The organism is Streptomyces sp. PsTaAH-124, from assembly GCF_000373685.1.
Taxonomy (GTDB): Bacteria; Actinomycetota; Actinomycetes; order Streptomycetales; family Streptomycetaceae; genus Streptomyces; species Streptomyces andamanensis.
Window position 1 is genome coordinate 230687 of record NZ_KB892180.1, and the last position, 115343, is coordinate 346029.

86 protein-coding genes, 1 tRNA gene and 3 pseudogenes (2 of these 90 running past the window's edge) are annotated in these 115343 nt (G+C 73.6%); 44 read left to right on the top strand and 46 right to left on the bottom strand.

Annotated features, from left to right (window positions below; all coding sequences use genetic code 11):
- Positions 1-959: the 3' portion of a helix-turn-helix domain-containing protein gene (locus B086_RS0124230; protein WP_018569025.1), read on the top strand. 43 nt of this gene lie to the left of the window's left edge; the window shows 959 of its 1002 coding nt (coding positions 44-1002); the start codon falls outside the window, past its left edge; its stop codon occupies positions 957-959.
- On the opposite strand, the gene B086_RS45960 is transcribed toward B086_RS0124230, so the two are convergent.
- Both B086_RS45960 and B086_RS0124240 read right to left on the bottom strand, forming a co-directional pair.
- Positions 913-1965, bottom strand: coding sequence for a helix-turn-helix transcriptional regulator (locus B086_RS45960; RefSeq protein WP_018569026.1), 1053 nt, complete (start codon positions 1963-1965; stop codon positions 913-915). The genes B086_RS0124230 and B086_RS45960 overlap by 47 nt on opposite strands.
- A 277-nt stretch (positions 1966-2242) precedes the next feature.
- On the bottom strand, positions 2243-3346 hold the full coding sequence (locus tag B086_RS0124240) for a sugar ABC transporter substrate-binding protein (protein WP_018569027.1): 1104 nt from the start codon (positions 3344-3346) through the stop codon (positions 2243-2245).
- Positions 3347-3937: 591 nt separating this feature from the next.
- On the opposite strand from B086_RS0124240, the gene B086_RS0124245 reads away from it, so the two are divergent.
- Positions 3938-5245, top strand: a complete 1308-nt coding sequence (locus tag B086_RS0124245; RefSeq protein ID WP_018569028.1) for an LPXTG cell wall anchor domain-containing protein — start codon at positions 3938-3940, stop codon at positions 5243-5245.
- A 95-nt stretch (positions 5246-5340) separates the two neighbouring features.
- Here the strand turns inward: B086_RS0124245 and B086_RS0124250 are convergent, their stop codons facing one another.
- The 5 genes and pseudogenes from B086_RS0124250 to B086_RS45620 all read right to left on the bottom strand — a co-directional run.
- Positions 5341-5793: a heat shock protein transcriptional repressor HspR gene (locus tag B086_RS0124250; RefSeq protein WP_018569029.1), complete on the bottom strand. Its 453-nt coding sequence runs from the start codon at positions 5791-5793 to the stop codon at positions 5341-5343.
- Positions 5794-5798: 5 nt separating this feature from the next.
- Positions 5799-6980, bottom strand: a complete 1182-nt coding sequence (dnaJ, locus tag B086_RS0124255; RefSeq protein WP_018569030.1) for a molecular chaperone DnaJ — start codon at positions 6978-6980, stop codon at positions 5799-5801.
- A 42-nt stretch (positions 6981-7022) separates the two neighbouring features.
- Positions 7023-7700 (bottom strand): nucleotide exchange factor GrpE, encoded by a 678-nt coding sequence (gene grpE, locus B086_RS0124260; RefSeq protein WP_018569031.1) that lies wholly within the window; start codon positions 7698-7700, stop codon positions 7023-7025.
- A complete protein-coding gene (dnaK, locus tag B086_RS0124265; RefSeq protein ID WP_018569032.1) occupies positions 7697-9547 on the bottom strand; it encodes a molecular chaperone DnaK in 1851 nt (616 codons plus the stop codon). Before dnaK ends, grpE begins: the two co-directional genes overlap by 4 nt.
- A 652-nt stretch (positions 9548-10199) precedes the next feature.
- Positions 10200-11171 (bottom strand): annotated as a pseudogene (locus tag B086_RS45620) (MraY family glycosyltransferase); the annotation flags it as partial.
- A 347-nt stretch (positions 11172-11518) separates the two neighbouring features.
- Between B086_RS45620 and B086_RS0124275 the strand changes: the two are divergent.
- Positions 11519-13825 carry a (Fe-S)-binding protein gene (locus tag B086_RS0124275; RefSeq protein WP_018569034.1) on the top strand — a complete coding sequence of 769 codons (2307 nt, stop codon included), beginning with the start codon at positions 11519-11521 and terminating at the stop codon, positions 13823-13825.
- Between the two features lie 128 nt (positions 13826-13953).
- Here B086_RS0124275 and B086_RS0124280 read toward each other — a convergent pair whose 3' ends face one another.
- Entirely contained in the window at positions 13954-14292 is a 339-nt protein-coding gene (locus tag B086_RS0124280) for an antibiotic biosynthesis monooxygenase family protein (protein WP_018569035.1), read from the bottom strand.
- 163 nt (positions 14293-14455) lie between these two features.
- On the opposite strand from B086_RS0124280, the gene B086_RS0124285 reads away from it, so the two are divergent.
- Positions 14456-15553, top strand: a complete 1098-nt coding sequence (locus B086_RS0124285; protein WP_078531180.1) for a Yip1 family protein — start codon at positions 14456-14458, stop codon at positions 15551-15553.
- Between the two features lie 92 nt (positions 15554-15645).
- Here B086_RS0124285 and B086_RS0124290 read toward each other — a convergent pair whose 3' ends face one another.
- Positions 15646-16143: a phosphoribosyltransferase gene (locus B086_RS0124290; protein ID WP_018569037.1), complete on the bottom strand. Its 498-nt coding sequence runs from the start codon at positions 16141-16143 to the stop codon at positions 15646-15648.
- A gap of 18 nt (positions 16144-16161) precedes the next feature.
- Positions 16162-16737, bottom strand: a complete 576-nt coding sequence (gene dcd, locus B086_RS0124295; RefSeq protein ID WP_018569038.1) for a dCTP deaminase — start codon at positions 16735-16737, stop codon at positions 16162-16164.
- Between the two features lie 545 nt (positions 16738-17282).
- Here dcd and B086_RS0124305 point away from each other — a divergent pair.
- From B086_RS0124305 to B086_RS0124335, 7 genes are all read left to right on the top strand, one after another.
- A tRNA-Gly gene (locus B086_RS0124305) sits at positions 17283-17356 on the top strand.
- 157 nt (positions 17357-17513) lie between these two features.
- Positions 17514-18668 carry an SPFH domain-containing protein gene (locus tag B086_RS0124310; protein ID WP_234029353.1) on the top strand — a complete coding sequence of 385 codons (1155 nt, stop codon included), beginning with the start codon at positions 17514-17516 and terminating at the stop codon, positions 18666-18668.
- 53 nt (positions 18669-18721) lie between these two features.
- Entirely contained in the window at positions 18722-19804 is a 1083-nt protein-coding gene (locus tag B086_RS0124315) for a hypothetical protein (RefSeq protein ID WP_018569041.1), read from the top strand.
- A 519-nt stretch (positions 19805-20323) separates the two neighbouring features.
- Positions 20324-20527 (top strand): cold-shock protein, encoded by a 204-nt coding sequence (locus B086_RS0124320; RefSeq protein WP_007383480.1) that lies wholly within the window; start codon positions 20324-20326, stop codon positions 20525-20527.
- A gap of 243 nt (positions 20528-20770) precedes the next feature.
- Positions 20771-22360, top strand: coding sequence for a DEAD/DEAH box helicase (locus tag B086_RS40645; protein WP_018569042.1), 1590 nt, complete (start codon positions 20771-20773; stop codon positions 22358-22360).
- A gap of 94 nt (positions 22361-22454) precedes the next feature.
- On the top strand, positions 22455-22613 hold the full coding sequence (locus B086_RS44670) for a hypothetical protein (protein ID WP_158690412.1): 159 nt from the start codon (positions 22455-22457) through the stop codon (positions 22611-22613).
- 104 nt (positions 22614-22717) lie between these two features.
- A complete protein-coding gene (locus B086_RS0124335) occupies positions 22718-23011 on the top strand; it encodes an SCO5918 family protein (protein WP_018569044.1) in 294 nt (97 codons plus the stop codon).
- Positions 23012-23150: 139 nt separating this feature from the next.
- Here the strand turns inward: B086_RS0124335 and B086_RS0124340 are convergent, their stop codons facing one another.
- The gene (locus B086_RS0124340) at positions 23151-23663 is read right to left on the bottom strand and encodes a nitroreductase family deazaflavin-dependent oxidoreductase (RefSeq protein ID WP_018569045.1); all 513 of its coding nucleotides are present in this window, start codon (positions 23661-23663) and stop codon (positions 23151-23153) included.
- Positions 23664-23824: 161 nt separating this feature from the next.
- Here B086_RS0124340 and B086_RS0124345 point away from each other — a divergent pair, with 161 nt between their 5' ends.
- The 6 genes from B086_RS0124345 to B086_RS0124370 all read left to right on the top strand — a co-directional run bounded on the left by B086_RS0124345 (position 23825) and on the right by B086_RS0124370 (position 30066).
- Positions 23825-24472 carry a MarR family winged helix-turn-helix transcriptional regulator gene (locus tag B086_RS0124345; protein WP_018569046.1) on the top strand — a complete coding sequence of 216 codons (648 nt, stop codon included), beginning with the start codon at positions 23825-23827 and terminating at the stop codon, positions 24470-24472.
- Between the two features lie 88 nt (positions 24473-24560).
- Entirely contained in the window at positions 24561-25793 is a 1233-nt protein-coding gene (locus B086_RS0124350) for an FG-GAP-like repeat-containing protein (protein ID WP_026252728.1), read from the top strand.
- 101 nt (positions 25794-25894) lie between these two features.
- Positions 25895-27175 (top strand): FG-GAP-like repeat-containing protein, encoded by a 1281-nt coding sequence (locus tag B086_RS0124355; protein WP_018569048.1) that lies wholly within the window; start codon positions 25895-25897, stop codon positions 27173-27175.
- Positions 27176-27434: 259 nt separating this feature from the next.
- Positions 27435-27638 (top strand): cold-shock protein, encoded by a 204-nt coding sequence (locus tag B086_RS0124360; RefSeq protein ID WP_018569049.1) that lies wholly within the window; start codon positions 27435-27437, stop codon positions 27636-27638.
- A gap of 328 nt (positions 27639-27966) precedes the next feature.
- Positions 27967-29595, top strand: a complete 1629-nt coding sequence (locus B086_RS0124365; RefSeq protein WP_018569050.1) for a DEAD/DEAH box helicase — start codon at positions 27967-27969, stop codon at positions 29593-29595.
- 117 nt (positions 29596-29712) lie between these two features.
- A complete protein-coding gene (locus B086_RS0124370) occupies positions 29713-30066 on the top strand; it encodes a MerR family transcriptional regulator (RefSeq protein WP_018569051.1) in 354 nt (117 codons plus the stop codon).
- Between the two features lie 24 nt (positions 30067-30090).
- Here the strand turns inward: B086_RS0124370 and B086_RS0124375 are convergent, their stop codons facing one another.
- The 6 genes from B086_RS0124375 to B086_RS40650 form a co-directional block, all read right to left on the bottom strand.
- On the bottom strand, positions 30091-31350 hold the full coding sequence (locus B086_RS0124375; protein WP_051115910.1) for an NAD(P)/FAD-dependent oxidoreductase: 1260 nt from the start codon (positions 31348-31350) through the stop codon (positions 30091-30093).
- 134 nt (positions 31351-31484) lie between these two features.
- Complete coding sequence (gene sigJ, locus B086_RS0124380) at positions 31485-32429, bottom strand: RNA polymerase sigma factor SigJ (RefSeq protein WP_018569053.1); 945 nt, start codon at positions 32427-32429, stop codon at positions 31485-31487.
- A 40-nt stretch (positions 32430-32469) separates the two neighbouring features.
- Positions 32470-33351: a carbohydrate ABC transporter permease gene (locus B086_RS0124385; RefSeq protein ID WP_018569054.1), complete on the bottom strand. Its 882-nt coding sequence runs from the start codon at positions 33349-33351 to the stop codon at positions 32470-32472.
- Between the two features lie 11 nt (positions 33352-33362).
- A complete protein-coding gene (locus B086_RS0124390; RefSeq protein ID WP_018569055.1) occupies positions 33363-34310 on the bottom strand; it encodes a carbohydrate ABC transporter permease in 948 nt (315 codons plus the stop codon).
- 13 nt (positions 34311-34323) lie between these two features.
- Positions 34324-35667: an extracellular solute-binding protein gene (locus tag B086_RS0124395; protein ID WP_234029354.1), complete on the bottom strand. Its 1344-nt coding sequence runs from the start codon at positions 35665-35667 to the stop codon at positions 34324-34326.
- 195 nt (positions 35668-35862) lie between these two features.
- The gene (locus B086_RS40650; RefSeq protein WP_018569057.1) at positions 35863-37029 is read right to left on the bottom strand and encodes a LacI family DNA-binding transcriptional regulator; all 1167 of its coding nucleotides are present in this window, start codon (positions 37027-37029) and stop codon (positions 35863-35865) included.
- A 181-nt stretch (positions 37030-37210) separates the two neighbouring features.
- Here B086_RS40650 and B086_RS0124405 point away from each other — a divergent pair, with 181 nt between their 5' ends.
- Positions 37211-39040 (top strand): glycoside hydrolase family 2 protein, encoded by a 1830-nt coding sequence (locus tag B086_RS0124405; protein WP_018569058.1) that lies wholly within the window; start codon positions 37211-37213, stop codon positions 39038-39040.
- A 340-nt stretch (positions 39041-39380) separates the two neighbouring features.
- Here the strand turns inward: B086_RS0124405 and B086_RS0124410 are convergent, their stop codons facing one another.
- Entirely contained in the window at positions 39381-42494 is a 3114-nt protein-coding gene (locus tag B086_RS0124410; RefSeq protein ID WP_037873833.1) for an AfsR/SARP family transcriptional regulator, read from the bottom strand.
- 184 nt (positions 42495-42678) lie between these two features.
- Here B086_RS0124410 and B086_RS0124415 point away from each other — a divergent pair, with 184 nt between their 5' ends.
- Positions 42679-45264 carry a tetratricopeptide repeat protein gene (locus tag B086_RS0124415; RefSeq protein WP_234029355.1) on the top strand — a complete coding sequence of 862 codons (2586 nt, stop codon included), beginning with the start codon at positions 42679-42681 and terminating at the stop codon, positions 45262-45264.
- A 40-nt stretch (positions 45265-45304) separates the two neighbouring features.
- Here the strand turns inward: B086_RS0124415 and B086_RS44675 are convergent, their stop codons facing one another.
- The 5 genes from B086_RS44675 to B086_RS45625 all read right to left on the bottom strand — a co-directional run bounded on the left by B086_RS44675 (position 45305) and on the right by B086_RS45625 (position 54912).
- The gene (locus tag B086_RS44675) at positions 45305-45871 is read right to left on the bottom strand and encodes a hypothetical protein (RefSeq protein WP_158690413.1); all 567 of its coding nucleotides are present in this window, start codon (positions 45869-45871) and stop codon (positions 45305-45307) included.
- Positions 45872-46416: 545 nt separating this feature from the next.
- Positions 46417-47661 (bottom strand): hypothetical protein, encoded by a 1245-nt coding sequence (locus tag B086_RS0124425; protein ID WP_018569061.1) that lies wholly within the window; start codon positions 47659-47661, stop codon positions 46417-46419.
- Positions 47662-47851: 190 nt separating this feature from the next.
- Positions 47852-48253, bottom strand: coding sequence for a hypothetical protein (locus B086_RS0124430; protein ID WP_018569062.1), 402 nt, complete (start codon positions 48251-48253; stop codon positions 47852-47854).
- 575 nt (positions 48254-48828) lie between these two features.
- Positions 48829-49521 carry an RES domain-containing protein gene (locus B086_RS0124435; RefSeq protein WP_026252731.1) on the bottom strand — a complete coding sequence of 231 codons (693 nt, stop codon included), beginning with the start codon at positions 49519-49521 and terminating at the stop codon, positions 48829-48831.
- Between the two features lie 393 nt (positions 49522-49914).
- A complete protein-coding gene (locus B086_RS45625) occupies positions 49915-54912 on the bottom strand; it encodes an AAA family ATPase (protein WP_234029356.1) in 4998 nt (1665 codons plus the stop codon).
- An 18-nt stretch (positions 54913-54930) separates the two neighbouring features.
- Between B086_RS45625 and B086_RS0124450 the strand changes: the two genes are divergently transcribed.
- Both B086_RS0124450 and B086_RS0124455 read left to right on the top strand, forming a co-directional pair.
- Positions 54931-56451 carry a lipase/acyltransferase domain-containing protein gene (locus B086_RS0124450; protein ID WP_026252732.1) on the top strand — a complete coding sequence of 507 codons (1521 nt, stop codon included), beginning with the start codon at positions 54931-54933 and terminating at the stop codon, positions 56449-56451.
- Positions 56452-56654: 203 nt separating this feature from the next.
- Positions 56655-58025, top strand: coding sequence for an alkaline phosphatase (locus B086_RS0124455; RefSeq protein WP_018569066.1), 1371 nt, complete (start codon positions 56655-56657; stop codon positions 58023-58025).
- A gap of 70 nt (positions 58026-58095) precedes the next feature.
- Here B086_RS0124455 and B086_RS0124460 read toward each other — a convergent pair whose 3' ends face one another.
- Positions 58096-59328 (bottom strand): MFS transporter, encoded by a 1233-nt coding sequence (locus B086_RS0124460; RefSeq protein ID WP_018569067.1) that lies wholly within the window; start codon positions 59326-59328, stop codon positions 58096-58098.
- A gap of 65 nt (positions 59329-59393) precedes the next feature.
- Between B086_RS0124460 and B086_RS0124465 the strand changes: the two genes are divergently transcribed.
- Both B086_RS0124465 and B086_RS0124470 read left to right on the top strand, forming a co-directional pair.
- Positions 59394-59819: a MerR family transcriptional regulator gene (locus tag B086_RS0124465; protein ID WP_018569068.1), complete on the top strand. Its 426-nt coding sequence runs from the start codon at positions 59394-59396 to the stop codon at positions 59817-59819.
- 40 nt (positions 59820-59859) lie between these two features.
- Positions 59860-60462, top strand: a complete 603-nt coding sequence (locus B086_RS0124470) for an HAD family hydrolase (RefSeq protein ID WP_018569069.1) — start codon at positions 59860-59862, stop codon at positions 60460-60462.
- A 126-nt stretch (positions 60463-60588) separates the two neighbouring features.
- Here B086_RS0124470 and B086_RS43105 read toward each other — a convergent pair.
- Positions 60589-60846, bottom strand: a pseudogene (locus tag B086_RS43105) (DUF397 domain-containing protein); the annotation flags it as partial.
- A 47-nt stretch (positions 60847-60893) separates the two neighbouring features.
- Positions 60894-61133: pseudogene (locus B086_RS0124475) on the bottom strand (transcriptional regulator); the annotation flags it as partial.
- 155 nt (positions 61134-61288) lie between these two features.
- Here B086_RS0124475 and B086_RS0124480 point away from each other — a divergent pair.
- Positions 61289-62035 carry a class I SAM-dependent methyltransferase gene (locus B086_RS0124480; protein ID WP_018569071.1) on the top strand — a complete coding sequence of 249 codons (747 nt, stop codon included), beginning with the start codon at positions 61289-61291 and terminating at the stop codon, positions 62033-62035.
- 357 nt (positions 62036-62392) lie between these two features.
- A complete protein-coding gene (locus B086_RS0124485) occupies positions 62393-63022 on the top strand; it encodes a phosphatase PAP2 family protein (RefSeq protein ID WP_018569072.1) in 630 nt (209 codons plus the stop codon).
- Here B086_RS0124485 and B086_RS0124490 read toward each other — a convergent pair.
- From B086_RS0124490 to B086_RS0124515, 6 genes are all read right to left on the bottom strand, one after another.
- Positions 63010-68040, bottom strand: a complete 5031-nt coding sequence (locus tag B086_RS0124490; RefSeq protein WP_018569073.1) for a DNA repair ATPase — start codon at positions 68038-68040, stop codon at positions 63010-63012. The two genes, B086_RS0124485 and B086_RS0124490, sit on opposite strands and share 13 nt — an antisense overlap.
- A gap of 215 nt (positions 68041-68255) precedes the next feature.
- A complete protein-coding gene (locus tag B086_RS0124495) occupies positions 68256-70355 on the bottom strand; it encodes an SPFH domain-containing protein (protein WP_018569074.1) in 2100 nt (699 codons plus the stop codon).
- Between the two features lie 788 nt (positions 70356-71143).
- Positions 71144-71779 carry a hypothetical protein gene (locus B086_RS0124500; RefSeq protein ID WP_018569075.1) on the bottom strand — a complete coding sequence of 212 codons (636 nt, stop codon included), beginning with the start codon at positions 71777-71779 and terminating at the stop codon, positions 71144-71146.
- Between the two features lie 53 nt (positions 71780-71832).
- Positions 71833-72606: a rod shape-determining protein gene (locus tag B086_RS0124505; RefSeq protein ID WP_051115913.1), complete on the bottom strand. Its 774-nt coding sequence runs from the start codon at positions 72604-72606 to the stop codon at positions 71833-71835.
- 14 nt (positions 72607-72620) lie between these two features.
- Positions 72621-73025, bottom strand: a complete 405-nt coding sequence (locus tag B086_RS0124510; RefSeq protein WP_018569077.1) for a TraR/DksA family transcriptional regulator — start codon at positions 73023-73025, stop codon at positions 72621-72623.
- Between the two features lie 46 nt (positions 73026-73071).
- Entirely contained in the window at positions 73072-73404 is a 333-nt protein-coding gene (locus tag B086_RS0124515; RefSeq protein ID WP_018569078.1) for a TraR/DksA C4-type zinc finger protein, read from the bottom strand.
- A gap of 468 nt (positions 73405-73872) precedes the next feature.
- Here B086_RS0124515 and B086_RS0124520 point away from each other — a divergent pair, with 468 nt between their 5' ends.
- From B086_RS0124520 to B086_RS0124565, 10 genes are all read left to right on the top strand, one after another.
- A complete protein-coding gene (locus B086_RS0124520) occupies positions 73873-74841 on the top strand; it encodes a sensor histidine kinase (RefSeq protein ID WP_018569079.1) in 969 nt (322 codons plus the stop codon).
- A gap of 68 nt (positions 74842-74909) precedes the next feature.
- Positions 74910-75587, top strand: a complete 678-nt coding sequence (locus B086_RS0124525) for a response regulator (RefSeq protein WP_026252735.1) — start codon at positions 74910-74912, stop codon at positions 75585-75587.
- Between the two features lie 146 nt (positions 75588-75733).
- Positions 75734-76180, top strand: coding sequence for a hypothetical protein (locus B086_RS45080; protein WP_018569081.1), 447 nt, complete (start codon positions 75734-75736; stop codon positions 76178-76180).
- A gap of 92 nt (positions 76181-76272) precedes the next feature.
- On the top strand, positions 76273-78516 hold the full coding sequence (gene secD, locus B086_RS40665; protein WP_018569082.1) for a protein translocase subunit SecD: 2244 nt from the start codon (positions 76273-76275) through the stop codon (positions 78514-78516).
- Between the two features lie 270 nt (positions 78517-78786).
- Entirely contained in the window at positions 78787-82479 is a 3693-nt protein-coding gene (locus tag B086_RS0124540; protein ID WP_018569083.1) for a nitrate reductase subunit alpha, read from the top strand.
- A 1-nt stretch (position 82480) separates the two neighbouring features.
- Complete coding sequence (gene narH / locus B086_RS0124545) at positions 82481-84106, top strand: nitrate reductase subunit beta (RefSeq protein ID WP_026252736.1); 1626 nt, start codon at positions 82481-82483, stop codon at positions 84104-84106.
- A complete protein-coding gene (gene narJ / locus B086_RS0124550) occupies positions 84103-84708 on the top strand; it encodes a nitrate reductase molybdenum cofactor assembly chaperone (RefSeq protein ID WP_018569085.1) in 606 nt (201 codons plus the stop codon). The genes narH and narJ overlap by 4 nt, the downstream gene beginning before the upstream one ends.
- The gene (gene narI / locus B086_RS0124555; RefSeq protein WP_018569086.1) at positions 84708-85457 is read left to right on the top strand and encodes a respiratory nitrate reductase subunit gamma; all 750 of its coding nucleotides are present in this window, start codon (positions 84708-84710) and stop codon (positions 85455-85457) included. The genes narJ and narI overlap by 1 nt, the downstream gene beginning before the upstream one ends.
- 143 nt (positions 85458-85600) lie before the next feature.
- Positions 85601-86476 carry a hypothetical protein gene (locus B086_RS0124560; protein WP_018569087.1) on the top strand — a complete coding sequence of 292 codons (876 nt, stop codon included), beginning with the start codon at positions 85601-85603 and terminating at the stop codon, positions 86474-86476.
- A complete protein-coding gene (locus B086_RS0124565; protein ID WP_018569088.1) occupies positions 86473-86838 on the top strand; it encodes a hypothetical protein in 366 nt (121 codons plus the stop codon). The genes B086_RS0124560 and B086_RS0124565 overlap by 4 nt, the downstream gene beginning before the upstream one ends.
- Here B086_RS0124565 and B086_RS0124570 read toward each other — a convergent pair.
- Together B086_RS0124570 and B086_RS0124575 are read right to left on the bottom strand one after the other, a co-directional pair.
- On the bottom strand, positions 86808-88046 hold the full coding sequence (locus B086_RS0124570) for a hypothetical protein (RefSeq protein WP_018569089.1): 1239 nt from the start codon (positions 88044-88046) through the stop codon (positions 86808-86810). The genes B086_RS0124565 and B086_RS0124570 overlap by 31 nt on opposite strands.
- A gap of 56 nt (positions 88047-88102) precedes the next feature.
- Complete coding sequence (locus tag B086_RS0124575) at positions 88103-89437, bottom strand: serine hydrolase domain-containing protein (RefSeq protein WP_018569090.1); 1335 nt, start codon at positions 89435-89437, stop codon at positions 88103-88105.
- A gap of 189 nt (positions 89438-89626) precedes the next feature.
- Here B086_RS0124575 and B086_RS44680 point away from each other — a divergent pair, with 189 nt between their 5' ends.
- Complete coding sequence (locus B086_RS44680; protein WP_018569091.1) at positions 89627-90478, top strand: SCO2400 family protein; 852 nt, start codon at positions 89627-89629, stop codon at positions 90476-90478.
- A gap of 23 nt (positions 90479-90501) precedes the next feature.
- Here the strand turns inward: B086_RS44680 and B086_RS0124585 are convergent, their stop codons facing one another.
- From B086_RS0124585 to B086_RS0124600, 4 genes are all read right to left on the bottom strand, one after another.
- Positions 90502-91401 carry an NAD(P)-dependent oxidoreductase gene (locus tag B086_RS0124585; protein ID WP_018569092.1) on the bottom strand — a complete coding sequence of 300 codons (900 nt, stop codon included), beginning with the start codon at positions 91399-91401 and terminating at the stop codon, positions 90502-90504.
- A 76-nt stretch (positions 91402-91477) separates the two neighbouring features.
- On the bottom strand, positions 91478-92062 hold the full coding sequence (locus tag B086_RS0124590) for a TlpA family protein disulfide reductase (RefSeq protein ID WP_018569093.1): 585 nt from the start codon (positions 92060-92062) through the stop codon (positions 91478-91480).
- A gap of 139 nt (positions 92063-92201) precedes the next feature.
- Complete coding sequence (locus tag B086_RS0124595; RefSeq protein ID WP_018569094.1) at positions 92202-93869, bottom strand: glycoside hydrolase family 13 protein; 1668 nt, start codon at positions 93867-93869, stop codon at positions 92202-92204.
- 272 nt (positions 93870-94141) lie between these two features.
- Positions 94142-95125 carry a nucleoside hydrolase gene (locus B086_RS0124600; protein WP_018569095.1) on the bottom strand — a complete coding sequence of 328 codons (984 nt, stop codon included), beginning with the start codon at positions 95123-95125 and terminating at the stop codon, positions 94142-94144.
- 281 nt (positions 95126-95406) lie between these two features.
- On the opposite strand from B086_RS0124600, the gene B086_RS0124605 reads away from it, so the two are divergent.
- Positions 95407-96279: a hypothetical protein gene (locus B086_RS0124605; protein ID WP_026252737.1), complete on the top strand. Its 873-nt coding sequence runs from the start codon at positions 95407-95409 to the stop codon at positions 96277-96279.
- A 27-nt stretch (positions 96280-96306) separates the two neighbouring features.
- Here the strand turns inward: B086_RS0124605 and B086_RS0124610 are convergent, their stop codons facing one another.
- The 6 genes from B086_RS0124610 to B086_RS0124635 form a co-directional block, all read right to left on the bottom strand.
- Entirely contained in the window at positions 96307-96591 is a 285-nt protein-coding gene (locus tag B086_RS0124610; protein WP_018569097.1) for a hypothetical protein, read from the bottom strand.
- A gap of 74 nt (positions 96592-96665) precedes the next feature.
- Positions 96666-98009 carry a helix-turn-helix domain-containing protein gene (locus B086_RS0124615; RefSeq protein WP_018569098.1) on the bottom strand — a complete coding sequence of 448 codons (1344 nt, stop codon included), beginning with the start codon at positions 98007-98009 and terminating at the stop codon, positions 96666-96668.
- A gap of 386 nt (positions 98010-98395) precedes the next feature.
- Complete coding sequence (locus B086_RS0124620) at positions 98396-99850, bottom strand: extracellular solute-binding protein (RefSeq protein ID WP_018569099.1); 1455 nt, start codon at positions 99848-99850, stop codon at positions 98396-98398.
- The gene (locus B086_RS0124625; protein ID WP_018569100.1) at positions 99850-102543 is read right to left on the bottom strand and encodes a caspase family protein; all 2694 of its coding nucleotides are present in this window, start codon (positions 102541-102543) and stop codon (positions 99850-99852) included. The genes B086_RS0124620 and B086_RS0124625 overlap by 1 nt, the downstream gene beginning before the upstream one ends.
- A 4-nt stretch (positions 102544-102547) precedes the next feature.
- Positions 102548-102892, bottom strand: coding sequence for an effector-associated constant component EACC1 (locus B086_RS0124630; RefSeq protein WP_018569101.1), 345 nt, complete (start codon positions 102890-102892; stop codon positions 102548-102550).
- A 91-nt stretch (positions 102893-102983) separates the two neighbouring features.
- Positions 102984-104069: a hypothetical protein gene (locus B086_RS0124635; RefSeq protein ID WP_018569102.1), complete on the bottom strand. Its 1086-nt coding sequence runs from the start codon at positions 104067-104069 to the stop codon at positions 102984-102986.
- Between the two features lie 191 nt (positions 104070-104260).
- Here B086_RS0124635 and B086_RS0124640 point away from each other — a divergent pair, with 191 nt between their 5' ends.
- The 6 genes from B086_RS0124640 (at position 104261) to B086_RS45630 (ending at position 110826) form a co-directional block, all read left to right on the top strand.
- Positions 104261-104713 (top strand): hypothetical protein, encoded by a 453-nt coding sequence (locus B086_RS0124640; protein ID WP_018569103.1) that lies wholly within the window; start codon positions 104261-104263, stop codon positions 104711-104713.
- Between the two features lie 166 nt (positions 104714-104879).
- Positions 104880-105863 (top strand): hypothetical protein, encoded by a 984-nt coding sequence (locus B086_RS0124645; RefSeq protein ID WP_018569104.1) that lies wholly within the window; start codon positions 104880-104882, stop codon positions 105861-105863.
- Positions 105864-105994: 131 nt separating this feature from the next.
- A complete protein-coding gene (locus B086_RS0124650; protein ID WP_026252739.1) occupies positions 105995-107407 on the top strand; it encodes a VWA domain-containing protein in 1413 nt (470 codons plus the stop codon).
- A 169-nt stretch (positions 107408-107576) separates the two neighbouring features.
- Entirely contained in the window at positions 107577-109292 is a 1716-nt protein-coding gene (metG, locus tag B086_RS0124655) for a methionine--tRNA ligase (RefSeq protein WP_018569106.1), read from the top strand.
- A 161-nt stretch (positions 109293-109453) separates the two neighbouring features.
- Complete coding sequence (locus B086_RS0124660; protein WP_018569107.1) at positions 109454-110401, top strand: hypothetical protein; 948 nt, start codon at positions 109454-109456, stop codon at positions 110399-110401.
- Entirely contained in the window at positions 110401-110826 is a 426-nt protein-coding gene (locus tag B086_RS45630; RefSeq protein ID WP_018569108.1) for a hypothetical protein, read from the top strand. The genes B086_RS0124660 and B086_RS45630 overlap by 1 nt, the downstream gene beginning before the upstream one ends.
- An 85-nt stretch (positions 110827-110911) precedes the next feature.
- Here B086_RS45630 and aspS read toward each other — a convergent pair whose 3' ends face one another.
- On the bottom strand, positions 110912-112675 hold the full coding sequence (gene aspS, locus B086_RS0124670; protein ID WP_018569109.1) for an aspartate--tRNA ligase: 1764 nt from the start codon (positions 112673-112675) through the stop codon (positions 110912-110914).
- A gap of 193 nt (positions 112676-112868) precedes the next feature.
- On the opposite strand from aspS, the gene B086_RS0124675 reads away from it, so the two are divergent.
- Positions 112869-115049, top strand: coding sequence for a SpoIIE family protein phosphatase (locus B086_RS0124675; RefSeq protein WP_026252740.1), 2181 nt, complete (start codon positions 112869-112871; stop codon positions 115047-115049).
- Between the two features lie 39 nt (positions 115050-115088).
- Here the strand turns inward: B086_RS0124675 and B086_RS0124680 are convergent, their stop codons facing one another.
- Positions 115089-115343, bottom strand: the 3' portion of a protein-coding gene (locus B086_RS0124680) for an AI-2E family transporter (protein ID WP_018569111.1). The gene runs 771 nt beyond the window's last position; 255 of the gene's 1026 nt are visible here — the last part of the coding sequence; the start codon falls outside the window, past its right edge; its stop codon occupies positions 115089-115091.

Consider the following 115343-nt stretch of genomic DNA (forward strand, 5'->3'; position numbering starts at 1 on the left):
GCCCCGCGGGCACGACGCTGTACGAACGCGCCCTGCGGGACGGGCGGCTGCCCGCCGAGGCCGCGGACGAGGCCCCCTGCCTGGTCGACTTCGGCCTGCTGCACCCCGCGGTCGACGACCCCGGCCGGCTGGAGCCGGTCGCCCCGGCCACCGCGCTGCACCGGCTGCTGCGCGCCACCGCCGAACGCATCGCCGACGAACGCCGCCGGGAGGAGCGCCTCGCCGAGAGCTTCGCGCCCCTGATGCGCATCGACGACCGCCCCGCGCGCCCCGCCGACAGCGCCTCCATACGGCTGCTCAGCGGCACCGAGCGGATCAACCGGGCCATCACCGAGACGATGGCCGCCGCCTCCCGCGAGAGCCTGTGCGTCCAGCCGCCGGTGCGCCGCGTCAGCCACGAGCGCGCCGAGGCGGCCGAGGCCATCGCCATGGTCCGCGACCAGGACCTGCTCGACCGCGGCGGCCGCATCCGCACCCTCTACCAGCACACCCACCGCCACCTCCCGCTCGCCCACGCCCGCTACGAGCAGCTGAGCGGCGACGTCGAGGCCCGCTCCCTGGACGAGGTCACCGACCGGCTCGTCGTCATCGACCGCACCGTCGCCTACGTCCCCGCCAACCCGGACGGCACCCTCGCCCTGGAGGTCCGCCACCCCGCGCTGGTCTCGTACTTCGTCACCACGTTCGAGCGGTTCTGGCGGCTGGCCACCCCGATGTACCCCACACCCGTCCAGCAGCCCTCCCCGGGCGGCATCACCGCCCGCCAGCGGGCCATCGCGGGCCTGCTCGTCGAGGGCCACACCGACTCGGTGATCGCCGACCGGCTCGGCATGAACGTCCGCACCGCGCGCGTCCACATAGCCAAGCTCGCCGCCACCCTGGGCAGCGAGAGCCGGGCCCAGCTCGGCTATCTCATCGGGCGGTCGGGGATCCTGGACCCCGAGCCCCGGGAACCCTGACCACGGCCGCCCCCACCGCGCGCGGCGGCCCGTCCAGGCCCGCCTGGGCGATGCGCACGCCCAACTGCGTACGGCTGGCCGCGCCCAGCGTCTCCGACAGCCGGGCGATGTGCGCCCGGCAGGTGCGCACGCTGATGCCCAGGCGCTCGGCGATGACCGCGTCCTGGTGCCCGTCGGCCAGCAGCGCCGCGATCGACTGCTCCCGGTGCGAGATGCCCTCGATCCCGGTGTCGGGCAGCGCGGCGGAGAGCGGGATCGCCAGCCGCCACTGCCGCTCGAAGACCGTCACCAGGTACTCCACCAGCGCCGGGTGGCGCAGTTCCAGGGCCATGGTGTGATCGGCGTTGGCCGGGATGAAGGCCACCGTGCGGTCGAAAAGGATCAGCCGGTCGATCACCTCGTCCAGGGTGCGCGCCTCGACCGCCTCGCCCATCAGCTCCATGTAGTTGAGCAGGCCCTGCCCGTGCCGGGCCACATGCGTGTACAGGTCGCGCATGCGCACCCCGCGGGCGCGCAGCGCCAGCGCCCGCGGCAGCCCCTCCGACAGCTCGTGCTCCCGGCGGATCCCGCCCGGCTGCACGGTCAGCACCTCGGTGGTGCACACCTGGGTCGCCTCGTCCATCGCCGCCTGGATCCGCGCCAGTCCGTCCAAGACCCGGATCGCGGCGCCCTCGGCGCCCGCGGCGGGCATCCGCACCGGGCCGCCGAGGCCCGCGTACCGCTCGAAGGCCGCGACCGCCGAACCGACCCGCCGGTGGCTCTCGCTGACCTCGTCGTACATCCCGCGCAGCAGCCGGGTCATGACCTCCTGCGGCGCGGTCGGCACCAGGAAGTCCATGTCGTCCGGGTCCGGGTGCAGCAGGGCCAGTTCAAGCAGGCAGGGCACCGGGTCGGCGTCGCCGCGGGGCACCCGGCCGCGCCGTACGGCCCGGGAATACACCCGATCCCCGGCCTCGCACAGTCGGTCGGCGCCGTGAGGATGCTGCTGCGCCCCGTGCCCGGCCATGGCTCATCACACCCCCGGTTTCCGCGTGGTTCCGCAGCGCAACTATGCGCGGCCCGGACCGCCTGTGCAACACGGGTCCGCTCCGGCCGGGCGGCGGAAAACACCGTTCCCACCCGGTATGTACGGGCCTCCGAGGCACCCCTTGCAACAAGCTGGGGGCAGGTGCGGCACCCCGGTACGACCCGTACGGGGGACCCCGCTCCGACGCGGACGCCGTCCGGCCGCTTCCGGCCCGTCACTTCCGGTCCGGCGCTTCCGGCGCATCACTTCCGGTCCGTCACTTCAGCCCGGCCGCGGTGCAGTCCGCCCGGTAGTCGGCCGTGCAGATGTCGGAGACCTTGTAGACGCCGTCGGCGATGACCGTCTCCTTGATGTTGGCCCTGGTCAGCGCGACCACGGAGACGAGCTGCGAGGGAATGCCCTTGGTGGTCGGGCTGTCGACCCGGTCCCGGGTCAGCGAGTCGAACTGGATGTCCTTGCCCTGCACCTTGGCGAGGGCCATCTCGGCGGCGTTCTCGGCCTCCGTCGGATAGGACTTGTACACGGTCATGTACTGTTCGTCGCTCACGATCCGCTGGACCGCGGGGAGTTCGGCGTCCTGGCCGACGACCGGGGGCAGCTTCGTCACGCCCGCGGCCTTGAGCGCCTCGATGGCGCCGCCCGCCATGCCGTCGTTGGCGGCGTACACGGCGTCGATGCCGTGCTTGCCCAGCGCCTCGATCGCCTCGGCCGTCTCCGAACGGGCGATCTCCGCCTTCCAGTCCTTGGTGTCGTAGGACCTGGCGATCGTCACCTTGCCGTTCAGTTGGGCCAGGGCGCCCGCCTTGAACTGCTTGGCGTTGGGGTCGGTGGGCGAGCCGTTGATCATGACGATTTTGGCGGCGCTGCCGGCGTCCGACCCCAGTGCCTGGAGCAGCGCGCGGCCCTGCACCTCGCCGACCAGTTCGTTGTCGAAGGAGATGTACGCGTCGATGGGGCCCTCGGCGAGCCGGTCGTAGGCGATGACCGGGATACCGGCGGCCTTGGCCTTCTTCACCTGCCCGGCGATGCCGTGCGAGTCGACGGCGTCCAGCACGATGACGTCGGCCTTGTCGTCGATCATCTGCTGCATCTGGCTCGCCTGCTTGCCCGCGCTCGCCCCGGCGTTGGCGTAGGTGACCCGGCCCTTCCCGTGGGTCAGTTCGGCGACCTTCTTCTTGAGGGCGGGCGCGTCGAACCGGTCGTAGCGCGTGTTCGCGGTCTCCGGCAGCAGCAGACCCACCGTCACGTCGTCGCCCTTGGCCGGGCTCGCCTTGCTGGTGCCCGTCCCTCCGAACGCCCCGCAGGCGGTCAGCGGCAACGTCAGCGTGGCGGCGGCCACGGCCAGGGCGGTACGGCGCATCGAGGTACTCACTTCTGGTGCCTTCCGGACGAGGGCGCAGCATTGCGTCCCAGGTGCCAGAAAAGCCAACGCGGCGGCCCCCACCGGCGTCAAGCGGAACCGGCTAACGAGATGACAACACCACGTTCCGCTTTCTGTACGGAAACTTTGCGGTAACGGCCGCAATCCGCACCGAACTTGCCTTTTACGGGCACTTGGTCCGGACCATTCGGCAAAGCGAAGGGCCCGGACCGATCCGGCCCCTTCGCGGTACGGGACGAGCCCCCCCCCGACAGGAGGCGTGCACGGCCGCCTCCTCCGGACCCGGTGCCGCGGAACCGGCGCTTCCCCCGTCGTAGCGAAGTGGTGACGAAGCACGGATCGATCACGAACGAACGGTGAGTGAAGATGAATGCACCGCGAACCGCCGGGGGGAATGCAGGACCGGCCGGAAAAGCGGTCTCTCTCCTCACTCGTTCTCACCGCTCGTTCGGCGCTCTCGGCTCACGCTGTCCAGGGCGCCCTGCGTTCTTCTGTTCCACGCTGCCTCATCGGGCTCACGGCCGCCGTTCGTGCCGTGCGCCCTGTCGACTCCCGGGGGGGAAGTCCACCATGTCCGCTCGTTCCATCACCGCCCGCCGCCTTTGCACCCTGGCCGCCACCACCGTCGTCGCCGCCGTGGCCGGCGCCGTGTTCGTCCCGGCCACCGCCGGCGCCGCCGAGCAGGCGGCCACCGCACCGCTGAAGATGACCCTCGGCGCGCCCAGCCCGGCCGGTCCGCTGGAGCGCGGCGGCGCCACCGAGTCGATGACCCTCACGGTCACCAACTCCTCCGACCACGCGGAGGACTTCGCGGCCTGGCTGAAGGGCAAGGCCAAGGGCCCGAGCCCGCTGCTCGCCGACTCCGTCGTCCTCGGTGTCACCGCGCTGGACGCCCCGGCCACCAAGTCCATGGTCGGTCAGCAGGACGGTCAGTGGCAGGGCCTGTTCTACCCGGCGTCCGGCGACGCGTCGTCCTCCTTCTCGGTCCCGGCCAAGGCCACCTTCACCTGGAAGGTCACCGTCGGTCTGGGCGCCCACTACCCCACCAACGACGGCGACTTCACCCTCACCGCCGCCGGGCTGCGCAACAACGTCGAGGCCGACCCCGCCGCCGACACGGCCGTCTTCAGGACCAGGCCGGAGATCGAGCCGGGCAAGCTGAACACCTCGTTGACGTGGGACGGCGTCGTGGCCCGGCCCGGACGGCGCGCGGGGCTCGTGCTGACCACGACGGCCACGGGGCCGGGCGAGTTCCCCGCGCAGGTGAACCGCACGGTCTACGTCGACGGCTCCACTCCGTCGGGCACCCTGCGCAAGCACCTGATCCTGGAGGCGGAGGTCGGCGGCAAGATCGTCACGATGAACCAGACCGACGCGGGTGTCTGGGAGCTTCCCCCGCTGCCGAAGGGCTTCGGCGCCGCATCGGGCCCCCAGAACCTCAAGCTGTACTTCTCGCTGAGCTTCAACACCTCCATCGACCAGGAGATCTCGTTCCCGTTGAGGGCCGCCTACTCCATGGGTGACTCCCACGAGTTCAACGGTGCCGCGGTCCAGGTGAAGGCGGGCCCCGAGAACTCCGGCACGAGCACCCCCGCCCCCTCCGGCTCCTCGACCAAGGCCCCCTCCGGCTCCGGCTCCGGCTCCGCCGAGCCCACCGCGTCCGCGTCCGCCTCCGCCACGGCACCGACCGCTGCCACCGGTGGCAGCACGGGCGGTGGCACCGGCACCACCCTCACGACCGCCGTCGGCGGCGGCTCGCTGGCCCACACCGGCGCGTCCTCCACCGGCCTCTACACCGCCCTGGCCGGTGTCCTCGTCGCCCTCGGCGGCGCCGCCGCCTGGATCGGCGCCCGCCGCCGTCGCGCGGCGCGCGTCTGACCCGTACGGCCGCCTGCCGAGACACGAAAAAAGGGGGCCCGGAGTGATCCGGGCCCCCTTTCCGTGGCACACGGGAGACGGCTGCGCCGCGGGCGTCAGTCCGGGGACTGCTGCCGCTTGGGCCGCCAGACGACCAGCGCGCTGGTCTGCTGCACCTCCTGGTACGGGACGAGGTCCCGCCGGTAGGAGGCGTGCACGGCGGCCTCGCGCTGGCGCATGGTGGCCGCCGCTCCCTCCAGGGCCGACTGCAACTCCACGACCCGGGACTGCAACGCGGCGACCTGGTTCTCCAGTTCGATGATCCGCTTGATGCCGGCCAGGTTGATGCCCTCGTCCTGCGACAACTGCTGCACCTGGCGGAGCAGTTCGATGTCACGGGCGGAGTACCGGCGGCCCCGGCCCGCGGTGCGGTCCGGGGACACCAGGCCCAGCCGGTCGTACTGACGGAGGGTCTGCGGGTGCAGTCCGGACAGCTGCGCCGCCACGGAGATGACGTACACCGGTGTGTCTTCCGTCAGTTCGTACGGGTTGCGACGGCGGCCGTCCATCTCCCTCATGCTCCCTTCGCGGCCTCGAACAGCTCGGCCCGCGGGTCCTGGCCCGCGGTCGCCTCGCGATACGCCTCCAGCGCGTCACGAGCCTTCCCCGACACGTCCTTGGGAACACTCACCTCGACGGTGACCAGCAGGTCCCCGCGCGTGCCGTCCTTGCGGACCGCGCCCTTGCCGCGGGCGCGCATCGTCCGGCCGTTGGGCGTGCCCTCGGGCAGCTTCAGCGTCACCGGCGGACCGCCCAGCGTGGGCACCCGCACCTCGCCGCCGAGCGCGGCCTCGTCGAACGTGACCGGCACGGTGACGGTGAGGTTGTCGCCCTTGCGCCCGAAGACCGCGTGCTCCCCGACGTGCACCACCACGTACAGGTCGCCCGCCGGACCGCCGCGCTCGCCCGGCGCGCCCTTGCCGCGCAGCCGGATGCGCTGGCCGTCGCTGACCCCGGCCGGGATCCGCACCTGCATCGTCCGGGACGACTTGGCACGCCCGGAGCCGGAGCAGACCTCGCACGGGTGCTCCGCGATCAGCCCGCGGCCCTTGCAGTCCGGGCACGGGTCGGTCAGCGAGAAGCCGCCGCCGGAGCCGCGCGCCACCTGCCCGGTGCCGACACAGGTCGGGCACACCCGCGGCGTGCCGTTCGTGTCGCCGGTGCCCGAACAGGCCTTGCACGGCTGCTGCGAGGACATCCGCAGCGGGACCGTGGCCCCCTCGATGGCCTCCGTGAAGCTCAGCGTGACCTCGGACTCGATGTCCTGGCCGCGCCGCGGCTGGGTGCGCGGACCGGTGCCCGCGCCACCCCGGTTGAACAGGCCCCCGAAGACGTCACCGATGCCGCCGCCGAAACCGCCCGACGTCCCGCCGGCCTGGCCGCCGCCGCCGAAGAGGTCGCCCAGGTCGAAGTTGAAGGAGCCGCCGCCCGCCCCGGGACCGGGACGGAACCCGCCGCCGCCGAACAGCGCGCGGGCCTCGTCGTACTCCTTGCGCTTCTTGGGGTCGCCGAGGATGTCGTTCGCCTCGGAGATCTCCTTGAAGCGCTCCTCGGCCTTGGCGTTGCCCTTGTTGGCGTCCGGGTGGTACTCGCGGGCGAGCTTCCGGTACGCCTTCTTGATCTCGGCCTCGGTGGCGTCCTTGGGGACGCCGAGGACCTTGTAGAAGTCCTTCTCGATGAAGTCCTTGGTACTCAACCCCGACGTCCCTCCTCTCGTGCGTCGATGCCTGCCGCAGCGTCAGCCCTCGTCCGGGCCACCGCTGTCCTTCTCGTCGGCCTTGCCGTCGGACGTGTCCGTACCGGACTCGTCCGCCGCCTTGACCGTCTGCGCGCCCGGCTGGGGCTCGGCCACCGCCACCCGCGCGGGGCGGATGGTGCGCTCGCCGAACCGGTACCCGGGCTGGAGGATCGCCACGCAGGTCGTCTCGGTGACGTCCGGCGCGTAGCTGTGCATCAGGGCCTCGTGGATCGTCGGGTCGAAGGGCTCGCCCTCCTTGCCGAACTGCTGGAGTCCCATCTTGGCCGCCACGGTCTCCAGCGACTCGGCGACGGACTTGAACCCGCCCACCAGCTCGCCGTGCTCGCGCGCCCGCCCGATGTCGTCGAGCACGGGCAGCAGTTCGGACAGGAGGTTCGCCACGGCGACCTCCTTGACCGCGACCCGGTCGCGCTCGACCCTGCGGCGGTAGTTCTGGTACTCGGCCTGGAGCCGCTGGAGATCCGCGGTGCGCTCGCCGAGCGCCGTACGGACCTGGTCCAGCTGAGCCGTCAGACCGGCCGTCTGAGCGGCGTCCCCGGCCGGGGCCGCCCCCTCCTCCTTGGCGGAGGGGGCGGCCTTCGGCTCGGCGTCGTCGGAGGTGGCGCCGGAGGGGACGTCGGGCTGCTGCTCGTCGAAGCCCGGGGTCTCCTCCGTCACGCGGCACCGTCCTTGCGCTCGTCGTCGACGATCTCGGCGTCGACCACATCGTCGTCGGCCTTCGCCTGGGAGGCGCCACCGGCCTCACCGGCACCGCCGGCGGCCTGCGTGCCCTGGGCGTCGGCGTACATCGCCTGGCCGAGCTTCTGGGAGACGGCGGCGACCTTCTCCGTGGCGGTGCGGATCTCGGCGCTGTCCTCGCCCTTGAGCTTCTCCTTCAGCTCGGCGACCGACTCCTCGACCTCGGTCTTGATCTCGCCCGGGACCTTGTCCTCGTTGTCCTTGAGGAACTTCTCCGTCTGGTAGACGAGCTGCTCGCCCTGGTTGCGCGTCTCGGCGGCCTCGCGGCGGGCGTGGTCCTCCTCCGCGTACTTCTCGGCCTCCTGGCGCATCCGGTCGACCTCGTCCTTCGGCAGCGAGGAGCCGCCGGTGACGGTCATCTTCTGCTCCTTGCCCGTGCCCAGATCCTTCGCGGTCACGTGCATGATGCCGTTGGCGTCGATGTCGAAGGCGACCTCGATCTGCGGGACGCCGCGCGGCGCCGGGGGCAGACCGGTCAGCTCGAACATGCCGAGCTTCTTGTTGTAGGCCGCGATCTCGCGCTCGCCCTGGTAGACCTGGATCTGCACCGACGGCTGGTTGTCCTCGGCCGTGGTGAAGATCTCCGAGCGCTTGGTCGGGATCGTGGTGTTGCGCTCGATCAGCTTGGTCATGATGCCGCCCTTGGTCTCGATGCCGAGGGACAGCGGGGTGACGTCGAGCAGCAGGACGTCCTTGACCTCACCCTTGAGGACACCGGCCTGGAGGGCGGCGCCGATGGCGACGACCTCGTCCGGGTTCACGCCCTTGTTCGCCTCGTTGCCGCCGGTCAGCTCCTTGACCAGCTCGGCGACGGCGGGCATACGGGTGGAGCCGCCGACCAGGACGACGTGGTCGATCTCGTTGATCGAGATGCCGGCGTCCTTGATGACGTTGTGGAACGGCGTCTTGCAGCGCTCCAGCAGGTCAGCGGTCAGCTGCTGGAACTGGGCGCGGGTGAGCTTCTCGTCCAGGTGCAGCGGGCCCTCGGCGGAGGCCGTGATGTAGGGCAGGTTGATCGAGGTCTCGGTGGACGAGGACAGCTCGATCTTGGCCTTCTCGGCGGCCTCACGCAGGCGCTGGAGGGCCATCTTGTCCTTGGACAGGTCCACGCCGTGGCCGGACTGGAACTGCTTGACCAGGTAGTCGACGACGCGCTGGTCCCAGTCGTCACCACCGAGGTGGTTGTCGCCGTTGGTGGCCTTCACCTCGACGACGCCGTCACCGATCTCCAGCAGGGACACGTCGAAGGTGCCGCCGCCGAGGTCGAAGACGAGGATCGTCTGGTCGTCCTTGTCGAGGCCGTACGCCAGGGCGGCGGCGGTCGGCTCGTTGACGATGCGCAGGACGTTGAGGCCCGCGATCTCACCGGCCTCCTTGGTGGCCTGGCGCTCGGCGTCGTTGAAGTACGCCGGGACGGTGATGACCGCGTCGGTCACCTTCTCGCCCAGGTACGCCTCGGCGTCCCGCTTCAGCTTCTGCAACACGAAGGCGCTGATCTGCTGCGGGTTGAAGTCCTTGCCGTCCAGGTTGATCTTCCAGTCGGTGCCCATGTGGCGCTTGACCGACCGGATGGTCCTGTCGACGTTGGTGACGGCCTGGCGCTTGGCCACCTCGCCGACGAGCACCTCGCCGTTCTTCGCGAAGGCGACGACGGACGGCGTGGTCCTGGCGCCCTCTGCGTTGGTGATGACGGTGGGCTCGCCGCCCTCCAGAACGCTGACGACGGAGTTAGTCGTGCCCAGGTCGATGCCGACCGCACGTGCCATGGTGAGTTCCTCCAGCTGACTTGAGTGCAACGGACTCAAGTGTGCACGACGACGGCGCCGGGGTCAACAGACCTGAGTCCAGCAGACTCAAGTCTTATCCATCCCTTACACGCAATGCCTCTCTGACCTGCGGAGACGCCGTCTGCTGGGGCGGAGGAACCGGATATCCGAAGGCCGGACGGGACCCGCTCCTGGGCCCGTAGCGCCCTCCGGGCGGGGTGGCGCGCGGGGCCGAGGGCGCCCGTGGCGCACGGACCACGGCCGCCGCCGTACGGGCACCGCGCGGACCGGGCGCGGCCGTGCGGGTGCCCCGGGCGCCGGACGCCGAAGCCCCGCTGCCGCCCCGGCTCGACCGCCCGGAGCCGCCGGAGGCGCCGGTGCCGCCGGAGGCGCGCAGGCCGCGCACACCCCCGCGCACACCGCCACCCAGCGCCCGCAGAAACCCCAGCGCGGCACCCGCTCCCGCGCCCGCCTTCCCCGCGCGCCCGCGCGCACCCGCGTCCTGGGCGGCCGGTAGCCCCGTCCTGGCGCGCGCACCGGTGGCCGTCCCGGCGCGGGTACCCGTCCCGGTCGCGTACGCACCGGTCGCGTACGCACCCGTCCTGTACGCGCCGGTGTGCGTGCCGGTGACGCCGGTGTGCGGCCCGGTGCCCCGGCGCGGCCCGTACACCCGTACGCGCAGCAGCCCGAGGACGACCGGCAGCAGCGCGCCCGCCGTCCACAGGGCGCTCGTCGGGGTGAGCCAGCCCGCGTGCACCAGGACGCCGACCAGCACCGTCGCGAAGGTGAGGGTGCCGAGCGCGACCGTGGCGCCCGGCGGGGTGAGGCCGAGCCTGCGCAGCCGGTGGGCGAGGTGGTCGGGGCCGCGGCGCGCCACCGCGCGCCCGGCCAGCCGCCGGGAGAGCACGACGAGCACCGCGTCGGCGGTCACCGTGGCGGTGAGCGCGAAGAGGACGGCGGCGGTGGACCCGGCCTCGTACCCCGTACGGACGAGCACCGCGGAGGCGGCCAGCACGAAGCCGGTGAACAGCGAGCCGCAGGCGCCGAACGCGATCCGCGCGGGGTGCCAGTTGTGCATGAGGAAGCCGGTGAGGGCGGCGGCGAGCACGCTCAGCAGCACCGCCAGATCGTCCATCACCTCGGCCGCCGCGCACGCGCCCGCCCCGAAGGCCATCAGCACCCCCACGGTGCCGGCCAGCCCGTCGGCGTGGTCCAGCCCGCGGAAGGCGACGGCCACACAGGCGATCCAGGCCACCGCGGCGATCCCGCCCGGCACCCCGGTCTCGTCGTACGGCACCACGCACGCCGCCGCGAGGGCCGCCCCCACCAGCAGCAGCACGGTCTTCAGCCGCCACACGTCGGCGACCAGGCCGAGCACGGCGACCCCGGCGCCCGCCGCCAGCAGCCGCCCCACGCCGTCGCTCAGCGGCGCGGCGCCCGTCCAGCCGCCGGCCGCCGCGACCAGGCAGGTGCTGCCCACCACGGCCACCCCGCCGAGCAGCGGCACCGGCCGGAGCCTGCGGCGGTCGACCAGCCCGAGCCGCAGCGCGGGCACCCGCAGCAGGGCGGAGAGCACGGCGGCGAGGAACAGGGCGGCGGTGGCGGTGGCGATCCCGTAGAGCACGGTTCTTAAATTAGGTGCATATCGGGTGTTTGGGTGTGAATAACACGATCAGATGCGAACCTGACCGAATCAAAACCCCCGGGAACCCCTCCGGGACCCCTCCGAAACCCCTCCGCACACGCCCCGCGCGCGCCTCGCACACCCCCCGCTCGGTACGCTCCGAGCAGACCCCGGCCGCACCGGACCGCCCCCGAGCAGCCCGCGCGACCCCGCGCGGCTCTCAGGTGACCCTCAGCGATCCAGATCACCCCGCGCCCGGCTACATTGCGACGGAGGATGGGGGTAGTCTCAGACGGACTGCATAAGTTACCGCTTAGTAATGTCGAGGCCGCCTCACAGGAGCCCCAATGCAACTCGCCGCGATCATCGTGTCGCTGGTCCTGATCGTGGTCGGCGTGGCACTGTTCGGCCGCGCCGTCCTCCAGATCTTCCGTTACCTGCGGCTCGGGCAGTCCGTACCCGCCGGGACCCGGACCGACGAGCCCGTGCAGCGCACCGTCACCGTGGTCAAGGAGTTCCTGGGCCACACCCGGATGAACCGCTGGGGCATCGTCGGCGTGGCGCACTGGTTCGTGGCGGTGGGCTTCTTCTCCCTGCTGCTGACGATCGTCAACGCCATCGGGCAGCTGTTCAAGGCCGACTGGATCCTGCCGGTCATCGGCGACTGGGCGCCGTACAACGTCTTCGTCGAGTTCATCGGCACCATGACCGTGCTCGGCATCCTGGTCCTCATCGGGATCCGCCAGCTGAGCCGGCCGGACAAGCCGGGCCGCAAGTCCCGCTTCGCCGGCTCCAACTTCGGCCAGGCGTACTTCGTCGAGGCCGTCATCCTCATCGTCGGCGTCTGCATCTTCATGCTGCACGCCCTGGAGGGCGCCCAGCACCACGTGAGCGGCTACGAGGCGTCGTTCTTCATCTCCTACCCGGTGGTGTCCTGGCTGCGCGGCATGGACGTCTCCACCCTTCAGAACCTCACCTACTTCTTCGCCGGCCTGAAGATCGCCACGTCGTTCATCTGGATGATCACCGTCGCGCTGAAGACGGACATGGGCGTGGCCTGGCACCGGTTCCTGGCCTTCCCGAACATCTGGTTCAAGCGCGAGGCCGACGGCGGTACGGCCCTGGGCGCGCTCCAGCCGATGACGTCGGGCGGCAAGGAGATCGACTTCACCGACCCCGGTGACGACGACGTGTTCGGCGTCTCGCAGGTCGAGCACTTCTCCTGGAAGGGCCTGCTGGACTTCTCCACCTGCACCGAGTGCGGGCGCTGCCAGTCGCAGTGCCCGGCCTGGAACACCGGCAAGCCGCTCTCCCCCAAGCTGCTGATCATGTCCCTGCGCGACCACGCGCACGCCAAGGCCCCCTACCTGCTGGCCGGCGGCGGCAAGAACGCGGAGGGCGAGGAGAAGGCGTCCGAGGAGGCCCTCAAGGACGTCCCGGCCGCCGCGCTCGCCGAGGCGGAGCGGCCGCTGATCGGCACCGCCGAGGCTGTGTCCGACAGCGGCTTCGCCGCGGGCGGCGTCATCGACCCGGACGTCCTGTGGTCGTGCACCACCTGCGGCGCCTGTGTCGAGCAGTGCCCGGTCGACATCGAGCACGTCGACCACATCGTCGACATGCGCCGCTACCAGGTGATGATCGAGTCCGCGTTCCCGTCCGAGGCGGGCACGATGCTCAAGAACCTGGAGAAGAAGGGCAACCCCTGGGGCCTGGCCAAGAAGCAGCGCCTGGAGTGGCTCAAGGAGGTCGACTTCGAGGTCCCGGTCGTCGGCAAGGACATCGAGGACCTGTCCGAGGTCGAGTACCTGTACTGGGTCGGCTGCGCGGGCGCGCTGGAGGACCGGGCGAAGAAGACCACGAAGGCCTTCGCCGAGCTGCTGCACATCGCGGGCGTCAAGTTCGCGATCATGGGCGGCGACGAGAAGTGCACCGGTGACTCGGCCCGCCGCCTGGGCAACGAACCGCTGTTCCAGGAACTGGGCATGGAGAACGTCATGTCCCTCAACGCCGCGTTCGGCGAGGAGATGGACGACGACGGCAAGGTCACCGACGAGTCCCGCAAGCCCAAGTCGGCCAAGAAGATCGTCGCCACCTGCCCGCACTGCCTCAACACCCTCGGCAACGAGTACCCGCAGCTCGGCGGCGACTACGAGGTCATCCACCACACCCAGCTGCTCCAGCACCTCGTGGACGAGGGCAAGCTGGTCCCGGTGACCCCGGTCGAGGGCATCATCACCTACCACGACCCGTGCTACCTGGGCCGCCACAACAAGATCTACACCCCGCCGCGCGAGATCATCGCCAGCGTCCCGGGCCTGCGCAACGAGGAGATGCACCGCCACAAGGAGCGCGGCTTCTGCTGCGGCGCCGGTGGCGCGCGGATGTGGATGGAGGAGCGCATCGGCAAGCGCATCAACAACGAGCGCGTCGACGAGGCCCTCTCCCTCAACCCGGACATCGTCTCCACCGCCTGCCCGTTCTGCCTGGTCATGCTGACCGACTCGGTCAACGGCAAGAAGAACGACGGCACGGCCAAGGAGTCCGTCCAGGTCGTGGACGTCGCCCAGTTGCTGCTGGACTCCGTCAGGACGCCGGTGGACCCGGCCGGCGAGGCGGAGAGCGAGAACGCGCCGGAGCCCGAACCGGTGAAGTGACGGCTCGCCACCGAGGAGTACGGACACGACGGCGCCCCCTGCCCCGCACAGGCAGGGGGCGCCGTTGTGTGTTTCGCCGTCTGTTTCGCCGTGGGGTTTCGTCGAGTGCCCCGGCCGGTCCCCCGGTCTCAGGCGGACTTGGGCGCCGCCTGCTGCACCACCTCGAAGGACCACAGGGTCGAGCCGGAGGCCGCCGGGCGCGGCCGCTCGCCGCCCGCGCCGCCGCCTTCCCCGCCGCCCTGGTGCGCGGCCTTCATCGGCCCCTCCATCCAGGCCTTGAACGACTCCTCGTCCCGCCACCGGGTGTAGACGAGGTAGGTGTCGGTCCCCTCGACGGGCCGCAGCAGCTCGAACCACTCGAACCCGTCGGAGTTCTCCACGGTGTGCGCCCGCGAGGCGAACCGCTTCTCCAGCGTCTCCCGCTGCTCGGCGGGCACGGTCAGTACGTTGATCTTGACTACGCTCATACCTCCATCCTGCCCCTCCCGCACCCCGGACCGCCCGCGCCCCACGGAAGGCGGCCGGAAGCGGTCCACGGCGCCCCGCGGACCGCCGGTGCGCCAGGAGCGCGGGGTCTCGCCGCGCGCCCCTGAAGGCCCCCTGAGAGGCGCCCGGCGCCTCCCCTAGGGGATGTCACAGCTCGGCCGCAAACCCAGCTCGTACACCCCGGCCCCCGCACGCTGTTCGCCGGGAGCGGGTACGTTCGACGACGTGGCTGGATTCAGGATCGGACGCGGCGGCCGGGACGACCGGGCCCCGCAAGCGCGCCCTCAACAACCCCCGTACGGACAGCAGACGCCGCCCCGGGCGCCGTCGCACGGCTACCCGTCGGCGCCACAGCCGTACCCGCAGCAGCAACCGCAGTACGGCCGTCCCCCGCACGCCGGCTCCGGCACGGGCGGCGGCTGGCCCGCGGCGAACGGCGGCGGCTACGGCGCCCCGGGAGGCCCCGCCGGTCACGGCGGGCAGGGCAGACAGGGCGGCCCCGGCGGTCATGGAGGGTACGGCGGCCACGGGGGCCACGGCGAGCCGGAGTACTTCGGTGACGGATCGGCTCCCGCGGGCTCGGGACCCGATCCGTACGCGGCCGACAACCCGGGCAGCACCCAGGCGTTCGCGATCGGCGAGGACCCGTACTCGCAGGGCGAGATGTACCGCGCGGGCTCGGCCCCGGCCGGCCCGATCGGACCGCGCCTGCACTGGAAGGACCTGCTGCGCGGGATCGTCGTCGCGCCGAACCAGACGTTCCTCCGGATGCGCGACTACACGATGTGGGGCCCGGCCCTCGTCGTGACGTTCCTCTACGGCCTGCTGGCCGTCTTCGGCTTCGACGGCGCCCGCTCGGACGCCATCAACGCCACCCTCTCCAACGCGGTCCCGATCGTCCTGATCACGGCCGTGGCCATGATGGTCAGCGCGTTCGTCCTGGGCGTGGTCACCCACACCCTGGCCCGCCAGCTCGGCGGCGACGGCGCCTGGCAGCCCACGGTCGGCCTGTCCATGCTGATCATGTCCCTCACGGACGCGCCGCGCCTGGTCGTCGCCATGTTCCTCGGGGGCGACGCCGGTTTCGTCCAGCTCCTGGGCTGGGCCACCTGGGTCGCGGGCGGCGCCCTGCTGACCCTGATGGTCAGCCGCTCCCACGACCTGCCCTGGCCGAAGGCCCTGGGCGCGTCGGCGATCCAGCTGATCGCGCTGCTGTCGATCGTGAAGCTGGGGACGTTCTAGAGCCGCGGACGCGGACGTGAGAAGGGGTGAGGGGGTCCCGGCGATCGCGCCGGGACCCCCCTCCTCTGCTCTCTCCCGCTCCCCCAGATCCCTCAGGCGTCGAGGACCTGTCCGGCCCGCCGCACGACGGGCGGCTCGACGCTCCACGGGAAGTTGATCCAGTCGTCGGTGCGCTTCCAGACGTACTCGCACTTCACGAGCGAGTGGGACTTCTCGTAGACGACGGCGCTGCGCACCTCGGCGACGGTGTCGAGGCAGAAGTCGCGGACCAGCTTGAGCGTCTTGCCGGTGTCGGCGACGTCGTCGGTGATCAGGACCTTCTTGTCGGAGAAGTCGATCACGTTGGGCACGGGCGCGAGCATCACGGGCATCTCCAGGGTGGTGCCGACCCCGGTGTAGAACTCCACGTTCACCAGGTGGATGTTCTTGCAGTCCAGGGCATAGGCGAGGCCACCGGCGACGAAGACCCCGCCGCGCGCGATGCTCAGCACTATGTCCGGCCGGAACCCGTCGTCGGCGATGGTCTGCGCGAGTTCGCGGACAGCGGTGCCGAACCGCTCGTAGGTGAGGTTCTCTCGTACGTCGCTCATGTGGTGGTGCCCCTCGGATCAGACCTGGGTCCGGTGGAAATTGAGATAGGAGCGCGAGGCGGTCGGACCACGCTGCCCCTGGTAGCGGGACCCGTAGCGCTCACTGCCGTACGGAGCCTCGGCGGGCGAGGTCAGCCGGAACATGCACAGCTGCCCGATCTTCATGCCCGGCCACAGCTTGATCGGCAGGGTGGCGAGGTTCGACAGCTCCAGCGTCACGTGCCCGGAGAAGCCGGGGTCGATGAACCCGGCGGTGGAGTGCGTCACCAGCCCGAGCCGCCCGAGCGAGCTCTTCCCCTCCAGCCGGGAGGCGAGGTCGTCGGGCAGGCCGATGACCTCGTACGTGCTGGCGAGGACGAACTCACCGGGGTGCAGGATGAACGGCTCGTCGCCGTCCGGCTCCACGAGCCGGGTGAGGTCCGGCTGCTCGACCGAGGGGTCGATGTGGGGGTAGCGGTGATTCTCGAACACCCGGAAGTAGCGGTCGAGCCGCACGTCGATGCTCGACGGCTGCACCATGGATTCGTCGTAGGGATCGATCCGCACCCGGCCCGCGTCGATCTCGGCCCGGATGTCCTTGTCTGAGAGAAGCACTCCCCGAGGATACGCAAGGGGCGCGGACCCCCCGCAATCGGACGGACCCACGCCCCGGCTCAGCCGCGCGCTCCTGCTCTGCGCCCTACTGCTTCAGTGCTTCAGTGCTTCACTGCTTCCCGATCAGCACCGGCACCGGCACCGCACTGCGGAGCCGGGCACACCGGGGGCACCGGACGAGCCGCCCGGGACCGAGCCGCTCGGCCTGCTGCATCGGGAACGAAGCGGTGCTGAACACGTGCCCCTCGGCACAACGGACGACGGTGCGCTCCATCAAGCCCTCAAGTCCCTTCCCCAGAACCCCGTCTGGCCTTCTGCCACCTGACGACAAAAGCCACATTACGGGATCAAAGAGACGACCCACCAGGCGGCGCTCCGGCCCCGCCGGCACCTTCCCCCACACCTCCACCGTACGCCCAACTCCGCCCCACCGGCGCCCTCCTGCCCCCACCCGAAACACCACCGACCCCCGGCACGACGGCACCGGGGGTCAGCGATGGGGTAGAGTGAGCGAGCACCGGACACCGACTCCGTCGGCGTCTTACGCGGGTGTAGTTTAATGGTAGAACATCAGCTTCCCAAGCTGAGAGCGCGAGTTCGATTCTCGTCACCCGCTCCATCGAGGCCCAGGTCAGAGACCTGGGCCTTTTTGTTGTGTTCGGGGGGCGGGCATACTGTCGGCTGGTCTCTGATCGCCGTGCAGTCATCGCCCCGGGACGGGCCGGGGAGGGCGGTGGTCGGCACAGGCGCGGGGAGTGGGGGTTGTCGTGGGGCTGATGGACCGTATCCGCGGTGAGTTCATCGACATCATCGAGTGGACCGACGACGGCCGGGACACGATCGTGTGGCGGTTTCCGCGGTACGAGAACGAGATCAAGATGGGCGCGCGGCTCGTGGTGCGCGAGTCGCAGGTGGCCGTGTTCGTGAACGAGGGGCGGCTGGCCGATGTGTACCAGCCGGGCACGTACACCCTCACGACGCAGAACATGCCGGTGCTGTCCACGCTGAAGGGCTGGAAGCACGGTTTCGAGTCGCCGTTCAAGGCCGAGGTCTACTTCGTCACCACCCGGCAGTTCACCGACTTCAAGTGGGGCACCCAGAACCCGGTGATCCTGCGGGACGCCGACTTCGGCATGGTCCGGGTCCGCGCCTTCGGCACCTTCGCGGCCAAGGTGGTGGACGCTGCCGCGCTGCTGCGCGAACTGGTCGGCACCGATCCGCAGTTCCGCACCGAGGAGGTCGGCGAGCACCTGCGGCAGCTGATCGTCTCCAAGCTGGGCTCCGCGCTGGGCTCGTCCGGCGTGCCGCTGCTGGACCTGGCCGCGCGGCAGGACGGCATCGGGCGGCAGCTGGCCGAGGCGCTGACCGTGGAGCTGTCCTCCACCGGCATCGCCATCCCCCGGTTCTACATCGAGAACATCAGCGTCCCGCCGGAGATCGAGGCGGCGATCGACACCCGCTCCCGCATGACGATCACCGGCAACCTCGACGACTACGCCAAGCTCCAGGCGGCCGACGCGATCCCGATCGCCGCGGCCAACCCCGGCACCGGTGGCGAGGCGCTCGGACTGGGCGTCGGCATGGCGCTCGGGCAGCGGATCGTGCAGAGCACCGCGGCCGGTACGGCGGCTGCGCAGACCCCCGCCGCGCCGATGGCCCCGGCCCCGCCCCCGGCGCAGCCCGCCGGGCCCGGCGTCCCGCCGCCGCTGCCCACCGCGCCGCGCTGGTTCCTCGCGGTCGGCGGGCAGCAGCAGGGACCGTACGACGAGAGCGCGCTGGCCGGGCAGGTCGCGGCCGGGAACCTGAACCGGACCACGCTGGTCTGGCGCAACGGGCAGGCCGCCTGGCAGCCCGCGGACCAGATCCCGGAGCTGGCGCCGCTGCTCGCCGATGTCCCGCCGCCGCTGCCCCCTCTGCCCCCGCAGGGCTGAGATCCGTCACGTCGGCCGGAATCCTCCGGCAACAGGCCGCAAGGAGAAGTGAGTTGACGGATCAGGACGTCGTCCCGGCTCCCGACCGGGCGTTCCACTGCGAGGCGTGCGGCGGGGTCAGCGAGTACGCGCCCGGGACGTACGCGCTGCGCTGCCCGTACTGCCGGCACGAGCAGGGCATCACACCGGTGCCGCGGCAGGTGACCGAGCACCCGTTCGAGGAGCTGGCCGCGCTGCCCCTCCGGGCGGTCGCGCCGGACCGGGTGAAGGTGTACACCTGCCCCGGCTGCCACGCGGTGACCGAGAGCGACACGCTCAGCGACAAGTGCCAGTTCTGCGCGACCCCGCTGGTCGCGGATGCCTCCGGCACCGAGCGCGTGGTGCCCGAGGCGGTACTGCCCTTCGGGGTGGGCCGCGAGCAGGCCCGTGAGGCGCTGGCGAAGTGGACCAGGTCCCGCTGGTTCGCGCCCGACGAGCTGAAGAAGGTCACCGAGGCGGAGAGCTTCCGGGGCAGCTACCTCCCGCACTGGACGTACGACGCGCAGACGACGACCCACTACAGCGGCGAGCGCGGCGAGTACTACTGGGTGGAGGAGCAGGACTCCGAGGGCCAGACCCGGAAGGTGCGGCACACCCGCTGGCACCGCGCGTCCGGGACGGTCGAGCGGTTCTTCGACGATGTGCTGGTGCCCGGCAGCGGCCAGGTCCCGGTGGAGGAACTGGACAAGCTGACCCCCTGGCCGCTGGCGGAGACGGTCCCGTACCAGGAGGAGTACCTGGCGGGCTTCCGCACCGTCCGCTACGACGTCGAGCCGGAGGCGGGTCTGGAGGCGGCGAAGGCGCGGATGGAGCCGGTGATCCGCGCGGACTGCCGGCGGGACATCGGCGGCGACGAGCAGCGGGTGCACTCGATGTCCACCTCCTACAGCGGTCTCACCTACAAGCTGGTGCTGCTGCCCGTCTGGTTCCTGACCTATCTCCACGCGGGCAGGGCGTGGCCGGTGATGGTCAACGCCCGGACCGGCGAGGTCATCGGCGAACGGCCGTACAGCGCGACGAAGATCGTCCTGGCGTCGGTGGCCGGTGCGCTGCTGATCGCGCTGGTGGTGCTGCTCGTGGTGATGCAGCGCTCCTGAGGGCCGGGGGGGGGGGCAGGCGGGGGCGGGGCGGGGCGGCTGCGTGTGCGTGTGCGTCCTGGCCGGTGCGGAAATCTGTGATTGGCGGGGCATGTTTTCGGTGCTGGCGGATTCATTTTTGACTCTGGGGGCTGAGGCTCTGGTGCCGCGGACCGTGGATGGCGGCGCCGCCGGTAGCGGGTCGCGGTGCGGAGGGGCGGGGAGGGCGCGCGCGGACCTCCGCAGGGGGCGGAAAGCTGGGTGCGTGTGACGCGGAAACCTGGTGTCGTCGGCACAGAATTACCGGCCACGGTGAGTGCAGGATTACCCGTCGGGGCGCGGCAGGAATTCGCGGACACCACGGAAAGGGCATGGGCGCCGCCAACGGACGTGTGTTAGCGTGATACCAGTTGCAGTTTTGGTTGCCAGAGATTTTTTCTTTGCAGAGCTTTCCGGGATCTTTCCGGAGGGGTGATCATCGCGGCGACTCGGCCTTCGTAAAGTGCGGAGTCCGGCACTGCCCCTCAAGGGAGATTCAATATGGCATCTGGCACCGTGAAGTGGTTCAACGCGGAAAAGGGCTTCGGCTTCATCGAGCAGGACGGCGGCGGCGCTGACGTGTTCGCCCACTACTCGAACATCGCCACCTCCGGCTTCCGCGAGCTTCAGGAAGGCCAGAAGGTTACCTTCGACGTCACGCAGGGCCAGAAGGGCCCGCAGGCCGAGAACATCGTTCCCGCCTGACGCTGACGCGAGTCGTCGCGGGCCCAGGGCCCGCGCATCACGTGCTGGGGCCCGCGCTCTTGGGGTGCGGGCCCCAGCACGTTGGTTTTTCCCGTCCGGATTCTCCCGGACCGCCGGCCGTCCCGGCCTTCAGTGCCACGAGGCCCGGCTCTTCTTTTTCTTCGGCTCATTCTTGCGAATCCTCGTGCGGCCGACGCCGCTGGACGGAATTCCTCGATACGCCGCATCGAGGAAGGTTCCTCCATGAACCGCATCCGTCGTACCGGTGGCACGTCCGGTGCCTCCGGCACGTCCGGCTCATCCGGCTCTCGCTCGTCCGGCACGTCCGGCTCTTCTTCCGGCGGTCGCTTCCGCGGTCAGGGAGCGGGCCGCCAGGCTTCCCGTACGGGCACCGGGCGACCGGCCCGGCAGAGTGGCCGCAGCGCCCCGCGCCGCCAGGAGTTCGCCCTCCCGGTCACCCTCACCGAACCGCTGCCCGCCGTCGAGACGTTCGCCGAACTCGACCTGCCCGCAGGGCTGTCGGCCGCGCTCGTCACCGAGGGCGTGAGCGTGCCCTTCCCGATCCAGGCGGCCACGCTGCCGAACACGCTGGCCGGCCGGGACGTCCTGGGCCGGGGCCGTACGGGCTCGGGCAAGACGCTCGCCTTCGGGCTGCCGGTGCTGGCCCGGCTGGACGGGCAGCGGGCCCAGCCCCGGCAGCCGCTCGCGCTGGTCCTCGTACCGACCCGGGAACTGGCCCAGCAGGTCACCGACGCGCTCGCCCCCTACGCCCGTGCGCTGCGCCTGCGGCTCGCCACCGTGGTGGGCGGCGTCTCGATCGGCCGCCAGGCGCATGTGCTGCGCGGCGGCGCCGAGGTCGTCGTCGCGACGCCCGGCCGGCTCAAGGACCTGATCGAGCGGGGCGCCTGCGTGCTGGACCAGGTCGCGGTCACCGTCCTGGACGAGGCCGACCAGATGGCCGACATGGGCTTCATGCCGCAGGTCACCGCCCTGCTCGACCAGGTTCCGGCGCGCGGCCAGCGGATGCTGTTCTCGGCCACCCTGGACCGCAACATCGACCTGCTGGTCCGCCGCTACCTGAACGACCCCGTCGTGCACTCGGTCGACCCGTCCGCCGGAGCGGTCACCACGATGGAGCACCATCTGCTCCACGTGCACGACGCCGACAAGCACACCGCCGCGACCGAGATCGCCGCCCGCGAGGGCCAGGTGATCATGTTCCTGGACACCAAGCACGCGGCCGACCGGCTCGCCAAGCACCTGCTGTCCGTCGGCGTGCGCGCCGCGGCCCTGCACGGCGGCAAGTCCCAGCCGCAGCGCAACCGGACGCTCGCCCAGTTCAAGGGCGGCCAGGTCACCGCGCTGGTCGCCACCAACGTCGCCGCCCGTGGGATCCACGTCGAGGGCCTCGACCTCGTCGTCAACGTCGACCCGCCCGGCGACCACAAGGACTACCTGCACCGCGGCGGCCGTACGGCACGCGCCGGTGAGTCCGGCACCGTCGTCACCCTGGTCCTCCCCCACCAGCGGCGCGCGATGGACCGGCTGATGGCCGACGCCGGTATCGCTCCGCGTTCCGCCCGGATCCGTCCGGGCGAGGACGAGTTGCAGCGCATCACCGGCGCCCGGACCCCCTCCGGCGTCCCGGTCACCCTCGCCGCACCGGCCGAGAGCCGCCGCGAGGACGAGGCCCCCGCCGGACGCCACCGCAGGGGGCGCGGCGGAGCGCGCGGTACGGGCGGGGCGCGAGGCAGCGGCCGCGGTACCGGGCGGGGCGGGAGCGGCCGGGTCTCCGGGCAGGTCCGCGGAGCCGTGCGGGGGAACACCGCGTAGACCGCGCCGTGCGGCACGGGCGCGGCCCGGCACGACGAAGACGAACGACTGACGAGTATCGGATGTCGACGAAGCAGAAGCCGAAGACGAACGAGTGACGACCGACGACCCGTCCGACGAAGTCGAAGAGGAGAAGCCTTTGACGTCCTTCCCGCTTGTGCCGCGCACCCGGCGGGCCGGCCACGACGACGGCACCGGCCTGTCCGCCCGTGACCCCATGCACGCCCTCGGCCGCGGGCCGTTCACCCCCTGACCCTGCCCTGACCGCACGCCGGTCCCGGTCCGGTCCCGTTCCGACCGCCGTCACACGGCCGTCCGCCCCGGCGGCGGCCTTCCCCATCCCCTGTGGAGGCATTCATGCGCTGTGTCATCGCCCGTTTCCCGTTCGACCTGCTCAAGAGCGAGGTCGAGCAGTCCATGAGCGGGATCACCCCCGAGACCGTCACCGGTGTGTCCGTGACCATCGGCCGCCGGGTCTACCCCGTCATGCAGGTCGGTGAGGTGATCACCCGTCAGAACCGCCGCGACTTCACGACCGCCGAGATGCGCCGGGCCCTCACCCGGCTCGGCTTCACCTGCCACGACGCCCCCGCGGCTCCGTCCGCGTCGGCGGGGATCATCGGGACCGACAAGGACCCGCTCGGCTGGTGACACCCGCGGGCCCGCACGAGTGACGGGCCCCGGTCCGGGGCTCCGGACCGGGGCCCTTCAGGTCCCTCACCCGGCACCCGCCGCCCGGCGCACCCAGCGCCCAGCACCCACCGGCGATTCCCCGGGCGGTGACGCGGGATCAGGATGAGCGGTCAGGCGCGCGGACGGGATCAGCCGTCAGACGCACGAACGGGATGGCCCGGCCCGCTTCGCGGAACAGGGTCTCGTCGTCGGCCGCGTGGAAGCCCATGAACGCGCAGAGGCGGCGGGCGAGCCGGGGAGTGCGGGCGGCGTAGCGGGACATGATGGCGGCGCCCTCGTCGGGCGTGAGGAAATGGGCGGTGACGGCGTGATGCCGGTTGCCGACCTGGACGACGGTCTTCGGCTGGGCGCGCAGGTTGCGGTACCAGGCGGCCCGCGGCCCGAATCCCGAGGCGACGGTCCAGCCCGACGCGTCGTGCTGCACGACCTCCAGGACCACCCGGCGGTGGAGTCCGCTGACCCGGCCGGTGTGGTGCAGCAGGAGCAGCCGCTTGCCGAACACCCACCCGAGTCCCGCGCGGAACAGCAGGATCGGTGCGCGCGCGACCAGGCGCCGCCGGCCGACGGGCAGCCGGGGGCGGTGCGGTTCCGGTGAGCTGGGGTGTGCCATCGGTGCCTTCCGCTGGTCGGACGGACAAGGTCACGGTCACGGTCACGGGCGGGAACCCCGGCCGTTCCCTGCGATGCTTCGGCCCCGTACCTTTGCACAGTCTAAATGTTCGGTTCGTTCATGGGGAGGGTCTTCGGCAGGGTCCGCGGTAGAAAGGAGACATGCCGGAGCGTGAGACCCCCGCGGGGACGAAGGACGATCGCGAGACCTCTGTGGCGACGGACGACCGTGAGACTTCTGTGGGGGCGACGGACGACCGTGAGATCCCTGCGGGGACGACGGACGACGTCGATACGGTCACCCGGGCGGTGCTGACCGCCTCCCGGCTGCTGGTCGCGGTCTCCGCCCGCTCGCTCGCCGCGGTGGAGGACCGGGTCACCCTGCCCCAGCTCCGCATGCTGGTCGCGCTCTCCACCCGCGGCGCCACCAAACTCGTCGCCCTCGCCGAGCTGCTCCAGGTGGCACCGTCCACCGCCATGCGCATGATCGACCGGCTCATCGCCGCCGGACTGGCCGACCGCCGCCCCAACCCCGTCAACCGCCGCGAGACCCTCCTCCAGCTCACCGACGAGGGCCGCCGGACCGTCGAGGACGTCACCGCACGACGCCGCACCGAGATCGCCGCCATCGTCGAACGCCTCGACCCGGCGCAGCGCACCGCCCTCATCGACGCCCTCGCCGCCTTCAACGAGGCCGGCGGCGAACCCCCCGCCCCGGCCGCCGGCGCCCACGAGCCCTTTCCCCTGGGCTGGGAGGACGGCCTGACCGGCCGCAGCGGCGAGAACTCCCCCCGGCGCACGTGCGTTTGAGACAAACAACGTGTCTATATCATGCACATAATATTCACAGGTCCGGGACACACAGGTCCCGGACATCGCGCACATTCTGGGGATCTGAGTGCGTCCGACTTCTTCGCGCGTCCTTCGCGGCGCGCTGACGGCTGCTGCCGCAGCCGCTCTCCTCGGGACCGCGACCACCGCGCCCGCCCAGGCCGCGAGCGGATACGACCGCTGCTCCTGGGGTCAGCTCTGCGTCTTCAGCGATCCGCTGGGCAAAGGCCAGATGCTGGTCGTCAAGGGCAGCATGCTGAACCTCGGCTCGTGGGACAACCGCATCAGCTCCTACGTCAACTACAGCGACTGGCCGGTGTGCTTCAACCTCGCGCCGGGACTGGACCCGGGGCAGGGCGCCGCCCATGAGTACGCGGGGCGGGGCTCCTTCGACGAGAGCGCCACACCTCAGCTGGACAACGCGATCAGCTCGCTGGACCTGGGGCCGGAGGCCGACTGGTTCTGCGAGGGCGAGAGCCGCTACGCGACCTACGGCTGGGAGAACGCGCCGAAGCACCGGCCCGCGGCGCCGACCGCCCTCGACGCCTTCGGCGACCTCAACGGCGACGGGTACACCGACCTCGTCTCCCGCAACAAATTCGGCCAGTTGTGGACCTCCCACGCGGCCAACAGCCCGGGACACGACCGGTTGGTCGGGAGCGGCTGGAACAGCATGACCCTGCTCACCCGGCACGGCGACCACAACGGGGACGGCAAGGAGGACCTGTACGCCCGGGACAAGTCCGGCACCCTGTGGTTCTACCCCGGCCGCGGCGACGGGGCCTTCGGCACCCGGATACGGGTCGGCGGCGGCTGGAACAGCATGCGCGACCTCGCCGCCGCGGGCGACCTCACCGGCGACGGCAGGGCCGACCTGCTCGCCGCCGACACCTCGGGCACCCTGTGGACGTATCCGGGCAACGGCAAGGGTGTCTTCGGGGCGCGCAAGAAGGTCGGTGGCGGCTGGAAGTCGATGAACGAGCTCGTCGGCGCGGGCGACATGAACGCCGACCGGCGGCCGGACCTGGTGGCCCGCGACACCGCGGGGAAGCTGTGGTTCTACCCCGGCAACGGCAAGGGCACCTTCGGCACGCGCCGGCTGATCGGCAAGAGCGGCTGGAACTCGCTCACCGAGCTGGCCGGCGTAGGCGATGTCACCGGTGACGGGCGGCCCGACCTGGTCGCCCACGTGCCCGGCGCGCACGGGCTGCGGGTGTACCCGGGGACCGGCGCCGCGGACGGCGGCCTCCGGGCCCCGAAGGAATTCGCCGGCCTGCCGTCCGACGCCCTGGCGCTCTGACCGGCCGTATCCAACCCCGCCCCCTCCGGGCCGGAGTCTCCTGGCCGGCACCTGCTGCCCAGGACCTGACCGGACCCTTCCGACCGAACGGAAACTCATCCATGCCTCGCACCTCCCGGGGCGGGCGTGCCCCGGGCGCGTCCCGGCCGAACCGGCGCACCGCCGCCCGGCGCGCCCTCGGCGCCGCCGTCGCCCTCGCCGCCTCCTTGGCCACCCTGGTCACCGTCGCCCCGCAGGCGGCGGCCAAGGACAACTCCGCCCGCTGCCCCGCGGGCAAGCTCTGCCTGTTCCAGTACGGCGACTACAAGGGCGAGATGAAGATCGTCTCGTCGAGCCAGCCCACCCTGGGCCGGTTCGACAACACGACCTCGTCGCTGGTCAACAACAGCTCGCTGTGGGCCGTCGCGTTCAACGACGCCAAGTACGGGGGCGATGCCTCGCTGCTCGTCCTCCCGCACAACGGGCCCATCGACCTGAGCGGCGCGTTCGACGGCACGCTGGACAACAGGATCAGCTCGATCCGGGTCGCCACCACCGAGCACGAGGCCGTCCAGGGCATTCCCTGGATGGACTGGTCCCGCGGCCCGGAGAGCGCACGGCCCGCCGGACTGCCCGCGGTGTCCCGGTTCGGCGACCTGGACAACGACGGCCGCGCCGACCTCCTGGAGCGCGCTGACGACGGCCGGCTGTGGTTCCTGCCGGGCACCGTCAACGCCGACGGGTCGACCAGGGGCAGGCTCGTCGGGGGCGGCTGGAACAGCATGACGCAGCTGGTCCGGCACGGCGACCACAACGGGGACGGCAAGGAGGACCTGTACGCCCGGGACAAGTCCGGCACCCTGTGGTTCTACCCCGGCCGCGGCGACGGGGCCTTCGGCACCCGGATACGGGTCGGCGGCGGCTGGAACAGCATGCGCGAGATCAGCGCGGCCGGTGACCTGACCGGCGACGGACGCAGGGACCTGCTGGCCCGCGACACCGCCGGGAAGCTGTGGCTGTACCCGGGCAACGGCAAGGGGATCTTCGGCGCCCGCAGGCTCAGCGGCACCGGCGGCTGGAACTCCATGAAACAGCTCGCGGCTCCGGGCGACATGACCGGTGACGGCAAGGCCGACCTGCTCGCCCGCGACGGGGCGCGCACCCTGTGGCTCTACCCGGGCAACGGCAAGGGCGCCTTCGGCACGCGCAAGAAGCTGCCCTACTCCTGGCCCGCGGACGAGCCGGTGATCGCGACCGGTGACGTGGACGGCGACGGGCGCTCCGACCTCATGCGGCCCATCGGCTACCAGGTCTTCGTCTTCCACGGGAACGGCAAGGGCTCCATCGGCGGCCCCATGGCCGACATGGGCTGGGACACCGCGTCGAACGTCCGCGTCCTCTGACCCGAGGACGCCGACCCTGCGGCCGGTGCGGCGCAATATCTGTGGTGGCCGGGTGAGGAATTGCCATGCCGCCCGGGAAGTATTCCCGGGCGACGCCCGGAAGGCAATTATGGACCCCGCGCGGACCGGTGGGGGACGTGCTAGTCTCGACGGCAGTTGCAGTTGTGGTTGCCTGACCGTTTTCTCGACGGGGTGATCATCACGGCGACCGGAGTCCGCACAGGGCGGAACTCCGAGCACCGTCCCGAAGGAGAAACAAATGGCTACCGGCACCGTGAAGTGGTTCAACTCGGAAAAGGGCTTCGGCTTCATCGAGCAGGACGGCGGCGGCCCCGACGTCTTCGCCCACTACTCGAACATCGCGACGTCCGGCTTCCGTGAGCTGCAGGAGGGCCAGAAGGTGTCGTTCGACATCGGTCAGGGCCAGAAGGGCCCGACGGCCGAGAACATCGTTCCCGCCTGACGCCCACCCGCGCAGACGCGTACTTTCGTAGCTGGGGCCCGCACCGTGAGGTGCGGGCCCCAGCTCGCTGCGTTTCCGGGGGCGGCACGGGAATTTCTGCCGTCCGGGAGGTGTTGAGATTGTTCCGGGCAGCATCAGGCGTGCCCGATCGCTTTACCGTCCGCATTTCCTCCCTGGCCTCCCTCCCGCGCCTTTCCAGCTTTCCCCCTGCGTCACCTTCTCCCTTCATCCCCCGCCCTTCGCCCTTCGGCCCGTTCTCGCGATTCTCCGCGCCGCTCCACCGCTGCGGGAATTCCTTGATACGTGTCGCATCAAGGAAGGTTCCCGTATGAGCCGCGCCCAGAGCCGCGTACGCCGCCCTGCCGCCGCCCGGGGCGACTTCGCGCCGCCCCGCACCCGTACCCCCGCGCTGCCCGCGGTCGAGTCGTTCGCCGAGCTCGCCCTGCCGCCGGAGCTGCTGGCCACCCTCGGCCGGGAGGGCGTGAGCACGCCCTTCCCGATCCAGGCCGCGACGCTGCCGAACTCCCTGGCCGGCCGGGACGTGCTCGGCCGGGGCCGCACCGGTTCCGGCAAGACCCTCGCCTTCGGCCTCGCGCTGCTGGCCCGTACGGCGGGCCGGCGGGCCGAGCCCCGGCGTCCGCTCGGTCTCGTCCTGGTCCCCACCCGCGAGCTGGCCCAGCAGGTCACCGACGCCCTCACCCCGTACGCCCGCTCCGTGGGCCTCAAGCCGCCCGCCACCGTGGTCGGCGGGATGTCGATCGGCCGCCAGGCCGGTGCGCTGCGGGCCGGGGCCGAGGTCGTCGTGGCGACCCCGGGGCGGCTCAAGGACCTCATCGCCCGCGGCGACTGCCAGCTGGACGACGTGGCCGTCACCGTCCTGGACGAGGCCGACCAGATGGCCGACATGGGCTTCATGCCGCAGGTCACCGCCCTGCTCGACCAGGTGCGCCCGGACGGGCAGCGGATGCTGTTCTCGGCCACCCTGGACCGCAACGTCGATCTGCTGGTCCGCCGCTATCTGAACGACCCGGTGGTCCACTCCGTGGACCCCTCGGCCGGTGCCGTCACCACGATGGAGCACCACGTGCTGCATGTGCACGACGAGGACAAGCACCGGACCACCACCGAGATCGCGGCGCGCGACGGCCGGGTGATCATGTTCCTGGACACCAAGCACGCGGTGGACCGGCTGACCAAGCACCTGCTGAAGAGCGGTGTCCGTGCGGCCGGGCTGCACGGCGGCAAGTCCCAGCCGCAGCGCACCCGGACCCTCGGCCAGTTCAAGAGCGGGCAGGTGACGGTGCTGGTCGCGACCAACGTCGCGGCGCGCGGGATCCACGTCGACGACCTCGACCTCGTCGTCAACGTCGATCCGCCCACCGACCACAAGGACTACCTGCACCGCGGCGGCCGTACGGCTCGGGCCGGCGAGTCCGGCAGTGTCGTCACCCTGGTGACCCCCGGGCAGCGCCGGGACGTGAGCCGGCTGATGGCCGCGGCCGGCATCACCCCGCGGATCACCCCGGTGCGCGCGGGCGACAGCGAGCTGCACCGCATCACGGGCGCCCAGGAGCCCTCCGGTGTCCCGGTGGTCGTCGCGGCGCCGGTCCCGGCGCAGGCCGGTCCCCGCTCCGGCCGGTCGTCGTCCGGTGCGTCCGGTGCATCCGGGTCGTCCGGCTCCGGGCGCTCCTCCCGCTCCCGGTCGCGCCGGTCCTCGTCCCGGTCGGGCGCGACGGCGGACTCCGGCACGGCGTCGGGCTCCGCCGCCCCCTCCCGTTCCGGCGCTGCCCCCTCCCGTTCCGCTGCTGCGGGCGCGGCGGCGGAACGTTCCGCTCCGGCGTCGTCCCGCGGCGGCCGCCGTGGCGGCGGTGCCCAGGGCCGGTCCGCCGGTGAGGCGCCGCGCCGCGGGGCGCGGCGGTCGTCGTCCGGGTCGCCGCGGACGGCTCAGCAGCGCTGAACCCGGCCGCGGTGATCCCACCGCGGCCGGATCGCACGGGTGTCCGCCGACCTGGCCGGGCGGTGGAGCGGGCGCATGGTGTTCAATTTCCCTCGAAGCGTTGCGCAACGAGGTGACATGACAGCAGGCAATCCGCTCAACGATCGACTGGACGACGACGACTACCCCGCTTACACGATCGGGCGGGCCGCCGAGATGCTCGGCACCACCCCGGGGTTCCTGCGCGCACTCGGCGAGGCCCGTCTGATCACTCCGCTCCGTTCCGAGGGCGGCCACCGCCGCTACTCCCGCTACCAGTTGCGGATCGCCGCGCGGGCCCGCGAACTCGTCGACAAGGGCACCCCCATCGAGGCCGCCTGCCGCATCGTCATCCTCGAGGACCAGCTGGAGGAGGCCCAGCGCATCAACGCGGAGTACCGCCGGGCCACGCGGGAGCGGGGCGGGGACCGCGACGCGCCGCCCTCCGGCTGAGCGCGCGCGGCCCCGCCGTACCGCTCAGGCCGGGGACTCGGCGGCGGCGCCCGCCTCGGCGACCGGATCCGTCCGCACCACCGCCCCCGCTCCGCCCGCCGGGTCCGCCGCGGCGGACCCGGGCAGGACCGGGCGGCGGCGGACCGGGAGTCCGAGCGTCGGGTGGGCGACGCCCCAGGCGGCGCCCTTGCAGACGACCTCCTTGTAGAGGGCGGCCGTCCGGCCGGTCAGGGCCGCCCGGACCGCGCGGTCGTCGGCGGTGACGTACTGGATCAGGCCCTGCCTGCGGCCCAGCGAGACGCACTGGTTGAAGTAGCGCAGCGGCACGTTCGGGAGCTTGGTGCCGGTCAGGCGGGCGGCGATGGCGTCGGCGGCCTGCCACGCCGAGGGGATGCCCGTGGCGCACGACATGCGCAGCGGCTTGCCGCCGGGGCCCGCCGCGAGGGCCGCGTCGCCGATGGCGTAGACCTGCGGGTGCGAGAGCGAGCGCATGGTCGCGTCGACCACGATCTGCCCGGTGCCGGAGACCTCCAGGGTGGTGTCCCGGGTGAGCGGGTGGAGGGCGAAACCGGCGGTCCAGACGGTGACCTCGGCCGGGATCGGCGTGCCGTCGCCGGTGGTGACGCGGCCGGCCTCGACGGCGGTGACGGCGGTGTGCTCGTGCACGGTGACGCCGAGCCCGTCGAAGACCTTCCGCAGATGGCGGCGGCCCTTGGGCGAGAGGGGCTCGCCGAGGCCGCCGCGCGCGACGAGGGCGACGTCCAGGTCCGGGCGGGCCTCGGCGATCTCCGTCGCGGCCTCCAGACCGGTGAGCCCGCCGCCGACGACGACCACGGGCGCCCCCGCCGCCAGTCCGGCCAGGCGTTCCCGCAGCCGGAGGGCCCCGGCGCGGGAGGCGACCTCGTGGGCGTGCTCGGCGGCGCCCGGCACACCGCGGCCGTCCCAGGCACTGCCGAGGGCGTGGACGAGGGTGTCGTACGTCAGTTCCTCGGCCTCGCCGGTGCCGTCCGGGTCGCGGACGGTCACGGTCCGGCGGTCGGCGTCGAGGCCGGTGACCCGCGCGATCCGCAGGGTGACACCGGTGCCCTCGAACATCGTGCGCAGCGGGCGGGGCGCGAGGTCCTGGCCGGACGCGAGCTGGTGCAGCCGGACGCGTTCGACGAAGTCGGGTTCGGCGTTGACGAGGGTGATGGCGACGTCTTCGCGGCGCAGCCGCCTGGCGAGGCGTCCGGCGGCGCTGGCTCCGGTGTATCCGGCTCCGAGGACGATGATGCGGTGCTGCATCTCCATGCTCCTGTCTTGAGCGGGTTCGCCCCTTGAACCGGGCGGCCCGCCGTTTCCTGACAGGGAGGGGATGTGAAGCACCTCACATCCCCCCCCCGGGGGGCAGTAGGCGTGGAATCACATCCCCCGGGGGGTCAGTAAGCGTGGAAGAGGGGCGCGCCGTGGTCCTCCCGCGCCCACCGCAGGGTGGCGCGCTCCAGCTTGTCGGGGTTGACCTGGCTGCGGAACGCGGCGATGCCCTCGGCCGTGATCTCCAGGCAGATGACGCCGATGACCCGCCCGTCGACGAGCGCCACCACGGCGGGGCCGCCGTTGGCGGTGCCGATGTACACCTCCGGCGAGCCGCCGGCCAGGGCGCGCTTGGCCGGGCTGGGCTTGAACAGGCCGCGCATGAACGTGGCGACCGCGCGGGCGCCCTCGAACGCCGTGGCCCGCGCCGGGACCTTCCCGCCGCCGTCGCCGACCGCGACGGCGTCCTGGGTGAGCAGCCGGACCAGCGGTTCGGTCCGGCCGCTGGTGGCCGCGGCGAGGAACTCCTCGACGACCCGCCGGGCGGCGGCCCCGTCGATCTCGGCGCGGGGCCGGCCGTCCGCGACATGCTTCCTGGCGCGGTGGAAGGTCTGCTGGCTGGCGGCCTCGGTGAGGTCGAGGATCGCCGCGATCTCGCGGTGCGGGTAGCCGAACGCCTCGCGCAGCACGTAGACCGCGCGCTCGGCCGGGGAGAGGCGCTCCAGCAGGACGAGGACCGCGTACGAGAGGGAGTCGCGCTGTTCGGCGGTGTCGGCGGGGCCGAGCATCGGGTCACCGGCGAGCAGCGGTTCGGGTAGCCACTGGCCGACGTAGGTCTCGCGGCGGGCGCGGGCCGAGGTGAGCTGGTTGAGGCACAGGTTGGTGAGGACCTTGGTCAACCAGGCCTCGGGGACCTCGATCCGGCCGGTGTCGGCGGCCTGCCAGCGCAGGAACGTGTCCTGCACGGCGTCCTCTGCCTCGCTCGCCGAGCCGAGCAGGCGGTAGGCGATGGCCTCCAGGCGCGGCCTGGAGCCCTCGAACCGGTCCACGTCGTCCACGGTCAGGCCCATGGCCCGGAATCCTAGCCGCCCCGGCCGCCGCGCGGTGCCGTCACTTGATGCCGGTGGTCGCGATGCCCTGGACGATCTGGCGCTGGAAGACCAGGAAGACGGCGATCAGCGGCAGGAAGCCGAGCACGGAGGAGGCCATGACCTCGGCGTACTGGATGTTGCTGTTGTTGACCAGGGAGGCCAGGCCCACCGGGATGGTCTGCGACTTGGTCTGGTTGAGCACCAGCAGCGGCCACAGGAAGGAGTTCCACGAGGTGATGAAGGTGAGGATGGCGACCGTGGACAGGGCCGGCCGGCACAGCGGCATGCAGACCGTCGCGTAGACCCGCCACCAGCTCGCGCCGTCGATGCGGGCGGCCTCGATCAGCGCCACGGGGATGCCGCGGAAGAACGACTGGAAGACGAAGACGGACAGCGGGGCCGCGACCGAGGGCAGGATCAGCGCCCAGAACGTGCCGAGCAGGTGGAAGGACCGGTACTCGATGAACTGGGGCAGCACCAGCGCCTCGCTCGGCAGCATCAGGCCCGCCGCGACCAGCGCGACGACCGCGCCGCGGCCGCGGTAGCGCAGGAAGGCCAGCGCGAAACCCGCCATCGAGCCGAAGGCCAGCGTGAACACCACGGCGAGGACCGAGATGACCAGGCTGTTCAGATACCAGGAGCCGATCGGGTAGTTGTCCCAGGCGTAGGAGTACGCGTGCAGGGACCAGCCGCCGGCGAACGGCGACGTCGGCTTCTCGGTGATCGACCCGTCCGGGCGCAGCGAGGTGGCGAGCGCCCACAGGAAGGGCACCAGCCAGATCAGCGCGAACAGGGTCAGGCACACGGCGCACAGCCGGTTGAAGAGCTTCGCGCCGTTGACCGAGGGCGCGTTCCGCGCCGCGGTGGGCCGGGGCGGGGTGACGGGGGTCATGGTGGTCATGGGTGCTCCGCTCAGGCCGCGGCGCCGGCCGCACGGCGGCGGCGCAGCCCGTACCAGGCCGCCGAGATCGCGACGATGATGACGAAATAGACCATGGTGGCGGCGGCGCCGTAGCCGCCCCGGTAGGAGGTGAAGCCGGTGTCGTAGATGTACTCGATGACCGGCCGCGTCGACTGGTTGGGACCGCCGGCCAGCAGCAGGTAGATCTGGTCGAACACCTTGAGCGAGGCGAGGATCTGGAGGATCAGGACCAGGCTGGTGGTGCGGCCCAGCAGCGGCACGGTGATGTGCCGGATCTGCTGCCAGGGGCTCGCCCCGTCGATCGCCGCCGCCTCGTACACGTCCGGCGGGACGTCCTGGATCGCGGCGGTGTACAGGACGAAGTTGAAGCCGAAGGTCCACCACAGGGTCATCAGGGTCACGGCGGTCCAGCCGCCCGAGGTGCTGCCGATGAAGTCGGGCACCGGCAGTCCCACGGCCCCGAACACCTTCGGGATCAGTCCGATCTCCGGGGTGTACATCCACAGGAAGATCAGCGCGACCACGGACGAGGGCACGACGTACGGCGCGAAGAACGCCAGCCGGTAGAAGAGCCGGCCGCGCCGCACGCGCGAGGCGAGGACGGCGGCGACCAGGGCGAGCACGACCAGCGGGGGCGTGGTCAGCAGGGTGAAGAGCACCGAGTGCCACAGGGCGTCCCAGAACAGCGGGTCGGTGACCACCTCGCGGTAGTTCGACAGGCCGACCCAGTCGCCCAGGCCGCTCTTGACGGTGGTGGCGTTGAAGAAGCTCAGCACCACGCCCACCAGCAGCGGGCCGACCAGGAACAGCAGGTAGATCACGAAGAAGGGCGCGGTGAGCAGCAGCCCGGCCCGGCGTTCGGGCCGGGGCGGCCGGTCGGCCCGCTGGTCGGCCGCGGACGCCGGGGCCGCCGGTCGCGTCGAGACGACGGTCGTCATGGGTGACTGCCTCCTACTTCATCGTGACCGGCGGTCGGGCCGTGGTGAACCGCTTCAGATCCGAGCGCAGGGCCGGGACCGCCGCCCTGGGCGTGAGCCGCCCCGCGATGGCCTCGATGACCGTGCCGCCCACCACGCTCTGGAAGTCCGAGCCCGCGCCGGTGTACCAGGCGGCGGGGTCGTACTGGGCGTCGAAGGCGGCCCGCACGTAGTTGCGCTGCGGCGACTGGTCGAGGAACGCCTTGCTGCGCTGGGTCGGCAGCCACGCGGGGATGTGGCCGCCCTCGGCCCAGACGGCGCTGTGGTCCAGGAGGCTCTTGACGAACCGGGCCGCGTCGCGGGTGCGGGCCGCCGGGCGCCGGTCGTTGCGCGGCACGACCAGCGCGTGCGAGTCGGCGTACGCCACCGGCTTGGGCCCGAGCAGCGCCGGGAACGGCACGACGTTGAAGCGCAGGCTCTTGACCAGGCGGTACGAGGGGATCTGCCACTCGCCGTCGAAGAGGAAGCCGGCCTTGCCCGTGCTGAACAGCGCGTTGGCGCCGGAGCCGTTGAGGTTCTTCGGCATCAGGCCGCCGGCGGTCAGACTCTGGAGGAAGGCGACCGTCTCCTGCACCGCCTCGGCGTCCAGGGCGATCCGGGTGCCGGAGTCGGTGACGACCGGACCGGCGAGCCCGGAGTAGATCATGCTGAAGCAGCGCCACGCCGTCGACGGGTCGGCGGTGATCGACATCGCCGCGCCGTACTGGGCGCCGGCGGTCTCCTTCATCGCCTTCACCGCGGCCAGGAAGTCGTCCTTGCCCTTGAGCGGGACGAGGCCGTCACCGGCGGCGTCGAGCAGACCGGCCTTACGGGCCAGGTCGACGTTGTAGTAGAGCACGAAGGGGTGGGTGTCCAGGGGCACCGCGTACACCGTGCCGTCCACGGTGGCCTTCTGCCAGGCCGCCGGGGTGAAACGGTCCGCGGTGACGCCCAGTTCGGGCAGCCCGGTCCGCTCGACCGGCTCCAGCAGCCCGGCGGCGGCCAGCAGCGGCAGCCGGGACAGATGGGCGATGCCGACGTCCGGGGGCGTGCCGCTCGCCGTGGCCAGCGCCAGCTTCGTGTAGTACGGGTTGCCCCAGCCCAGGACGGTCGCCTCGACCGAGGTGCCCGGACTGGCCTTCCGGAAGGCGTCCTCCATCAGCACCATGTTGGCGCCGTCGCCGCCGCTGAAGAGGTTCCAGAAGATGACGTCCGCGGTGTCCGGCTGCGAGCCGGTCAGACCGGACGCGAGCGGGGAGGAGCACGCCGCGAGCCCTCCGGTCAGGGCAAGGCCGCCGCCGAGGGCCAGAAACCGCCGGCGTGCCATCGCTCCGCTCATAGGGGTATTCACCTCGTTAACGCGATGTGAACTCGATGGCGCGACCTTGGCACACGATTTGCAACGATGCAATAGATCGGCGGAAAGTCACCTTGCGTGGGGGCGGCGGGGGTGGTTCGCGGGGCCGGGCGGGCGCGGCGCGTGCCCACCCGGTCCCGCGCCGCCGGTCTCGGTCCCGCGCGGTTCGCGCGGGTCTCAGTCCCGCGCGGGGCCGGAGGCCGGGCCGGGGCGGCGGAGGGAGGACTCGCGGACGACCAGGCGGAAGGGCGTCGCCTCCTGGGCCGCCGTCGCCACCGGCTCCTCGGCCACCGGGTCCGCAGCCACCGGTCCTGCCGTCGCCGGTTCCGCCGTCGCCGCGTCCGGGGCGGATCCGGGGTCCGCCCCGGATCCTGCCCCCGCCTCCGCCGCCGCAGACCGGCCGCCCGTGCGGCGCCCGCCCTGCTCCTCCAGCAGCGTGAGCGCGCGTTCGGCGAGAACGTCCAGGTCAGGGGCGATGGAGGTGAGCGGCGGGTGGGTGTACGCCGACTCCTGGATGTCGTCGATGCCGACCACCGCGACGTCCTCGGGCACCCGCACCCCGGAGGCGTCCAGGGCCCGCAGCGCCCCCACGGCCAGCGCGTCGTTGAAGGCGAACACCGCGTCGGGCAGCGGGCCGTCGCCCTCCAGCAGCTCCCGCACGGCGGCGTAGCCCTGGTCCCTGGTCCAGTCCTCGACCGGTGCCACCAGCCAGTTCACCCGGCGCACCCGGGCCGCCTCCATGGCCTGCCGGTAGCCCTCGGTGCGCTGGCGGCCGTTCTCGCTGCCGTTGCGGCCGAGCGCCACGATGCGGCGGCAGCCCTGCTCCAGCAGGTGTTCCACGGCGGTGCGGGCGGCGGCCACATTGTCGATGCCGACCCTCGGGAACTGGTCGCCGACACTGTGCTCACCCAGCATGACCAGCGGGAAGTCGGGCCGCGCCGCCGCGACATCGGCGGCCGGCAGGGTCAGGGCGCTCAGCAGCACGCCGTCGGCGACGTTGGTCAGACCGCCGTCGAGGATCCGCCGCTCCACCTCGCGGTCGCCCGCCGTCGACTCGACCAGCACGGTGATCCCGCGCCGGCCGGCGGCCCGGATGACGGCCTGGGCCAGCTCGGCGAAGTAGGGCTCGGCGAGGAAGGGAACCGCGAGGGCGATGAACCCGGTGCGGCCCGAGCGCAGGCCGCGGGCCATGTAGTCCATGCGGTAGCCCAGCTCGTCCAGCGAGCGCTGCACGCGCGCCCGGGTGTCCGGGCTGACGTGCGGATAGCCGCTGACCACGTTCGAGACCGTCCGCACCGACACTCCGGCGTGCTCGGCCACGTCCCGCATCCGCACCCTGGCCATGGAGGGGCTCCTTCCGTCGAGTCGGCCCCCCGAGTCTGCCGCACCGGCGGCAGCGCCGTGCCGCCGCACTCCGCCCACCCTTGCATCGATGCAAACGATCACTCATGATGACAGGGCTCCGATTATAGAAACGTTGAAATCAGCCGACACCGGCATGCCGGAAAAGGCAGAGGGAGGACTCGTGAGGGCGAGCGAGCAGGACGGGACGTATCCGAGGCCGATCCTGCGGCGGGAGCGGTGGCACAGCCTCGACGGCGTCTGGGAGTTCGGCTACGACGACGCCGGCGCGGGCGAGCGCGACGCGTGGTTCGCCGAGGGCGGGACCGGCGCGTTCGACCGGGAGATCACCGTCCCGTACCCGCCCGAGGCACCCGCCTCCGGGATCGGCGAGACCGCGCCGCACCGGGTGGTCTGGTACCGCCGCCGCATCCCCCACGACGTCCTCGCGGCCGGTTCCGGCGAACGCGCGCTGGTGCACTTCGGCGCCGTCGACCACCGTGCGAAGGTCTGGCTCGACGGTCGGCTGGTCGCTGAACACGTCGGCGGGCAGAGCCCGTTCACCGCCGATGTGACCGACGCGCTGCGGCCCGGCGCCGACGAGCACGTCCTCGTCGTGCGCGCCGAGGACGATCCTGCCGACCTCGCGCAGCCGCGCGGCAAGCAGGACTGGCAGGACCGGCCGCACGCCGTCTGGTACGAACGGACGACCGGCATCTGGCAGACCGTGTGGACGGAGACGGTGGCCGCCCAGCGCGTCACCGACCTGGCCTGGCTGCCCGATCCCGCGCGCGGCGTCCTCGCCGAGGTCACCCTCGCCGCCACGCCCGCCGCCCCGCTGTCGGTCGAGATCGAACTGAGCCTGGACGGCGAGGTACTGGCCCGCAGCACCACCGAGACCGGCACCCCGCGCAGCCGCGTCGACGTCGTGATCCCCGCGCTGCGCAACGGAATCGACCGCGAGGACCTGCTGTGGAGCCCGGAGCGGCCCACGCTGATCGACGCGCGGGTGACCGTGCGCGACACCGGCACCGCCGCCGTCCTCGACACCGTCCACAGCTACGTCGGCCTGCGCAGCGCCGGGGTCGGCCGGGGCGCGTTCCTGCTCAACGACCGTCCGTACTACGTGCGTTCCGTCCTCAACCAGGGGTACCGGACCGACACCCTGATCGCGAACTCCGGCACCGAGGAGCTGCGCCGCGAGGTCGAGCTGATCAAGGCGATGGGCTTCAACGCGGTCCGCGTCCACCAGAAGGCGGAGGACCCGCGCTTCCTGTACTGGGCCGACCGGCTCGGCCTGCTGGTGTGGGGCGAGACCGGCGCCGCCTACGAGTTCGGCACCGAGGCGGTGGAACTGCTCACCCGCGAGTGGCTCGATCTCGTACGGCGCGACCGCAGCCACCCGTCCGTGGTGACCTGGGTGCCGCTCAACGAGAGCTGGGGCGCCTCCGACATCCCGCACGAGAGCGCGCAGCGGCACTACTCGCTCGCGCTGGCCCACCTCACCCGGGCCCTCGACCCGACCCGGCCCGTGCTGTCCAACGAGGGCTGGGAGCACACCGACAGCGACATCCTCGGTGTGCACGACTACTCCGCCGACCCCGCCGAACTCACCCGGCGCTACGGCGACGCCGCCGCCGTCGACGCGGTCCTGGCCGGACCCGGCCCGCAGGGACGGGTGCTCGCGGTCACCGAGCGCCAGCTCGCCCGGTACGCCGCGGGGGACGCCCCCCTCATGATCACCGAGTTCGGCGGGCTCTCGCTGCGGGCCGACGAGAGCTCCTTCTCCTACACCCGGACCAGCTCCGACACCCAGTACGCCGCCCTGCTCGGCGAGCTGTTCGCGGCGCTGCGTTCCAGTCAGGTCGTGGCGGGTTTCTGCTACACCCAGTTCATGGACACCGCCCAGGAGACCAACGGCCTCCTCTTCCCCGACGGCTCCCCGAAGCTGCCGCTGGAGACGATCCGGCAGATTGTGACGGGGATCAAGCAGGGGGCCGTGCAGGGGGCTTGAGCGGCGGCGGCCGGTACGGGACCCTGGGGGAGGGTGCCCGTACCGGCCGCCTCGGCCCGTCAGGCGCCGGGGAAGGTACCGCTCGGCGAGTTCGCTATCGCGAAAGCTATGCAGGTGAAGATCACGCCGAACGCCGCAAAGAGAGTCTTTCTCATGTCTACCTTGCCTGTGGCATATGCCACGACTGATCCGGCACAGAAATACCGGACGTATTGACACTTGGACAGGATTTACGACGTCGTAAGGACCGCATCGTAGCCTGATCTTGGAGGAACTCGCACACCCTCAAAGCGCCCTTGACGAGGGATGTCGTCGGCACCCCGGGACCGTGCCGCAGGTGCTAACGCGCCCGCTCCCCCAGCCCGTTCGCGTCAGCACCGGGCACGTACGGCCGGGCCCCGATCCGGATCAGCGCCCGCTCCGCGCGGGCCTCCTCGGCCGGGGCGCCGATGCTCCGGCTGACCGCCAGGCTCTCCTCCAGGTGGGCCGTGGCCTGGGCGATGCGCCCGGTGTCCTGCTCGGCCCACGCCATGTCGTACAACGCGTCGATCTCCTCGCCCACGGCACGGATGCGCCGGGCCACCGCGAGGGCGGCGACATGCAGCGGAAGAGCCTGCTCGGCGCGGCCGGCCATGCGGTGCGCCCGGCCCTGCCCGTTCAGGGCGATGGCCTCCGCCCTGAGGTCGTCCACCTGGCGGAGCACGGGCAGCACGTCCGCGTACAGCTCCAGCGCCTCGTCCGTCCTGCCGAGCACCACCAGGACGTTCGCCCGGTTCATCCGGACCGTGGCCTGCTCCCTGCGGTCGGTCCCGCTCGCGGCCAGGCCCATGGCTTCCCGGTAGGCACTCTCGGCCGACTCCGGGTCCCCCATCCTCGTCAGAAGTTCACCCATATTGTTCAGCGCACTGTATTTCCCTCTGTCATTTCCGATCTCCGTGAAAAAGTCCAGGGCCGACCGGAAATGGGTGAGTGCTTCCTCGTTCTCGGACAGATGGAGGTGGGTGATGCCGAGCAGATTGTGACTGCGAGCGATCTGAAGCTTATTGCTTGTTTGCGAAAGGAAAGTCAGCGCTTGCTTCTGGAGTGACTGGGCCAGTGCGTACTGCCCTGTCTGCCAGAGCGGTATCGACATCTGGTGCACGCACTCGCTCTCCAGTTCCGGATCCTTGAGCGAGCGGGCGAGTTCGCGGGCCTCGCGGGCCGCCGCTATCGCCTCCTCGAAGCGGGAGCGGTGGGTGCGGACCGTGCCGAGGTCCAGCAGGGCGCGGGCCAGCGCGGCGCTGTCGCCTGCGGCGGACCAGTGGTCGACGGCCCGCCGGTGCAGCGGCTCGGCCGTGGCGAGATGGCCCTGCATGTCCAGGAATCCTGCCAACACATGGGCTGCGCAAGCGAGTTGACGCGGCGTCCCGTGTTCCGCGATCCAGTCGAGCGAGTCCAGGAGATTCGCGCTCTCGGATTTCAGCCACTGCTCGGCCGCACGGGTCCGGGAGAATTCCGGAATCGTGGGGCGCACGGCCCCGTCGCTCACACCGTCGAATGCCGTGCGGGAGCGGAAGGAATAGGCCAGCCGGTCGGCCGCGTCCGCCGCGCGGAGATAGAAATCGACCAGTCGTCCGGTGATCGAATCTGGCTGCTCTTCCGGTCCGTTCACATCGGTCCCGATCAACGAACGCGCATACCCGCGCAGAAGATCATGCATAGTGAAACGATGCGGCACAGGCTCGGAGACCAGATTCTGGGCCAGTAGTTCTTCGAGCACCCGTTCGGCGGCACTGGGGGCCAGGCCGGTCAGCGCGGCCACCGCGTACGGTCCGAACTCCGCGCCCAGGTGCAGTCCGATCCGGCGGAAGACCAGCCGCTGCCGCACGGTCAGGGCGTCGTAGGACAGGTCGAAGACGTGGGTGAGACTGCGCTCGCCGTCGCGCAGCTCGTCCAGGTGCCCGTCGCCCGCGGCGAGCTGGGCCAGCAGGTCGGCGGTCGTCCAGGAGGGGTGGGCGAGCAGGCGGCTCGCGGCGATCTCGACGGCCAGCGGGAGATGTCCGCAGATGCGGACGATCTCGGTGACCTCCTGGTCCGTGGTGCCGCCGCGCGGCCCGAGGCGTTGCAGGAACAACGCCTTCGCGTCCTGCGGCGGCAGCACGCCCAGCGACACCGGCCGCACACCGGGCAGTCCGGGCAGCCGTTTGCGGCTCGTCACCACGACCGCGGTCGGCGAGGCGCCCGGCAGCAGCCGGCGCACCTGGTCCGGGTCGGCCGCGTCGTCGAGGATCACCAGCATCCGGCGGTCCCGCGCCATGGAACGCCACAGCGCCGTCAACTCGTCGGTGCTCTCCGGGAGTTCCGTACCGGGCACCCCGAGCAGCCGCAGGATCTCGGTGAGCGCCCGCCGGGGCGCGACGGCCGCCCGGTCGCAGGCGTGCCCGCCCAGGTGCACGAAGACGGCGCCGTCCGGATAGCGGTGGCGGACATGGTGGGCCAGATGGACAGCCAGGGCCGTCTTGCCGACGCCGCCCATGCCGGAGATCGACTCCACGGTGACCACGGGCGCCGCGTCCCCGGCGCCCTCGGACAGCGCCTCGGTCAGACGGTGCAGTTCCTCCTGGCGGCCGACCCAGGGGACGTCGCGCGGCAGGTTGTCCGGGATCCGCACCGGCGGCCGGGGCGCCGTCCCGCCGGTGACGCCGACCTCGCGCAACAGCGCGACCATCGGGGTCCCGGCCAGGATCCCCTCCTGGACGCGGTGCAGCCGGCGGCCCGCGTCCAGACCGCTGTCGCGGATGACCCGCTGCCGGGTCCGCTGGAGCAGCCTGGCCGCCTCGGCGGTACGGCTGCTGCCGTGCAGCGCGACGGCCAGCAGCTCCACCAGCGCCTCGTCGACGGGGCGTTCCGCCACCAGGGGCAGCAGCACCGGCACGGCGTCCGTGAACCGCCCGGCGCCGACCAGGATCTCGGCCCGGGTGATCGCGGCGACCAGACGTGTCTCGGCGACCGTGGTGCGCAGATGGGCGGGCCAGGAGCCGCTGATCCCGGCCAGCGGTTCGCCGCGCCAGAGCCCGTCGGCCCGGTCCAGCAGCCCGAGCGCCGCACGTTCGTCGTCGGTGCCCTTGAGCGCGCGGGCCTGGTCGACGCAGCTGGTGTAGTGCCGCAGGTCGACGCGGTCCGGGTCGACGCGCATCACGTAGGAGTTCGTCCGGCTGACGATCATCGAGGCGCCCTCGTCGGCGCCGCGCAGGGCGGCACGGATCCGGGAGATGTGGGCGTGCAGCGTCTCGCGGGCCTTGACCGGCGGGTTCTCGTCCCATATACGGTGAATAAGGGTGTCTACCCCTACTGTCCGCCCCGCGTCCCAGGCCAGCGCCGCGAGCGCTATCCGCGGCTTGATGGATCCGAGATCACTGCGTCGACCACCGACCAGCACTTCGACCGCTCCGGAAAGACGAATCTCGAACTCCACCAGCGACCTCCCCGACCAGGGTGGCGGCCTTGCGCTTCCAGGGCGTCCGAGGGTGTCATGGGCCTGCCATGCATGGCTATATGCCCACCGAACGAGACCGAAATTGAGCGATTAACGGTCCATCCTTTTCTCTTCTTGTTCCCTTCTTGGCCGCGGTGAAGACGATCTTCCGAAAGGGGCCTGCATGCGTTTTCCACGACCGGACGGAGTGGAGGAGCTGTCGGCGGCCATGGCCGCCTGCGCCGAGGACCGGGATTCCGCCGCCTGGCAGGAACTGCTCCATGTCCTGCGGACGGCGGGCCGCGGGGCCCCGGCGGCGGCCGGACTCCGCCCGCCGCCGGAGACCGGTCCGGTGACCGGACCGGTCACCGGACCGGTGACCGGACCGGAGACCAGCCCGGTGACGGGCCTCGCGGCGGATCCTGCGGCGAACCCCACTGCGGCCCCCTCGGACCGCGCCGCACGGACCGCGGCCTGGCACCGGCTCGCCCGCGAACTGTCCGCGCTGGCCCTGCGCGACACCGCCACGGGCGACGCCCTCACCCACTGGTTACGGCGCCACGGACCCCCGCCCCCGCCCCCACAGCAGCCGACCGCACCCACCGCCCCGACCAGCAACGTCATCAGCGGCGACGCCGTACTCGAAGGCCCCGTCGTGCAGGCCCGCAGCGTCAGCGGCGGCATCCACTTCCACCAGCCCGCACCCGCGCCCCCGCCCCGGCCGCCCGTACCGCGCCAGCTCCCGTACCTCACCGCCAGCTTCGTCGGCCGGGAGGACGACCGCCGCGCGCTGGACGCCCTGCGCGCCGCCCGCCCGGCCGACGCCCCGCAGGTCCTGGTCGTCAGCGGCCTGCCCGGGGTCGGGAAGACGACTCTCGCCGTGCGCTGGCTGCACGAGCACGCCGACGGCTTCCCCGACGGCCAGCTCTACGCCGACCTCGGCGGCCACACCGCCGAGGAGACCGGCCCCCGGGAGGGCGGCGGACCCGCCTCCCCCGGCACGGTCCTGGAAGGCTTCCTGGTCGCGCTCGGCGTGTCCGCGGTGCCCGCCGGCACCGCCCAGCGGGCCGCGCTGTGGCGCTCCCTGACCGCCGGGCTGCGGCTCGCCGTACTGCTGGACAACGCCTTCACGGCCGCCCAGGTGCGCCCGCTGCTGCCCGGCGGCCTGACCGGACTCACCGTCGTGACCAGCAGGAACAGTCTCACGGGGCTGCGGGTCGACGGGGCGTCGCTGCACCGGCTCGAAGGGCTGCCGACGCGTTCGGCGGTCGAACTGCTCGCGGTCGGCGGCGGGGACCGCGTGGCCCGGGAGAGCGCCGCCGCGCACGAGGTGGTCCGGCTCTGCGGCCGGCTGCCGCTGACGGTCGGCTTGGCCTCCGCCCAGCTCGCCCTGCGGCCCCACCGCCCGGTGGCCGCCCTGGCCGAAAGCCTCGCCCGGGGACAGGGCGCCCTCGGCTCGCTCCGCATCGACGGCGAGGCCGTGATGCGGACCGCGCTGGACCTGTCGTACGCCCTGCTGCCCGCCGACGCGGCCGTGCTCTACCGCCGGATGGGCCTGCTGCCCACCGACCGGCACGACCTCCCGATGCTGGCGGCCGTGGCGAACGGCACGGGCGACGGGAGCGAAGGGAGCGACGGCGAGGACACGGCCGTCGACACCGCCGTGGACGCCCTGGTGGAGGCCAACCTCCTGGAGGAGACCGGCCCGGAGACCCACCGCTTCCACGATCTCGTCCTGCCGCACGCCCGCCGCCTCGGCGAGCGGCACGAGGACCCCGCCCACCGCGCCGCCGTGCTGCGCCGGTACGTCGACTGGTGCCTGGTCACCGCGGGCGCCGCCGAACTCGTCCTGACCCCCAGTCACCGGCTGCCCGGCCACGACGTCCACGCACCGGACATCGCCCCCGCCCCCCTGGCGGGCCCCGAGGAGGCGCTCACCTGGCTCGACACGCACCGCAACGGCCTGATGGGCGCCGTACGGCACTGCGCGGACGCGGGCTGGGACACCCGCTGCTGGCGCCTGGTCGACCTGATGTGGCCCCTTTTCCTCCGATTCCGCCCGTCCGCGATGTGGCTGGAGGCGCATCGCCTCGGGCTCGACGCGGCCCGCCGCTGCGGTGCGCGGGAGGGCGAGGGCCGGATGCTCACCTCCGGTGCGATCGGCCTGCGGGACGCCGGGGAGTACGAGGAGGCGGCCCAGTGGTACACATGGGCGCTGGCGAAGGCCGTCGAGGACGGCGACGTGCGCCAGCAGGCCCAGGCGGTCAGCGGGCTCGGGCACATCCGGTTGCAGACGGGCCGCCCGGCCGAGGCCCGCGACCACTTCCGCGAGGCGCTGCGGCTGCGGGAGGCCGTCGGCTACCGGCGCGGGGCCGCCCTGTCCCGGCGGCGGCTCGGTCAGACCGCCCTGGCCCTCGGCGAACTCACCGAGGCGGCCGAGCAGTTGCGCCGGGCGCACGACGAACTGGCCGCGCTGGACGAGACGTACGAGGCGACACGGGTACGGGCCCTGCTCGGGCACGTCCTGTGCCGGGACGGGCGGGACGCGGAGGGCGTCCCGCTGCTGCGGGACGCCCTCGCCGCCTTCCGGTCCGGTGACGCCCGCTCCGAGCACTGGGAGGGCCGCTGCCTGGAATGGCTCGGCCGGTCCGCCGAGGCGCACGGCGACACGGCCGGGGCGGCCCGGCTGTACGGCGGTGCCCTGGAGCTCGCGCGGCGGCTGGACCCGGCGGACGCGGAGCGCCTGGAGGACCGGCTGCGGCACCTGTGAGGGGTGCCGCAGCCGGTCGCTCCCCCGCGCCGTCCTCCCGTCACCCGCCGCCGGTGGAGTACCGCCCGGACCACGGGTGGTCCAGCGGGACGACGGCGCGCAGGGCCTCCCGCGCCCCGCCCGCCGCCAGCCACGCGTGCAGCACGGAGGCGGCCAGGGCCGAGGCGGCGTACGCCCCCGGCTCATGGCGTCCCGTGCCGTACGGCACGGGCCCTGTGCGCCGGGTCCCAGGGCCGTCCGCCGGGCCGCCCCGCACGCCGGACACGCCGCGTACGCCGAGCACGTACCCGGTGCCGACGCCGGGCACCGCGGCGACCAGGCAGCCGGGGTGACGGGCGAGCAGGTCGTCCACCCGGGCACGGGCCGCCGGAGCGGGCAGCGGCACCCGGCTCAGCAGCACATCGGCGTGCTCCGCGAGCTCCGGCCGCCCCGGTGCGTCCGGATCCGCGCGCAGGTGCACATCGCACGGGAGGCCGTCGGGCGGAGTGCCGTTGATCGGGAGACCTCCGTACGGCGGATGGCCGCAGGCCGGGCGCACCGGCCCGAGCGGTCCGCCCGGGGCGCGGGCCGGTGGGTCGGCACGGACGAAGGCCCGCCCGTGGGACACGTCCGACCGCCACAGGACGGCCGCCCATCCCGCCGGACCGGGGCTCCCGGGCGGACTCGGTGCGTCCGGCCGGGCCGCGGCGCCCGACCCGCCTGGGCCGTCCGGCCCCGGCCGGTCCGGAGTGGCCGAGCGACCGGGCGCGACCGGCCGCCCCGCACCGTCCGGCCGGCCCGGCGCGGCCAGCCGTCGCAGGACGGCGAGCCGCCTCCAGCCGTGCAGCCGTTCCCAGGCGTGCAGCCGTTCCCAGCCGTGCGGTGGCTCCCACGCGTGCGGTGGCTCCCAGGCGTCCCGGGGTCGTCCCCAGTCCTCCGGTTCTCCCCGGTCCCGGGCAGGCGCGGTGTCCCCGGCCGGCCGGGGCCGGGGAGGGTGGCCGTCCCCGGGCGGCGTGCCCGGGGTGACGGCGGGGGCCGGGGCGCCGAAGCAGACGGTGACCCAGGCCGCGCCGGGGCCAGGACGCGGCGGCGGAGGCGGGGCCGGGGGTCCGGTCACCGGTGCGGTCGGCCGGGCCTCCCGCCGGCCGTGGCGGGGCGTCCCGGTCCGCTGCCTCATCGTCCGGCCCCCGGGCCCGCGGAGACCTCCCACCGCCGCAGTGGGGGCGGCGGTTCGGGTGGCGCGACGAGCAGGGGATGGGCCGGTTCGCCCAGGTCGAGCAGGCGGTAGACCAGGGCGCGCATCCGCCGGTGGAACTGCCCCGGTACCGAGGTCAGCGAGGCGGCCACCTGGTCGTACTGGCCCGGACCGCGCTCGTGCGCCGCGTACTCCAGTTGCTCGGCCAGCGGCCGGGCGGAGGACAGCACGGGTGCGGCGGCGGCCAGCAGCGCCGCCGGGGAGGACGCCGACACCTCCCGGCGCGGGCCGTGCGTCAGCAGCACGGTCGCGTCGGTGAGCGTGCCGTAGGCCGTCAGGGAACCGTGGTCCCCGATGATCCAGTCGGCGGCGATCAGCAGGGGCTGCCAGTCGGCCTCGGGCGGTACGACCGCGATGCCCCGGTCGCGGCACCCGGCCAGCCAGCGGTGCACCTGCCAGGTGCCGTGCCCGGCGAACACGTTCGGATGGATCAGCAGGGCGATCCGGTGGCGGTCGTCCGGCGGGCGGCTCACCAGGTGCGGCAGCAGCGCGTCCAGGTGCCCGAACGTGGAGCCCTGCCCCCAGGTCGAGGCGACGACCACCAGGCGCTGGCCGTCCTCGACCCCCAGTGCGCGGCGGTAGTGCCCGCGCAGCGGCAGTCCGGCCGTGATCCGGTCGACGCAGGGGTCGCCCACCACATGGGCCACGGGCAGCGCCTCGGGGCAGGAGCGGGCCAGCTCCGCCACGTCGCGGTGGTGTGCGTAGACGATCGCCCTCGGCACCACCCGGCCCTCGTGCAGCAGGTGCCGACGGCTGAGCATCCCGGGCGGCCGGTGCTCGCCCGGGGCCAGGGACGTGGTGTCGGTGAGCGGTTTGATGTGCCCGGCGCCGTGCGAGATCCGCACGACCGGGGTGCGCAGTTCGTGCACTCCGCGCGAACCGGCGGCCAGCGCCAGGTCGAACTCGGTGCGGCGGGCTTCCTTCCAGGGCACGGTGGTGATGCCCTGCGCCTCCAGATACCGGGTGACCCCGGTACCGAAGGCGTGCGGTGCGGTGGTGAAGGCGACCTGCACACGCAGGTCGGCCTCCAGTAGTTCGAACACTTCCCTCAGGCGCTGTGCGAACGTCACCGTGTGGACGACCACCAGCACCCGCTTGCAGTCCCGTACGGTGAGCCAGTGCCCTCGCTCGATCAGTGCCGGTCTCGTGAATCCGACGGCCACGCGATCCCCCATCGCTCGTCTCGGCCTACAGCGGTCGACGAGGGGTTTCCCGGTGCGCCGGGCACTTTCCTTGCAGTCTCCTTGCAGCGGCCCTACGCGCGACGCCCGCGCTCCGGGGGCGTTCGGCCGGAGCACGGGCGGGCGAAGTACAGGCGGGTGGGGCGGGGTGAGCGGCGCCGGGACGGCGTCGTCAGAGATCGCCCTTGATGTAGGAGCGGGCCGCCGCCATGGCGTCCTTGTGCCGGTCCTCGGCGATGGCCTGGATCGGGGAGTCGTCCTCCAGCTGCGGATTCATCCCGATCATCCAGGCGCGGGCGGTGTGGCAGTTCTCCTCGAAGGTGATCATCTGGAAGATCTGATAGGCGGCTCGCAGCCGCAGCTCGGAATCGATGCGCGGGCTGTTCTGCTCGCTGCACCACTTGCCCACCTGCTTGGGGTCCTCGATACCGGCGATGAAGGCGGTCAGCCGCTGGCCGAAGTTCTCCTGGAGGAAACGCGCGATGACCGCCGCGGAGGCCTGGACCATCTCCGCGTGGGCGGTGGTCTCGCTGTCCCGGTCGGTCCTGCTCTCCCGGTCGATCAGGGTCTTCATGCTCTCCTCGATTCCTCGGCGCACCGTCCGGTGACCGGGACGGCGCGGCGGAGGGTGGTGTGTGGCGCTGCCTCAGGACGCGTGCACATCGGCCTGGATGCGGCCGGGCGCGGGGAGGCATGCGTGCGGGAGGAGGTGACGGCGGTCGCGGACAGGGACGCGAGCACGCGGACCGACCGTTCGACGGTCGGCCGTGGCGCGTCAGCGGGTAACGGACGCCTGGTCAACATCGCTCCCCCCATGGGTGTCTTGGGACAAGTCTACCCCTCGTCCCGGCGGATACTCCACCACTTTCCCCCCGGGAATCCCCCGGAAATCCCACCCGGAACCTTCCCGAACAGAGTACACGAAACGGACTCAGGGCCGCCCGGAAAGGCGTGACCAGGGGATTTCCGCCGTCAACCAGGGGGGATGGACGGGGGTTTCGGTCGGCCCGGACGGGGGCAGTGTCATCCCGTCAGGGGGCGGCCGGGTGGCGGAGGTGACGGGGCCGATGATCCGACGGTGACGGGTCGACCGGCCGGCAGGCCGGGCGGGGGTGCGGTGGGGCCGGCGGCAGGGCGCCCGCGCGGTGGTCAGAACAGGCGCAGGCCGTACTCCGTGGCGACTTCCTGGAGGGCCTGGTCCTCCAGGCGGATGGGGCGCCGTTCGGCGTGGGCGAGGTCGACGTCCTGGAGGACGGCCCAGCACTGCCGGCCGCCGTAGCCGGAGCGGTAGGCGATGCCCTGGGCCAGGCGGTGCCCGGTCCGGTTGCGCTGGGCCACGGTCCAGGCGGCGATCTGCCGGGCGATCCTGCGGTCGCGGCCGTGGATGTGCTCGTCGGTGAGGCCGTTCTCCACGCCCCACGCGCTCAGTTCGCTGTGCAGTTCCTTCATCAGGACCTCGCGGGTGGCGGAGGCGTCCACGTCGAGGAAGCGGGCGTCCCCGGGCGGCAGCAGCCGGACGAGCACATGGTCCTCGCGCCAGCCCGAGGCCAGGTGGCCGAGGCGCATCGTGCTGGGTTCGAGGTCCCAGTCGCCGCCGATGAGGGTGCGCATCTTCGGGTGGACCCGGAAGTGCGCCAGCGCCTCCGCGTAGCAGCCGGCCAGCTCGCTCGCGCAGTAGAGCATGCCGTAGGTGGCCAGGCTGAACCGGCCGGCACTGGAGCCCTGGCTCGTCTCCGGCTCCAGCCTGTTGTACGCCAGCGGCTGCCCGCGCTTGCCCAGGCGCCACATCCCCCGCTCGGGGGCGGAGACGAGCGCCACGGGAGGTTCGTCGGCCGACCCCATCACACGTGTGCCTTTCCGGCGGCGGCGCGCGCCGCCGGGGTTGTCGTTCATACACCCTCGCTGCTGGGCCGCTGTTGGCCGGCGGACGACACGGCCGGAGTCCGGGAGACCCGGCCGGCGGAGTGCGTACTCCTGGTGTTCCACCGGTGTTCCGCCGGGTGGGGTGGTACCGGGTGGTGCATGTGCCGACGGGACATTCGAGCGATCATTGTCCCGCAACTGCGGTGAAGGGGAGCGGTTTTCGGCCTGCGCGCGGGGGCGCGCGGGAGAGGCGCTGAGGCATCCGGAGGGCGCACGCCCGGCTCAGGGCGCCCGGCCGACCGGGGTGCGGGACGGGACTGGAGGGAGGCGGGACCGGGCGGTCAGGGGACCCCGGGTGTCGGCTTCGTCGTCTCAGTAAGGGCCCAGGTCCAGTTCGAAGACGCTGAGGCCCGCCTTTCCGGCCACGAGCAGTACGGGGTGGCCCGGCAGGGTGCCCTCGCCGTCCGTCGGGCGGGCCCGGAGGACGCCCAGCGGGCTGCCGGTGACGACGCGCCTGACCCGGGTACCGGCGGTGACGTCCCAGATGTGGACGGTGCCGCCGGGGCCGGTGGCCGCCAGGTGGGGGCGGCCGGCCGGGGTGCGGAAGCAGGCGAGGGCCGTGACCGGGCCGTCGGCGGCGTCCAGTGCCGCGCCGACGGGGCACAGCGCCTCCGCGTCCCACAGGCGTACGGTCCCGTCCTCGCCGCCCGAGGCCAGCAGCGGTCGCTCACCGGGCCCGGTGGGCACCGCGGCCACGGCGTGGACGCCCTGCTGCCCGCAGTGGACGGGCGGTCCGGCCGGACCGGTGGCGGGATCCCAGCTCCGCAGGGTGCCGTCCGCACCGGCCGAGACGACACGCGGACCGTGTGCGGTGGTGAGCACGGCCAGGTCGCGGACGCTCAGGCGGTGGTCGTCCCAGCAGGCGAGGCGGGTCTGCCGCCCGAGGTCCCACAGATGGACGGAGCCGTCCGCGCCACCGGTGGCCAGCAGGGTCCGTCCGGTGCCGTCCGGGAAGGCCGCCATCGTCTGCACGGGCAGGCTGTGGCTCACCAGCGTGCCGCGGCGCACCGGCGCACCGGCGAGGTCCGAGCCCGCGCCCGCGCCCACCGACCACAGCTGCACGCTGGCGTCGCTGTGCGCGGTGACCAGCAGCGGCCCGTCCGCGGTCGCGGTCCACGCGAAGGCCGTCACCGCCGAGTCGCCGACGGGCAGCCGCACCTGTCCTCCGGTGTCCGCGTTCCACAGCGTGGCCTCCTCCTCGTCGGCCACCGCGACGAGCAGCGGCCCGCCGGTCGCGTCCCGGCCCGGCAGCGCGGCGGCCACGACCGAGCGGCGCACGGCCGGGGCCGGCCGGCTGCCGTGGCCCGTGAGCAGCCAGCGGCGCAGGGTGCGGTCGCCGCCCGCGGAGACGACGGACGGGACGGTGCCCGGCACCGCGGTCAGGGCGAGCGGGGTGGCCGTGTGACCTTCGAGGGGGCCGCCGAGCGGACGGCGCGTGCCGGTGTCCCACACCCGCAGCACATGGTCGGTCCCGGCGCAGACCACGGCGGGCTCGCCGTCCACCGGTACGGCGGCCAGGGCCGTGGCCGACCGCGCGGGCGGCGGTCCGGCCGTCACCTCACCACCGCCCTCCGCCACGTCCCAGAAGCCGAGGTGCCCGGAGTCGTCGCAGGTCGCGAACCGGTTCGGCGTGGGCAACCCGACCACGGCCCGCACCTCGTCCGGGTGCTCGCCCAGCGGGACGAGCCCCTTTCCCGGCCGCCACACGCCGACCCGCCCGCCCTGGGCGACGGCCAGCGCCATGCCCTCTCCGGGATCGAGTCCGACCCCGGCCAGGATCGCCGGTACGGGGTCGAGCGCCGGGAGAGCGGCGGTTTCTTCGAGGTCGGAGGGAGCGGAGGGAGCATCGGGGCCGGAGGGGTCCGAGGTGGCGACCGTGTGGAAGGTGACCGGGTCCAGGGCCGTGAGGCGGCCGTCGCTGTGGGCGACGAGGACGCGGGACGGCCCGTCCGCCGGGGTGAGGAGCGTGAGACCGCTGACCCAGGTGTGCGGGCGGCGCAGCGCCTCGCCCAGCAGCCGGCCGCGGGTGCTGTCCCAGACCCGTACGGTCCCGTCCGTACCGCCGGAGACCAGCAGGTCGTCAGGGAGCGGCAGCAGGTGCTGGAGGGCGCCGCCCTGTGTGCGGGCGGGCGCGCCGACCGGGGCGCCGTACGTCTCCCAGCGGCGCAGCGTCCCGTGGCTGTCGCCGGTGACCAGCAGGGGCCTGCCGTCGGACGTGACGGTGTGGGCGAGGGACTCGACGACGGTGTCGGTGACGGCCAGGACGTTGTCCGCCGCCGTCCAGTCGGTCCACAGCGGGGTGAGGCACGAACCCGTCAAGTGCCTTTCTCCCGCGGGCAGTTCGGACAGCGGGACGCGGCGGTGGGCCGCCGCGTGGTGCGCGAGGTGCAGGCCGGCCTGCCGGGACTGAGGAGCGGCGTCGCCGAGGAACGGCTCGATGGCGGCCCATGCCTCCAGCCACTCCTGGCGCTGTCCGGTGCCGGTCTGCCGCAGCAGGGTGCGGACCTTGCCGCTCGTCTCCCAGGGCAGCAGGGCGCGCGGTACGTGCGCGTCGTCGAGGACGTCGCCGCGTGCGGCGTGCGCGGCGAGATGGCGGCTCAGGTAGGGGTGCGGCGGGACGGTCGCGTCCTCGGTGACCAACTCGGCCAGCGCTTCGGCGATGAGCCGGTGGGCCTCGGCCCGGGTGATCCATGTTCCGGGGGTTCCGGGGGTCGCAGGGGTTCCGGGGGTTCCCGGGGTGGGGCGGCCCGGTGCGGTACGACCGGACCGCCTGCGGGCCGTCTGGTCCGGGAGGGCGGCCCGGCCCGGTCCCGCCGCGGCCCGGGGGCCCGTACGCTCCCGGAGGCCGGGCAGGACGCCCGGACCGGACGGACTCTTGACGCTCCGCACGTCCCGGGCGTCCGCCGCCTCCTTCACGTCCGCCGCGTCCGCCGGGGCCGGTGAGTGGCCCCGGCCCGGCAGGAGGTTCTGGCGCGGGTCGCGGAGGATCTCGGCCAGGCGTTCATGGGCCGGGCGGTACACGATCCGGTCGTCCTCGTGGTCGTGGGCCAGATACCCGGAGAGGCCGCCGCGCAGCAGGATGCCGATCATGCGGTCCGGGTCCTCGACGGGCCGCCCCAGCAGCGCCCCGGCCACCGCCGGCCACACGGTGGACCAGGGGATGCCCGCGCCGAGCGCGAAGGCACCCGCCCGCAGCAGCGCCAGGGCCACGTCCGGCGGCAGGCCCTCCGCCCGCGCCAGGACGAGATCCCGGCGGAGCAGTCCGGTGGTGCCGGTGTGCAGCAGTTCCCGCCACCGGCGGCTCGCGACCAGGACGGCCGGGTCGGGGGCGGCCCGCAGTTGCTCGCCCGCGAGCCGGGCGTCCAGGAACGAGGGCCACACCTCGGCGGCGACCGTCTCGGCGGCCTCGCGCACGGCCGCCGCCCGTCCGGCGGGCCCGGCGCCGGAGCCCGCGCTCTCCTCCGTGTCCGGGCCCGTCCCCGTGCCCGTGCCCGACCCCGGCCCCGTTCCTGTTGCCGTCCCCGTATCCGCACCGGCACCGGCACCGGCACCGGCACCGACCAGTGCCTCCACGTAGTCGGCGATGTCGGCGCGGCTGCCCGGTCCGTCCGTGCGCAGGACCGTCGCCGAGGGGAACACCTCGCGCAGCGCGCCGAGCAGTCCGGTCTCCGGCCGCCCGGCGGCCCGCGCGCTCTCCCCCGCCGCGTCCGGCTCCTCCCGTTCCTCGGGTGCCTCCTGCCCCTCAAGTTCCTCTGGTTCTTCAGGTTCCTCCGGTCCCTCCGGTTCCTCCGGTCCGGTCGCCGGTCGGCTGCTGCGTACGCCGATGACCAGCCGGAGGCGGCGGCGGCCGGTGCCCGGGTCGGCGCGGCGCGGGCCGGGGAGGGCGGCGCCGGGCGGGGGCACGCAGTGCGCGCCGAGCGGGGCGAGGACGCCGTGCACGATCCGGAAGGGATCGGCGGCCTCGTCGAGTCCGTCCAGCACCACGGTCACCGGGTCCCCCGGCTCGCCGAGGTACGCGTCGAGCAGGGCCGTCCACCGCTCCACCGGGTCGTCGGCGGGGCCGGGCGCGGGCGGGTCGATGCCCAGGCCCCGCAGCAGTTCCCCGAGGACCTCGGCGGCGGTGCGGCGGCGGGCGAGCACCGCCACGGAGACGGCCTCCTCGGCCGGTACGGTCTCCGGCGGCGCGGATCCGACGGCGTCCTGGTAGCGCGGGTTGGCGCGGAACAGCGGGTCGCTGAGGGTCACCGCCCGGCCCAGCACCGCCGACTTGCCGCTCCCGGCGGTGCCGGTCAGCAGCAGCACGCCGCCCGGCCGGCCGAGGAAGGCGGTCAGCGCGGCATTCAGGCGCCGCCGCCCGCTGAAGTACCAGCCGGGATCGTCCGCGTGCGGCCGCCCGCTGGCCCGCGCGAGCCATACGTCGATGTCGGCGGCGGGCGTGGCCACCGGGCGGCGGGCGGGCGCGACCACCTCGCGGGGCGGCCGGTACCCGGGGTTGGGCAGACAGGGCGAGGGGACGGTCGAGCCGGAGCCGTCGATGACCCGGTGCAGCCGGTGCTTGCGCCGCTCGGGGTCGGAGCCCAGCTCGTTCTCGAACTCGGTCATCAACTGGGTGACGCTCAGCCGCTCGTGGGTGATCTGGGCGCTGGTGCGCAGCCGGTCGAGGACACGGCGCAGCACCGAGGGGAAGCGCCGTACCTGCACCAGCTGGTCCTGGTCGCAGGTGGCGACGACGTCGAGTTGGGCACCCCGGCGGCGGCGCCCGGCGATCTCCCCGAACAGCGGCAGGAGTTCACCGGCGACGCCCTGGGCGAAGCAGGTGTTGACGATGACGAGGACGTTCTCGGCGTGGGAGTCGAGGGCGGCGGCGACGAGGTCGCTGGTGCGCACGGCCGTGGCGAGCTGCCGCGTCGGGTCCGTCCCGGGCAGTTGCAGGAAGTGCGTGCGGGAGGCGCCCATCCTGCCGTGGCCGGTGATGAAGAGGACCAGGGCCTTGCCGCGGTTCTCGCGCACCCCGGCCTCGTACAGGAAGCGCTCCACGTCGTGGCGTTCGCGCAGTTCGGGCTGGGGGACCTTGTGGAAGGGCTCGGCGGAGCCGGGCGAGCACCACCACTCGTCGAGGACGGCGAGCTGTTCGTCGATGCCCTCGGTGAACTCGGTGTCCCCGTCGTCGTAGTCGCGGACCGCGACCGTCACCAGGACGCGCTCGGGGCTCTGTCCGCGGTCCTCCGGGCCGCTTCCCCGCCCCTGTCCCGGCAGCGCGTCCGGCGATGTGTCACCGCTTCCCGCAAGTGCTCCCGCCCCCCGCTGCATGCTCCCTATCCTTCCCTCATGAGCCAACCGTCGCAGCAGTATCCGGCACCCGAACGGCCCTACCGCCTGCCCGCTCTGTCACCCAACACGACGCAGGACGCGGTGGTCGTCGTCCCCGGCATCATGGGCAGCGAACTGTACGACGTGGAGCGGGACCGGGTGGTGTGGGGCCTGGCGAACACCGGGTGGCTGCTGCGCGCCTGGACCACGCCCGGGGGGCTGCGGCCGCTGCACCTGACGCCGGACGAGCGCGAGGGCAGGCTCGGCCGCATCCGTGCCCGGCGGCTGCTGACGACGCCCGCCTGGAGTCCCGTGCTGCGCGGGGTGGAGCCGTACACCGACCTGGTGGCGACCGTGACGCGGAGTGTGGCCGCGCCCGAGGCGGTGCTGGAGTTCCCGTACGACTGGCGGCTGCCGGTGGCCGTGAACGCGCGGCTGCTCGCCGCCGCCGCGCGGGCGCACCTCGAACGCTGGCGCGTGGACCCGGCGCACACGCAGGCGCGCAGGCACCGGGTCGACGAGCGCGAGGGGCGGCTGGTGTTCGTCGCCCACTCCATGGGCGGGCTGCTCGTGCACGCCGCGCTGGGCGACGGGCCGGACGGCGAGGAACTGGCCCGGGACACCCGGGGGGTGTGCACGCTCGGGACGCCGTTCCAGGGGTCGGCCGCCGCCGCGCTGATCCTCAACACCGGCCGGGGCACGCCGGTGCCGCTGCCGCACGGGCGGCTGCGCGACCTCGCGGTGACCCTGCCGGGCCTGCACGACCTGCTGCCTACGTTCCCGTGCCTGGACGAGGGGCTGAACGTGCGGCGGCTGACCACCGTGGACATCGCCGACCTGGGCGGGGACAAGGACCTCGCCAGCGCGTCGCTGGCGTTCCACGAGCGGCTGCGCGGCCGGATGCTGCCCGGACACCGGGCCGTGGTCGGCATCAGCCAGCGCACGGTGCAGTCGCTGGCGCTGCGCCAGGGGGTCGTGGAACCGTACGAGCACAGCTTCCGTCGGCACAGCGACGGCGAGCTGATGCGGGACGCGGACGGCGTGCCGCGCCGCTTCGACGTCGCGGGCGACGGGACGGTGCACCGGGAGTCCGCCGCGCTGAGCCGGGCCACGGTGCCGCTGGCCCTCCAGCACGGGGCGCTGGCCAAGGGCGAGGCGGCGCTGGAGGCGGTCACCGCGTTCCTGGAGGAGGACGAGCACCTGGGTCCCCCGCAGGCCGCCGCGGGTCTGGGACTGCGGGTGCCGGACCTGGTCGCGCCCGGCGCGCGCTGGACGGTGCGGGTGCACGGCGCGGACGGCCCGGCGGGGCTGGAGTGCACGGTCGAGGAGGTCGCGGAGACGGGCGCGCCGGGCGGCTTCCGTACGCGGGCCGCGCTGGAGGCCGACGAGTACGGGGGCGAGGACATCGTGGCCGGGCGGGTGACCGTACCGGCGCCCGGCCTGTACCGGGTCGTGCTCGACTCGGGCGACGACACCCCGCTCACCCAGCTCGTCCTGGCGGGCGCGGAGGCGGAGGACGGGCCCGGCCTCACGGACTGAGCGCGCCGGGGCGCGCGCCCGCACGACGTCTCGGCCGTACGCCCCTCGGGGGCGTACGGCCGTCATGCGCGCGCAACCAAGACCGGGTCACGACTTTCCCCGTGATTCACCAAGGGCTGGTGGGCTGCACTCGTCGGCAGCCGTACGACGCCCGTACCCGACGTACGGGCGCCCGGGTACGGACCTTCCAAGGAGTCGCTCCCATGCACAGACCCACCCGTCGTCAGCTCACGATCGCCACCGCGCTGGCCGTCACCACCGCGGCCGCCCTGACCGCCACCACGGTGGCCGGCGCCTCGGACAGCAAGCAGCACGCCCAGCACGCCATCCAGGGCGGCAAGGCGAAGAACGTCATCCTGCTGATCGGCGACGGCATGGGTGACTCCGAGATCACCCTCGCCCGGGACTACACGGTGGGTGCCGATGGGCGCCTGAACATGGACAAGTTCCCGCTGACCGGCGCGTACACGACGTACGCGGTGCACGCCGACGGCACGCCGGACTACGTCACCGACTCCGCCGCCAGCGGCACCGGCTGGGCCACCGGCCACAAGACGGTCAACGGCCGCATCTCCAAGACGCCGGGCTCGGACAAGGCCGTCCCGACCATCCTGGAGCTGGCGCAGCGGAACGGCTACGCGACCGGCAGCGTCACCACCGCCGAGCTCACCGACGCCACCCCGGCGGTGCTCGCCTCGCACGTCACCGACCGCTCCTGCCAGGGCCCGGCCGACATGGCCAAGTGCCCCAAGGACACCGTCAAGGCCGGCGGTCCCGGCTCCATCGCCGAGCAGTCCGTCAACCACAAGGTCGACGTGCTCTTCGGCGGCGGCAAGCAGCGCTTCGACCAGAAGATCACCGAGGGCCGGTACAAGGGCCTGACCGTGACCCAGCAGGCGCAGAAGCTCGGCTACCAGGTCGTCACCGACAACGCGTCGATGAAGGCCGCCCGGCCGGGCAAGCCGGTCCTCGGCCTGTTCGCCAAGGAGAACGTGCCGGTGGAGTGGACCGGCAAGGGCGCCGCGGTCGGCGGTACGGCCCCGCAGCGGTGCGTGACCTCCAACAGCGGGCGTCCCGCGAGCACCCCGAGCCTGGCCGACTCCGCCACCAAGGCGATCCAGCTCCTGGAGGCCAAGCAGAAGCACGGCCACGGCCGCTCCGACAAGGGCTTCTTCCTCCAGATCGAGGGCGCCTCGATCGACAAGCAGGACCACGCCGCCGACCCGTGCGGCCAGATCGGTGAGACCGCGGCCTTCGACCGCGCGGTCAAGGTGGCCCGCGACTACGCGGCCAAGCACCCCGACACCCTCGTGGTGACCACCGCCGACCACGGCCACAGCAGCCAGATCGTCCCGGTGGACGCCATGCCGCCCGGCCTGTCCTCCACCCTGGTCACCGACGAGGGCCAGCAGCTGAAGGTCAACTACTCGACCAACACCCCGGGCCAGTCGCAGGAGCACACCGGCACCGAGGTCCGTATCGCCGCGCAGGGCCCGCAGGCCTTCCGCGTCCTCGGCGTCACCAACCAGACGGACCTGTTCACCACGGTCCGCGAGGCGCTGCGCCTGCGCTGAGCGCGCGCCCCGCACGGAGGGGCGGGGAGTGGAGGCGCCGCACCTCCGCTCCCCGCCCCTTCCGCGTGTCTCAGCGGGCGGCGCGCGGGGCCGGGAAGCCGTGTCCGCGGGCGCCCACCACGACGAGCAGCACCGGCACCAGCAGGGCGAGGACGGTCCACGGGAAGGAGCCAGGACCGGCCGCGTCCAGCAGGACGCCGCCCGCCGCGCCGCCGACCGCCATGAACGAGTTCCAGGTGGTGACCAGCAGCGGCTGCGCGCGGTCGCCGCCGGCCGCGGTCACCGCGGTCTGGAGCAGCGTGGACACCCCGCCCCAGCCCAGGCCCCACAGCACCACCGCCGGATACACCAGAGCCTGCCCGCCGCCCGGCACGGTCAGCAGCGCGGCGGCCACCAGGAACACGGCGGTGCTCGCGACCGTCAGGGCGCGCAGTCTGCGGTCGACCAGGACGCCGGTGACGACGATGCTCACCACCGAGGCGAGTCCGAGGACCAGCAGGACCGTGTCCCGGGAGCCGCCCGCGCCGCGCGCGTCGAGGAACGCGGCGATGTAGGTGTAGAGGATGTTGTGCGCCAGCACATAGGCGGCGACGACGAACAGCACCGGCACGACACCGGGCAGCCGCAGCGCGCCCAGCACCGGTTCCCGCTTGCCCGGCCGCCGCCCCGGATGGTCCGGCACGGACACCGCGATCCACACCGCGAGCCCCACCGAGACCGCGGTGACCAGCCCGAACGTGGCCCGCCAGCCGACCAGTCCGCCCAGGAAGGTGCCGACCGGGATGCCCAGGGAGAGGGCCAGCGGCACGCCCGCCATGGTGATGGCGATGGCCCGGCCGACCAGGTGCGGGGGCGCCAGGCGGCGGGCGTAGCCGACGAGTTCGGCCCACACCACGGCCGCGGCGACCCCGGCGGCGAGCCGGAACGCCATGGTCAGCAGGTACTGCGAGGACAGCGCGGTGACCGTGTTGGCCACGGCGAAGGTCACGACGGCCGCCAGCACCAGGCGCTTGCGGCGCCAGCCGGCCGTGGCCGCGGACACGGGCAGCGCGGACAGGCCCGTGGCGAGGGCGTAGACCGTCAGTGTCTGCCCGGCGGCGGGCTCGCTGACGGAGAGGTCGCGGGCCATCTCGGGCAACACTCCGGCGGGCAGCGCCTCGGTGAGGATCGCCATGAAGGCGGCGGTGGCGAGGGCGAGCAGCGCGGACAGGGGGAGCTTCCCGCGCGGGTGCGGAGTGCCTGTGGGCGGTCCGGGAAGAGCGTCCGTGGGCCGTCCCGTGCACGGCGTCTGCGACATCGACATGCCTGTTAGGGTTCAACCCTCACATACATGTGAAGGTCAATTCGGCTCCGTATGAGGTGGGTCACATGCGCATCGGAGAGCTGTCCGCCCGCACCGGCACCCCACCCCGGCTGCTGCGCTACTACGAGGAGCAGGGCCTCCTCGTCCCCGACCGCGCCCCCAACGGCTACCGCGACTACGGCGAACGCAGCGTGGACCGCGTCCTCCAGATCCGCGGCCTGCTGGACTCCGGACTCCCCACCCGCGTCATCAAGCAGATCCTCCCCTGCCTCAAGGAACCCCGCTCCATCCAGGTCGCCGACGCCACCCCGGAGACCATCGCCACCCTGGTCCGTGAACGCGACAGCATGACCCAGCGCATCGCATGCCTGACCCGCAGCCGCGACGCGATCGCGGTGTACGTGGACTCGGTACTGGCCCGGCAGCGGGAGGACGCACAGCACGCGACGGCACGGCCGGAACCACCCGCCCCGGTCCGGGCACCGCGATAGCGTCGTCCGGAGGACTTCGTCGGGGAGGGACGGACACCGGATGCCGCACAGCTCGGACACCGCCGGCAGGCACGAACAGCGCGGACTGATCCTCGACTTCGCCGGTGTGCTCACTGCCCGTCCCCTCGAAGCGCACCGCACCTGGTGCGTGTCGGAAGGACTGCCCCCGGACGCGTGGCGCAGCACCCTCGGCGACCATCCCGAAGGCCGACGCCTCTACGCCGCCCTGGAGATCGGCGAGATGGGGCAGGCCGAGTGGAACGAGGGCACGGCCGCTCTGCTCGGGCCGCACGTCGATCCGGTCGACCTGATGGGCCGGGCCTGGGCCGGAGTCCCCGCGGCGCACCGGATGGTCGCGCTCGCACGTGCCGCGCGGGCAGCCGGTCACCGTCTCGCCCTGCTGTCCAACAGCTTCGGTCTCGACCCGTTCAACCCCTACGAGCACGTCGGCGTCTGGGACCTGTTCGACACGCACATCGTGTCCGAGCTGGCCAAAATGGCCAAGCCCGAACCGGCGATCTACCGACTCGCTCTGGAGCGGATCGGACTGCCCGCCGAACGGTGCGTCTTCGCGGACGACCACGGCACCGCCCCACACCTGATCGTTCATGGCCGGGTGCGAGGGACGCTCCCCGGCACCTGACCGCCGTGGGTTCGGATCGTCCTGCGTACCCGAACGGCCCGTCCCCGAATGCCGTGGGGCGGGCCCGCCGTCATGCGTGGCCCCCTGCGCCGCGGCGCCGAGCCCGCCCGCGGCGGCAGCCGCAGCGAATGACGACAGGGCTCCGCGTGTGAACAGCAGCGCGGGCCCGTGCGGGGTCTTGCTGTCCCGGACGGCCACCGTCCCGGCGCCTGCGATGCCGCACTCCACGCACTGTGCCCCGCTGTCGCTGTACGGGGACTTCCACCACGCCACGGGCAGGGGGGAGGCGTCGTCAACGTCGGTCATGCGCTCTCCCTTCTCTCGGTGATCAGTCCTGCCGGTCCTGCGATGCCTCGGCCGGGGACGCGGCGGGGGCAGCGGCATCCGGGCCTGGACACCGTACGAGAGGGTGGACTCCGCGCGCGGCGCGCCTACGCGGCGGCGGCCAGCTCGCGTGCCCGTTCCGTGAAGTCCGCGACGAGGCGGTGCCGCCCGAACGGCCGCACGCGCCGCGACAGATCTCCGACCGCCTCGACGGCCCGCGACGACTTCACCTGTCCGGCGAGCCTGAGTGTCCGCACACCCGCGGCATGCGCGGCCCCGAGGTCGCGTCGTTGCAGGTGGGACACCGCAAGGGCCGCGTGGGACACCGCGCCGCGGCGGGCAGTTCGTGCCGGACCGGGCCGAGGCCGACGGCCCCGGAAGGGGCGCTGACCGGAACGGTTGCCGGGGCTGGGAGGCGCCGTCGGCAGTCCTGCGGCACCTTGGCGGGGAAACCGGCTCCAAAGTGCTGCGCCAGGCGCACCGGACCGCCGAGGATGGTCACATGACGACCACTTCACAGGCCCGTTCCTTCGACAAGGCAGCCGCCGGCTATGCCGCGAACCGTCCTTCGTATCCGCCCGCCCTGTTCGACGCGATCGAGGAACTCGCCGGCCGGCCCCTCGACGGTGCCCGCGTCGCCGACATCGGTGCCGGCACCGGCCTGGCGACCTCCCTTCTTCATGCCCGGGGTGCGCGCGTCATCGCGGTGGAACCCGGTTTCGGGATGGCCTCCCAGTTCCGCATCGGACTGCCCCATGTCCCCCTCGTACTCGGTGACGGCAACAACCTGCCGCTCGCCTCCGAGTCCATCGACATCATCACCTATGCCCAGGCCTGGCACTGGACCGACCAGCGCGAGTCTGTCCCGGAGGTCCTCCGAGTGCTGCGCCCCGGCGGTGCGCTCGCCCTCTGGTGGAACGATTCGGACAGCACTGTGCCCTGGATAGCCGACCAGGACTCCCGCCTGCGCCGCCTCTTCGGTGCCGAGGACAGCGAACCCGACCCGAGGGCCCGGTACCGCGGCTTGCCGGCCCAGCTCGGATTCGTCACCCAGCAGGTGAAGTGGACCAGGAGCGTCCCACTCGACACCCATCTCGCGAACCTGGCCAGCTATTCCGACTTCCTCGTCCTCGGCGAGAACGGCACCAGGACGTTTCTGGCCGCCGAGCGCGATCTCTTGGCCGAAGTCTTCCCGAACGGCACGGTCGACGAGCACTACGTGGTCAGCCTGGCCGTCGCTGCCCGCTGACACCACGGCAGGCCCGCGGGCGGATCACCCCGGAGGGACGCCGCCCGCCCTGCGCCGAAGGCCCGCGCACCTGTCATGCCCGGAACGCCTCACGGACGGCCGTGAAGGAGCCCTCGGCCCGTGCGGCAGCCGCGCGGGCCGACCCGGCCGAGACCGGCGCCACGGCGCTAGAGGACCAGGGGCTGTGTCCCCCGTCTCACCCCACCCCCCAGGCAACTGAATCGGTGACTGCTAACGTCTACCAACCTGTAGACGTTCATCTGTCGGACGATCTGACTTCACCAGGAGTCCACCTCCGCGTCCACGCGTGTTCACCGTGGCGCACCCGTACCGAGACACTGCCCGGAGATCCACCTGATGACGAGTTCCTCCCCGGCCGCCCTGGCGCTCGACGGCGCGTCCATCGACGGCGGCCTCTACACCTCCGTCACCGACTTCGCCCGCGACACCCACTGGCTGAACGGGACAGCCGCCGCGTACTCCTCGGTGGGCATGGGGGTGTTCGTGCTGTTGCTGCTGGGGGCCTGGTGGGGGGCGCGGCGGCAGGGGAACTCGGTGATGGCGGCCGTGCTGGCGACGCCGTTCGCGGTCGTCATCGCCTATGCGGCCAACACCGGGATCAAGGACGTCTTCGAGGAGCCGCGGCCCTGCCGGGCGCTGCCGCACGACTTCCTCATCGAGGCGTGCCCGCCGGTGGACGACTACGCCTTCCCCAGCAACCACACCACGGTCGCCTTCGCGTTCGCGGTCGCGCTGCTGATCGTCAGCCGGTGGCTGGGCTCGGTCGCGCTGCTCGCGGCGGTGGCGATGGGCGCCTCCCGGGTGTACGTCGGCGCCCACTACCCGCACGACGTCGGCGTGGGCGCCCTGGTCGGCAGCCTGGTCTCGGTGCTCGTGGTGCTGCTGGCCTTCCGGTACTGCACCCCGCTGGTGCAGCGGCTGCGGGCGGGGGCGCTGCGGCCGCTGCTCGCCGCTCAGACGCCCTGAGTCCTCCCGTCCGCTCCCCCTTCGGCCGGGCCCGCCGCGTGGCGGGCCCTCGCCGTGCCGCCGCCGGTGAGCGCCGCCTCGATCGCGGCCATGTGGTCGGCCAGCAGCCCGAGGGCGGCCGTGGCGCGCACGAGCGGGTCCTCGGCGGGACCGCCCAGCGCCTGGGTGCGGGCGTACGCCGTCTTCAGGGCGGCCCAGCGGCCGGCCTGCTCCGGGGTGAGGGTGCCGCGCAGCTCGGCCAGCTTGAGCAGGTTGGCCTCGGCGCCGCTGGTGAGGGTCTGCGCCTCGGCGGTGAAGTGGTCCTCGACGACCGCGCCCGCCTCCGCCGCGTTCATGACGGGGCGGATCCGCTGGGCGATCTTGTTCATCGTGCGGTAGGAGCCCTGGAGCAGGAACGGCGGCTCGGTCCGGGTCTCGTCCGAGCGGGCGGCGGAGGCGATGTAGGCGGTGTTGACCGCGAGGACCGTCTCGCGCGCGGTGAGCAGATGCCGCAGTACGCCCGTGATCTGCTCCAGCTCGGCCGGGGCGTAGGCGTGGGTGAGCCGGTCGGCGCGGGCCGCGGGGTCCGCCTGGGCCAGCCGGACCAGCAGCTCCAGGTCGGCGCGGTCCCGGCCCGCCAGCGGGGCGAGCACCGGGTTGGAGGTGAGCGCGTTCTCCAGGAAGCTGAGCGCGAAGGCGTCCTCCTTGCCGGTGAGGACGTCGCCGAGGTTCCACACGTCCGCGCGGTTGGCGAGCATGTCGGGCACCCGGAAGCGCTCGCCCGACTCGGTGTACGGGTTGCCGGTCATACAGACCGCGAACCGCTTGCCGCGCAGGTCGTAGGTGCGCGGCTCGCCGTTCCACACGCCGTCGACGCGGCGGGTGGCGTCGCACAGCGGGATGAACTTCTGGAGCAGTTCCGGCGAGGTGTGCTGGATGTCGTCCAGGTGCAGCAGCGTGTTGTTGCCCGCCGCCAGCGCGAAGTTGATCTTTTCGATCTCCTGGCGGGCGGTGGCGTTCGGCGCCTCGGCCGGGTCGAGCGAGGTGACCGCGTGACCGAGTGCGGGGCCGCTGACCCGCACCATCATCAGGCCCAGGCGGTCGGCGACGTACTCCATCAGCGTCGTCTTGCCGTAGCCGGGCGGGGAGACGAGCAGCAGCAGTCCGCCGGTGTCGGTGCGCCGGCTCTCGCCCGCCGTGCCGAGCTGACGGGCCAGGCTGTCGCCGACCAGCGGCAGGTACACCTCGTCGACGAGCCGGTTGCGGACGAAGGCCGCCATGGAGCGCGGGCGGTGCTCGTCCAGGCGCAGCCGGACGCGTTCGGCCGCCACCAGCTCGGTGCGCAGGCGCTGATGGGCGCGGAAGGCGGGCACGTCGTCCCGGGCGAAGCGGCCGGTGCGGGCCAGGAACTCGTCCAGGCGCAGCACCAGCCGACGGCCGCCGATGCGCGGATGGGCGCCGAGCAGCCCCTCGGCCACCGCCACCGGTGAGACGTCCGCGTCATGGCGCGGCAGGCCGGGGCACAGCTCGGCGGCGACCGCCTCGGCCAGGTCGCCCGGCGTGGCACCGGCGCCGGTGGAGTCGGTGAACGCTGCGAGCCAGGCCCCGGCGAGCTGGGCCCGCGCGGCGAGGTCACCGAGCGCGTCCAGGTCCTCGTCGTAGGCCGAACCGCCCACCGTGTGCCGGAACTTGTCCAGCAGGGTGCGGGTGGCGGCGGCCAGCACGAAGCCCTCGGGTCCGGTCGTCAGCTCCTCGAAGAGATACGCGGCGGCGGCCCGCGCGTCCGGACCCGGCGCGGCGACGGGGCCGTTCACGCCCTCGGTCCCGGCGGCGCCGGTGCCGCCGGGCGCCGCCCCCGGGAGCCGGAGGGCACTGCCCGCCGTCCATGTCCCGACCGCGCCCGCGAGTTCCTCCTCCAGCTCGCCCACGGCGCCCGCCGCCGCCGGGCCGAACGTGTCGCGGGCGCGGGCCAGGGAGAGCGCCCGCCGGGTCCAGGCGGCGCGCTCGTCCGCCGTGCTGCCGTGCGCCCAGAACAGCTGGGCGGCGGCGCGGGCGGCGGGTTCGTGGCGCAGTACGCCCGCCCGCTCGTGCACGGGCAGCAGCGCGGTGAGGAGCACCGTGGCGTCGTGGTCGTGGACGCCCCGCTCGTAGCCCTCGTCGTACGCCTCCTCGGCGGCCCGGCGCACCAGGGCGCCCAGGTCGTCGGCGGCGGCGAGCGCGGCCGGGCCGTGCTCGCGCAGCAGCCGGGCGGCCAGGTGCTCGCCCCGGTAGACCTCGGGCGACTCCGAGGGGAGCTGCCGGTCCCCGTACGCGCGGGCGGCCGCCAGGCGCGGGTCGGTGACCGGGGCGCGGTAGTCCGTGCCGGTCAGCGCGAAGGCGAGACCGTCGCCGTCCGGGACCAGGGTGAGGTCGAGGGGCTGGGTGGTGACGGAGAAGCGGTGGGTGCCCAGCCGGATGGTCCGGCCGCCGTCGGTGTAGAGGTCGGTGCGGTCGCGCAGCGCGCGGGACGCCTCCTGGCGGGCGGCCTTCAGCCGTCCGTCCAGCTCGTCCGCCCGGACCGGGTCGCCGAGCGCGCGCAGGTCCTCGGCGGTGCGGCGGACCTTGGCGACCATCGGGTCGGAGGCGAAGTAGGTGCTGACCTCGTCGGCGTCGGCGAGCGTGGCCGCGCGCCGGGCCACGGTCGCCAGGATCCGGTCGGCGGCCGCCGCGAGCTGCCCGGCCCGGCGGGCGCGGGCGTCCAGCAGGGACTGCTTGCGGGCGGAGAACGCGTCGTGGATCTCGGTGCGCTTGTCGGTCAGTTCGCCGAGGAAGTCGTCGAACTCCGCGAACCGCGACTCCAGGTTCTCCAGCCGCACCAGCATGCCCGACAGCTGCTCGTCGCAGCTCTCGGGGCTGTCGGCGGCGGCGAGCGCGCCGGTGACCGCCTGCGCGAGCAGCGCGAACTCGGCGGCGAACTCGGCGCGGCCCTCGCGCTCGGCCAGCTCCCGGCGGCGGGCCTCCAGCAGGGCGCGGGCGCGGTTGACCCCGCCCAGCACCTCGGCGATGCGCTCCAGCACGGAGGTGCGCACGGTGGCGTCGGCGATCTCCAGGCCCGCGACGACCTCGGTGACGGTGCCCAGCGTGCCGGTCAGCTCGTCGAGCCGCTCGGCGACCGGGCGCGCGGCGGCCACCGACTCGACGGCCTCGGCGTCGGCGGCGAGCTGCTCGACGGCCTGGTGGTGGTCGGCGAAGGCGTCCTCGCGGGCGAGGAAGGTGACCGCCCGCTTGCCGAAGGCGGCCAGGTCGGTGCCGGTCTCGGCGGCGAGCGCGTCGATGCGGGCGGTGTCGGCGTACCGCATCTCCTTGAGGGTGAGCAGATGGCCCTGGGCGCGGCGCAGTTCGGTCAGCCCGCCCACCCAGGCGGCGGCGCCGCGCGGTGCCTCGCCGCGCAGCCGCCGCACCACCGCCGCGATCCGCTCGGCGGCCTCCTCCAGCGCCCGCGCGGCCCGCTCGGTGAGGCTCTGCACGGTGCGGAACTCGGTGAGCACCTGCTCGGCGGTGTCCCGTACCGCCGCCAGCGGGGTGCGCAGATCGCCGAGGTCGGCCTCGCCCAGCCAGTGGTGGGTGTCGGCGGCCCGCACACAGGCGGCGGCCAGCGCCTCGTACACCTCCGCGGTCGGGGTGGTCTCCGCGACCGCGCGGCTGATCGACAGGCAGTCGGAGATGCCGCGCACCAGGTCGGCGTTGCCGACGCGGGCCAGCGGTCCGGTGCCCGCGGTGGCGGCGGCGTGCGTGTCGGACACGTACGGCGAGGTCCACACCTGGATCGGGTGCACCCGGGCCGGCTCGGTCGCCGCCCCGGCCGGATCGGCGCGCAGCGCCAGCAGCGCGCCGTCCTCGAACAGCGCCCAGCCGTGGCAGGTCAGCGGGGTGGCGATCTCCTCGCGGATGGTGTTGTACGACAGCAGCAGACCGCGTCCCTCGGCGCGCGCGTGGAAGGCGTACAGCACGTCCTCGCCGTAGGGCGAGCGCACCTCGCGCTCGAACTCCAGGCCCGTGGTGTCGAGTTCGTACGTCTTGTACGCCCCGGTGGCCAGGCAGTAGCCGCCGGGGAAGACGATGCCCTGGTCCTCGGGCAGGCGGCGGCACGCCAGCCCGATGCCGTCGAGGCGGACCACCGACCGGGTGAGGGTGTTGAACACCAGGTGGCGGTGGGTGTCCTCCTTGTAGGGGCGGATGCGCAGCAGGATCAGCGCGCCCACGCGCGCGTACGCGATGTCGGCGTCGGCGAGCGCCTGGAGCGGCTCGTCGACGGGCTCGCTGTGGATGCCGGTGCCGGTCTCGGTGTCGTCCTCGGTCTTGACGGTGAGGGCGCCGCCGACGGTGGAGACGTACAGCTCGTCGCGGACCGAGACGTGCGGATGGCGGCCGAGCCGGTGGTCCTCGCGGGTCGTCGCGGTCCAGGTGAAGTCGTGGGCGGGCGGCAGCACATGGTCGCGTTCCCCGCGCGCGTCGAGGAAGGCGGCCCGGCCGCCGTCGGTCAGGTTCCAGCGCAGGACGCGGATGTCGCCGTCCTTCTCGCCGGTGCGGAAGACGGCCAGCAGGCGGCCCTCCACCCGGTGCAGCCGCAGCAGCCTGGCCTGCCGGTAGTAGCGGTGCAGGGCGCCGAACTCCCGGACGAACGCCGGGTCGTCGAGCAGGCCGGGCACGGCGTCCTCGGGCAGCGGGTTCAGCTCACGGTCGTACAGGGCGAGGACGTCGCCGACCCGGGGCTCGGGCCGGGTGCCGTCGTCCGGTCCGGCGTGCGCGGCGTTGCGGCCGAACAGCAGCCGCTCGCCGACGGCCACCACGTCCCGGGGGACGGCGGGGTGCTCGGTGCGCAGCCGTCCCGTGCCGGTGAGGTCGAGCCGGGTGGCGCCGAACTCCGCGGCCCGGCGGGCGTTGAGCGCCTCGGTGCCACGGGCCAGCTCGGCGGCCTGGGCAGTGAGCCGGTCGCGCAGCACCTCGTAGGTGCCGCTGTCCACGGCGTCGTACGAACCCGTCTCCTGGGCGGTGGCCATGGACATGCGTCCCTTCGGGAAGACGTCGGAAGCGAGGGGCGGTGCGGGGCCGCCGGGGTGCCCCCTGGCGCGGCGAGGGAGCGGGGGTACGCGGACCACCGCGCCACCAGGGCGCGGAGGCGGCCGCCGGGATACGGAGGCCGCCGCGCCACCGGGTGCGGGGGCCGCCGCGCTGCCGACCCCCGTGCGGCGGCGCGGCGACCCCCCGGGTGCCGTCAGGCCCTGACGGCGCCGTTGAGGGCGCTGACCGGGGCGTCGGCCAGGCCCAGTTCGCCCGCGCGGTCCAGCAGCTGCTGGAACTGGCCGGCGTGCGTGCCGCCGGAGTTCATCAGCTTCATCAGCAGCGCCGAGACGGTCAGGTTCTGCACATCGGCCGTGGAGACCGAGCCGAGGATGCGGCCCAGGTCGTCGGCGAGGCTCGCCGAACCGTCCAGGTAGGGCTTGGCCAGCGCCTGCGCCGTACCGGAGTGCTCGACGAAGCCGTCGACGCCCTTGCCCAGCGAGATCGCGTTGACCAGCCGGTCGAAGAAGACCGACTCGCCGCCGACGATGTCGATGTCGGCGTTCTCCAGGCCGGTCGCCAGCACCGTGGCCTGCGCCTCGGCGACCTGGCGCTGCACGTCGAGCCCGGCCAGCCGGATCTCCTTCTCCGCCTGGAGGCGCAGCCGGTACTCCTCGTGTCCGCGCGAGGCGTCGTCCAGCGCGGCCATCGCGGCGGCCTTCTCGGTCAGGCCCGCGGCCTCCGCCTTCAGCTTCTCGCCGATCGCCGTCGCCTCGGCGACCGCCTTGGCCTGGGCGCCCTCGGCCTCGGCCCGCAGCAGAGCCTCGGTGCCCTGGGCCTCCGCCCGCATCCGGGCCTGGGTGCCCTCGGCCTCGGCGAGCATCCGGGCCTGGGTGGCCTCGGCCTCGGCGCGGCCGGCCTTCTCGATGACCTCGGCCTCCTTGTCGCGGACCTGCACCGCGGCCAGGCCCTCGGCGGCGGCCTCCGCCTGGATGCCCTCGGCCATCCGCAGCTTGGCGCGGGCCTCCAGGTCGGCGGACTTCAGCTTGGCCTCGGCCAGGGTCAGCGACTCGGCGGCGCGGTGCGTGGCGGCCTGCTCGGCGGCCTCCGCCGCCTTGATGTCCTTGACCAGCTTCTCCTGCGCCTCCGCCTCGGCGGCGATGATGACGGCCTGCCGCTCGCGCTCCGCCTCCTCCACGGCGCGCAGCTTCTTGATGGACTCCTCCTGCTCGGCGACCGTGCGGTCCACGGCGACCCGCTCGCGCACCACCTCGGCGATCTCCCGCTTCTCCGACTCGACCTCCTTGTCGGCGGAGATCTTCGTCAGCTGGGTCTCCCGCTCGCGGGCGATGACCTCCAGCATCCGGTCCTTCTCGATGCGCTCGTTCTCCACGGCGATGACCCGCTCGCGGTTCTTCGCGGCGACGGCGACCTCGCGGGCCTGGTTCTCGCGCTGCACGCCGAGCTGCTCCTCGGTGCGCAGGAAGGCGCTCTGCGCGCGCAGCCGCTCCTCCTCCACCACCTTGGCGGTCTCGGCCTCCTCGCGGGCGCGGGAGGTCTCTATCTCGCGCCTCTGCTTGATCTCGGCGTCCGCCTGGCGGCGCTCCAGCTCCAGGATGGCCTCGCGCGCGTCGACGTTCTGCCGGGTGATCTCCTTCTCCTCGGTGCGCTGCGCCTCGTTGGTACGCACATGCTCCACCGCGGTCAGCTCGGTGATCTTCCGGATGCCCTGCGCGTCCAGCACGTTGGCCGGGTCGAGCTGGGACAGCGGCGTCTGCTCCAGGTAGTCGATCGCCGCGTCCTCCAGGTGGTACCCGTTGAGGTCGACGCCGATCAACTCGATGATCTGGTAACGCAGTTCTTCACGCTTGGTGTAGAGGTCGGTGAAGTCCATCTGCTTGCCGACGGTCTTCAGCGCCTCGGAGAACTTGGCGTGGAACAGCTCCTGGAGCGTGTTCTGGTCGCTGGCGCGCGCGGTCCCGACGGCCTGGGCGACCTTGATGACGTCCTGGGCGGTCTTGTTGACCTTCACGAAGAACGAGATCCGGATGTCCGCGCGGATGTTGTCCCGGCAGATCAGGCCGTCCCGCCCGGAGCGGGTGATCTCGATGGCCTTCACCGAGATGTCCATCACCTCGGCCTTGTGCAGGACCGGCAGCACGACCTGCCCGGTGAAGGTGACGTCGACCTTCCGCGTCTTGGAGACGATCAGCGCCTTGCCCTGCTCGACCTTGCGGAAGAGCTGGGAGAAGACGAACAGCAGGAGCAGGACCAGAATCAGGCAGGCCGCGACGAGCGAGCCGATGACAACCATGGCAAACGTCCCCTGAACTCAAAGAAGTTGTGGCGTGCGGGCGGCCCCGCCGGTCTTCGGATCCGGTGTCTCGGTGTCGGTTCTGACGCCGTCCGGCCGATCTCCGGTTCCGGGTCCGCCCGCGGTTCCCGCGGCCGGTTTCCCCCGGTCCGCCTCCGCTGCCGGTCTCCGGCCGCGCGCCGTGCGCGGCGGCCGTTCCCGGCGGGTGCCCGGCGGACCGGCCGTCGGCTCATGAGCGGGTCGGTCCGCTCAGGAGCCGGTCAGCCGGACCGTCGGAACCGGTGCGGCCGTCGGGCCCCGCGCGGTCGCGGTCGGGCGGCTGCGGGTAACGGACGGAACCGTCCGCCGCCCCCGTCCCCCTGCGGACACCGCCCGCCGACCCTGCGCCCCCCGGCCACCGGCCCCGTCCCCCTCGTTCCGTGCATCCCCCGTACCCCCGTCTCCCCCGTGCCCCGTACATCCCTCGTACGGCCCCCGTACGTCCCCCGTCCTCGCGGGCAGCCTCGGTACGGCCCCCGGACCGGTCCGGCCCCTGCCGGGGTCCGGCACCGGAAACCGTCCGTAGTGCTCCCCGCCGACATGATGCCCGCTCACCCCCACCTGGCGCATTGCCGGTTCCCGGCAATGTTCGGGGGTGCTTCGATGCCGGTGTGCGACCCTGGAGGCCGTCAAAGGGGCGTCAAGATTGCGCAGGGATCCTTGACGCGTCGACGGCATCATGGGACAAGCCCCCTGTCGCGGCCGACGGCCTCCTCCCGGCCCGCCCGGCCCTCCTGGCCCCCCTTCACTCACCTCGACGCCGTCCACCGCGGTCCCGTTCCCGCCCAGGCCTCGTCCCAGGCGGTCAGGTTGCGGCGCAGGAGGAGGCGGATGGCGAGGGTGTGGGCGGCGGCGGTCAGAGCGGTGACGGTGAGGGAGGCGAGGAGGGCCCAGCCCATGCACTTGCTGCGGATCTGGGCGGTGGTCAGGGGCTCGGCGGTGACGCGGCCCTGCTGGTCCGTCCAGATCGGCACGGTGCTGCCGGCGCGCAGGCCGGGCGGTACGTGGGTGTGGCCGAGGCGGGAGCGGCCCGCGGGGTCGGTGAAGCGGACCTCGACGCGGTAGCGGGTCCGCCGCGCCTCGGGGGAGCCGGGCTCCGGGTGGCGCGGGGCGTCGTGGACGAGGACGGCGGTGGTGCGGCCGCGGGTCCGCTCCTGGCGTGCGGCGGTGTCCGCGTAGTGGCGGTGGGCGGCGTCCCCGGCCAGGAACATCGCGGCGGGCGAGGCGGCCAGGGCCGTCAGCAGCAGGCCGAGGCCGATCCACGCCTGGAGCAGGTCGGTGCGGCGGCGCAGCGGATTGCGGCGCAGCCGCCAGAACCGGACACGCGGCAGATCCGCGGGGACGGGCGCGGGCGGGGGCTGGGCGTGCGGGATGCCGCCGGGCATGAGCCCTGGTCTCCTCTCGTCTCGGCTCGGCTCGGGCGGACCGGTGCGGGCGCTCAACGGGCGCCGCGCAGGGCGGGCGGGCCGCCGGCCGACGGGTGGGCGCGGGCCGAGCGCAGCAGGGTGGCGGCGCCGCGCACGGCGGCGGTGTGCGGCGCCGCCACCGGCCTCAGGGGCGTGTGCAGCCTGCCGGTGAGCTGGAAGACGACGTCCGGGCGCAGCGCGCCGCCGCCTGCCAGCAGCGCGCCCCGGTGCAGCGCGTCGAGGGTGAGCGTCGTACGGTCCTGGCGCAGCATCGCGGTCACCATGGCGGCCACCGCCTCGGCGAGGTCCGCCGGAGCGGCGGTGTCGAGGTCGCCGGTGCCGAGCGCGGTGCGGCGCGCGTCGACGACCGCGCCGTCGACCAGCAGCACCACCTCGGTGAGCTGGGCGCCGATGTCGATGACGAGCAGCGGCCGGGACAGGTCGGCGCCCGCGCCCAGGGCGACCGCGCGCGCCCCGGGGACGGTCAGCACCCCGCGCGGGCGCAGCACCTGGACGGCGGCGCGGGCCTCGGCGCGGAAGGCGACGCCGTCCAGCACGGGCGCGGTGACCACGACCAGCGGGCGGGTGAGCCGGGGCAGCCGGTGCACCAGCAGGCGGGCCAGCATCCGGGCGGTGCCCGGGGTGTCGACGATGGTCCCGCGCTGGATCGGGTACGCCGCTCCGGTGCCCGGGAAGGTCACCGTCGGCACGTCGAGGACCAGGCCCCGCCCGGCCACCCACGCGCGGGTGCGGGCGCTGCCCAGGTCGAGGGCGATGCCCGGACAGGACCGGCGCAGCGGCCACATCCGGCGGGCCGCGCTCACCGGCCGGCCTCCCTGACCTGCTGGCAGCGGGCGCAGTAGCGGGCCTGCGGCACTATCTCCAGCCGTTCCCGTGCGATGGGCCCCCGGCACAGGTGGCAGGCCCCGTACCGGCCCTCGTCCATGCGCGCGAGGGCCGCCTCGACATCGGCGAGCACCATCCGCGCGGAGGCGGCGAGCTGCACGCTGACCTCCAGCTGGCCGGGGGTCCGGTGGCGGAGCAGGGCGTCCTCGCGGGAGGTCGCGGCGGCCGCGAGCTGGGCCACCTGCTCCTGGCGGAACAGCCGCTGCTCGGTCAGGTTCGCGCGCAGCGCTGCGAGGTCCTCGGCGGTCAGCGGACCCGGGGACACGGGCTCGGGCGCCGGACGGCGGGCGCCGTGGTCGGCGATGGTCTGGTGGTGCACCGGTTCACCCCTCGGGCAGGGCGGACGTGGAGCGGCGGGCGGCCGGTCAGCCGGCCTGGCCGCCGCGGCAGGCGACGCAGTGGCGGGTGTAGGGCAGGATCTCCAGGCGCTCGGCCGGGACCGGCTTGGCGCAGGCCAGGCAGAGGCCGTAGGTGCCGGCCTCGATCCGGGCGAAGGCCTCGTCGATCTCCTTGAGCACCCGCTCGATGGCGTCCCGCTGGGCGGACATCAGGTGGTCGTCCGCGCTCTGCCCGGTCTCGGTGAGGGCCCGCAGCTGGACCAGCCGCGTGCCCCGGGCGTGTTCGAGCCGCCCGCGGGCCTCCTCGGCGGCCTGGCGTTCGAGGCGGGGAGCGGTCCGGGCGGCTGCGTCGCGGGACACGGCGGATCCTTTCTTCGGCGGAGCGGTACAGCGGGTCTGCGGGTCTGCGGGTCTGCGGGTCTGCGGGTCTGCGGCCGAGCGGTACAGCGGGGCTGCGAGGCGGATCGGTACGGCGGTGCGCTCGGCCGCCGTGGGGACGGGGGTGATCGCTCCTCCAGAGTGGCCCGCGGCACAGCCCGCGGCCCATCGGTCCCAGCACCCATTTGCAGGGGGTAGCGGGATGCACACCGTACGGACATGGGTGGGCCGTGCCCCGCGAAATGGGGGCCGGTACCCATCGACGCGCCCGCCCCGGGCGGGCAGGCTCGACGGCGGGACACCGGGAACCGGGCCCGCCGCCCGTCCGCCCCGCGCGATGGCCGACAGTGGACACGTGGAGGAACACAGACGTACGCAGACGCGCACGACCGTGCGCGCGCGTGCGCAGACTCGCGCGGGCGGCCGCGTCAGGTGAGGAGGAGCGACCCGGTGTCCCTGTTCTGGCGGATCTTCGGGCTCAACGCCGTGGTGCTGGGTTCGGCCACCGCGCTGCTGCTGTGGGCCCCGGTGACCGTCTCCGTGCCGGTGGTGCTGACCGAGGCGGTCATCCTCGTCGGCGGCCTGGTCGTCATGCTCGTCGCCAACGCGGCGCTGCTGCGCTGGGGCCTGGCCCCGCTGGACCGGCTGACGAAGCTGATGACCACGGTGGACCTGCTGCGGCCCGGCCAGCGGCTGCCGGCCGCGGGCGGCGGCGAGGTCGCCGAGCTGATCCGCACCTTCAACGCCATGCTCGACCGGCTGGAGCAGGAGCGCGCCACCAGCAGCGCCCGGGTGCTGCTCGCCCAGGAGGCCGAGCGGCGCCGGATCGCGCAGGAACTCCACGACGAGGTGGGACAGAGCATGACCGCGACCCTGCTGGCCCTCAAACGGGCCGCGGACGAGGCCGGGCCGCCGCTGCGCGACGAGCTGCACCAGGCGCAGGAGATCACCCGGGGCAGCCTGGACGAGGTGCGCCGGCTGGTGCGCAGGTTGCGCCCCGGTGTCCTCGACGACCTCGGCCTGATCAGCGCGCTGACCTCGCTCACCTCGGACTTCGCCACCCACACCGGTCTGAAGGTGGTCCGCCGCTTCGCCCCCGATCTGCCCGCCCTGGAACCGGAGACCGAGCTGGTCCTGTACCGGGTCGCCCAGGAGAGCCTGACCAACGCGGCCCGTCACGCGGAGGCCGAGCGGATCGAGGTGAGCCTCGCCCGCACCGAGGGCGCGGTGGTGCTCGCCATCACCGACGACGGCCTCGGCATCCGGGGCGCCGCCTGCGAGGGCGCCGGGATCCGCGGGATGCGCGAGCGGGCCCTGCTCATCGGAGCCGCCCTGGACATCACCGACGCGGCCGGTCCGGGCGACGCGCCCGGCACCCGCGTACGGCTCACCGCGCCCGTCCCCGGGAGGCGGCCGTGACCGCGCCGCCCGGCCCCCGCCCGTCCGAGTCCCAGCCTGTGCACGCCCCCGTACCGAACGGCCGCCCCATGCCCGACGCCCCCGCGCCCGCCGCGGCCCGCCCGATCCGCATCCTCCTCGCCGACGACCACGCGCTGGTCCGGCGGGGCGTACGGCTCATCCTCGACCAGGAACCCGACCTGGAGGTGGTCGCCGAGGCGGGTGACGGGGCGGAGGCCATCGAGATGGCCCGCGCCCAGGACGTGGACCTCGCGGTGCTGGACATCGCCATGCCCCGGCTGACCGGGCTCCAGGCCACCCGCGAACTGGCCTCCCTCAAACCGGACCTGCGGATCCTGATGCTCACGATGCACGACAACGAGCAGTACTTCTTCCAGGCACTGAAGGCCGGTGCCTGCGGGTACGTGCTGAAGTCGGTCGCCGACCGCGATCTGGTCGCCGCCTGCCGGGCCGCGATGCGGGACGAGCCGTTCCTGTACCCGGGCGCGGTGACCGCGCTGATCCGCAACTACCTGGACCGGGTCCGGCACGGCGAGGAGACGCCCGACCAGGTGCTGACGCCCCGCGAGGAGGAGGTCCTGAAGCTGGTCGCCGAGGGGCACTCCTCCAAGGAGATCGGCGAGATCCTCTTCATCAGCGTCAAGACGGTCCAGCGGCACCGCGCCAACCTGCTGCACAAGCTCGGCCTGCGCGACCGCCTCGAACTCACCCGGTACGCCATCCGTGCCGGTCTCGTCGAACCCTGACGCCCCCGGCACCCTGACGTGCGCGCCCGCGCGCACCCCCGGCCACCCGGGGCCCCGGCCGCCAACTCCCCGGCCGGGGCCCCGGGTACGAACGCCGGGAGCCACCACGTACGAGAGCCGCCAGGAAGCAGGAAGGGGGACGGCGCATGCGCCGCGCACCGAGCACCGCCGCCCTGCTGACGGCGGTCCTGCTGCTGCTCCTGTCGCCCGTCCTCGGTGTCCTCGCGGCCGACGCCGCCCCCGTGCGCCCGTCCGTCACCGCCCTCCACCCGGAGACCGCGGGGACCGAGGGGCCCGCGAAGACCGAGGGGACCACGAAGACCGAGGGGACCGCGCCCCGGGCCGCCGACCACCGCGACCACGTCTCCCCCGCCGCCTGCGTCCTCCAGGCGGGCCCCCGCTCCGAGCCGCACCGCGACCGCCCCGCCGCACCCGGCCACCCGGCCGCCGCCACCGTCCCGGGCACCGCCGTCCCCGCCCCCGGGCCCGGACGCGCCCCGCCGCCCGGCGGCACCGCTCCCACCGCGTCCGGCCGCCCGGTCCCCGACCGGGACCGGGCCCCGCCCGCATCCTCCGGCACCCGACACCCCTGACCTCGCCGTCGTCCCGGTCGTCCCCGGGACGGCGCGCCCCTTCCGCACGCCTGCGTCCACAGGTGTGCCGCCGGAGCCGCCGGAGGCATCCGTTGATCCGTTCCGCCCGGGTGAGGGCGCTGTTCGCCCTCACCGTCCTCGCCCTGTCCCTGTACATCGCCGTGACCGTGCCCGTCCGTCTGGGCCTCGATCTGCGCGGCGGCACCCAGATCGTGCTGGAGACCCGGTCCACCCCGACCGCGCGCGCCGACCGCGCGGCCACCGACCGCACCCTGGAGGTGCTGCGCGGCCGGGTCGACGCGCTCGGCGTCGCCGAACCGACCCTCGTCCGCTCGGGCGCGCACCGCATCGTCGTCGAACTGCCCGGCGTCCAGGACCCGAAGGAGGCGGCCGGTGTGCTGGGCCGCACCGCCCAGCTCACCGTGCACCCGGTGCTCGGCCCGGCCGGGAACGGCGCACCGGCCGGGCGCGGCGAGCAGGTGCTGGCCGACAAGTCCGGACAGAAGCTGCGGCTGGCCGCGTCCGCGCTGACCGGCCAGGACGTCAAGGGCGCCGACGCCCGGTTCGACGCGCAGTCCGGCGCCGGCTGGCACGTCACCGTGGACTTCGACCGCGCGGGCCGCGACCGGTGGGCGAAGCTGACCGGGCAGGCCGCGTGCAGCCCGGCGGGCGATCCCGCGCGCCGGATCGCCATCGTGCTGGACGGCCGGATCATCTCCGCGCCACAGGTCGACCCCTCGGTGGGCTGCGGCACCGGCATCACAGGCGGCTCCACCCAGATCACCGGCTCCTTCGACGACCGGGAGGCCCGCGAGCTGGCCCTGCTGATCAGCGGCGGGGCGCTGCCCGTGCCGGTCGAGACGGTCGAACAGCACACCGTGGGCCCGACGCTGGGCGCGCGGGCCATCGCGGCGAGCGCCTGGGCGGCGGCCGTGGGCACCGCGCTGACCGCGCTGTTCATCGTGGTGATGTACCGCCTGATGGGTGTGCTCGCCGCCGTGGCGCTGCTCTCCTACGGTCTGATCTCCTACGCCGCCCTGGCCGCGCTGGGCGCCACGCTGACCCTGCCGGGCCTGGCCGGTTTCGTGCTGGCGATCGGCATGGCGGTGGACGCCAACGTGCTCGTCTTCGAGCGGGCCCGCGAGGAGTACGCGGCCCGGCACCGGCCCACCGCCCGCTCGGCGCTGACCGCCGGGTTCCGCAACGCCTTCAGTGCCATCGCCGACTCCAACGTGACCACACTGATCGCGGCCGGGCTGCTGTTCTTCCTGGCCTCGGGGCCGGTGCGCGGCTTCGGTGTCACGCTGGGCATCGGTGTCCTGGCGTCCATGGTCAGCGCGCTGGTGGTGACCCGGGTGCTCGCCGACTTCGCCGTCGCGCGCCGGTGGGTGCACCGCCGGCCGCGCCTCACCGGGCTCGCCACCACCGGCCGGGTGCGCGACGCGCTGGAGCGGCGCGGGCCGCGGCTGATGCGCAGGCCGCGCCGCTGGCTCGCGGTGTCGGCGGTGGCGCTGGTGCTCGCCGGGTCGGGGCTGCTGGTGCGCGGCGCCGACCTCGGTGTGGAGTTCACCGGCGGCCGGCTGATCGAGTACGGCACCGCGCGGGCCGTCGACCCCGACCGGGCACGTACCGCGCTCGCCGACGCGGGCTTCCCGCGCGCGGTCGTGCAGTCCTCCGGGGACAAGGGCCTGACCGTGCGCACCGCGGAGCTGACGGACGCGCAGGCGGAGCGCGTGACGCGGACGGTGGGCGCGCTGGGCGGCGGGGCGGACACGGTCCGCGACGAGCTGATCGGTCCGAGCATGGGCGCGGAGCTGCGCCGGGGCGCGCTGATCGCGCTCGCGGTGGCCCTGGGCGCCCAGTTGCTGTATCTCGCGGCCCGGTTCCGCTGGCTGCTGGGGACGGCGGCGGTCACCGCCCTCGCGCACGACGTGGTGATCCTGGTCGGGATCTTCGCCTGGCTGGGCAAGCCGCTGGACGGGGTGTTCCTGGCCGCGCTGCTGACCGTGATCGGCTACTCGGTCAACGACTCGGTCGTCGTCTTCGACCGGATCCGGGAGCTGACGCGGCGCGAGCGCGGGGCGCGGCCTGCGGACATCGCCGACCGGGCGATCGTGCAGACGCTGCCGCGGACCGTGAACACCGGTATGGGCGCGGTGCTGATCCTGGCCTCGCTGGCCGTGCTCGGCGGGGACTCGCTGACCGACTTCGCCCTGGCGCTGCTGATCGGCATCGTGGTCGGCACGTACTCGTCGGTGTTCACCGCGGTGCCGGTCGCGCTCGAACTCGGGGCGCTGCCGAAACGACAGAGGCGTAGAAGGAACAGAAAGGACTGACTGCCCGTCACAGCCCGCGTCCAAACATAGCTTTCCGTTCCCTTGCTTGATGCAACTATTGCAAAGGGCAAAGAAAGCCCCCGTATAGCTCTGATCAACTCTGCGTAGTCCTATGGGAACCGACCGTTCCGATGCGCCACGCTGGCCACGCCCACGCCGGCCGGGCGGGTGCGGACCGACCACCCGCACCCCCCGGCCGGTGTCCGCCGACTTCATAGGGGATGTGAGCTGCGAGTGGGACGGCGAGCGGCACGAAAGGAAGCGGAGCGGATGGCGGCCCTGGCCGCCGACCGGTTGCTGCGGGCGGGGGGCACGCTGCGACGCTCCGTGACCACTCCGGATCTGCGGGCGGTCTTCCGCACCGACCAGGACGTCAACGACAGCCCGTACCGGGAGCGTTGGGCGCACGACAAGGTGGTGCGCTCCACCCACGGGGTGAACTGCACCGGCTCCTGCTCATGGAAGGTGTACGTCAAGGACGGGCTGATCACCTGGGAGACCCAGGAGACCGACTACCCCACGACCGGGCCCGACCGGCCCGAGTACGAGCCGCGCGGCTGCCCGCGCGGCGCCTCGTTCTCCTGGTACACGTACTCGCCGACCCGGGTGCGCTACCCGCACGCCCGCGGGGTCCTCGTGGAGATGTACCGCGAGGCCCGCGCCCGGCTCGGCGACCCGGTCGCCGCCTGGGCGGAGATCGTCACCGACCCGGAGCGGCGGCGCCGCTACCAGGCCGCGCGCGGCAAGGGCGGCCTGGTGCGGATCGGCTGGGACGAGGCGCTGGAGATCGCCGCCGCCGCCCATGTGCACACCATCGCCGAGCACGGGCCCGACCGGGTCGCCGGGTTCTCCCCGATCCCCGCGATGTCCATGGCCTCGCACGCGGTGGGCGCCCGCTTCATGTCGCTGATCGGCGCGCCGATGGTGTCGTTCTACGACTGGTACGCCGATCTGCCGATCGCCTCCCCGCAGGTCTTCGGCGACCAGACGGACGTGCCGGAGTCCGGGGACTGGTGGGACGCGGCGTACCTGATGCTGTGGGGCTCCAACGTGCCGGTGACCCGCACCCCGGACGCGCACTGGATGACCGAGGCCCGCTACCGCGGCCAGAAGGTCGTGGTGGTCTCCCCGGACTACGCGGACGCCACCAAGTTCGCCGACGAGTGGCTGCACCCGCACCCGGGCACCGACGGGGCGCTGGCGATGGCCATGGGGCACGTGATCCTCACCGAGTTCTTCGTGCGCCGCCAGGTGCCGTACTTCACCGACTACGTCCGGCGCTTCACCGACCTGCCCTTCCTCGTGGAGCTGGCCGAACACCCGCGCCACCCGGGCGCGTTCGTGCCCGGCAAGTTCGTCACCGCGGCGGCGCTCGGCCTGGACCAGGAGGCGGGCGAGGACGCCCACTGGAAGCCGGTGCTGCTCGACGCGGCCTCCGGACGCCCGGTGGTGCCCAACGGCACCCTCGGCGACCGCTGGTCCAAGCGCGGCGAGGGCCGCTGGAACCTGGACCTCGGCGACGTGGAGCCCCAGCTGACCTTCCACCGGGCGGACGCCGGGCCCGGCGGCAGCGTCCCCGTCCGGCTGCCCCGCTTCGACGGCTCCGGCACCGGGCAGGAGGCGGGCGGCGGCTGCGTCACCCGCGGCGTGCCGGTGAGCGAGGTGGGCGGACGCCGGGTGACGACCGTCTTCGATCTGCTGCTCGCCCAGTACGGGGTGGCCCGCGACGGACTGGAGGGCGAGTGGCCGGACGGCTACGAGGACGCCGCCCAGCCGCACACCCCGGCCTGGCAGGAGGCGATCACCTCGGTTCCGGCCGCCGCCGTGGTGCGGGTGGCGCGGGAGTTCGCGCGCACCGCCGAGCAGTCCCGGGGCCGGTGCACCATCGTCATGGGCGCGGGCACCAACCACTGGTTCCACTCCGACACCATCTACCGCTCCTTCCTCACCCTGCTGCTGCTCACCGGCTGCCAGGGCGTCAACGGCGGCGGCTGGGCGCACTACGTCGGCCAGGAGAAGGTGCGGCCCTACGCGGGCTGGCAGCAGCTCCAGTCGGCCGCCGACTGGGTGCGGCCCTCCCGGCAGGTCGCCGGCACCCCGTACTGGTACCTGCACACCGGCCAGTGGCGCTACGACGGCCACGGCGCCGACGCGCTCGCCGCGCCCACCGGACCCGGCCTGTTCCACGGGCGGCACACCGCCGATCTGGTCGCCCAGTCGGTGCGCCTGGGCTGGATGCCGTCCGCGCCCGCCTTCTCCGCCAACCCGCTCGACCTGGGCCGCGCGGTGCGCGAGAGCGGACGCGAGCCCGGCGAGTGGGTGGCCTCCCGACTGGCCGAGGGCAAGCTGTCGTTCGCCTGCGAGGACCCGGACGCCCCGGAGAACTGGCCGCGGGTGCTCACCGTGTGGCGGGCCAATCTGATCGGCTCCTCCGCCAAGGGCAACGAGTTCTTCCTGCGCCATCTGCTGGGCGCGAGCGACAACGCGCACGCCGCCGAGGCCCCGCCCGAAGCCCGTCCCCGGGACGTCACCTGGCGCGAGGAGGCCCCGCGCGGCAAGCTCGACCTGCTGCTCGCCCTGGACTTCCGGATGACCTCGACCACGCTGATGGCCGACCTCGTGCTGCCCGCCGCCACCTGGTACGAGAAGCACGACCTGTCCAGCACCGACATGCACCCCTATGTGCACGCCTTCTCGCCCGCGATCAGCCCGCCCTGGCAGGCCCGCACCGACTTCGAGATCTTCCACGCGCTGGCCCGCCGCTTCGGCGAACTGGCCGCCGGACGGCTCGGCGTGGCCCACGACCTGGTGGCCACCCCGCTCCAGCACGACACCCCGGGCGAGACGGCGCAGCCCGGCGGCACCGTCCGGGACTGGCGCGCGGCGGGCCGCACCCCCGTGCCCGGCCGCGACCTGCCGCAGTTCACCCTCGTCGAACGCGACTACACCGCCGTCGCCGACCGGCTGGCCGCGCTCGGCCCGCTGTGCGAGCAGCAGGGCATGACCGTCAAGGGCGTCACCGTCCGGCCCGGCCCCGAGGTGCGTCACCTGGCCGCCCGCTGCGGCACCGCCGGCGGATCCGGGCCCGTCCGCGGCCGCCCGCTGCTCGACACCGACGTCAAGCTGTGCGAGGCGATCCTCGCCCTGTCCGGCACCACCAACGGGCGCCTCGCCGCGGAGGGCTTCGAGCGGCTCGGCGAACGCTGCGGCCCCGGCGCCGCCTTCGACACCCTCGCCGAGTCCGTGCGCGAACGCCGGATCGTCTTCTCCGACACCCAGCAGCGGCCCGTCCAGGTCGGCACCAGCTACGAGTGGTCCGGCAAGGAGGCCCCCGACCGGCGCTACTCGCCCTTCACCGTCAACACCGAGCACAACAAGCCCTGGCACACCCTCACCGGCCGCCAGCACTTCTACCTGGACCACGACTGGATGGCCGAGCTCGGCGAGCAACTGCCCGTCTACCGGCCGCCGCTGGACCTCACCGCCGACAGCGTCCCCGGCGAGCGCGAGGTCTCCGTGCGCTACCTCACCCCGCACTCCAAGTGGTCCATCCACTCCGAGTACCAGGAGAACCTGCTCATGCAGACCCTGGCCCGCGGCGGCCCGGTCATCTGGATGAGCGTGCCCGACGCCGAGGCCATCGGCGCCGCCGACAACGACTGGGTGGAGGCGGTCAACCCCAACGGCGTCGTCGTCGCCCGCGCGATCGTCTCCCACCGCATGCCGCCCGGCACGGTGTTCATGTACCACGTGCAGGAACGCCTGGTGAACGTGCCGCGCTCGGAGGCCACCGGACGGCGCGGCGGTGTGCACAACGCCCTCACCCGCATCCTCCTCAAACCCACGCACCTCATCGGCGGCTACGCCCAGCTCTCCTTCGCCCCCAACTACTACGGCCCCACCGGCAACCAGCGCGACGCCCGCACCGTCGTGCGGCGCCGCGCCCAGGAGGTGCAGTACTGACATGCGCGTCTTGAGTCAGGTCGCCATGGTCATGAACCTCGACAAGTGCATCGGCTGCCACACCTGCTCGGTCACCTGCAAGCAGACCTGGACCAACCGCACCGGCACCGAGTACGCCTGGTTCAACAACGTCGAGACCCGCCCCGGCCTGGGCTATCCGCGCGGCCACGAGGACCAGGAGAAGTGGAGGGGCGGCTGGCGGCTGGACGCGCGCGGCCGGCTGGTGCCGCGCTCCGGCGGCCGCGTACGCCGCCTCGCCCGCCTCTTCGCCAACCCCGAACTGCCCTCCCTGGCCGACTACTACGAGCCCTGGACCTACGACTACGACACCCTGATCGCCGCCCCGCTCGGCGACGACCTGCCCACCGCCCGCCCCCGCTCCCTGATCGACGGCCGCCCCGTCTCCGTCACCTCCGGGCCCAACTGGGACGACGACCTGGGCGGCGGCCCCGCGCACCTGGCCGGAGACCCCGTGCTCCAGGCGATGAACGAGCAGGTCAGGCTGGAGTACGAGCAGGCGTTCATGTTCCATCTGCCGCGCATCTGCGAGCACTGCCTCAACCCGAGCTGTGTGGCGGTCTGCCCCTCCGGGGCGCTCTACAAGCGCATCGAGGACGGCATCGTCCTCGTCGACCAGGACCGCTGCCGCGGCTGGCGGATGTGCGTCTCCGGCTGCCCGTACAAGAAGGTCTACTTCAACCACTCCACCGGCAAGGCCGAGAAGTGCACCTTCTGCTACCCGCGTATCGAGGCGGGCGAGCCGACCGTCTGCTCGGAGACCTGCGTGGGCCGGCTGCGCTACCTCGGCGTGCTGCTCTACGACGCCGACAAGGTCGGCGAGGCCGCCGCCGTCCCCGACGAGAAGGACCTCTACGAGGCCCAGCTCGGCTGCTTCCTCGACCCGCACGACCCCGAGGTGGTGCGCGCCGCCGAGGCGTCCGGCGTCCCGCACGACTGGATCACCGCGGCCCGCCGCTCCCCCGTGCGCGACCTCATCACCACCTACCGTGTCGCCCTGCCCCTGCACCCGGAGTACCGCACCCTGCCCATGGTCTGGTACGTCCCGCCGCTGTCCCCGGTGGTCGACGCGCTCACCCGCAGCGGCCACGACGGCGAGCACCCGGCGCCCCTGTTCGGCGCCATCGACTCCCTGCGCATCCCGGTCTCCTACCTGGCCGGTCTGTTCACCGCCGGGGACCCCGCGCCGGTGGAGGCCGCGCTGTGCCGGCTGGCCGCGATGCGCGCCCACATGCGCCGCGTCAACCTCGGCGAGGACCGCGACCCGGCCATCGCCCGCGGCGTCGGCATGGACGAGACCGGCCTGGAGGCCATGTACCGGCTGCTCGCCCTCGCCAAGTACGAGGAGCGCTACGTCATCCCCACCACGTACGTCGCGGGCGGCGGCAGCGGCCCGGACGGCGCCGGATGCAGCCTGGAGGGCGACGGCGGCCCCGGGATGTACGGCACCGACGCCGCGGGCGCCTTCCACGCGCCCCCGGTCCCGGCCCCCGCCGAAGCGGGCCGCTCCGCGCTGCGCGGCCGGATCAACCTGCTCAACTGGAACGGCCGCGGCCGGCCCAGCGGCCTGTTCCCCGACCGGTCGCGGGCGGAGGGCGCCGGCACATGACCCTGCACCGGGCACTCCACCAGGCCGCCGCCCTGCTCCTGGACCACCCGGGCCCCGACTGGCCCGACCGGCTCCGGACCGTGGCCGACGCACTCGCCCCGCTGCCCGGCGAGGCCCCCGGGCTGCTGCTGCGCTTCTGCCGGTGGGCGCGGGACACCAGTCCGCTCGACCTCGCCACCGGCTACGTCACCACCTTCGACCGCAGCCGCCGCCGCACCCTGCACCTGACCCACTACACCGACGGCGACACCCGCCGCCGCGGCGCCACCCTGGCCGCGCTGAAGGCCCGCTACCGCGAGCACGGCTGGGCACCGCCGCCCGGCGAACTCCCCGACCACCTGCCCTGCCTGCTGGAGTTCGCCGCCCGCTGCCCCGGTCCCGGCACCGATCTGCTGCACGAGCACCGCCCGGCGCTCGCCCTGCTCGCCCACGGCCTGGAGACCCACCACAGCCCCTACGCCGACGTGCTGCGCGCGGTCCTGACCACCGTGCCCGACACCCCGCCCCCGAACCCGCGGCCCGCGGCCGTACCGGAGCCACGGCCCCTCCCCCTGCCGTTCCCCCTCCGGCACGCGCCGGACGACGAAGGAGTCCGCCGCTGATGACCCCGCCGCACCTGCGCGCCGCGCACCTGGACATCGCCCTGTGGGGCGTCCTGCCCTACCTCGCGCTGGCCGTGCTCGTCGCCGGTACCGCCTGGCGCTACCGCTACGACCGGTTCGGCTTCACCACACGCTCCAGCCAGCTCCACGAGTCCCGGCTGCTGGGCATCGGCGGCCCGCTCTTCCACTACGCCCTGTTCCTGGTCATCGGCGGCCACGTCATGGGCCTGCTGGTCCCGGAGGCCCTGACCCGGTGGCTGCGCGTCAGCGAGGAGCAGTACCACGCGGTCGCCCTGGCCATGGGCGGCACCGCCGGACTGGCCGCCGTCGCCGGACTCGGCCTGCTGCTGCACCGGCGGCTGCGCGTGCCCGCCGTGCGCCGGGCCACCAGCCGCAGCGACCGGCTCACCCACCCGCTGCTCGCCCTCGTCCTGCTGGCCGGGCTGACCGCCACCGCCACCTCCGTCACCAACCCCTACGACTACCGGCTCGGCGTCGCCGTCTGGTTCCGCAGCCTGTTCACCCTCGACCCCGACGTCGCCGCCATGGCCCACGCCCCGCTCGTCTACCAGTGCCACGCTCTGCTGGCCATGCTCCTGTTCGCCCTGTGGCCGTTCGGCCGCCTGGTGCACGCCTTCACCGCCCCGGTCGGCTATCTGGCCCGCCCCTACGTCGTCTACCGCTCCCGCGGCGGCGCCGCCCGGGGCAGACTGTCCGGGCGCACACCCCGCAGGGCGCCCGTGCGCTGAAGCACATCGCCCGGCGCGGAGCAACGTAGCGGGCCGGATTCCGGTCCATACGGTTGTGCGTACGTTTGGGCGGGAACTGCTTCGAGGAGCCGAGCGGCGGTGCGAGGGAACAGAGGACCGGTGAAGCCGGACAGGACGAGGGAGTGAGACCCGGCGGACCGCGGGTCCGGCAGCGCGGGCGGGATCTGGCGACCCGGCTCGCGCTGTTCGTCGTCCGCACCCTGCGCGGTGAATGGCACGCGATGGTCGTCGACCCGGTGCGCCTGCTGCTGCGCCGGGGCCTGTCCGGGCTGCTGCTCGCCTTCGTGGCCGCCTTCGGCGTGATCTTCTTCCACGCGGTCGCCCAGCACCCCCGGGGCGAGACGGCGGTGCGCATGGTCGGCGGCGTCCAGGCCGACCTGCCGCTGTGGCTGGCCCTGGCCCGCACCCCCGTCTCGCTCTACGTCCCCGCCCTGGACCTGCCGGTGTGGGCGGGCATCACCCAGCTCTTCCTGGCCTTCGCCCTCGCCGAAGTCACCCTGGGCCGCGCCCGCACCCTCTACATCTCCTACGTCACCACACTCGCCGGCACCCTCACCGTGCGGGTGATGCTCGCCATCGGCCCCGGCCACGGCGGGATCGGCCTGCCGCCGGAGATCGGCCACGTCCTGGACACCGGCCCGTCCGCGGCCGTGGTCGGCCTGTTCACCTATCTCTCCGTGGTGCGCCGCGCCCCGGTCGTCTTCTTCCTCACCGGCGGCTCGATGGTCGCCGAGTCGGTGGTGAAACCCAACCTGGCCGGCCGCGAGCACCTCATCGCGGTGGCCGCCGCCCTCGTCCTGGCCGTCCTCCACGAGCGCCCCTGGCAGCGGCTGCGCCTGCCGCGCCGCGCCCGCGCCGCCCGGCCCGTCGCGCCCCCTCCCGTACGGCCCGCCGTTGTCTATCCTGAACCCGTGCCGCGGCGCGCGGAGCCGGAGCCCGCCCTGCGGCGCGAGCGCGTGCCGGGCGGCTGCGCGGGGAGCGGGACGGGGGAGAGATGAACTGGATCTGGTGGGTGCTCATCCTGTTCTGGACCGGTGGCTTCGCGTGGCTCGCGGACACCGCGCGCACCGCGCTGCGCAACCGGCACCAGCGCAGACTGGAGCTCCTGGAGGCGCAGAAGGCGGAGCGGCTCGCCCTGGAGGCCGCCCACCAGCCGCCCGAGCCCGTCTGCGGCTGCACGCACCACCTCGCCAAGCACGACCGCGACGGCCGCTGCCACGAACGCGTCGAGGTGCCCGTCGCCTGGGACGAGAACAAGAAGCCCCTGCGCTACGAGCCGGGCCGGTGCAACTGCCAGCGCTATGTGGGCCCGCAGCCGCTGTCCCAGGTCTACGCGGAGGAACTGACCGACCGGGCCTGAGAGCCGTCCGGCGCCCGCCGCTGCCCCGGCAGCCGCACCGCGGGCGCGGCGGCCTCCCGTGAGCCGCGCGGCGGACGCTGCGGCCAGAACAGCACGTACAGCGCCGAACCGACGGCGAACGCCAGCCGGATCAGGCCCTGCGCCGAGTCCGAGGGCACCAGCAGCGCGCTGCCGTACAGGGAGATCAGCGCTATCCAGCTGACCCAGGGGACCAGCCGCCGCTGCCCCACCGAGTCCCAGATGAGCGTGCCGAGCAGCACCGACGCGTTGTAGTACGTGTACACGCTCGGATCCAGCACGATCCGCGCGTCGGCGGCCAGCACCACCACGGCCGCCCAGCGGCCCCGGCGCACCGCGAGCGCGCCGAGCGCGATCCCGAGGGCCATCTGCGCGGGCCGGTCCCACCAGGGGGTGGCCGGGTCGGTCACCCCGAACCAGCGCAGCGAGGAGGCGGGCTGGTTGGGGATGGTGAACCGGGCGGCGGCGAACGTCTCCAGATGGGTCAGATAGAACGGCAGCCAGGCCGCCGCCACCAGGCCCACCGTCCAGGCCGCCGCGCGCAGCCGTTCGGCCCTGGGCAGCGCCAGCAGCAGCGGCAGGAAGCCCACCGCCCACGGCTTGGAGTCCACCGCCAGCGCGAGGAAGACACCGACGGCGGTGGCGTTGCCGCGCACCAGGGCGCGCACCGCCAGCGTGGTGAAGAACAGCGCCATGACGTCGTCCAGGTGCGCGAACCGCACCGAGACCTCCACCCACATGGGGATGAACGCGGCACCGGCGACCAGGACGCGCTGCTGGAGGCGCTTGTGGTTCATCCCGGTGCCGCGCCCCCACTCGGCGGCGGTCCGGCCGATCAGGACCAGCATGTACAGGCCCAGGCCGGACATGAACGCCTCGGCCAGGTTCTCGCCCAGGGCCGCCGGGAAGGGCCCGAACAGCGCGGCGACGACGAAGGAGACCGGGCCGATCTGCAACTCCGGGTGGTTGGCGTACAGCGCGAGGCCGCCGCCCGGCACCTGACTGAACAGCAGTTCCTCACCGCTGCGCAGATAGTGCCAGGACACGGCCCCGTGCCGTTCGGCCACCAGGAACCACAGGACCGTCCACCCGGTCAGCAGGGCGGTGTGCCACCGCACCGGCGACCGGCCGATACGGCCGAGCCGCGCGCCGCCTTCGGCACCGGCCGCCGCCTTCTCGCCGTTGCGCACGTTCCGTCCTTCCGTCACAGGTCCGCCCCGTCAGACGGGGATCGGCCGGGAACGGTTCAGCGCAGGAGCCCGGCCCAGGCGTCCGGGGAGAGATCGGCGCCCCGGAGCACGGTAGCGGTGCGGGGTGCGGACACGGACGGCGCGGGGGCGGTCGCGGCGGCCGGGCAGAGCGCGGCGCCCAGGTAGGAGTTGAGGGCGTCGTCGACCGGGCTCGGCTCGAAACCGGTGCCGTCCTCCTTCAGACGCTCGTACTTCATCAGGTTCCAGCCGACGGCGGCCTGGCGCTTCCCGTCCGGGCTGGACAGCGCGATCGTCCCGGCGCCGAACACGGCTCCGTCATGGCCCCAGAAGCGGCCGCAGCCGGGTATGTCGACCGCGTACAGGCCCAGTCCGTAGTTCAGGCCGTCCACGGGGACGGTCCGCTGCATCTCCTTCAGCGCGGCCGGGCCGATCAGCCGGCCCGTCAGCAGCGCCCGGTAGAAGCGGTTCAGGTCGTCGGTGGTGGAGACCACCGCGCCCGCCGTGTACGCCCAGGACATGTCGTAGACGCTGTAGTCGCGGGGCGGGTCGATCAGCCCGTAGAAGCTCTCGTACATCCGCGCGTGCGGGCCCTGGAGGGCGGCGGTGCGCGGGTAGGAGGTGTGGCGCAGCCCGGCCCGGCCGATGACGTGCCGGGTGATGTACGCCTCCGGGTCCTGGCCGGTGACCTTGGCCAGCAGGAGTCCGGCGATGACGTAGTTGGTGTTGGAGTAGTGGCCGGGCAGCGCGCCGGGTGCGCCGGTGGCGGGGGCGGCCAGGCCGAGGCGGACCAGTTCCGCCGGGCGGATCGAGCGGAACCGCTCCTCGTCGAGGCTGGCCGTCGAGCCCGTGGCCAGGGACGGGAAGGCGGGCACCACGTAGTCGCCGATGCCGCTGGTGTGGTCGAGCAGCATGCGGACGGTGATCCGGTCCCCGCGCTCGCCCGGGACCAGACCGGGCAGATACGTGGCGACGGGGGCGTCCAGGCGGATCCGGCCCGCCTGGACCTGCTGGAGCACGGCGACGGCGGCGAAGGACTTGCTGATGCTGCCCACCCGGTGGCGCAGGTCCGGCCGGACCGGGCGGCCGGTGGCCACGTCCGCGACGCCGGACGCGCCGCTCCAGGCGCGGTCGCCGTCGCGGACCGAGGAGTACAGGCCGTACATGCCCGCCTCGTGCACGGCGCGCAGCGCGCCGCCGAGGGCGGCCGGGTCCAAGGCGGTGCCCGGCCGGGCGGAGGCCGGGACGGTGACCGGGACGGTGGCCGGGGCGGAGGCCGGTCCGGGGTCGGCGAAGGCCGCGGGTGCGGCGGCGGAGGTCAGTGACAAGGCGGTGGCGACGACGGTGGCCGCGGCGATCCTGCGGATGCGCAAGGGACTTCCCTTCCCTCGGGTCCGAGCATGTCCCCGCCATCCTCGGCGATCTTGAGGGGCCGCCGCATCCTTCCGGCGGACGAGGTCCGGTGCCGAATCCGTACGAGAGCGTCACACAGGCTCCACACAGCGCGGCGGCCCGGTTGTTAGCGTGACTGGCCGCCCGGCAGCCGACCCAGGAAGATCCGGATGGACTACTGCTCCACGTGCCGACGGCACCTCAACGGTGCCCTGGTGTGCCCCGGTTGCGGTGCGTACGCGCCGGACATAGCACCGAACGCCACCACGGACTCCGCGCACGCCTACGCCCCCGGCCCGGCGGCGGCCGCCATGCGGGAGACCGCCCCACCGGACGCCCCGGAGGTACCGGGCGGGACGGACGTATCGGACCTGCCGGACCTGCCGGAGGTCCGGGAGCGGCCGGGGCGGGCGGCGCGGCGGCGGCAGCTGGCCCGCTGGAAGAAGACCCAGCGACGGGCCCTGGTCGCCACGGCGGTGGCGCTGGTCGGCGGCGGTCTGACGGTCGCCTCGATGGAACGCGGCGGCGGCGACCGCGCCCAGGCGGCGGCCCCGGCGCAGGACGGCCCGCATCCGGACAGCGTCGGCAGGCAGCCCGCGGGCCACGGCTCCGCACCGGCGGCCGGGACCGGATCCGCCCCCGGGAGGACCCCCGGAACCGGCTTCTCCGGTGTGCGGCACTCCTCGCCTCCGTCCGCGCCCGCGCACCACCCCTCCGCCCCGGCCGGACAGGGCGTACGCCCCGACGCCGCCGCCCCGCCCGCACCGGTGGCGCCCTCCGCGCCCGCCACGCACCCGGCTCCGGCGGACCCGTCCGGGACCTCGGCCGAGGGCGGCACCTCCGGGACCGGCGGCACCCCGGCCGCACACGATTCCCCGGACACCCCGGCACAGCACCCGTCGACCGGGCCCACCGCTCCCCAGGGCACCCCGCCCGGTCACGGCAGCACGGACCCGTCCTCGCCGCCCGCCGCGGACCCGGCGTCCCCGCAGCTCTGCCTGCTGGTCCTCTGCCTGGGCTGACCGGCCGTCAGGCGGCCGGGCGGTCAGGCCCCCGGCGCCGGACGCTCGTCGAAGCTGGCGAAGTAGGCCGCGGCCATGTCCTCGTCGCCGTGCCCCTGGGCGGCGGCGCGGGCGAAGCGGTCGGCGCTCGCGGCGGCCACGTCCAGGCGTACGCCGTGCCGCGCGCCGGCCTCCACGATCAGCCGGGCGTCCTTCTCCGCGGTGGTCACCGCGAAGCTCGGCGGCAGCAGAGCGCCGTCGAGGACGAGCCCGGCCTTGGCGCGCAGATAGCCCATGTCGAGCGGGCCGCCCGCGATCAGGTCGAAGAAGGCCGCCGGGTCCACGCCCAGCCCCTCGGCCAGGGACAGGGTCTCGCCGGTGGCGGCGGTGGCCGCGATGACCCAGCTGTTGGCGACCAGCTTCAGCCGGGTCGCGGTGGCCGCGGCGCCGTCCTCGCCGGTCCACACCGTGCGCGCGCCCACCGCGTCGAACAGCGGCTGCACCGCCGCGCGGCCCTCCGCGGGCCCGGCGGCCAGCACGGTGAGCTGCCCTGCCTCGGCGGGCTGGCGGGTGCCGAGGACCGGGGCGTCGTAGAAGACCAGGCCGTGGGCGCGGGCGAGGTCCGCCAGTTCGCCGACCGCCTCCAGGCCGGAGGTGGTCGACTGCGCCCAGACGGCGCCCGCACGGGCCTCGGGGGCGGCCTCGCGCATGACCTCCAGGACGGTGGTGCCGTCGTAGAGCATGGTCAGCACGGCATCGGCGTCCCGGACCGCGTCGGCGGCGGTGGCCGCGACCTCGGCGCCCTCGGCCGCCAGCGGCTCGGCCTTGGCGCGGGTGCGGTTCCAGGCGCGGACGATGTGCCCGGCCCGCAGGAGGTTGCGGGCCATCGCGGCGCCCATGATGCCGGTGCCCAGCACGGCGACGGTACGGGTGGTGGCGGTCATCTCGTTCCTTTCGGCGAGGACTGCGGGCGGGACCGGTACGCCCGGCGCCCGGCCATTGTCCGTCCGGACGCCCGGTTCAGCGCCCCGGCCCGCCGGACGCCGCCGCGGCGGGGAGCAGCGGTTCGAGCACCTTCGCCATCCGGCTCTCCGACGTCATGCCGATCCGGACGGCCGCGGCCCGGCCCTCCCGGTCGATGACCACGGTGAGGGGGAGCGTCTGGGTGTTCACCAGTCCGCGGGGCAGGCGCAGCACCTGCTTGCCCGCCGGATCGTGCAGGGACGGATAGCCCAGACGGTGCTCCCGCTGGAAGGTGAGCGCCTCGGTGCGGCTGCTGTCGCTGGCGATCCCGAGCACCTGCACCCCACGGGGCGACCACTCCTTCTGGATCTTCTCCAGCTCCGGGGCCTCCAGCCGGCACGGTCCGCACCAGTGCGCCCAGACGTTGAGCACGACGACCTTGCCCCGGTAGTCGGACAGCCGGATCTCCCGGCCGTCCAGGGACGTCCCGCCGAGGTCCGGCACGGCGGGGCGCTCACCGGGCTCCAGGGTGCGCGTCAGCGCGTCCTGGGGGCTGCTGTCACCGACCTGTGCGGTGGACGAGCACCCGGCGAGCAGCGCGCAGACCGCGGTCACCGCCGCGTACGTACGCCGGTCCGGCATCCGCCCACCCCTCCGCCCGCCAGGGCCTGTGGTTCCTCCACGTCCGTCGACGATCATTGTCCCCGCCGCGGGCGACGTCCCGGAGCCGGGGGTCCACTGGGCGCGGGCGGGGCGGGGGCGGGTGACCGGGAGCCAGGGCCTACGCCAGCCACACGGTGGTGTCCGGCTCCAGCCGGTCGCCCGTCGGCGGTGCGCTGCTCAGCAGCACCTCGCCCGGCGGCAACGGTACGGACCCGTCCGACAGGTTGGTGACACACCGCCAGCCCGCGGAGCGGGCGAACGCCAGCACACCCGCCGGGGTGTCCTGCGTCCAGGTCAGCGACTCGCCCGCGAGCAGCTTGCGGCGCAGCCGCAGCGCCTTGCGGTACAGCTCCAGGGTCGAGCCCGCCACCCCGTCCTGCGCCTGGACGGCGTACGCGGCGAAGGCGGGCGGCTGTGGCAGCCAGGACCCGCCGGGCCCGAAGCCGTACGAGGGTCCGGTCGTCGTCCACGGCAGCGGCACCCGGCAGCCGTCCCTGCCCTTGCGGACATGGCCCGTCTGCTCCCAGACGGGGTCCTGGAGCACCTCGGTGGGCAGGTCGGCGACCTCGGGGAGGCCCAGTTCCTCGCCCTGGTAGAGGTAGGCGGAGCCGGGCAGGGCCAGCATCAGCAGGGTCGCCGCGCGGGCCCGGCGCAGTCCGGCCGCCGGGTCCACGGCGGGCGCCCGGCCGCCGGCCAGCAGCCAGGCGTTCTCGTCCGTGCCCGGCGGGAGCACCAGCCGGGAGGCGTGCCGCACCACGTCGTGGTTGGACAGCACCCAGGTGGCGGAGGCACCGGCGGCCCGCGCGGTGGCCAGGGAGGCGGCGATGGCGGCGCGCAGTCCGTCCGCGTCCCACCCGGTCTGGAGGTACTCGAAGTTGAAGGACTGGCCCAGTTCGTCGGGCCGGGCGTACAGCGCGCGCCGCGCGTCCGGCACCCACGCCTCGGCGACGGCGGTGCGGGGCGGGGAGTAGGCGTCGAAGATCTTGCGCCAGTCCCGGTAGATCTCGTGCACGCCGTCCCGGTCCCAGTACGGGTGGCTGCCCGGTTCCAGACGCGGCAGCGCGTCCTCGCCGGTGACGCCGATGTCCCCGACGTCACGCAGCGGTTCGTCGAGGTCCTTGACCAGGGCGTGCGCCACATCGACGCGGAAGCCGTCCACGCCCCGGTCGGACCAGAACCGCAGGGTGGTGCGGAAGTCGGCGCGCACCTCCTCGTTGCTCCAGTCGAAGTCCGGCTGCTCGGGGGCGAACAGGTGCAGGTACCACTGGCCGTCCGGCACCCGCCGCCAGGCGCTGCCGCCGAACACGGACTGCCAGTCGGTGGGCGGCAGTTCGCCGCTGTCGCCGCGGCCGTCCCGGAAGACGTACCGGGCGCGGGCGGCGGAGCCGGGTCCGGCCCGCAGCGCCTCCTGGAACCAGCGGTGCCGGTGCGAGCTGTGGTTGGGGACGATGTCCGCGATCACCTTCAGGCCGAGGCGGTGCGCCTCGGCGACCAGCGCGTCGAAGTCGTCGAGGGTGCCCAGGCGGGGGTCGACGTCCCGGTGGTCGGCGACGTCGTAGCCGCCGTCGGCCAGTTCGGAGGGGTAGAACGGGCTGAGCCACACGGCGTCCACACCGAGCCCGGCCAGATGCGTCAGCCGCCGGGTGATGCCCCGGATGTCGCCGAGTCCGTCCCCGTCGGCGTCGGCGAAGCTGCGGGGGTAGACCTGGTAGACGACGGCCTGCCGCCACCAGTCGGGGTCGCGGGAGGACAGGTCGGGCGGCGCGTCGTCGGTGCGGTCGGTCACGCGGTCTCCTCTTCGGACGGGGAGCCGTGGGCCTGCGGGCCCGGAGCCCGCGGGCGCGGGTCCGCGGGTCTTCGGGCGGCGCCGGAACGGCTCAGGGAATCTTGTCCCGCCCGCCGGGGAGGCGAACCCCGTATCCGGACCGCGCCGGTGTCGCGCCCCGCGGCGCACCCCCGACCGCCCCCTTCGGGCCCCGCCCGGCCGTGCTCGGGCCGCTCGTGGGCCGGTCGTGGGCCGGTCGTGAGCCGGTCGTGAGCCGGTCCCGTCCGTCGCGGTCAGGCCCGCGCGCCCGCGCCCTCGACGGTGGCCAGATACAGCTTCACGTACCGCTCCACGTCGACGTCGAGCGCCACGTCCACCAGCGGCTGTTCGCGGGCCTCGCCGTGCAGTTCCGCCTCGCCGGGGCGCCGGCGGCGGTCGACGACCGTCTGACCGCGCCCCGGTCCCGGCGCGAGGGTCACCTCGACGGGCAGCCGGTGCGTGGTGAGCCCCGCCGGGTCGGCGACCGCGCAGACCGCGCCCGCGTCGCCGAGGCCGCCCGCCGGGTCCTCCTCGCTCGTCACCGGGTCGCGGTGGGACAGCAGCCGCCCGGCCAGCCGCGCGCCCGGCTCGGTGCTCTCCCCCAGCCGGCGCACGTCACCGGCCGGGACGACGACCCGCTCGAACACGTCCAGCCCGTACATCGTGGTCGGCACCCCGGCGCTCAGCAGGATCGCGGCGGCCTCCGGGTCGTGCCAGACGTTGAACTCGGCGACCGCCGTGGCGTTCCCGGTGGCGACCGCGCCGCCCATGAACACGATCCGCTCGATGTTCCGCGTCACCTCCGGGTGGGTGCGCAGCAGCAGGGCGATGTTGGTCAGGGGCGCGGTGGGGATCAGGGTGACCGGCCGGGGCGAGGCCAGGATCGTGCGGCGCAGCAGCGCCACCGCGTCCACGTCGGCGGGCCGCCGCGCCGGGGCGGGCAGGCCGAGGTCGCCCATGCCGTCGCGGCCGTGCACGTGGAGCGCGGTGCGCACGGGCTCGATCAGCGGGCGCTCGGCGCCGCGCGCCACCGGGATCGGTGGGGCGCCCGCCTGCTCCAGCACGGTGAGCGTGTTGCGCACCACCTGGTCGACGTCCGTGTTCCCGGCCACGCAGGTCACCGCGCGCAGGTCGAGCCCCGGGTGCCGGACGGCGAACAGCAGGGCGAGCGCGTCGTCGACGCCGGTGTCGCAGTCGATGATCACGGGCGTGGCGTCGGAGTGGGACGGACCGGTCACGGCGGGCTCCTTCGAAGACGTGCGTGCACTCGCGCTCCGCTCCCGACCCTATGCGCCCCGGCTCCCGGCCCGGCGCGCCCGCGCGCGTGGTGCCGTCCGTGCCGCTCACCCGGACGGACCGGCGCGGTGGTGCGGGGCGGGAGTCGGTGGTGCGGTGGGATGACCGTCCGGTGCGTCTCGCGGGCGTCGTGCGCGTCGCGGGCGTCGGTGCCCCGGCGCCGCTGCCGCCGTGGCCGCCCGGCCGTGACCGTCGTCCGACCGTCGTTGTGGAGGACCCGCCCATGCCCCGGCTCCCGGCTGTCCGCGTCCTTGCCGTCGCCGTGCTCTGCGCGGCCGGTCCGCCGGCGCTGACCGCCTGCGGCTCCGGGCAGGAGGCCCGGCCGGCCGCCGCCTCGCCGTCCGCCGCGGCGGCCTCCCGGCCGGCCGCCCCGCGGACACCGGCCGCCCCGACGGCACCGGCCGCCCCCGCCGGGCTCACCGCGGCGCAGGCGCAGGCCGCGCTGCTCACCGAGGACGACCTCGGGGTGCCCTGGGAACCGACCGAGGGGGCGGCGACCTGGCGGGACGGCATCCTCAAGGCACGCACCGGGGCCGGGACCGCACCCGACTGCCAGCGGCTCGTCGACGCGCTCTACGCCGACCAGCCGCTCGGCGCCCCCACGGGGACGTACGCGGTGACCGGTTTCGACGACGGCGACGACCGGGCCCAGCTGCGCCACCAGGTCCTCACCCTGCGCCCGGCGGACGTGGACCGCACCCTGGCCTGGCTGCGGACGCTGCCGCGGACCTGCGCCCGGTTCACGGCGGCGACCACCCGGGCCGGGGAGCAGACGGTGCGGGTCAGCGACCTCGCGCTGCCCGCGCTCGGCGACGCCCGGCAGGGCCTGCGGATCACCTTCACCGGACCGCGCGACAGCGCGGACGGCGCAGACGGCGCGGACGGGCGGGACTCCGGCGGCCGGGACGACGACGGGGACGGCACGGACACCACCGCGCTCACGCTCGACGTCGTGGCCGTGCGCGTCGGCGGCGACGCGCTCACCCTGACCGACGGCGCCCCCGGGGAACTCCCCTCCGACGCCACCCTGACGGCGGCCCAGCTGGGCGTGGAGCGCCTGACGGCGGCCCGGGACGGAACCCGCGCCCAGGCCTGAGCGACGACTACTGGGGCGCGGCCCGGCTCAGCCGGCGGCGATCCGGTCCACGGCCTCCTTGGCCTCCTTCAGACCGGCGTCCGTGGCCTCCCGGTACACCTTGATCGCCTGGATCGTCCGGCCGCTCCGCGCCAGTTCGGCCACCTCACCGCGCCACGGCTCCGCCTCGCGCAGCCCCAGGTGGTCCAGGATCAGATCCAGTTTGTGCTCGACGCGGGCGGTGCGCCGGTCGGTGCGGGCGATCCGGATCTCGATCGTGGCGAACCCGGTGAGCAGAGCAGCGAAGACGATGACGAAGACGAGTATGTCCATACGGTGATCCTAGGAAAGCGCGCCCCGCGCGTCCGGCGTGGACACGCTGGACACGCCCCGGACGGCGCCCGGTGTCACAACGGCGGCTGCGCGGGGGCCGGGCCCAGCGTGGTGGTGCCCGGGGCGGTGCGGTGGCCGAGACCGGTGCGGTAGACGTCGAGGGCCGCCTCCACCCGGCCGGTGCGGCGCAGCAGATCACCGAGGAGGCGGCACAGGTCGGCCAGGTCACCGGCGGCACCGGCCCGCTCCAGGAGGCTCAGCGCGCGGACGTAGTGCTCCTCGGCGGCCTCCGTGTCCCGGGCGTCCTCGGCGATGATGCCGAGCAGCCGGTGCGCGGCGGCGGCGTGCATCGCGCCCCGCTCGGAGGAGAGGTCGCCGAGCACGTCCCGCAGCAGGTCGGCGGCCTGCCCCGACTTGCCGCGCCGGTGCAGCACATCGGCCAGTTCGACCGCGACCTGCCGGGTGTAGAGCGCGGCCCGCTTGGCGGTCAGCATGTCGAGCGCGGACCGCAACTCCTGCTCGGCACGCTCCAGTTCGCCGTTCTGCGCGCAGACATAGCCGCGCATCCAGTGGCAGTTGGCGAGTTCGGTGCGCAACTGGAGGTGGCGGTAGAGCTCGGCGGCCTTGGCGAGCGACGCGTCCGCCTCGGCGATCCGGCCCTCGGCGAGCAGGGTGCGGGCCACCGACCGGTGCATCCGGGCCACCAGCGCCGGATCGGCCGCCTGCGGGGCGAGCGCGAGGGCGAACTCGGCCGCCTGCGCCGCCCGCGCGTGCGCGCCCATGTCCATGTACGGGCCGATGACACCGGCGTAGAGGAGGAGCAGGGCGTCCGGGTCGTGCAGTCCGGAGCGGTTCAGTTCGTCGAGCGTGGACTCGAAGAGGTAGACGGCGTACCGCAGTTCGCCGGTGAGGTAGTGGGCGACGGCCCGGCCGCGCAGCGCGGGGACGCGGGCGGGCAGCGGCGCGTCGGCCAGGGCCTGCTCGGACTGCTCGAAGTAGCGCCGCCCGCTCTCCAGTTCACCGGTCTCCAGGGCGCATTCACCGAGCCCGAGCAGCGCGTCGGCCCGGATGTCGGCGAGGTCGAGCTGCTCGGCCTCGGCGAGCAGCTCCCCGTACAGCTCGGCGGCCCGGCCGGTCTCCCCGGTGGCCAGCGTCCGCTGCGCCTCGGTCAGCCGCAGCCGCAGATCGGTGGCGAGATGGGCGGGGCGGCCGGTGGCCAGCTCCTCGTAGGCGACGCCGAGCCGTTCGGCGAGGTGGCGCAGCGCGGCGTCGGAGGGGCGCACCCGCCCGGCCTCCAGGGTGGAGACATACGCGGGTGTGTACGCCGGTTCGGCCAACTGCTTCTGGGTGAGGCCCCGTTCGCGCCGCAGCCGCTGCACCCTGCGCCCGATGGTCTCCGGGTCGTCCCGCTTCGCCATGCGCCTCATCATGCCAGTACGCGCACCCCCCGGCCCCCGCGTGCCCGCCCCGCCGCCCGGCGCGGGCACCCCGCGGGGACATCCCGCCCACGCCGGTCCAACTCCCCTTGTTTCCCTCCGGTTTGCCCTTCCGGCCGAGCGCTCCCACACCCTAGGTTGGGGATTACGTTAAACCTGCTTAACCCCCCACTGTCGTTCCCTGCCGCTGTGAGGTCGGTCGCCGTGTCCGGACGCCCTGTCGCCCGCCCTGGTCGCATCTCCGCACGCCATGTACGAGGACTCGGCGCGGCCCTCGTCGCCGTGGCCGCCCTGGTAGCGGCCGCCAACGCGGGCCCCGCCCCCACGACCGAACCCGCTCCCGGGCAGCAGGTCGCGGTCCAGGGGCGTTAGGGCCGGTCCGGCAGCACCCTCCTCAGCGCCTCGTCCAGTTCCGCGGCCAGGGTCGCGTCGGTCGGGGGGTCGTCGGTGAACAGGCGGCCCAGTTCGGTGGTGAAGGTCTGGGTGAAGGCTCCGTAGAGCGGGGTGCGGGGGCGGGGGACCGCCCGGGTGAGGGCGGGCAGCAGGATGCGGCGGGCGTAGTCGGGGCGGCCGGCCGCGTCGCGCGGCATCCGGTCGGTGCTCTCCCCGGTGGGGGCCGGTGAGGGGTCCGCCGCCACCGCGCACCGCACCCGGTCGTCGGTGTACGCCGACGTACGGGTCGCGGCGAACCCCGCGTCCAGCAGGCAGCGTTCGCTCTGTGCGCTGGTGAGGTAGGCGATGAGCTGCGCGGCCTTGCGGGGCCGCTCCGAGGAACGGGCCACCGCCAGGTTCTGCCCGCCGAGCACCGCCCGGCCGGGCAGCGGCGCCACGCCGAGCTGCCGGGACGAGAAGGTCTGGTGCAGCGTGCCGTAGGCGTAGGGCCACTGCCGCAGGAAGGCCGTGCGGCCGCTCGCGAAGTCACTGAGCGAGGCGGCCTCGTCGGAGGCGAGGGCGTGGTCCAGGGTGTACGGCTTCTCCGTGCGCCGCCGCAGCTCCGCGATGCCGTCGGCGAGCTCCTGGCGGGTCGCGGTGTAGCGGCCCGACTCGTCGGTCAGGGCGAAGTCGTCGGTGGCGGAGGCGAACGCCTCGACGGCGTTGACCGTGCGGCCCTCGTAGGCGGCGAGCTGCGTCGTCCACGCCTTCTCGAAGCCCGCGGGCGGATGCGTGTCCAGGACGTCGGCGAGGTCACGCAGCCGCTGCCAGGACGTGCCGGGCCCGAGCACGGGATCGCGGACCCCGGCCTCCCGCAACTGGTCGAGCCGGTAGTACAGCAGCCCCACATCGGTGTTGAACGGCACCGCGTAGACCCGCTTCTTCCAGTACGCCGTGGCGGCGACCGAGGCGATGACGTCGCCGTCGAGCGCGCCGTCCGGCAGCGGATCGACCAGCGCGGCCTCGGCGAACTCCGGCACCCAGGTCACGTCCAGGTTGACCACGTCGTAGTCGGCGCTGCCCGACTGGAGCGCGCCCAGCAGCTGGCTGCGCTGCTCGTCGGCCGAGCCGGGCAGCTCGACCAGCCGTGCGTGGTAGCCCGTGTTCTCCTTGTCCTGCTCCCGGTTCCAGGCGTCGATGAGCTGCTCCCGGACGCCGTTCTTCCCGGTCACGTCCCGGCCGCTGGCCACCACGATCTCGCCGGGCACATCGGCGGAGGGCGACCGCCGCGCCTCCGGTCCGCCCCCGCCGGTGCAGCCCGCGACCGCGGCCAGCATCAGCAGCACGGCCGCCGCGACGGGCGCGGACGCCACCGGTGACAGGGCCCGCGGCAGCCGCCCGCCGTGCCGGGGCCGCTCCCCGCGCCGGTGCCCGGTCCCGCACCGCCTCATCAGTCCTCCCCCGTCCCCACCCGCGCCACCTCGTCGTGCAGACCGGTGCCGAGGTCGTCCGCCGTGTCCAGGCAGCGGCCGTGGCTCGCCTCGGCGACGGCGGCCGCCGGGCGGCCCCGGTCGCAGGAGCCGGCGACCAGGGACACCATGTCCACCGGGACCTTCCGCTGCCGGGCCCGCTCCAGCACCTGGGCGAGGTTCTCGCCGGTCAGCCGGTCGTCGTCCTCGTCGTCGGTGAGGTAGACGATCAGCTGGGGCCACTTGTCGTCGGCGCCGCGCCCCGCCATCGTGTCGAGCGCGTCGAGCAGCGCCGCGTGCGGATCGGACTCGGCGTCGCGCACCCGCGCCGCCGCGTCCACGCCGCGCTCGGCGTCGGCGCGCCGGTGGTGCCCGAAGGCCAGCACCTCGTCGTGGTGGCGGCCGCCGGGACCGTCGTACACGCCCCACACCCCGTACTCGTCCTCGTCGCCGAGCCCGCCCAGGGACTGCTTCAGGATGCCGGGGCCGCCGCTGGGACCCGGCCACCGCGTGCGCATCGAGCCGGAGCTGTCCAGCAGGTAGAGGACCCGGCCGGGGCCGTTCGCGCTGCGGTAGCGGCTGAGCGCGGTGTCCACCGCCGTCCGCGCGGCGGCACCCGGCAGCGGCCCCGCCGCGCTCAGCACCCCCGTGTCGGCGGGCCCGGCGCCGAGCAGCGGATGCCCGGTGCCCGTGGCGGAGCGGAATCCGGCGGCGGCGAAGGCGGCGAGGCCGTCCCGGCCGGTGAGCCACGCGTGGAAGCGGTCCACGGCGTCCGCCCGGACGGCGGCGTCCCGGTCCCCGCCGTCCCAGGCGACCCGGACGAACGTGGGCGTGAGCGCCGGTACGTCGGACGGGTACTCGGCGCTCCGCGGCACCCGGGTGTTCTTGGCGCAGCCCACCCCGCTGACCAGCAGGAACTCAGGGACGAGGGCGGCGGTGCGGGCGTCCGCCGCACGGTCGGCGGGCAGCGCGCACAGCAGGTCGGCGGCGGTCGGGGCGGGCGGGCCCGTGCCGCGCACCCCCTGCTCGGCGGCGCGCGGGTCGGCGCCGCCGCCGTAGAGGCCGACCGTCGCCAGCAGCGCGGAGTCGGTGACCTCCGGGTCGGCGCGCAGCACACCGGCCGCCGCGTCCCGCGCGCGCAGCTGAGCGGCCAGCCGGGCCAGCGGCAGCCCGGTCCGCTCCTCCACCCGGCTCCCGGCGAGCTTGCGCGGCACGGCCAGCACCACCGGCGAGTACGCGAACGGGCCCGCGTCGGGGCGCAGTTCGGCGAAGCTGCGCTCGGTGCGGTCGGTGCCGACCCGGGCCACGTCGGTGCCCGAGGCCGGGATCCAGACGTCCGGCTGCGGGCCGATGTCCCGCTGCGGGTTGGTGTCCTCCTCGCGCGGCTCCTGCCAGGCGTCGGTCTGCCGGCGCAGCGCGGTGACCGCCGCTCCGGCGCCCGCGCTGTAGACGGTGATGCCGGTACGGCGGCAGCCGTGTCCGGTGTCGTCGGCGCCCGAGGCGAGATAGGCGTCCGCGGCGGTGCGGACCACCGGCTCCAGGTCGGGGTCGGTCAGCACCCGCAGTTCGAGGGGCGGACGGCAGGCGGTGGCGTCCCCGGCACCGAGGAACCGGGACGCGACGACGTAGCCGCCCCCCGCCAGCAGCAACACCAGCGCGACGGCCACCCCGGCCCTGCCCCACCACCCGAGCCGACCGAGCCACCGCACCGCGGCACCGGTCAGCGCCCCGGCCGCCCTCGCCGCCCCCAGCAGCCCCGCTAACACCCGCCGGACGCGACCCGCTCCTGCCTCGGACGAGGGCTCGCGGGGCCCCGCCGGAGACGGCGGAGACGGCGGCGGAGACTCCGGCACAGGCGGGGGTGGGGGCGGGGACGGAGACGGCGGGGACGGCGGGGACGGCGCGGGTTCGGGCGGCGGCTCGTGCTGCGGGCGCGACCCCGACCGCAGCAGGACGTCCGTGTCCGGCGCGGCGGCGAGCTGCGGCTCCCAGGGATCGTTCTGGGTGGTCGTACGCCCCGCCCCGAGCATCCGCGCGCGCACCCGCCCGTAGACCTCCAGCAGCGACCGGTCCCCGCCCGTCTCCAGGAGCCGCACCAGCTCGTCGGTGAACGGGGTCGGGCCCGTGCCGTCGCCCGCGTCGATGAGCCGGTTGGCCTGCACGCTCATCAGCAGCAGGATCTTGTGCCGGCCGGGGAAGTCGTGCCACACCTTGGCGGCGTTGCCCGCGTAGCAGCAGTCGAGGATGACCACGATCCGCTCGGCGCCGCTGCCCGCGAGCACCGTGAGCACCTCGGTGAACGAGGTCGCGTTCGGGAAGACGGCCTGCGCGCCCGCGACCACGCGCGCGTTGCGCATCTGGAGGAACAGCTCGTTGCCCGCGCTCGGCACCGCGCCGTGCCCGGCGAAGTAGCACAGCAGCAGCCCCTCGGCCTCGTGCGCGGCGCGGCGCAGATCCTCGCCGAAGTCGTCGTGGGTGGGCGAACGGCAGTCGGTGATCTCCCGGTCCGCGAACACCCCGCCCCGCAGGGCCTGCCGCAGCCTGCTGACGTTGTGCCGCACGGCGGGCAGCTGCCCGGCCACCCCGTCCCACGCGGCCGGCTTCGTGTGCTCGTACTCCGACACGCCGACCAGCAGCGCGCGGTTCACCCGCCCCCTCGGGTCGAAGCGGCCCACGGCCCTACTCCTCGCCGGGGTTCACCGGATCGACGCGCTGCTCGGGCGGGGGTCCGGGCTCCACCCGGCGGCGGTTCTCCCGCCAGGCGGCCACGGCCCGTCCGGTCTGCTCCAGCAGCTCACCGAAGATCACTTCGGCGCCCGCACCGACCAGCACCAGCAGGATCTCCATCCCGGCGCCCATATGACCGGGCGGCGCGTCCGAGCGCGGCTGCTCCAGGATGTGCAGGCGCCCGTCGGCGACCAGTTCCTCCAGTGGATTCTCCCGCTCCAGCCACGCCTTCAGCGCGTCGATGTCGCGGTTGCTCGCGCTTCCGTCCAGCCGGACCCGGATCGCTCGGCCGGCCACGCCCTCCCCCTCAGCCATAACTCACCATTCTGGCACCGCGCACGCGCCCTGGGGAGGGGGCGTACCCGGCCGTCCGGCGGCGCCGCCCCCGTCAGTCCTGCGTCTGCAACTGCCGTAGCTGCCTTCGCACATGGTCCAGCGCGCCCTGCTGCCGTCCGGGCACCCGGTCACGCAACTCGGCGAGCAGCGGCCCCAGTTCACGGGCGCGCTCCGTCTCGCGGATCTGCCCCCACTGGTGGTGCGCCCGGTCCACGGCGGCCTCCACCTGCGGCGCACCGGCGCTCTGCCCCATGGCCAGCCGGGTGGCGGCCACCGCCAGCCAGGTACGGCAGCTGCGGGCCGCGTCCCCGGCGAACATCGCGAGGTCGGCGCGGACCTCGCTCCAGTGCAGCGCCTCCTCGGAGGCCGCTCCGTGCTCCCGTACGGCGTCCTGCTCCCAGCGGGCGGCGAGCGCGTCGGCGTCGCCGTGCCGCCCCGACTCCACCCACGCCGCGATGGCCGCGTGCGGGTCGGCCGCCGCCGGGCGCCCCGCGGCGAGCACGAGCCCCGGCCCGGCCGGTGCCCCGCGCGACCCGGCGCCCTCCTCCACGGCCAGCCGCGCCAGCGCCTGTTCGTGCAGTTCGGCCACCGGCGGCCGGTGCCCGCTGCGCAGGATGGTCGCCACCGCCTTCATGTACCCGGGCTGGGCCACCCCGCGCCGGGACGGCGGCGGTGCGACCCGGCCGTACACGGCGATGTTGCCGCCCGTGTCCAGCGGGCGTTCGTGCAGCTGGCGCCAGCTCTCCTGGTCCGCGTACAGGTCCGCGACCAGCGTGGTGGTGCCGTCCGGGCGCAGCCGCAGCTCCTCGCGCAGCCAGTGCCAGGGCAGCGCGGTGTAGCGCACGGTGGCCGGGGCGGTGCGGGCCAGCGCCAGGTGCGGCAGGTGCTGGCGGCGGTCGAGCTGGAGCTGACCGGTGAGGAAGACGGTCAGCGGTCCCGGGGAGGCGGCGGCGGCCCGCAGCCGGGTGAGGACGGCCTGCGGCTCCAGCGGGTCGGCGAGTTCGACGACGCTCGCGGTGGGCGTGCCGGACAGGACGGCGGGCTCGACGGCGGCCAGCACGGGCAGCACGGACGCCGCGTCCACCAGACGGCCCTTCCCCACGGGCGAGGCCGCGAGCAGCAGCACGGTTCCGGGCATGGTCCCCCCGCGGTGTTCCGTTCGTCGGTCGCGTACGTCAGCACCGTAACCGCTGCTGGTGCGCGGGCGGATGCCGGACCGGGAACATCCCTCGCCCGTGCCGACTTGCCGCGGCCGCCCGGCAGGTGTGCTCTGGTAGGCGGGGGCGAGGAGCAGAGGAGCCGGGGAGGGACAGCGAGAGGAGCGCTCTCATGGTTCACGCCGCACCCGTGTCCGGCCGCACCGCAGGGGCCCGTGCCCGCCATCCGCGGACGCCCGACATCTTCAGCGACCGCGCCCATCTGATCGCCCGCTGGGCGGGCCCGTTCGCCATCGGGCTCGTCTACGGCTACTGGGCCGCCGCCAACCGGCGCTCCGGCGGTCCGATCACCGCCGGGAACGTGGCCTTCGGCTTCGTGACCGCGATCGTGTTCACGCTGTTCATGGCGGGCGTGCTGACCCTGGCCTCGCGCCTGCCGCGCGAGCTGCACGCCTTCCTGTGGTTCCTGTTCACCGGCGCGGCCTTCGGGTTCCTCTTCGACCAGTCCGGCCGCTCGGTCCTGCTGACCGTCGGCCTCTCCCTGGCCTTGGGCGTGGCCGTGGGGCTGATCTGCTTCTACTGGGTCTACACGCACGAGGACGCCAGGGGCCGCCGCATCGGCTGACGCCCCGGCCGGGCGGACCGCGGCCCCGGCGCGGAGCCGGGGCCTTCCCCGTGCCCGCCCCTCGTGGCCCGTGCCCCTCGTGGCCCGCGCCCCTCGTACTCTCCGTCGTCACCCGATTGCCATACGTCCGCTCGCGCCGGGCCCGGGGGAAGACTTCGCTGGGAGCGTGACCCGACGCCTGCGCAGCGGCCTGTCGGCCGTACTGATCGCCCTCTCGTGCCTGCTCGTGCCGTTCGGCGTGCTGTCGGCCTGGGCGGCGTACGGGCTCGCCGACACCGGCCGCTACGTCACCACGATGGCGCCGCTCGCCGCCGACCCGGACGTCCGCGACGCCATCGCGGACACCGTCGGGAACGGCATCGTGGCCGAGATCGGCCGGGGGGCGGACACCGGCCCCGCGCGGGCGGCCGTGGCGCCGTTCGTGCACGACGCGGTCCGCTCGTTCACCCAGACCGCGGCCTTCCGCACCGCCTGGAACGAGGGCAACCGGGTCGCCCACGACGCCGTCCTGCGCGCCCTGCGGGACGGCCGCGACGACCGCGACCGCCCGGTCACCGTCGATCTCGCACCGGTCACCGCCCAGGTCAAGGCCCAGCTCGCCCAGGACCACGTGCCGCTCGCGGGCCGCATCCCCGTCGCGCACACCGAGGTCGCCCTGCTCCCGGCCCAGGACCTGGGCCGCATGCGGAAGGAATTCCACGTGCTCGAAGTCGCCGGCTTCTGGCTGCCCGTCGCGGCCGTCGCGTTCGCCGTCGCCGGCATCGCCCTCGCCGCCCGGCGGCGCCGCGCGGTGACCGCGACCGCGCTCGGCACCGCCCTCGGCGGCGCGCTGCTCGGCCTGGCCCTCGCGGTGGGCCGCAGCCTGACCCTGGCCGACCTGCCGCAGGAGGTCTCCCAGCCCGCGGCCGGTGCCGTCTACGACGCCCTCACCGCCACCCTGCGCACGGCGTCCTGGCTGCTGGTCGCCCTGGGCCTGACCGTGGCCGCCCTGACCTGGCTCACCCGCCGCCGCGCACACCGCACCGGCAGCGGCACCGGTCCGCGCCCACGCCCCCGGTTCCGCCCCAGGTTCCGCCTCGGGCTGCGCCGCCGGACGCCCGGGACGCCCACCTCGCCCCAGCAGCAGGAGCCGACCCGCGTCGAGGCCTGATCCGGGCGGTCTTGACAGCGTCCGGAGTCCGTCACTCTCCCGTGACCGGGTTCGTCATCGGGGGCCGCTAACCTTACGTGTCCGTCCTGGCCAGGGATCGACGGGATCAACTCACGCGAAGGGTTGCGCACATGGGCATTCTCACTCGCCTGCGGAACGCGTTCGGCCGGTCACGCAAGGGGCGTGCGGCCGAAGCAGAGGGTGCGGAGCAGGTGCCGGCCACGGAACCGGCCCCCGCCGCCGAGGAGCAGCCGGCGGCGGCGCCGAAGGTCCCGGCCCCGGCGGCCGAGCCGGCCGCGGAGCCCGCGCAGGGGCCGGAAGCGGACCCGGCCTCCGCCGCTGTGCCCTCTCCCGCCCCGGACGCGGCTCCGGACCGGGAGCCCGCCCCCGCGGCCCGCATCCCCGACCCGCGCACGCCCGCCGCCGACGACGAACACGAACTGGTGGCGGCGGCTTTCGACAACGTCACGGTCCCGAAGCAGCCGGAGCCCCGGGAGGCGGCTCCGGAGCCCGAGCCCGAGGCGCAGCAGGAAGCCGAGCCGGAACCGCAGCCCGTGGCGGAACCGGAACCCGCCCCGGAGCCGGAAGCCGGATCGGAAGCCGAACCGGAGCCGGAAGCCGCGGTGGAATCCGCCCAGCCGCAGGCACAGGAAGCGGAGGAGCCGCAGGAGCCGCAGGAGCCGCAGGCACAGGAAGCGGAGAAGCCGCAGGAGCCGGAGGAGCCGCAGGCACAGGAGCCGCACGAGCCGCGGACGGAGGAAGCGCGGGAAACAGAGGAAGCGCAGGCGGAGGACACCCCGCAGCCCGCCGACGGCGAGGAAACCCCCCAGGAACCGGCCGCCCCCGAAGCCGCCCCCAAGCCCGCCACCCCCCTCCCCCGCCTGAAGTCCCGCGCCCCCGGCCTCACCACGGCCTACAAGGCCGCCACCGCCGCCCTCAGGAAGAACGACCTCACCGGCGCCCGCGCCCGGGTCCACCTCGTGCTCGACCGCTCCGCCTCCATGCGCCCGTACTACAAGGACGGCTCCGCCCAGGCCCTCGCCGAGCAGTGCCTCGCCCTCGCCGCGCACCTCGACCCGGAGGCCACGGTCCACGTCACGTTCTTCTCCACGGAGGTGGACGGCACCGCCGACCTCACCCTCACGGATCACGAGAACAAGATCGACGAGGTGCACGGCACGCTGGGGCGCATGGGCCGTACGAGCTACCACGCCGCGGTCGAGGCGGTCCTCGCCCACCTCGACGAGCAGAAGGCCGCGCAGGCAGCGGCGGACCAGCCCGCCGTCCCCACCCTGGTGGTCTTCCAGACGGACGGCGCCCCCGACGCCAAGACGCCCGCCACCCACGCCCTGGCCGGCGCCGGGACGAGCCACCCGGAGGTGTTCTTCTCGTTCGTCGCCTTCGGCGAGCACGACAACAAGGCGTTCGACTACCTCCGCAGGCTGAAGACCGGCAACGCGTCGTTCTTCCACGCCGGCCCGGCGCCCCGCGAGCTGACGGACAAGGCGCTGTACGAGGGGGTCCTCGCGTCCTGGCGCCCGTGACGCACCGCGCCCGGCTCACCACCCACCGCGCCGCCCGCTTCCCACCTCGTAAAACGGGAGGCGGGCGGCGCGGCCGTGTCGGCTACGATTTCAAGGTTCGTAGACAGTGTCGGACGGCCACGAAAGCCGCCGACCGTCACCCCACGTAGCGACTTGGGAGCAGCCCGCGATGGCTCGACACCTCATCACCAGCGCCCTTCCGTACATCAACGGGATCAAGCACCTGGGCAACATGGTGGGGTCCATGCTCCCGGCGGACGTGTACGCGCGCTACCTGCGGCTGCGCGGCCACGAGGTGCTGTACATCTGCGCCACGGACGAGCACGGCACGCCCGCCGAGCTGGCCGCCAAGGAACGGGGCATCCCGGTCGCGGAGTTCTGCGCGCAGGCGCACGACGCGCAGAAGGCGGTGTACGACGGGTTCTCGCTGGCCTTCGACTACTTCGGCCGGAGTTCCTCCCCGGAGAACGTGGAGATCACCCAGCACTTCGCCCGCCGCCTGCACGAGAACGGCTTCATCGAGGAGCGCGCGATCCGCCAGGTGTACAGCCCGGCCGACGGACGCTTCCTGCCGGACCGCTATGTGGAGGGCACCTGCCCGCACTGCGGCTACGACAAGGCGCGCGGCGACCAGTGCGAGAACTGCACCCGGGTCCTGGACCCGACCGACCTGATCGACCCGCGCAGCGCGATCTCCGGTTCGACGGAACTCGAGGTGCGCGAGACCAAGCACCTCTTCCTCCTCCAGTCCAAGCTCCAGCACGAGGTCGAGGAGTGGGTGGCCCGGCACGAGGACCGGTGGCCGCAGCTCGCGTCCTCCATCGCCCGCAAGTGGCTGACCGAGGGTCTGCACGACCGGGCGATCACCCGCGACCTGGACTGGGGCGTCCCGGTCCCGGCGGACACCTGGCCGGAACTGGCGGCCGAGGGCAAGGTCTTCTACGTCTGGTTCGACGCGCCCATCGAGTACATCGGCGCGACGAAGGAGTGGGCGGACCAGGACCCGGAGAACCGCGACTGGAAGTCGTGGTGGTACGAGGCCGACGACACCGTGCACTACACGGAGTTCATGGCGAAGGACAACGTCCCCTTCCACACGGTGATGTTCCCGGCGACCGAGCTGGGGGTGCGCGAGCCGTGGAAGAAGGTCGACTACGTCAAGGCGTTCAACTGGCTGACGTACTACGGCGGGAAGTTCTCCACCTCGCAGAAGCGGGGCGTCTTCACCGACCAGGCCCTGGAGATCCTCCCGGCGGACTACTGGCGCTACTTCCTCATGGCCAACGCGCCCGAGTCGGACGACTCCTCCTTCACCTGGGAGCACTTCACGGCGACGGTGAACAAGGACCTGGCCGACACCCTGGGCAACTTCGTCAACCGGGTGCTGTCCTTCTCCAAGAAGCGCTTCGGCGCCGAGGTCCCGGCCAGCGGTGCGCCGGGCGCGGCCGAGGAACGGCTGGGCGAGGAGATCGCCCGGCTGCTCGCCGAGTACGAGGAGCAGATGGAGGCGCTCCAGTTCCGCAAGGCGAGCGCCGCGCTGCGCGCCCTGTGGTCGGCCGGCAACTCCTATCTGGAGGAGAAGGCTCCCTGGCTGGAGATCAAGACCGACCAGGACGGCGCGGCCCTGACCCTGCGCACGGCGATGAACCTGATCCACCTCTACGCGGTGGTCTCGGAGCCCTTCATCCCCACCACGGCCAAGGCCATGCGCGCCGCCTTCGCCCTCCCCGGCGACACGGCGCCCTGGGTCACCCCCGACCAGGCCAGGGCGCTCACCACGCTGCCCGCCGGGACCCCCTTCACGGTCCCCCCGGTCCTCTTCGCCAAGCTCACCGAGGACGACCTGACCACGTACAAGGAGCGCTTCGGCGGCACCGACCAGTAACACGCCTCCCGAAGGCCCGGAATGCATCCGCCAGGATCTGCTTTCCGGGCCTTTCGCATGTCACCCCTGCTTCCGTACCGGAACGTTTTTTCGGAACTCGAAAGAGTGAACGCCCCCAGATAAACGGATATCCCACCACTCTTCCGGCCTAGTTTGCGCTCATGGTCACCGCAACACACGAGACCGCGCACCGGATCTTCCAGGAGCATCCGGAGGTTCTCGCACCCGCCTTCGAGACGCTGGGTCTGCCACCGCCCGTGAAAGCCGACATCGAGGTGCTCTCCCCCGATGTCACCGAACTCCGGCCCATGGAACGCCGGGTGGACACCGTGCTGCGCATCGTGTCCTCCTCGGGCGACGACTTCATCGTCGCCGTCGAGACGCAGACGCGACGCGCCCCGGACAAGGAAGCCAACTGGGCGTACTACGTGGCGTATCTGCGCGCGAAGTACGAACTGCCGGTCCTGCTCGTCGCTGTCTGCAAGAGCCGCTCCACCGCGTCCTGGGCGACCGGCCCGTTCGAGTGCCGCATCGGCCCGTGGACCACCCAGGTCACACGCCCCTTCGTCCTCGGCCCGGACACGGTCCCGGAGATCACGGACGAGTCGATGATGGCGCGGGAGCCCGCACTGGCGACCTTCACCGCCATCGTGCACAGCGAGAGCCGGAACATCGACGCCATACTGGACCTGCTGGCCCGCGGCATGCGGCCCTTCGACAAGGAGACGGCCAAGTACTGGTGCGAGTTCCTGGAAGTCGGACTGGAGAACACTCCGGCCCGGGACACATGGAAAGGATTGCAGAAGATGGTCGCCACTTACTTCCCAGGTCGGGGCACACTCTTCGAGGAGACGTACCTGGAGGGCAAGGCCGAGGGCAAGGCCGAGGGCAAGGCCGAGGAACGCACCGCCCTGATCCTGCACGTACTGGAGAAGCGGGAGATCGAGGTCTCCGAAGGGGCCCACGAGCGCATCACCTCCTGCACCGACCTCGACCAGCTCGCCGCCTGGCTCGATCGAGCCCTAACAGCCGAAGCGGCCGACGACCTCTTCACCGGGGACCCGGAGGTCCCCGACGACGGCCCACGCGACAAGGGAGCCTGCGGATAGTGGTCGCCACTTTCTTCCCCGGCCGGGGAACGCTCATCGAGGAGACGTACCTGGAGGGCAAAGCCGAGGGCGAGGCCGAGGGACGCACCACCCTGATCCTGCGGGCGTTGGAGAAGCGAGGGATCGAGGTCTCCAGCAAGGTCCGCGACCGAGTCGTCTCCTGCACCGACCTGGCCCAGCTCACCATCTGGTTCGACCGGTCCCTGACCGCCGAATCGGCGGCGGACCTCTTCATCAGGAACCCCGAGGACTCCGAACTGGCCGCGCTGACCCTGCGCATCCTGGACAAGCGCGGGATCGACATCCCCCACCCGGTCCGCAGACGCGTCACCTCCTGCACCGACCTCGACCAGCTCACCACCTGGTTCGACCGGGCCCTGACCGCCGAAGCGGCCGACGACCTCTTCGCCGAACCCACCGGCTGAACCCCCCGTCCGGGACGCGGAAGCGGTCCGGAGCCCCTGGTGTGGGGTTCCGGACCGCTTCTGCGATGTCGCTGTGCCGGGACGGCTACTTCGGCTGAGGCTTGCGGATCGTGAGGTGGAGTTCGCGGAGGCGGGACTCGTCGAGCTCGGTGGGGGCGCCCATCATGAGGTCCTGGGCGTTGCCGTTGAGCGGGAAGGCGATCGTCTCGCGGATGTTGGGCTCGTCGGCGAGGAGCATGACGATGCGGTCGACGCCGGGGGCGATGCCACCGTGCGGCGGGGCGCCGAAGCGGAGGGCGCGGAGCATGCCCGCGAACTCGCGCTCCACCGTCTCGTTGTCATAGCCCGCGATCTCGAAGGCCTTGAGCATGATGTCCGGCTCATGGTTCCGGATGGCACCGCTGGACAGCTCGACGCCGTTGCAGACGATGTCGTACTGCCAGGCCAGGACGTCCAGCGGGTCCTTGTTCTCCAGGGCCTCCAGACCGCCCTGCGGCATCGAGAAGGGGTTGTGCGAGAAGTCGATCTTCCCGGTCTCCTCGTCCTTCTCGTACATCGGGAAGTCGACGATCCAGCAGAAGCGGAAGACGCCCTCCTCGAAGTGCCCGGCGCGCTTGGCGGCCTCGACCCGCACCGCGCCCATGATCTTCGAGACCTCGTCGAACTCGCCCGCGCCGAAGAACACCGCGTGACCGGCGGCCAGGGAGAGGCGCTTGGTCAGCTCGGCGACGTTCTCCTCGGTGAGGAACTTCGCGACGGGGCCGGTCAGCGAACCGTCCTCGGCCACCCGCACCCAGGCCAGGCCCTTGGCGCCCAGCGAGACCGCGTAGTCACCCAGCTGGTCGAAGAACTTGCGCGGCTGGTCCTGGACCGCCGGGACCGGCAGCGCGCGCACATGCTTGCCGGCGAACGCCTTGAACTCCGAGTCCGCGAAGACATCGGTGAGGTCCACCAGCTCCAGCTGGGCGCGCAGGTCCGGCTTGTCGGAGCCGTACTTGAGCATCGCCTCGCGGAACGGGATGCGCGGGAAGGGCGAGGTGACATGGCGGCCGCCGCCGAACTCCTCGAACAGCTCCGTCATCAGCTGCTCGATGGGCCGGAACACGTCCTCCTGCTCGACGAAGCTCATCTCCACGTCGAGCTGGTAGAACTCGCCCGGGGAACGGTCCGCGCGGGCGTCCTCGTCGCGGAAGCAGGGCGCGATCTGGAAGTAGCGGTCGAAGCCGGAGATCATCAGCAGCTGCTTGAACTGCTGCGGCGCCTGCGGCAGCGCGTAGAAGCGGCCGGCGTGCAGCCGGGAGGGCACGACGAAGTCGCGGGCGCCCTCAGGGGAGGTCGCCGTCAGGATGGGCGTGGCCATCTCGTTGAAGCCGAGGGCGACCATCTTGTGCCGGATCGCGGAGACCACGGCGGTGCGCAGCATGATGTTGCGGTGCATGCGCTCACGGCGCAGGTCGAGGAAGCGGTACTCCAGGCGCCGCTCCTCGTTGACCCCGTCCTCGGCGTTGATCGTGAACGGCAGCGGAGCCGCGGCGCCGAGCACCTCGACCGCGCCGACCTCGATCTCGACCTCGCCGGTGGGCAGCTCCGTGTTCACGTTCTCGGTTCCACGTGAAACAACGCTGCCGTCGATCCGGACGACCGTCTCCTTGGAGAGCTTGTCCAGCGCCTCGTACGCGGGCGTGCCGGGGCGGGCGACGAGCTGCGTGATGCCGTAGTGGTCGCGCAGATCGATGAAGAGGATGCCGCCCAGGTCGCGCCGATTGTGCAGCCAGCCGCTCAGCCGGACGTCGGTGCCGACGTCAGAGGCGCGGAGCTCGCCGCAGGTGTGGGACCTGTACCGATGCATCGTCGTTCATCCAGTCTTCGCGGATCGGGGATCACCGGGCGGGCACGGCCCGGACCCACCCAGCCTACCGGCCGAGCGGAGATCGGCTCCCCCCGTATCAGGGCGGTCCGGCCCCGTCCGTGCCCGCACCGGCGCCCGTACGTCCGTACGCCTTCGGTGGCAGTGTGCGAGAGGCTCTTCTTACAGTGGGGCAATGCGCACTGGTGAGCCCCTGCCCGCCGTGGGGGACGTCCTGGCCGCCCTCGCCACCGGGACGTGGCACTGGGACACCTCCACCGGGCTGGTCGCGGTCGACGCCGAGGCGGCACGGCTGCTCGGGCTGCCCGCCGAGGACGTCACCCTCACCGAGGCCCAGGTGCGCGCCCGTCTGCACCCCGTCGACTGGAACGAGACCACCGGTGTGGTGCAGCTCGCCGCCGCCGAGGGCACCCTCGCCGAGGTGCGCATCCGGATCATGGACGAGCGCGGCCGGATCATCCGGGTGGTCCGCAGCCGCTCCCGCCCCGCCTACGACTCCCGCAAGAAGGCGTACGAGCTGATCGGGACCCTTCAGGAGGTCACCGAGCCGACCCCCGGTTCCCCCGCGGGGCGCAGCGCGGTCACCGGCGACTGGCGGCGCTCCCGGGAGGCGTTCCTGCTGGACGCCGGCCGCGCGCTGGCCGAGGCGCGCTCCACCGCCGAGGTGCTGCGGGTCGCTGCGGGGCTGGCGATGCCCGGCTTCTCCCCCGACGGGCTGGCCGTCTTCGGCGTCGAGACCGACCATCTGACGATCATCGGCCACCACGGGCAGCAGCAGGGCGACGAGGTCCCCTTCGTGCACATGACCCTGGACACGGACTATCCGGCCGCCGAGGTGATCCGCACCGGCCGGGCCGTCTATCTGTCCTCCCCCGAGGAGTACCGGGCCCGCTATCCGCTCACCTGGAAGCTGGCCCAGCGCTTCGGCCGCCGGTCCTGGGCGTTCCTGCCGCTGACCGCCTCGGGCCACACCATGGGCGCCTGGATGGCCGCCTTCACCTATCCGGTCGCCTTCACCCCCGACGAGCGCTCGGTGCTGACCACGGTGGCCCGCATGCTCGCCCAGGCGCTCTCGCGGGCCGGGACCGCCGAGACCGAGCGGGAGCTGAGCGAGGGCCTCCAGCGCTCGATGATGCCGACGACGGGCCCCGCCGTCCCCGGCATGGAGGTGGCGGCCCGCTACGTCCCCACCGGCGGCGGCCTCCAGGTCGGCGGCGACTGGTACGACGTGATCCCGCTGCCCGGCGGCCCCGCCCGGAACCGCGCGAAGGACGGCGCGGGCCGGTTCGCCCTGGTCATCGGCGATGTCCAGGGCCATGACGTGCGCGCCGCCGGACTGATGGGGCAGTTGCGCATCGCCCTGCGCGCCTACGCCTCCGAGGGCCACCGCCCGGACGCGGTGCTCACGCGCGCCTCGCGCTTCCTGCACGGCATCATCGATGAGAGCGCCGACGGCGCCGGCAGTGGCGACGACGCCGACATCGCCCTCAACGATCTGCGCTTCGCGACCTGTCTGTACGCCGAGGTCGACCCGCGCACCGGGGTCCTGGAGGTCGCCCGCGCCGGGCACCCGGACCCGGTGATCCGCATGGCGGACGGCACCGTCCTGCAACGGCCGACGGCCGGCGGACTGCCGCTGGGGGTCGATCCGGACGCCGACTACCCCACCACCCGGTTCGTGCTGGAGCCCGGCGAGACCATGATGATCTGCACGGACGGTCTGATCGAGACCGGCGGCCACGACCTGGACACCGGCTGGCAGCGGATCCGCACCATCCTGGAGCAGCACGAGGGCGACGCCGAGGAACTGGCCGACGCCCTCGTCCAGGCCGTGCACGGGCCCTCCTCGCACCACACCACGGGCCCGCTCGCCGACCGCCGCGAGGACGACATCGCCGTACTGCTGCTGAGCCGGCACCCGGACGGCCGGGACGCGGCCGCCGTCCGCCCGGAGGTCCGGCGCACCCTGCTGACCGTCGCGCAGGCCGAGCCGGAGCGGATCGCGGTGGCCCGGCAGCAGCTCCGGGAGCTGCTGCACGACTGGTCGTCCGCCGACCAGGTGGACTCGGCGGTGCTGCTGCTGTCCGAGATGCTGACCAATGTGCTCGTGCACACCGACACCGACGCGCTGGTGCTGGCCGAGGTGAGCGGCGAGCGCGGCGAGCGGCGGATGCGGGTGGAGGTCACCGACGCGGGCGACGACCTGCCGCACAAGCGCCGGCCGGGCGAGCTGGCCTCCTCGGGGCGCGGCCTGGTGCTGATCGAGCTGCTGGCGGACGCCTGGGGGGTCGAGCCGCGCGGTGAGGGCAAGAGCATCTGGTACGAGCTGTACGAGCCGCCGCGCGACAAACCCTGACCGGCCTCGGCCGACAACCGTGCGGGGCTGGGACCTGTCCTAGGCGTACCGCTGCCGCAGTTCGTGGACGATCCCGGAGGCCGCCGCCGTCAGCGGCACCGCCAGCAGCATGCCGACGATCCCGGCGACCGCCGCCCCGGCGGTGATCGCCAGCAGCACGGCCGCCGGATGCAGCTGCACGGTCCGGCTCTGGATCACCGGCTGGAGCACATGCCCCTCCAGGACCTGCACGGCGAGCACCACGCCGAGCGCCCAGAGCGCGACGACGAACCCCCGGTCGGCGAGCGCGACCAG

What these genes read in the sequence shown, in the direction of transcription:
- B086_RS40645 (WP_018569042.1), top strand. Translation starts at nt 20,771, where the DNA reads ATGAACCGCATCCGTCGTACCGGTGGCACGTCCGGTGCCTCCGGCACG.
- B086_RS0124660 (WP_018569107.1), top strand. Translation starts at nt 109,454, where the DNA reads ATGGTCACCGCAACACACGAGACCGCGCACCGGATCTTCCAGGAGCAT.
- B086_RS0124280 (WP_018569035.1), bottom strand. Translation starts at nt 14,292, where the DNA reads ATGAGCGTAGTCAAGATCAACGTACTGACCGTGCCCGCCGAGCAGCGG.
- B086_RS0124465 (WP_018569068.1), top strand. Translation starts at nt 59,394, where the DNA reads ATGCGCATCGGAGAGCTGTCCGCCCGCACCGGCACCCCACCCCGGCTG.
- B086_RS0124340 (WP_018569045.1), bottom strand. Translation starts at nt 23,663, where the DNA reads ATGGCACACCCCAGCTCACCGGAACCGCACCGCCCCCGGCTGCCCGTC.
- B086_RS0124500 (WP_018569075.1), bottom strand. Translation starts at nt 71,779, where the DNA reads ATGCCCGGCGGCATCCCGCACGCCCAGCCCCCGCCCGCGCCCGTCCCC.
- B086_RS0124585 (WP_018569092.1), bottom strand. Translation starts at nt 91,401, where the DNA reads ATGACCGCCACCACCCGTACCGTCGCCGTGCTGGGCACCGGCATCATG.
- metG (WP_018569106.1), top strand. Translation starts at nt 107,577, where the DNA reads ATGGCTCGACACCTCATCACCAGCGCCCTTCCGTACATCAACGGGATC.
- B086_RS0124285 (WP_078531180.1), top strand. Translation starts at nt 14,456, where the DNA reads ATGTCACAGCTCGGCCGCAAACCCAGCTCGTACACCCCGGCCCCCGCA.
- B086_RS0124450 (WP_026252732.1), top strand. Translation starts at nt 54,931, where the DNA reads ATGAGCCAACCGTCGCAGCAGTATCCGGCACCCGAACGGCCCTACCGC.
- B086_RS0124335 (WP_018569044.1), top strand. Translation starts at nt 22,718, where the DNA reads ATGCGCTGTGTCATCGCCCGTTTCCCGTTCGACCTGCTCAAGAGCGAG.
- narJ (WP_018569085.1), top strand. Translation starts at nt 84,103, where the DNA reads ATGACCCTGCACCGGGCACTCCACCAGGCCGCCGCCCTGCTCCTGGAC.
- B086_RS0124460 (WP_018569067.1), bottom strand. Translation starts at nt 59,328, where the DNA reads ATGTCGATGTCGCAGACGCCGTGCACGGGACGGCCCACGGACGCTCTT.
- B086_RS0124430 (WP_018569062.1), bottom strand. Translation starts at nt 48,253, where the DNA reads ATGAAGACCCTGATCGACCGGGAGAGCAGGACCGACCGGGACAGCGAG.
- B086_RS40650 (WP_018569057.1), bottom strand. Translation starts at nt 37,029, where the DNA reads ATGGCCAGGGTGCGGATGCGGGACGTGGCCGAGCACGCCGGAGTGTCG.
- B086_RS0124310 (WP_234029353.1), top strand. Translation starts at nt 17,514, where the DNA reads ATGGACCGTATCCGCGGTGAGTTCATCGACATCATCGAGTGGACCGAC.
- B086_RS45080 (WP_018569081.1), top strand. Translation starts at nt 75,734, where the DNA reads ATGCGCCGCGCACCGAGCACCGCCGCCCTGCTGACGGCGGTCCTGCTG.
- B086_RS0124435 (WP_026252731.1), bottom strand. Translation starts at nt 49,521, where the DNA reads ATGGGGTCGGCCGACGAACCTCCCGTGGCGCTCGTCTCCGCCCCCGAG.
- B086_RS0124355 (WP_018569048.1), top strand. Translation starts at nt 25,895, where the DNA reads ATGCCTCGCACCTCCCGGGGCGGGCGTGCCCCGGGCGCGTCCCGGCCG.
- B086_RS44680 (WP_018569091.1), top strand. Translation starts at nt 89,627, where the DNA reads ATGGACTACTGCTCCACGTGCCGACGGCACCTCAACGGTGCCCTGGTG.
- dnaK (WP_018569032.1), bottom strand. Translation starts at nt 9,547, where the DNA reads ATGGCACGTGCGGTCGGCATCGACCTGGGCACGACTAACTCCGTCGTC.
- aspS (WP_018569109.1), bottom strand. Translation starts at nt 112,675, where the DNA reads ATGCATCGGTACAGGTCCCACACCTGCGGCGAGCTCCGCGCCTCTGAC.
- B086_RS0124370 (WP_018569051.1), top strand. Translation starts at nt 29,713, where the DNA reads ATGACAGCAGGCAATCCGCTCAACGATCGACTGGACGACGACGACTAC.
- B086_RS0124485 (WP_018569072.1), top strand. Translation starts at nt 62,393, where the DNA reads ATGACGAGTTCCTCCCCGGCCGCCCTGGCGCTCGACGGCGCGTCCATC.
- B086_RS0124390 (WP_018569055.1), bottom strand. Translation starts at nt 34,310, where the DNA reads ATGACGACCGTCGTCTCGACGCGACCGGCGGCCCCGGCGTCCGCGGCC.
- B086_RS0124365 (WP_018569050.1), top strand. Translation starts at nt 27,967, where the DNA reads ATGAGCCGCGCCCAGAGCCGCGTACGCCGCCCTGCCGCCGCCCGGGGC.
- B086_RS0124455 (WP_018569066.1), top strand. Translation starts at nt 56,655, where the DNA reads ATGCACAGACCCACCCGTCGTCAGCTCACGATCGCCACCGCGCTGGCC.
- B086_RS0124590 (WP_018569093.1), bottom strand. Translation starts at nt 92,062, where the DNA reads ATGCCGGACCGGCGTACGTACGCGGCGGTGACCGCGGTCTGCGCGCTG.
- B086_RS0124345 (WP_018569046.1), top strand. Translation starts at nt 23,825, where the DNA reads ATGCCGGAGCGTGAGACCCCCGCGGGGACGAAGGACGATCGCGAGACC.
- narH (WP_026252736.1), top strand. Translation starts at nt 82,481, where the DNA reads ATGCGCGTCTTGAGTCAGGTCGCCATGGTCATGAACCTCGACAAGTGC.
- B086_RS0124490 (WP_018569073.1), bottom strand. Translation starts at nt 68,040, where the DNA reads ATGGCCACCGCCCAGGAGACGGGTTCGTACGACGCCGTGGACAGCGGC.
- B086_RS0124375 (WP_051115910.1), bottom strand. Translation starts at nt 31,350, where the DNA reads ATGCAGCACCGCATCATCGTCCTCGGAGCCGGATACACCGGAGCCAGC.
- B086_RS0124525 (WP_026252735.1), top strand. Translation starts at nt 74,910, where the DNA reads ATGCCCGACGCCCCCGCGCCCGCCGCGGCCCGCCCGATCCGCATCCTC.
- B086_RS0124245 (WP_018569028.1), top strand. Translation starts at nt 3,938, where the DNA reads ATGTCCGCTCGTTCCATCACCGCCCGCCGCCTTTGCACCCTGGCCGCC.
- B086_RS0124610 (WP_018569097.1), bottom strand. Translation starts at nt 96,591, where the DNA reads ATGGACATACTCGTCTTCGTCATCGTCTTCGCTGCTCTGCTCACCGGG.
- B086_RS0124250 (WP_018569029.1), bottom strand. Translation starts at nt 5,793, where the DNA reads ATGGACGGCCGCCGTCGCAACCCGTACGAACTGACGGAAGACACACCG.
- B086_RS0124320 (WP_007383480.1), top strand. Translation starts at nt 20,324, where the DNA reads ATGGCATCTGGCACCGTGAAGTGGTTCAACGCGGAAAAGGGCTTCGGC.
- B086_RS0124565 (WP_018569088.1), top strand. Translation starts at nt 86,473, where the DNA reads ATGAACTGGATCTGGTGGGTGCTCATCCTGTTCTGGACCGGTGGCTTC.
- B086_RS0124385 (WP_018569054.1), bottom strand. Translation starts at nt 33,351, where the DNA reads ATGACCACCATGACCCCCGTCACCCCGCCCCGGCCCACCGCGGCGCGG.
- B086_RS45625 (WP_234029356.1), bottom strand. Translation starts at nt 54,912, where the DNA reads ATGCAGCGGGGGGCGGGAGCACTTGCGGGAAGCGGTGACACATCGCCG.
- B086_RS0124290 (WP_018569037.1), bottom strand. Translation starts at nt 16,143, where the DNA reads ATGAGCGACGTACGAGAGAACCTCACCTACGAGCGGTTCGGCACCGCT.
- B086_RS0124605 (WP_026252737.1), top strand. Translation starts at nt 95,407, where the DNA reads ATGCCCCGGCTCCCGGCTGTCCGCGTCCTTGCCGTCGCCGTGCTCTGC.
- B086_RS0124470 (WP_018569069.1), top strand. Translation starts at nt 59,860, where the DNA reads ATGCCGCACAGCTCGGACACCGCCGGCAGGCACGAACAGCGCGGACTG.
- B086_RS0124480 (WP_018569071.1), top strand. Translation starts at nt 61,289, where the DNA reads ATGACGACCACTTCACAGGCCCGTTCCTTCGACAAGGCAGCCGCCGGC.
- narI (WP_018569086.1), top strand. Translation starts at nt 84,708, where the DNA reads ATGACCCCGCCGCACCTGCGCGCCGCGCACCTGGACATCGCCCTGTGG.
- B086_RS0124495 (WP_018569074.1), bottom strand. Translation starts at nt 70,355, where the DNA reads ATGGTTGTCATCGGCTCGCTCGTCGCGGCCTGCCTGATTCTGGTCCTG.
- B086_RS0124650 (WP_026252739.1), top strand. Translation starts at nt 105,995, where the DNA reads ATGGGCATTCTCACTCGCCTGCGGAACGCGTTCGGCCGGTCACGCAAG.
- B086_RS0124395 (WP_234029354.1), bottom strand. Translation starts at nt 35,667, where the DNA reads ATGAGCGGAGCGATGGCACGCCGGCGGTTTCTGGCCCTCGGCGGCGGC.
- B086_RS0124675 (WP_026252740.1), top strand. Translation starts at nt 112,869, where the DNA reads ATGCGCACTGGTGAGCCCCTGCCCGCCGTGGGGGACGTCCTGGCCGCC.
- B086_RS0124540 (WP_018569083.1), top strand. Translation starts at nt 78,787, where the DNA reads ATGGCGGCCCTGGCCGCCGACCGGTTGCTGCGGGCGGGGGGCACGCTG.
- sigJ (WP_018569053.1), bottom strand. Translation starts at nt 32,429, where the DNA reads ATGGGCCTGACCGTGGACGACGTGGACCGGTTCGAGGGCTCCAGGCCG.
- B086_RS0124275 (WP_018569034.1), top strand. Translation starts at nt 11,519, where the DNA reads ATGCAACTCGCCGCGATCATCGTGTCGCTGGTCCTGATCGTGGTCGGC.
- B086_RS0124615 (WP_018569098.1), bottom strand. Translation starts at nt 98,009, where the DNA reads ATGGCGAAGCGGGACGACCCGGAGACCATCGGGCGCAGGGTGCAGCGG.
- B086_RS0124620 (WP_018569099.1), bottom strand. Translation starts at nt 99,850, where the DNA reads ATGAGGCGGTGCGGGACCGGGCACCGGCGCGGGGAGCGGCCCCGGCAC.
- B086_RS45960 (WP_018569026.1), bottom strand. Translation starts at nt 1,965, where the DNA reads ATGGCCGGGCACGGGGCGCAGCAGCATCCTCACGGCGCCGACCGACTG.
- B086_RS0124640 (WP_018569103.1), top strand. Translation starts at nt 104,261, where the DNA reads ATGGTTCACGCCGCACCCGTGTCCGGCCGCACCGCAGGGGCCCGTGCC.
- B086_RS0124505 (WP_051115913.1), bottom strand. Translation starts at nt 72,606, where the DNA reads ATGTGGCCGCTGCGCCGGTCCTGTCCGGGCATCGCCCTCGACCTGGGC.
- B086_RS0124635 (WP_018569102.1), bottom strand. Translation starts at nt 104,069, where the DNA reads ATGCCCGGAACCGTGCTGCTGCTCGCGGCCTCGCCCGTGGGGAAGGGC.
- B086_RS0124415 (WP_234029355.1), top strand. Translation starts at nt 42,679, where the DNA reads ATGCGTTTTCCACGACCGGACGGAGTGGAGGAGCTGTCGGCGGCCATG.
- B086_RS0124360 (WP_018569049.1), top strand. Translation starts at nt 27,435, where the DNA reads ATGGCTACCGGCACCGTGAAGTGGTTCAACTCGGAAAAGGGCTTCGGC.
- B086_RS0124240 (WP_018569027.1), bottom strand. Translation starts at nt 3,346, where the DNA reads ATGCGCCGTACCGCCCTGGCCGTGGCCGCCGCCACGCTGACGTTGCCG.